This window comes from Mesorhizobium sp. USDA 4413 (assembly GCF_056280365.1).
Map to the genome: position 1 here is coordinate 6296559 of NZ_JBVPRP010000001.1, position 114857 is coordinate 6411415.

The window sequence follows — 114857 nt, forward strand, 5'->3', positions numbered from 1 at the left end:
AGTTCGGGGTGGCCCGAGCATGATCCCGAAAAGTGGAAGCCGGTTTTCGGACAAGATCATGCTCGAAGCCAAGAAAACATGATAAAATTCATCGCCGCCGCGCTGTGGATCTGCGCCGTGACGCTCGGCGCGGTCTTCTATTCGTTCCAGGCGGCCGGCCAGCGCGGGGCGGCCGAACCGCCGAAGCCGATGCTGGGCGGTCTCGACTACGTCAAGACCGACATGATCTCGGTGCCGCTGCTGCGCGACGGCTCGATCGACGGCTACTTCCTCACCAAGCTCGTCTACACGGTGGAGCCGGAACAGATAAAGAAACTGTCGGTCCCGGCGCAGGCGCTGATGACCGATCAGGTCTATTCCTATCTCTATTCCAACCCGCAGATCGATTTCACCAAGAAGGAATCGATCGATCTCGACGCTTTCCGCAAGTCGATCCGCGACACCATCAACACCCGTGTCGGCGTCGAGCTGGTGCACGAGGTGTTGATCGACCAGGTCAACTTCCTTTCCAAGGACGATATCCGCGACAACGCGCTTCGCCGTCGCAAGAATGCCGGCGAAACCGCGGCGGCGATGACCAAGCCTTTCCAGGCAGCACATTGATCGCTTCAGGAGTAGCCGAAGGCTACCCGCTTGCCCGTGATGCGACATGACGCATGGTGACCGCGTTGACGTTTACGTCAACTCGAAGCTATATGCGCCGTGAAAGGCGACCGCTTGGGCGCGGCGCGCCGACCTCGCCAGCGGCTCGACAGGCCGGTGCGCGTCAATGCAACCAACGAGGAGAACCGCCATGGGCGTTCAGGAGATTGCCGACAAGATCAGGTCGCGCGTGGCAAGCGCGGGTTTCGAGCATTCGGTCAAGTTCGACACCGGCAGCGACGGCGTCATCGTCATCGACGGCGCGACGGTCTCTACCACCGACGCGCCGACCGACTGCACCGTCAAGCTCTCGCTCGACGATCTGGATTCGCTGATCGCGGGCGACCTCAACCCGACCATGGCCTTCATGGCCGGCAAGCTCAAGGTCGAGGGCGACATGACGGTCGCAATGGCGCTCAGCCAGCTGCTCGGCTGATCCTTCGCAAAACAAAAACGCCGCCCGATGGGCGGCGTTCTTGCTTTTGTCGAGCCTGGAGCAACTCCAGGAAAGTGCGTAGCGGTTTCCGTCCGGAATTGCACCAAAAGCTTCAGGCGACGAAGCCCGGCGCCTGCCCTTTGATCTTGCGGCCGGCGGCCTTGATCGTGCCTTTGGCGCCGTCCAGCGCGCCTTCCTTCAGCTCCCTCGCCAGAAGCCGATGCTGCTCATAGGGGCCAGGCATGGCAAGCGCCCCGGTGCGGTCGGCCGAGAAGCCGAACCGTCCATAGTAGGGCGCATCGCCGACGAGCAGGATCGCGCCATGGCCGAGCCGCGCGGCTTCGGCAATGGCATGCCGCATCAGCGCAGAGCCGATGCCGCCGCTCTTCAAGCCCGGCTCGACCGCGAGCGGGCCGAGCAGAAGCGCCGCCGGACCGCCCTCGCCCAGCCTGACATCCCAAAGCCGCACCGTGCCGACGACCGCACCCGAGGCATCGCGGGCGACGAAGGCCAGGCCTTCCGAAGGCCGGCGGCCGCGCCGCAGCTTCTCGGACGATTTCTTTTTGCGCTTCAGCCCCATGGCGCGGTCGAGCAGCGCTTCGCGTGCAGCGATGTCGCCCGCGCCTTCGCCGACGATGACGAAGGCCGGCGCCTGGGCGGCCCCCTCGTCCGGCGCGTCGCGCGAGCCAGCCTGTGCCCGGTGGGCAAGGGAGGGCGCCAGCGCATTTTCAGGCGAAGTGGAAACCGGTTCGCCGTAAGAAAATGCACCACGAAGCACCGCCGCAATCGGGCTCTTCTCTCCCGCGGAGAAAAGCTCAGCCCACGGTCCGGACGAGGGGGCAATTTCGGTGGCCGCCAGGGCCGATTTGGTCAGGTATTCCATATCCGCGATCCTTCACGAGCGGAGATCTGTTCCACAAGCGAGCCCGGGCGGGCGACAGGCGCCCGCGCCGGTTGATCCGAGCGGTTCTTGCGAACTGCTCAGATCACGTAGGATCGGAGAGGCTCGAAACCGTTGAAGGCGACCGCCGAGTAGGTGGTCGTGTAGGCTCCGGTGCCTTCGATCAGCACTTCGTCGCCGATGGTCAGCGACAAGGGCAGCGGATAAGGTGTCTTCTCGTACATCACGTCAGCCGAATCACAGGTCGGGCCGGCAAGCACGCAAGGCGCGGTTTCCGAGCCGTCATGGCGGGTGACGATCGGGTAGCGGATCGCCTCGTCCATCGTCTCGGCGAGACCGCCGAACTTGCCGATGTCGAGGAACACCCAGCGCACATTGTCGTTGTCGGCCTTCTTCGAGATCAGCACGACTTCCGACTTGATGACGCCGGCATTGCCGACCATGCCGCGGCCCGGCTCGATGATCGTCTCGGGCAGCGCGTTGCCGAAATGCTTGCGCAGCGCCGAGAAGATCGCCTGGCCATAGGCCTGCGCCGCCGGCACGTCCTTCAGGTAACGGGTCGGGAAGCCGCCGCCCATATTGACCATCTTGAGCACGATGCCTTCCTCGGCGAGCGTCGCGAACACCTTCTTGGCGTCGCCCAGGGCGCGGTCCCAGGCTGAAAGGTCGGTCTGCTGCGAGCCGACATGGAACGACACGCCATAGGCGTCGAGGCCGAGCCCCTTGGCATGGCGCAGCACGTCGACGGCCATCTTGGGCACGCAGCCGAACTTGCGCGACAGCGGCCACTCGGCGCCTTCTCCGTCGGTCAGCACGCGGCAGAACACGCGCGAGCCGGGAGCGACACGGGCGATCTTCTCGACCTCCTCGACGCAGTCCACCGCGTAAAGGCGAATGCCGAACTGGTAGGCGCGTGCGATGTCACGCTCCTTCTTGATGGTGTTGCCGAAGGAAATGCGATCGGCCGGCGCGCCGGCATCCATCGCCATCTCAACCTCGGCAACCGATGCGGTGTCGAAGGACGAGCCCATCGCAGCAAGGAGGCGCAGGATTTCCGGCGCCGGGTTTGCTTTCACCGCATAATAGATCTTGGAATCAGGCAGCGCCTTCTCGAAGGCGCGGAAATTGTCGCGCACGACATCGAGGTCGACGACGAGGCAAGGGCCGTTCGGACGTCGGGTGGCGAGGAAATCAAGGATGCGCTGAGTGGCCATCGAGGTCTCTCCATTGGCGCCTTTCGGCGCGCACAAAGGCTGCGGAACGCGGGCGCTCAGCCTCGCGAACTCGCGGTGGACAAAGGCGGGACGTCAAATCCATGGAACCAGCCGGTGGAGACCCCGGAACCATGAAATGCCGTCTCGCGGCGGTGAACCTTGGCCTTGCCCGGCCTCGGTTCGCTTTGTCTGCCTTGGCTTGGATGGGAGACCCCGTCCGCACTGCCGGCAATGAAGGTGTGCCTCTTTAGTAACCCCGGTCTTTGGACGACCGGAAGAGAACCAGAAAGGCCCGCACCGTCGTTGCTTCAAGGTGTCCTCGGTCTTGTGGTTGGCCACTGACCGACTGGAGGGGTTGGCTCCAGTTACCTTACCGATTGCCCTCACCATTCGAGGATCGGCGGACACCCACAGGCACGTGCGACTTTGGGCAAGCGCGATATAAGAGCGAAGGCTTTCACAATCAATAAAAATCGTAAGCCCCGGTTGTAAAATTTCCGGCATCGAACAATGTTGGTCGCACCGTATCCGGAAATCGAACGATGCCAGGAACTCAAGGACCGCTGAACGCCTTCCTCGATCTGCACCAAATACCTGTCGCAAATGCGGAATTGGGCCCGCTCGCCGGCCTGCATCTGGCCGTCAAGGACATCTATGACGTCGCCGGCTACCGCACCGGCTGCGGCAACCCGCAAAAATACGAGGAGACGCATGCCGCCTCGCGCACGGCGCAAGCGGTGCAGACGATCCTCGATGCCGGCGCGCGATTCGTCGGCAAGACCCAGACCGATGAATTGGCCTTCTCGCTATTCGGCCAGAACGCGCATTTCCCCTTCCCGGTCAATCCCGCCGCGCCCGACCGCGTCACCGGCGGCTCCTCCTCGGGCTCGGCCGCTGCGGTCGCCGGCGGGCTGGCGAACATCGCCACGGGCTCTGATACCGGCGGCTCGATTCGCGCGCCGGCAAGCTTCTGCGGCCTGATCGGGCTGCGCACCACCCATGGCCGCATCTCGCTCGACGGCGCGATGAAGCTGGCATCCAGTTTCGACACTTTCGGCTGGTTCGCCGATGACATCGAGACCTATGAAGCGGTCGGCAAGCTGCTGCTCGGCCGTGACCCGCACCAGCACCCGCTCAATCGTCCGCTGTCGATCCGCTGGCTGGACGCCTTTGTCATGGGTCCGACGGAAGCCGCCGAATATGCGCGCGTGAAGGCGTTGGCGGCCGGCGTCATCGGCCAGCCGGTGGAGACCGAATACGCCTTCGCCTCGTTGCCCGACGAGCTTTACTGGTGCTTTCGCCGCTTGCAGGCTCTGGAGGCCTGGCGCGAGCATGGCCCCTGGATTTCGGCCGGCGGCCGCCTCAGCCCAGGCGTCGAGGGGCGTTTCGGCTTCGGCCGCACAATCGACGCCAAGACCGCGGCCACCGAAGCCGCGCGCCGCCTGGCGTTCCGGGCCGAGCTTGGAGCGCTGCTCGGCAACAACGGCTTTCTGGTGCTGCCGACCGTTCCCGGCGCGGCACCGCTTGCCGCCAGCACGCCGGAACAGTTCCAGGCCTATCGCGAAAGGGCGCTGCATCTCCTGTGCCTTTCCGGCCTTTCGGGCTTTCCGCAGATCACCTTGCCGATCGGCTCGGTCGAGGGCGCGCCCTTCGGTCTTTCGCTGCTCGGCCCTTCCGGCAGCGACGTTGCCCTGATACGGCTCGGCCGCAGGATTCTCGACGCGGCACGAAAGGTCTGACCATGGATACATTGACCCGTATGCGCGCCTTCATCGACGTGGTCGAGGCGGAAGGCTTTTCGGCCGCGGCGCGCAAGATCGGCCGCTCCAAGGCGCTCTTGTCGAAATATGTGCGCGAATTGGAGGACGAGCTCGGCGCGCTGCTCTTGAACCGCACCACGCGCCAGTTCTCGCTGACCGAAGCCGGCCACACCTATTATCAGCGCGCCTCCGAGATCGTGCGCGAGGTCGACAGCCTCGCCGAGGCTGTGCGCCAGTCTTCCGGCGACGTCCGCGGCAGGATCAAGCTGTCGGCCGCCCGCACCTTCGCCGATGCGCCGATCGGCCAATCGCTGGTCGACTTCACCAGGCAGCATCCCGACATCGTGCTCGACATCCATCTCGACGACCGCTTCGTCGACCTGGTCGAGGAAGGCTTCGACCTTGCCGTACGCATCTCGCGGCTGGAGAACTCCTCGCTGATCGCCAGGCGGCTGGCGCCGTTTTCGGTCAGGCTTTGCGCTTCGCCGGAGCTGATCGCCAAGCATGGCGCGCCGACGCGGCCGCAGGACCTCGCCAATATGCCCTGCATCGTCGACACCAACGGCCGCTCGCTGTCCAACTGGCGCTTCAAGGGTGAGGGCGAGGACTCCATCAGCGTCGCCGTTTCGGGTCCGATCGAGGTCAACAGCCCGATCGTGGCTAGAGCGGCCGCGCTTTCCGGCCTAGGCTTTGCCATGCTGCCGGATTTCATCGCCGCCCCCGATGTCGCATCCGGCAGGCTGGTCACCGCGCTCGACGACCGCATCCTGTCGGGCACCGGCATCTTCGCCGTCTATCCGCACCGGCGTTATCTGCCGGCCAAGGTTCGCGTCTTCGTCGACTTCCTGGTGCACTGGTTCAGGACACGCGACACCGCCTGATGTGCCATCCGTCCCCATGCAGCGGCGCGCATCAAGATGAAGCTGAGGCGGGCGTCCCAATTTCGCCCGCTTTATATCAACCCTCGGGCTCGCTCCCGAGAGCAATTCCAGGAAAAGTGCGTAGCGGTTTTCCGTCCGGAATTGCGCAAAACAAATAGTTGGAGCGGGTCAGCGTGGAACGCAGAACCGCTCTAAGTCAATGGAATCGCGGCACGGAATGCATCTGAAACGGCAAGCAACCATGCTGGCTTCGGCCCTTGCGGCCACGTTGGCCTCGGTCGAGCAGGCTGAAGTCCATCCACATGTCTTCGCCGAAGCCCGGCTCGACGTCATCCTCAGCCAGGATCACCAAAGTGTGACGGCGCTGCGCCACCTTTGGCGCTTCGACGACCTGTTTTCGAGTACAGTGATGATGGAGTTCGACAAGAACTCCGATCTGAAACTTGACGACAAAGAGCTCAAGGAAGTGGCCGACACCGTCCATTCCTCGCTGGCCGAGTTCAACTATTTCCAGCTCGTCACCCAGGACGGCAAGGACGTGCCCATGGTGCCGCCGCCGCATCTGATGGCGAATTTCGACAACGACCAGCTGATCATCCTGTTCGAGTCGCAGCCGAAGACGCCGATCAAGCTCACTGGCAAGATCGACATCGGGGTCTACGATCCGACCTTCTACACCGCGATCGACTTCACCGACGACGCCAACCTCACCGTCGAAGGCTTGCCCTCGACCTGCACCAAGAAGGTCATCCGGCCCGATCCGGACGAGGCGATCAAGGAAAACCAGAAGACCCTGACGGACGCATTCTTCAACGATCCGACAGGCACCGACATGAGCAAGATCTTCGCCACCAAGCTCGAGCTGAACTGCCCGCCGGAAGGATAATTTGGTGATGAAACCGTCGCTGCGCGCAAGCAGGTTCCGCAAAAGTATCCCGCGGCTTTGCGATCCGAACCCGCGACAGACAAGGGAATCCAAGCGGATATTTGTGGGGCACCCCACGAATATCCGCTTCGCCCTCGGCCTGCTGGCAGCCACTCTGGTGATCACCCATTGGCCTGTCGTGGCGCATGCACAAAGCTCGCTCGGCATCGGCACCAATGACGGCATGGCGCCGACCACCACGGGTCCGTTCGCCCATATCCTGATGTGGATCAATCTCCGGCAGCAGGAATTCTATCATTCGCTGGCCGCCGCCATGAAGGCGATGCGCCAGGACGGCAGCAAGCTCTGGCTTTTGATTGCGCTGTCCTTCGCCTACGGCATCTTCCACGCCGCCGGCCCCGGCCACGGCAAGGCGGTGATCTCGTCCTACATGGTCGCCAACGAAGTGGCGCTGAGGCGCGGCATCATGCTTTCCTTCGTCTCGGCGCTGCTGCAGGGCCTGACGGCGGTTGTCGTCATGATGCTTGCCTATTTCGCGCTGCGCGGCACCGCCATCTCGATGACCGACGCGGCCTGGTTCCTCGAAATCTCGAGCTATGTGCTGGTGACGCTGTTCGGCGCCTGGCTTTTGTGGCGCAAGCTCGGCCCGTCGGTGCTGCGCCTGTTCAGCAGGACGCCTGCTTACAGCCTGTCGGCTGCCCATGCTGGCCATGCGCATGGCCAGCATTGCCATGCAGGCCGCGCGCATTCCCACGCCCTGCACGTGCATGACGATCATGATCATCATGACCATTCGCATGCCCATGCGCACGATCATGACGCGCATGAGCACTACCATCACGCCGCGCACGGTCATGGCCACCACGACCATGGCCCGGGCGAAGTCTGCGAGACCTGTGGCCACTCGCATGCGCCGGATCCGGCGATGCTGTCGGGTGACCGCTTCGACTGGAGGACCGCCTGGTCGGCAGTGGCCGCCGTCGGCATTCGCCCCTGCTCCGGCGCGCTGATCGTGCTGAGCTTCGCGCTGCTCAATGGACTATGGGTGGGCGGGCTGCTGTCGGTGCTGGCGATGTCGATCGGTACCGCGATCACCGTCTCGGCGCTGGCGACGATCGCCGTGACGGCCAAGAACTGGGCCGTCTATTTCGCCGGCGACGGACGCATCGGCAACCGCATCCATTCCATCGTCGAGATCGGCGGCGCCGCCTTCATCTTCCTGGTCGGACTGCTGCTTCTGTCGGCCAGCCTGTCGGGCGGCGCCTGAACCCTGTCAGGCGATCTTCCCACCAAGCTCATCCTCGATATGCGCGCGGATGATCTCGTCAAAGCTCTTCTCAGCGGCGAAGCCGAGGTCCCTCGCCCGCCTCGCCTCGAAACGCGTCGGCCAGCCCTTGACGATCGCCCAGATCGTCTCGTCGGGCTGCTCGCGGATCCGCTTCGCGACCTCGGCGCCGGCTATGCGCTCCAGCGCCTCGATCTGCTCACCGACGGTGACGGCGACGCCCGGCATTGTGAGGTTGCGGCGCGGACCGACCTTGTCGCCGTCGATTTCGGCCGCATGGATGAGGAAATTCACCGCCGAGCGTGGGCTGGCATGTGTGTGCAGCACCGAGCGCGGCACCGGCAGGATCGCCTCCTGCCCGGCAAGCGGCTCGCGGATGATGCCGGAGAAGAAGCTCGACGCCGCCTTGTTCGGCTTGCCGGGGCGCACGCAGATCGTCGGCAGCCGGATGCCGATGCCGTCGAAGAAGCCGCGCCTCGTATAGTCGGCAAGCAGCGCTTCGCTCATCTGCTTCTGCGTGCCATATGACGTGAGCGGCGTCGGATGGAATTCGTCCGGAATGACGTCCGGGAACGGCGCGCCGAACACGGCGATCGACGAGGTGAAGACGAGGCGCGGCGCAAAGGCCCCCAGGCGCACCGCGTCGAACAGCGCGCGCGTACCGTCGAGATTGACCCTGTAGCCCAGATCGAAATTGGCTTCCGCCTCGCCCGAGACGATGCCCGCCAGATGGAAGATCACATCCGGCCGCGGAGCCACGAGGGTTGCCATGGCGCCGGGCGCGGATAGATCGCCGGTGTGGGTCGAGACATCGACACCCGCGAGCGCCGGCGCCTGTGGCGCCACGATGTCATGCAGGTCCAGCGCCGTAATTTTGCGGCCGCGCAAGGCGCCGTCCCTGGCGAGCCGCGCTATGAGCTTGCGGCCGACCATGCCGGCCGCGCCCGTGATCAGTATTCTCATGTTCAGAGACCTTTCTTGCGTTGGCTGCGTCCGCGCAGCCACAGGACGACGAACAGCCCGACCATGAAGACCGCGGCGATAACGGCCGCCAGCACCGTCGACACCTTGCCCGCGGCCAGCATGATGGCCGGCAGGAAATAGGCGGCGAGGCCGAACAGCAGCAATATCACCGCCGCGGAGATCGCCGCGTTCTTTGTCTCGCGGTCCATCAGCGGGCGGTCCTCGTTTCGAGGCTGTTCGGTTTCATCGTCACGGCAGGATCAGTGATAATGCCGGCGGTCGGCGGGCGCGCCATGCGCATGGTCGAGATCGTGGGGATGGTCATGCTCATCATGGCTGTCGGCGCATTGTCCGAACTCGGGCTCGACCGTGGCATGATCGATGCCGTGTTTGACCGCAAGCCGTTTTTTGATGGCGCTCACCGCGACATGCGGATCGACGCCGTCATTCAGGCAGGCATGCAGCGTCGCCATGTTCGAGGTCCCGTCGAGCGACCATACATGTATATGATGCACCTCGCGCACGCCCTTAACCGCGCCTTCGATGTCCTTGGCGATCAGGTCGCGGTCGAGGCTTGCCGGCACGCCTTCGAGCAGGACATGGGCCGCCTCGCGCATCAGCGACCATGCCGTCGACAGGATCAACAGCGACACCAGGACGGAGAGGATCGGATCGATCGGCGTCCACCCCGTCGCCACGATGATGATGGCGGCGGCGATCGCCGCCGCGGAACCCAGCAGGTCGCCCAGCACATGCAGGATGGCGCCGCGCATGTTCAGGCTCTCGCGGTCTCCGCCATGCAGCACGAAGAAGGAGGCGACGTTGACCAGCAGGCCTGCGACCGCCACCACCAGCATCGGCCCGCCGAGCACCGGCGCCGGGTTCATCAGCCGCCCCCAGGCTTCGTAGACGATCCAGAGCGCGATGGCGAAGATGGCGATGCCGTTGGTGTAGGCGACCAGCGTCTTCACGCGGGCGAAGCCATAGGTGAGCCGGCCGGTGGCCGGACGCCCTGTCAGGTGGAAGGCATACCAGGCAAGGCCGAGCGCGATCGAATCGGCGAGCATATGCCCAGCATCCGCAAGCAGCGCCAGCGAGCCGGTGAGCAGACCGCCGAGCGCCTCGGCAACCATGAAGCCGCCAGTCAGGCAGGCCGCGATCAGGACCCGCTTCTTGTCGGTCGACCCATGCACATGGCCAGGGCCATGGCTGTGACCGGCCGGGCCATGATCGTGCGAAGCGTGGTCATGCGCCATTGCCGAACTCCTGTCTTGCCGGCAAGCGGTTTCCCGCTTCCGGAAATCGTGGTCTATGCGCCGAAATCGGCGCGAAAATCCTCAAGCCGCCGCTTCTGGCCGCCTTCACTGTCGAAATTCGCCGGATCGAGCCAGCCTTCATAGGCTTTGCGCAAGGCCGGCCATTCCTTGTCGATGATCGAATACCACGCCGTATCGCGGTTTTCACCCTTGACCACAAGGTGCTGGCGAAAGATGCCTTCGAACTTGAAGCCGAAACGCTCGGCGGCGCGCTTCGAGGGTTCGTTGCGGTTGTTGCATTTCCACTCGTAACGGCGGTAGCCGAGATCGTCGAAAAGATATTTCGCGAACAGGAACTGCGCCTCGGTCGCAGCCGGCTTGCGCGAGACCAGCGGACCCCAATAGATGTTGCCGATTTCGCCGACGCCATTGTTGGCGTCGATGCGCATCAGCGTCTGCCGTCCGGCGATCTTGCCGCTTGCCTTGTCGATAACCGTGAAGAACAGCGGATCCTCGCTCGCTTCCGCCTTGTCGAGCCAAGGCTGGAAGGCGGCGCGGGTTTCCGGCGGGTAGTCGGGCAGCCAGGCGAAACGTCCGTCGGCATCGGAAACCGAGGAGGCCTCGTAGAGTCCGTCGCCATGCTTTGCCGCGCTCAGCGGCTCGAGCCTGACGGTGCGTCCCTCGATCGCCTTGCGTTCCGGCCGCGGGCGCGGCTGCCAATTCTTCAGATCTTCCGACACCGGCCACTCCAATCCGTTGACTTTTTCCAGCGGACGGTCACAAAAACGCTCGCTCACAGAAAGAACCACAGGGACGGGAAAAATGCTCCACACCATCGCGGCCTTCGACCGTCTCGGCGAGGAAAACGCCTTCGCGGTGCTGGCCAGGGCCACCGCGCTTGCCCATCAGGGCCGCGACATCATCAACCTCGGCATCGGCCAGCCCGACTTCAAGACGCCGCAGCACATCGTCGAGGCGGCGATCAAGGCGCTGCGCGACGGCCATCATGGCTATACGCCGGCAAACGGCCTCTTGGCCACCCGCGAGGCCGTGGTGCGCCGCACGCTGACTACCACCGGCGTCGAGGTGTCGCCCGAGAATGTGATGATCCTGCCCGGCGGCAAGCCGACCATGTTCGCCGCGATCCTGATGTTCGGCGAGGCCGGCACGGAGATCCTCTACCCCGATCCCGGCTTTCCGATCTATCGCTCGATGATCGAGTTCACCGGCGCGACGCCGGTGCCGGTGCCGATCCGTGAGGAGAACGGCTTTGCCTTCTCGGCCGACGAGACGCTGGCGCTGATCACGCCCAGGACGAGGCTGCTCATCCTCAACTCGCCCGCCAATCCGACCGGTGGCGTGACACCTCGCGCCGAGATCGAGAAGCTGGTCAAGGGCCTGGAGAAGCACCCTGAGGTCGCCGTCATGTCGGACGAGATCTACGACGTCATGACCTATGACGGCGAGACCCACTGCTCGCTGCTCAACTTCCCCGAAATCCGCGACAGGCTGATCGTGCTCAACGGCTGGTCGAAGACCTGGGCGATGACCGGCTGGCGCATGGGCTGGTCGATCTGGCCAAACGGCGACAAGGGCGCGCATCTCTATGACAAGGTGCGCAAGTTGGCCGTCAATTGCTGGTCCTGCGTCAACGCGCCGAGCCAGTTCGCCGGCATCGCGGCGATTGACGGCCCGCAGGACGATGTCGAGAAAATGATGCGCGCTTTCGACAACCGCAGGAAGATCGTGGTCGAAGGGCTGAATGCGCTCCCCGGCATTTCCTGCGTCACGCCGAAGGGCGCCTTCTACGCCTTCCCCAACGTCTCGAAGACCGGCTGGAAGGCGAAGAAGCTTGCCTCGGCGCTGCTCGAGGATGCCGGCGTGGCGCTCATCGGCGGCCCCGACTTCGGCGTGCTCGGCGAAGGTTATATTCGCCTTTCCTATGCCAATTCCGAGGAGAACATCCTGCGCGCGCTGGAGCGGATCGAGACGTTTCTGAAGAAGTGATCCGTCAGGCGCTCACCCGCGCCCGACAAACGGCATCTTCGTCGCCATCACGGTCATGAACAGCACGTTGGCGTCGAGCGGCAGGCTCGCCATATGCAGCACCGCGTCGGCGACGCGCTGCACGTCCATCACCGCCTCGGCGGCGATCGAGCCGTTGGCCTGCGGCACGCCGACCGTCATCGGCTGCGCCATCTCGGTCAGCGCATTGCCGATGTCGATCTGGCCGCAGGCGATGTCGAAGGGCCGGCCATCGAGCGCCAGCGTCTTGGTGAGCCCGGTGATCGCGTGCTTGGTCGCCGTGTAGGGCGCTGAGCCGGGGCGCGGCGCATAGGCCGACACTGAGCCGTTGTTGATGATGCGGCCACCCATCGGCTTCTGCCTTCGCATGGCGCCGAAGGCCGCGCGGGCGCACAGGAACGAGCCGGTGAGGTTGACGCCGACGACATCGTTCCAGACCTCGACCGGGATCTCGTCGATCAGCGTCGACTTGTAACCCATGCCGGCATTGTTGAAGAGCAGGTCGACGCGGCCGAAGGCCTCGAGCACGGTCTCGAACATGTCGTCGACTTCCTCCGCCTTGCTGATGTCGCAGGCGACGGCCAATGCCTTGGCCTGCGTCTTACCCCCATCGGCGATCGCCTCTTCCAGCAGCGTCTTGCGGCGGCCGCAGAACACGGTGTTCCAGCCCGCCTGGAGCAGCGCCGTGGCGACGCTCTTGCCGATGCCGGTGCCGGCGCCGGTAACGATGGCGGTCTTCTCTGGTATGGCTGTCATCGCCGTCCTCCCGGTCGTGCATGGAAAGACGTGGCATCGCAAATGCCGGGGGTCATGGCAAGCCGGTGTTGGCGATAAAATGGAGGCCAACAAAAAGGGCGGCCATTGGCGACCGCCCCGATCTGAACCGCGCTTGGGAGGAGGAAAAGCCGGTCCGACTGTTTAGAATGATGCGCTTGCTGAGTTAACGAAATATTAACCACCGGCAAGGCGGTGCGCAGCGTTGTTTACCAACGCTGATTCACCACGACGAACTAGGCGCGCTGCCGGCCGGCACCTTTGCCGCCGAAACCGTCGCCTCGACATGATCGACCAGCGCGTCCGGCAGGCCGAGGCGGCCGGCGAGCAGGTCGAGATAGCCGCGCTCGGCGCGCGTGTTGGGATCGATGGTCAGCCGCGAGGCAGTGTAGAGCTCGAGCTTCTGCGCATCGGTCTTGGCGCCGGCGACCAGCGTGTCGAGATCGAGCGGGCTTTCCAGCTCGGCGAGCAGGAACTTTTCCGCTTCCGCGCCGATGCCGGCGAGCTTGAGCTTGTCGGCGATCTTCTTGCGTTCTTCGTTGTCGACATGGCCGTCGGCCTTCGCCGCCGAGATCATCGCCCTGACCAGGGTCAGCGTGAACTCGGCCTCGCCCTGCGGCGCCTGCGCGGGGTCGAAGGCGGAATCGGCCGGCGGCGGCAGCAGCTCCGGCTCGCCAGATGCGGGCGCCTGCGCCGGCTCGTTGCCGGCCTTGTAATTCTGATAGGCCTTGTAGGCGAGACCGCCGATGGCGGCCAGACCGCCGAGCTTGATGGCCGCGCCCGTTACCTGCCGGCCTGTGCCCGTGCCGAGCAGCACCGCGGCCAGCGCGCCGGCGGCCAGCGGATTGTCCTTCGCCATCTGCACCGCCTGCCCGGCCTTGTCGCGGACGGTCGAGCCGGTCCCAGGGATTTGCGAGCCGAGAAGGTCGTCGAGCAGCTTCTTGGGGTCGAGCATCAATGCCTCCAGAATTGGCCCGGCCGAATGCGCGCGGGCAAAGTTTCGGACCGGCAAGAGGTAGGCCTCGCGCTTTGACATTACAATGACGGGGGCTTTTCGGTCGCGGGGCTGGCCGCTCTAATTGCCAATATGGCGCTTGCCGCCGCGCGCTTGCGCAAGTTCGACCTGACGATGGCGTTCTGCGTAGCGCTCGCGATCCGCATCGGACCGCGTTGCAAAGCAATGCGGGCATGAAACGCCAATTGTGTATTTCGGCGACAGCCGGTCCTCGACCGTCAGAGGGTACCGGCAAGCGCGGCAGAGCTCCGCCTCGCCCTCGGTCAGTCCATGCGAGACGGATACCCGCTCGTCGAAGACGAAACATTCGCCTTGCCACAGGCTGTCCTCGGCCGGCACCTCTTCAAGATATTTCAGGATGCCGCCCTTGAGATGGAAGACGTTTTGGAGGCCGAGCGACTTCACATAGGCCGTCGCCTTCTCGCAGCGAATGCCGCCGGTGCAGAACATCGCCACCTTGCGGCCTTCGAGCTCCTCACGGTGCCCTTCCACCCAGGCCGGGAACTCGCGGAAGCTGCTCGTCTTGGGATCGACCGCGCCCTTGAAGGTGCCGAGCGAGACCTCGTAAGCGTTGCGCGTATCGATGACGACGGTGTCGGCATCCGAGATCAGCGCGTTCCAGTCGGCCGGCGCGACATAGGTCCCGGCGCTGGTCGCAGGGTCGATATCCTCGACGCCCATGGTGACGATCTCGCGCTTCAACCGCACCTTCATGCGGTGGAACGGCATCTCGGCGGCGCTGCTGTATTTGACTTCCAGCCCGGCTAGACCTTCGAGGGCCTCGAGGTGATCGATCAGCGCGGCAATCGCTTCCTCGCTGCCGGCGACGGTGCCGTTGATGCCTTCATGCGCCAGAAGCAGCGTGCCCTTGATGCCGCGCCCGCAACAGAAAGCGGCGAGCGGCGCGCGCATCGCCTCGTATCCGTCGAGCCGGGCGAATTTATAGAGCGCGGCGACGCGGACGGGCTGGATTTCCTTCGCAATTGTCATGGCCATGCCACTAGACCGTGGTGAAAGCCGTTTCAAGGCAGACACTGCCGTCGCATGACGACGTGACATCGCGACACGCCGGGCTTCGTGGACTTGAGCAGGCCCTTCTGCTAATCGGTTTAAAATGATCGAAATGGAGACCAGCACATGACCAGCAAGACCGAAAAGCTCCTGTCGCTCCTCAACGGTCAGCCGGTTATCCCGGTGCTCAAGATCGCCAATGTCGCCGATGCCGTGCCGCTCGCCCGCGCTTTGTCGCGCGGCGGCTTGCGGGCCATCGAGATCACGCTGCGCACGGCCGACGCGCTGGAAGCGATCCGGCGCGTCGCGGCAGAAGTCGAGGAAGCAGTCGTCGGCGCCGGCACCATTCTCGATGCCAGGCAATTCGACGAGGCAGCTCACGCCGGCTCGAAATTCATCGTCAGCCCCGGCATAACCAGCCAGCTTCTTGACGCGGCCAAGGACAGCCCGGTGCCACTGCTGCCCGGCGCCATCACGCCCGGCGAGATCATGGCCGCGCGTGAGGCCGGACTGCGCTTCCTGAAATTCTTCCCGGCCGAGCAGTCCGGCGGCATCGCTTCGCTGAAAGCCTTCGCCTCGCCGCTGGCGGACGTGAAATTCTGCCCGACCGGCGGTATCACCGGCAAAAACGCCGCCGACTATCTGACCCTGCCCAACGTCATCTGCGTCGGCGGCTCCTGGGTGGCGCCGGACGATCTCATCAAGGCCGGCAAATGGGACGAGATCGAAGCGCTGGCGCGTGAGGCGAGCAAGCTCAAGAAGTAATCAGCGCTTTCACCAGGGCAGCGCGCCGTTCTCATCGAAATAGCCGCCTGTCGGTCCGCCTGGCTCCAGCGTCGCCAGCCGCACGATGATCTCTGCCGCCTGCTGCACCGTACGGCCGCCTCGAGGTCCGTCGCGGTGTAGCCGGGAGCCGCCGCATTGACCATGATGCCGCGCGGCGCGAGTTCCCTGGCGAAGGCCAGTGTCACGGCGTTGAGCGCCGTCTTCGAACTGCCATAGCCCATGACATTGGGCGACTGGCTGTTGCCGGCCGCGCGCGCCAGCGATCCGAGATAGCTGCTCACCATGACAATGCGGGAAGCGGGCGATGCCAGGAGCAGCGGCAGAAATGCCTGGGTGACCCGCACCGGACCGAAGACGTTGACGTCATAGGTGGCTTTCATATCCACGACACCCTCGCGGCTCGGCGGCCGTTGATAGCGGCCGTTCGGGCCAAGCCCCTCGACATAGCCGGGAGCGATGCCGGCATTGTTGACCAGCACGTCCAGGCGGGGCGTCCGCGCTGCGACGGCTTTGGCCGCGGCCGCCACGCTGTGGTCGCTGACGACATCGAGCTCGAGCCACTCGACGTCAAGCGCTTCGCCGCGCAACGCCTGCGCGGCGGTCTCGCCACGCTCTGCGTCGCGCGCGCCCAGCCAAACCTTGTAACCCAATGCCGCCAGCCGCCGGACGGTCTCGTGGCCTATGCCCTTGTTGGCGCCGGTCACCAGCGCATTCCGTTGTGTCGTCATGTCCACGTCTCCTCTTCGATGACCTAGAGATGGCGTGAGTTGGTCCGCTTCGCGCGCCGGAAGCTCTCATGCTCTTGCCTAATCCTCTCAGGTGCGTCTTCGCGTCACCCAGGTGCGCGTCCTCGCGTCACCCAGGTGCGCATCTTCGCGTGACCCAGGTGCACGTAACCGCCTCGCTTGGTTGCTTGGCGGCAATGGATCGGCAATGCTGAAATGATGAATGAAGCGCTTCAGGAATTGATTGCGATTGCCGGCCGGCATGCGCGCGGGCGGCGCACGAACACGGCTATCCCGCGCGTTACGATCGGCCGCAGCGAAGTTCCGACGCCGCCGTTGCCCGAGCTTTGCCAGCCGACCACGCTGTTCGTTCTGCAGGGAACCAAAACGGTGCTGATCGGCGACCGCACGCTTGCCTACAGCGCCGGCAGCTATTTCGTCTACGCGGTTGAAACGCCCGCCACCAGCCAGCTGATCGAGGCGAGCGCCGCGCAGCCTTACATGGCCATCGCCTTCTCGATCGATACCGAGTTGATCGCTGGCCTGCTCATCGACCACAAGCCGGCGATCGACAGCGATCGCTTCGTGACCGATCAAGTCGATGACTTGCTGCTCGATGCGTGGTGCCGGATGCTGCGGCTCCTCGACAGGCCGGCAGAGATTCCTGTTCTCGCGCCGATGCTCGAACGGGAGATCGCGTTCAGACTGTTGCAAGGCCCGCAGGGCGAGAAGCTGCGTCAGCTCGCGCGCGCCGACGGGCGCCTTTCACGGATCCGCCGTGCCACGGCCTGGATCCGCGCGCATTACAACGAGCCGATCGATGTGACGCAACTGGCGGAGCTGTCACATATGAGCAATGCCGCCTTTCATCGTCATTTCAAGGCGGCGACGGCGATGAGCCCGATCCAGTATCAGAAGCAGCTCCGCCTGCTGGAAGCGCGCCATCTGCTGATCGCGCAGCCCGGCAGCGCCGCGCAGGTTGCCTTCACCGTCGGCTACGAAAGCGCTTCCCAGTTCAGCCGCGAATATGCGCGCCAGTTCGGATTGCCTCCGGCGCGTGACGCCGCGCGGCTTCTGGCCAAAGGCGAAGCGGCCACGCTGGACGTTGACTGAGCACTAAAGCGCGTCGCGATCTTTCGGATTCGCTCCCTGCGCTTTAGGTTTTTCATTCTACGCATGTCTTTGTCCCGAAACCGGTTCCCACTTTCGGGAGACATGCTTTAAAAAACCGGCCGGCTTGCGCCGGCCGGGGTAGTCTTGAACGCAACTATCTGCAGACCCTGACCTTCTCGACCACCTTGTGATGGTGGCGCCAATGCGTCACCAGCTTGGTCGCGCAATGATGCTTTCCGGTCTTGACGATGACGGTTTCGGCTTGCGAGGGAGCGACGACAGCCGATGCCGCAGCCAGCGCCAGAACTGACGCCAATACAATCTTCTTCATGAACATCCTCAGTTTGGAACGAACCCGTTTCAACCAATCATTGGACGCGGCGTTCCAACCTCACGGTAAGTTCAGCCAGGCGTGAAGATGCACGCACGGAACGCCGACTGAGGCATTGCCATGTCTGGTCCCGCTCATGGATTCGAACCGCGATCTCACGCCTTCAAACGGCACTGTCCTACCATTGGACGAAGCGGGAAAAGTGCGGACGAGCCAAAACACCGATGCGCCACAGAACAAAAGCCGCGCTGGCGGGCCAGCGCGGCTTTGCGGCGGCCGGGCAGGCTCGCCTATTTCGTTTGGAAGCGCGCGACCGAGAGGAACTTCACCGCGTTGCCGGTGAAACGGCTTGCGTCCGGCACCTGGCCATCCGTCTGGAAGCCGGCCGTGTACACTTCGCTCGGCGGCGTGTGCACGATGTTATAGGCATAGCGCGGCGCCGTCGTCGGGTCAGAAACCGAGGCGATGTTGACACCGCTGCCCAGCGCCCAGCGTGCGGCTTGCGGCGGTGCCGCCACCACCATGGCCTTGGGTCCTGGCTTCAGATCGTGGGCGGACGCCCTGTCTTCCTTGGCCGTCGTCTTGACACCGCCGCCGATCGCCTGCGCGGGATCGGTCCCGGCCGGCAGGGCTGCGATGGCTTTGCGCGGCGAGGCCGCATCGACGCCTGACGGATCGTTGAAGGCAGAGCGCGGCTCCGGCTCGGTCAGCGACGCGAGCTGGTATTCGGCACCGCCGCCATCGGTCTCGACGGTCGCATTGGCCTGTTCGAGAACAGCTTTGACCTCATCCTGCTTGGCGGGCTGCGGCCGTGCGGTCGGCAGCACGGAGAACGCGTCGGTCGCGCTCTTGTCCTGCGAAGCCGTTTCGGCCAGCGCCAGGAGCACGTTCTTGTCCTTCGGCGCCAGTTCGGCCGGTGTCGAGCGGTCGGGGCGCCTGGTCGGCAGCGGGATATTGTTGACCGCCACCTGCGCGGGATCGGTGCTCGCGGCCTCGGCGGCGCTGGCTGCGCCGAACGGAACCTTGTCGGGCACCGGCGCCTGTGCCGTCGAAACCGCCTGCCCGGTCGTCGCCGAGGCATCCGCCATGGCGAACGGCACGTTCTGCGGCGCCTGCTGGCCCACATCGACCTTCGGACGCGGCGCGAAGTCGGGCAGCGGGATTTCTTTGGGCGGCAGCGCGGCAATGATCGTTTCGGGCGTATTCTGCTGCGGCTGCGAATCGTCGGCGCCGTCATCCGCGATCTGCGGGATATTGGCGCGCTTGGCGTCCTTCGGCGCGACGATCGCGATACCCGAAAGACTGCTGGTGCGGGCCGTGGCGGCGCTCGCGACCTGGACCTGCTTTACAGCTTTCTGCTGAGGCGCCGGGGCGCTGTCATCGGCCTCGTCATCGGCCTCGTCGGCACCGCCGCCGCGGAACCAGGCGAACAGGCCGCCGGACCGCTTGGTCGAGCCACCGGCGCTGGCCAGCTCGATATTGGGCGTGCCGGCGCCCTTACGAGCCTGATAAGCCGCCAGCGCCTGCTGATAGCCAGGCAGCGGCTTGCCGTCGCTCGGTACATGCAGCGTCTTGCCGTTGGGGAACAGGCTGACCAGTTCCTGACGGCTGATGCCCGGCCAGTGGCGCACATTGCCGACATCCATATGCACGAAAGGCGAGCCGGAGGTCGGATAATAGCCGACGCCGCCGCCCTGCATCTTGAGCCCGATATTGCGCAGCTTCTTCAGCGGCACGCCGGGAATGTAGAAGTCCATCGCCTTACCCAGCATGTGCTGGCTCTTCTCGGCGACGCCGCGGCTGCGCGAGCGCAGCATCGCGTTGGTCGACGGCGAACGATAGCCGCAGACGACCTGGATATAATCGGTCGCGCCGCTTTCGCGATAGGCTTCCCAGACAAGGTCGAGCAGCCGCGGATCCATCTTGGTCGGCTCGTTGCGGCGCCAGTCGCGCAGGATGATGTTGATCTTGCGCAGGCCTTCCGGATCGTAGCGCCCGTTGCGCTTGTAGACGATCTCGGCCTTCTCATGAGTGTGCAGGTGATAAAGCTTGAGCGACCGGATTTCCGCCCTGGCGCCCGACATTGCCGCGGACAGGAACCCGACGGCGAGAATCAGGAACGTCAGCCACCTTGGCCAGACGCTCATGTCAAAATGCCGCCCGTTTTTGTGTCGTTCGATTTTGTTCAAATCAAATGGCTTTCAGGCTGCCGTTTGTCCCCGGATTTGACCAAACGGATGCGTGGTTTTCACATCCGAATATCGATCCTAATGGTTAATCATCGTTTATTGAAGCCGAAATGCGGTAACACCGTGGCGATATCCCGTCAAAAATGATGCACAGCACTTCGTGGTAAACCGCTGGTTTAGATCAAGAATCCGGCCTCGGCCAGAACACGATCTGTTACCGTTAGCGTTAATGCGTGATCGTCGGCAACGCCAACTGCTGAAAACCCGGGATTTTCACGTCCAAAGCGACAATTTGACTCGGAGTTTAAGCGCGCAAGCTAGCTCGAGGCTTGTCTGTCACGAGGCAAGCCGGTCGACGCGACCAGCTTCGGGATCAATGCCATATTCCTTCAACTTGCGATAGAGCGTCGAGCGGCCGATGCCCAACCGGCGCGCAACTTCGCTCATCTGGCCGTTGTAGTGGTCGATCGCCAGCTTAATCATCTCGAGCTCGACATCGGCCAGCGCCCGCACATTGCCGCGCTCGTCGAGCGCACGAAGCGTTCCGAAGCGCGGCTGCGGCCTGGCCGGCGCTTCCCCGTCGAACAAGGCAGCCTCCATCGTGTCGGCAACATCGTCTTGGCGGATCTCCTCCGCAACGGTTTCGGCGACGGCGGATGCCGGCTCGGCTCGGAGATTGACCGTGCCTTCCACCTGCGCCCGGATCTGCGGGAACTCCTCCTCGGTCAGCACATCGCCCTCGGCAAGCACCGACGCGCGGAAGACCGCATTCTCCAGCTGGCGGATGTTGCCCGGCCAGTCATAGGCCTGCAGCATCGCAAGCGCCGACGCCGATATGCCGGCAAGGCGGCGGCGCGGATCGGCCGGGGCGACCTTTTCCATGAAATGGCGGACAAGATAGGGAATGTCGTCGCGGCGGTCGCGCAGCGGCGGCACGAAGATCGGGTAGACGTTCAGCCTGTAGAACAGGTCCTCGCGGAACTTGCCGTCCTTGACCTGCTGCAGAAGGTTGCGGTGCGTGGCCGAGATCAGCCTTATATCGACCTTGACGGTCGAGCGGCCGCCGACCGGATCGACCTCGCCCTCCTGCACGGCGCGCAACAGCTTGACCTGGACGTCGAGCGGCAGGTCGCCGATCTCGTCGAGGAACAGCGTGCCGGAATTCGCTTCGACGAATTTGCCGGTGTGTTTCTCCGTTGCGCCCGTGAAAGAGCCCTTCTCGTGGCCGAACAGGATCGATTCGACGAGATTGTCCGGGATGGCGCCGCAATTGACGGTGACGAACGGCTTCGAGCGGCGGTCGCCGCTGCCCTGGATGGCGCGCGCCACCAGTTCCTTGCCGACGCCCGACTCGCCCTCGATCAGGATCGGGATGGTGGAGGCCGCCGCTTTCTGCCCGAGTCGGATCACCCGGTCCATCGCCGGGCTGCGCGTGATCATGTCCTTGAAGGTGAGATGGCCGCCGCCGCGTCGCCGCGACGCGCGCTTCATCTCGTCCTCGACGGCTTCCACCTTGAGCGCGTTGGAGATCGCGGTCTGCAGCCTGTCGGGCGACGCCGGCTTGACGACGAAGTCGAAGGCGCCGTGCCGCATCGCCGAGACGACCGTCTCAATGCCGCCCTGGGCCGTCTGCACGATGACGGGAATGTTGATGGCGCGCTCGCGCATCGCCTTCAGCATGCCGATGCCGTCGAGGCCGGGCATGACGAGGTCGAGAATGACGACGGAGACGTCGCGCGCGTTCGGCCCGTCGAGCACGTCGAGGCCGGCCTCGCCGCCATCCGTGACGATCGCGGTGTGGCCGAACTTGGTCAACGCGGCTTCGACCAGCCTGCGCTGCACCGGATCGTCGTCGACTATGAGTATGGAACCTGTCATGACTGTTTGAGTTGTCCGCCCGAGAAAATCCCCATGGATCATCTTGGCACAGGGTTCTAAATAAGGTTTCAAAAAACCCGGTGAACGAATTCCTTAGGATTTGACCGGCTTCTCCTTTCCCTTTGATTCTGGAAGGTATTGTTGATGCGCATGGTATTTGGTCGGCGGCTTGCGGCGCCAACGTCCGGCCAGGGCGCTGCGGGGCTTGGCGACCTGCCGGAATGGAATCTCGCCGATCTCTATTCCGGCATGGAAGCGCCCGAACTGAAGCGCGACATCGCCAAGGCGGCCAGCGAGGCCGTCGCCTTCGAGACCCGCTGGAAAGGCACGCTGGCCGCGGAAGCCGGACGGGGCGGCACTGGCCGGCTGGGCGAGGCGCTGAAAGCCTATGAGGCGCTCGAGGAGCTGATCGGCCGCATCGTCTCCTATGCGGGGCTCGTCTATGCCGGCAACACCGCCGATCCGCAGCGCGCCAAGCTCTATGGCGACGTCCAGGAAAAGATGACGGAAGCGAGCGCGCATCTCCTGTTCTTCGCGCTCGAGCTCAACCTGATCGACGACGCGGTGATCGAAAACGCTTTGGCCGCCGACAAGTCCTTCGGCCACTACCGGCCCTGGGTGCTCGACCTCAGGAAGGACAAGCCCTACCAGCTCGAGGATCGCGTCGAGCAATTGTTCCACGAAAAATCGGTCACCGGTCGCGGCGCCTGGAACCGCCTGTTCGACGAGACGATGACCGACCTGCGCTTCGATGTCGACGGCGAGGAGCTGACGCTGGAGCCGGCGCTCAACCGGTTGCAGGATGCGAATGGCGAGGTCCGCCGCCGCGCCTCCGAGGCGCTCGCCGCGACCTTTCGCAAGAACCTGCGCATCTTCACCCTCATCACCAACACTTTAGCCAAGGACAAGGAAATCTCGGACCGCTGGCGTGGCTTCCAGGACATTGCCGAGTCGCGCCACCTCGCCAACCGCGTCGAGCGCGACGTGGTCGATGCGCTGGCCGCGGCCGTGCGCGAGGCCTATCCGCGGCTGTCGCATCGCTATTACTCCATGAAGGCGCGCTGGCTCGGCATGGAGGTGATGAACCACTGGGACCGCAACGCGCCGCTGCCGGAGACGCCGCAGGCGGTGATCAGCTGGGACGACGCCAGGGACACCGTGCTCTCCGCCTACCAGCGTTTCTCGCCGGACATGGCCGAAATCGCACGCGGCTTTTTCGATCGCAGATGGATCGACGCGCCGGTCAGGCCGGGCAAATCGCCCGGCGCCTTCGCTCATCCGACGGTGCCGTCGGTGCATCCTTACGTGCTGCTCAACTACATGGGCAAGCCGCGCGACGTGATGACGTTGGCGCATGAGCTCGGCCATGGCGTGCACCAGGTGCTGGCCGCCGGCCAAGGCGCGCTGATGGCCTCCACGCCGCTGACGCTGGCCGAGACCGCCTCCGTCTTCGGCGAGATGCTGACCTTCCGTTCGCTGCTCGAGCAGACCGGCGACAAACGCGAGCGCAAGGCGATGCTTGCCCAGAAGGTCGAGGACATGATCAACACCGTCGTGCGCCAGATCGCCTTCTACGAGTTCGAGCGCAAGGTGCATGCCGAGCGCAAGAACGGCGAACTGACTTCGGACAGGCTCGGCGAATTCTGGCTGGAGGTGCAGGCCGAAAGCCTGGGACCGGCAATCAAGCTGCGCGAGGGCTATGAGGTCTTCTGGACCTACATCCCGCATTTCATCCACTCGCCTTTCTACGTCTATGCCTATGCTTTCGGCGATTGCCTGGTGAATTCGCTCTACGCGGTTTACCAGAACGCCGAGCGCGGCTTTCAGGAGAAGTATTTCGAGATGCTGCGCGCCGGCGGCACGAAACATCACTCCGAGCTTCTGGCGCCCTTCGGCCTCGACGCCACCGATCCCGCTTTCTGGCAGATCGGCCTTGGCGTGATCGGTTCGCTGATCGACGAGTTGGAGGCGCTCGACAATTGACGACAGCAACGGCGCGAACATCGGTCGCAGTATTAGGCTAGACGCATGTTAGCGGGAATCTATTCTTGCTCTAAATAGCTGTTCTTGAATAATTCTCCCGCGCATTTTTCAACTGGCTTTCGACAAGCCATATGATAGCGTCCGGCCTCAAGCTCAGCCGGACGCATTACGCAGGCCAGAGATGGCCGGTCGCGGCGCTACGGCGAATGCGATGATGGCCGTCGGCTAGGGTAAGGCCGAACGCCGATGGCTCGATTGAAGCCGGCGGTTCCGCCAACCACGGAACCTTTGACGATCCTTGGCGTGCGCTCGCCTTCCGGGCCTCGGCCGACAGATCGGACTGGAGAGGGAAATGAGCACTTTCTTCTACATGCTCCTGGCGTTCGTTGTGGGTGTCCTGGTCGGCTGGTTCATCTGGGGCCGCCTGCGCGGCGAGCTCGACAGTCTGCGTGGCGATCTCGACCGCACGCGAAGCGAGCGCGACAGGCTGCGCGCCGACAGCGATCGGTTGAAGGGTGAGCTTGACGCCTGCGGCCGCGCACGCGCCGATCTCGAAAGCCGGCTGCGCGACGCGCCTTCCGCGAAGAGCGGCGCCGACAAGGCCGCCACGCCGGCGCCGGCGGCGATGATGTCGACGCCGGCGACTGCGACATCGGCCAAGGCCGCGTCCGCGAAGCCGGCCTCTGCCAAGAAGCCTGCCGCGACGAAGACCGCGGCGGCACCGAAGCCGGCTGCCAAAACCGCTGCACCCAAGAAAGCGGCGGCCCCCGCGGCAAAGAAAGCTGCCGCGCCGACGACAGGCAAGGCCGACAATCTGCGCCGCCTCATCGGCGTCGGGCCGATCAATGAGAGGCTGCTCAAGGGCCTGGGCGTCACCACCTATGCCCAGATCGCGGCATGGACCGAGGCCGACGTCAAACGCGTCGAGGAAGTGCTCAATTTCGACGGCCGCATCGCGCGCGAAAAATGGATCGAGCAGGCGAAGCTGCTGGCCGCCGGCGACGAAGCCGAATTCGCCCGCCAGTTTCCCTCGGCCGGAACCGCGAGCAACAGCTGAATACCAGCTTATTAGCAGGCAGACGGCGTCCCAACGGGCGCCGTCTTTTGTTTTGGGCCACAACCAGCTTTGCGCCGCCCGACGCCGTTCCCTCGATTGCGTCACGCCGAACCCCCATATAGAGCGGTCGACTGAATTGTCCGCACCCAAGGCTCATGTCCCTGCCCGCAGCCATTTTCCGCAACGACGCGACCGCTCGTCAGCTGGTCTTCGACAGGCCGCGCGAGATCATCGTCGCGCATGACGCGGAAGAGTTCACGCCCGCGCTTGAAAAGGCGCAGGCCGCCTTCGACTCCGGCAAATGGCTGGCGGGCTATTTCTCGTATGAAGCCGGCTACCTGCTCGAGCCGAAACTGGTGCCGCTGCTGCCCGACGGCCGCCGCGCGCCGTTGGTCTGTCTCGGCGTCTTCGATGCGCCCGTCGAGCAGCCCGTGCCGAAAAATGCGGTGCGCGCCAGCAACGGCCCGATCTTCGATGCCAGGGCAACCTGGTCCGCCGAGGACTATGCCGGCCGCTTCGCGCGCCTCCACAACCACATCCGCAAGGGCGACTGCTACCAGGGTAACCTCACCTTCCCGGTCCGTGCGCAATGGTCCGGCGATCCGCTCGCTGCCTTCGACGCTCTGACGGAACGCCAACCGGTCAAATATGGCGCGCTGGTCTCGCTCGGCGATCCGATCGTCCTGTCGCGCTCGCCCGAATTGTTCTTCGAAATCGATGCCGACGGCATGATCGAGACGCACCCGATGAAGGGCACCGCGCCGCGCGGCGCGACCAAGGCGGAGGATGCGCGGCTGAAGGCCTTCCTGCGCAACGATGAGAAGAACCAGGCCGAGAACCGGATGATCGTCGACCTTCTGCGCAACGACATCTCGCTGATCAGCGAAGTCGGCACGCTGGACGTGCCGGAGCTGTTCCGCATCGAGAGTTATCCGACGGTGCACCAGATGGTGAGCCGGGTGCGGGCACGGCTTTTGCCCGGCATCGGCATCCGCCAGATCTTCGCCGCGCTCTTTCCCTGCGGCTCGATCACCGGTGCGCCGAAGATCCGTGCCATGGAAATCCTGCACGAGCTGGAAGACACGCCGAGAGACGTCTATTGCGGCGCCATCGGCTGGATCGCGCCCGGAGGCAGGATGCGTTTTTCGGTAGCGATCCGCACCATCTCGCTCTTTGCCGACGGCGAGGCCGTCTACAATGTCGGCGGCGGCGTCGTCTTCGATTCCACCGCCGAGGAGGAGTACCGGGAGTGTCTGTTGAAAGCGCGCTTCGCGACGGGAACAGTGCCGGCTTCGAGCTGATCGAGACCATGCGCTGGGAGCCGGGCTCGGGCTTCCTGCGCTTCGAGCGCCACCTTGCGAGGCTTTATGCGTCCGCCGCTGAACTCGGCTTCGCCTGCGACCCTGAACGCACCGGCGATGTGCTTTCGAACACCGTCGGCGGACACAAAGTTGCCTTGCGCGTGCGCCTTGCCTTGCAGCGCAATGGCGAAGCGACGGCCGCCGCTCAACCCTATGAACCGCTGCCCGCCGACAAGGTCTGGCGGCTGCAGTTGGCGCGGATCCGCGTCGATTCCGCCAACACGCTGCTGCGCCACAAGACAAGCGTGCGCCAAATCTATACGCAGGCGCGCAGCGAATATCTCTCGACCCGTGCCGACGAAGTGCTTTTGGCCAACGAGCGCGGCGAGCTCTGCGAGGGCACGATCACCAATCTCTTCGCCGATTTCGGCGACCGCACGCTCGCCACGCCCCGCCTCGACTGTGGCCTTTTGCCTGGAATACTGCGCGGCGAGCTTCTGGACGAAGGCCGCGCCGTGGAAGCGGTCTACAGCTTTGACGACCTGAAGGCGGCGAAGGCGATCTTCGTCGGCAACTCGCTGCGCGGGCTGATCCGTGCGACGCTCGGCTGACTGGAGCGGACGACGATTTTCTGTTTGAAGAACGCATGACTATTCGCCAGCCGACCCACACGCCCTATGATGGGTCCTCGAAACTCTTCACCATCGGACTCAAGCCCCTCGAATTCGAGCGCTGGATCGAGGTCGACGAATTCCTGCTGCCGCATCTGGCCGAAAAGCAGCGGCTCTACGCGGAAGTCCCGGAAAAGGTCTTTGTCGAGGAAGACGGCACATACGACGCTCAGCGCGAAGTGCTGGACCTGCTCGTCGCGCATCTCGAAGCCGCGCATCCCGGCACGCACCGCCGCGACGGGGGCGAGCCGGTCGGTTTCGAGGGGACGATCGACAGGCTGCCCCTCGCTCTGCGCGAGGCGCCGCTGGCAAGGGCGTCGCTGCTTGTCCAGGAAGATATGATCCTGATGCGTCGCGACGAGCGCGGCTGGCGGCTTGCCGCCGGTTCGCTCTGCTTCCCTTCGTCCTGGTCGTTGCGGGAAAAATTCGGCAAGCCGCTGCAGGAGATCCACGAACCGGTGCCTGGATTCGGACCCGGCACGCGGCCGGCCGAGCTCATCAACCGCATGTTCGACGGCCTGCAGGGCCAGGCGGTCGAGCGCTTCAACTGGTCGATCCAGGCGGGCGATGCGCTCTATCATCCGCTCTCTAATGTCGAGCGCATCGACCGCGCTACGAGCCGCCCGAGCCGCTTCCCCGACGGCGACGTCAAAGCCCATGCCTTCATCCGCGTCGAACGCCAGACGCTGCGCAAACTTCCCATGTCACGCAACATCCTCTTCACCATCCGCATCCATCTCGATCCGCTGGCGGTGCTCGCCCGCCACCCCGACAGGGCGATGCTTGCCGCGTCATTCGCGGAGCAGCTCAACGCGCTCGATCAGGCCCAGCTCGACTACAAGGGCCTGAGCGCCGACCGTGACCGGCTGGTCGCCTGTCTCAGCGGCATGTCCAAAGTGGCTTAACCACGCCGCCACGCGAGTTAGCCGGCAATTAGTGATTTTCGCTGGTTTGTGACAATGATCTGTGATTGTAGCGCTTGACCGCGGTGCGAAGAGTGCCCGGTTTTGCGCGTGTTTGAAGGAGTGTGCGAAAAAATGGCGAATGAAAACTGGCCCGTTTACGGTGAAATCACCGGTCCTGTCGTGATGATCGGCTTCGGCTCGATCGGGCGGGGAACGCTGCCGCTGATCGAGCGCCATTTCAAGTTCGACAAGTCGCGCATGGTGGTCATCGACCCGCGCGACACCGACCGCAAGCTGCTCGACGAGCGCGGCATCACCTTCATGCAGGACGCGGTGACCGAGAAGAACTACAAGAAGCTGCTCACGCCGCTCCTGACCAATGGCGGCGGCCAGGGCTTTTGCGTCAACCTGTCGGTCGACACCGGCTCGGTGGATCTGATGCGGCTGTGCCGCAAGCTCGGCGTGCTCTACATCGACACCGTCGTCGAGCCGTGGCTCGGCTTCTATTTCAACGCCGAGGCCGACAATGCCAGCCGCACCAACTACGCGCTGCGCGAGGCGATGATCAAGGAAAAGCAGGACAAGCCGGGCGGCCCGACGGCGGTCTCCACCTGCGGCGCCAATCCCGGCATGGTCTCGTGGTTCGTCAAGAAGGCGCTGGTCAACCTCGCCACCGATCTCGGCCTGGAGTTTTCGGAGCCCGCGCAGGAAGATCGCGAAGCCTGGGCCAGGCTGATGAAAAAGGCCGGCGTCAAGGGTATCCATATCGCCGAGCGCGACACCCAGCGCACCAAGAAGCCGAAGCCGATGGACGTGTTCTGGAACACCTGGTCGGTCGAAGGCTTCATCTCGGAAGGGCTGCAGCCGGCCGAGCTCGGCTGGGGCACGCATGAAAACTGGATGCCGAAGAACGGCAGGAAGCACAAGCACGGCTCAAAGGCGGCGATCTATCTGGAACAGCCCGGCGCCAACACGCGCGTGCGCAGCTGGTGCCCGACGCCGGGCGCGCAATACGGTCTCCTGGTGACGCATAACGAGTCGATCTCGATCGCCGACTTCTTCACCGTGCGCTCGAAGAAGGGCAAGGTTCAATACCGCCCGACCTGCCACTACGCCTATCATCCCTGCAACGACGCCATGCTGTCGCTCGACGAGATGTTCGGCGCCGCCGGCAAGCCGCAGCCGGTCCACCATGTGCTCGACGAGAACGAACTGGTCGACGGCGTCGACGAGCTCGGCGTGCTGCTCTACGGCCACGACAAGAATGCCTACTGGTACGGCTCGCAGCTGTCACTGGCCGAGGCGCGCAAGCTCGCTCCCTACCAGAACGCCACCGGCCTGCAGGTGACCTCGGCGGTGCTCGCCGGCATGGTCTGGGCGCTGGAGAACCCGACCGCCGGCATCGTTGAGGCCGACGAGATGGATTATCGGCGCTGCCTCGAAGTGCAGTCGCCTTATCTCGGACCGGTCAGGGGCTATTACACCGACTGGACGCCGCTGGATAACCGGCCGGGCCTCTTCCCCGAGGACCTGGACAAGGATGATCCGTGGCAGTTCCGCAACATCCTGGTCCGATAGCAACGGGGCCTACCGCCCTCACTGCCTTGCAATCGCCCGGAAATCGGGCGATTGAAAGGTGCGGACTGAGGAGAGGATTTTCATCATGACCATCGCGCGCAAACTGCTTGCGGCGGGCGCCGCGGCAAGCCTTCTGGCTGCGGCCGCCTGCACCACCACCGGACCGTCGGAACCGCTGCCCGCCGCCGCACCCAAGGGCGTCGAGGGGAACTGGATCGATGCCAAGGGTACCGGCCTGTCGACCTTCACGGCCGGCAAGTTCACCACCGTCGCCACCGACACCGGGCAGAAATTGTCGGAAGGCAGCTACACCATGACCGGAGCGACCTCGGTCGAGATCCACGGCACCTCGCTGATCCGCCAGACGCCGGTCAGCTTCAACTGCCTGATGGTCTCCACCAGCCAGCTCAACTGCACCAGCGCCAGCGGCCAGAACTTCGTGTTGACGCGCCGGGCCTGAGGCTGGCGAATGTCTCGCTGAAAGGGACGGCGGCGCGAGCCGCCGTCCTTTTTTGTGCCGGCAAACATCTCCCTGATTTGTGCTTGCATCGCCCAGAACCCGATGTGAACATGGCCCAAGGCTGACTGTTATTTTCCAGTCAAGCGAGGGCATTAAGCATGTTCGAAGTCAGCTTATCCGGAGACGAAGATGAAGAAGATTGCCGCGATCCTAGCCCTGTCGGCCTCGGCGCTCGGCCTGTCGGCAGGCGTGTCTTTTGCCGACTACACGCTGAACATCCTGCATTTCAACGATTGGCACAGCCGAATCGAAGGCAACAACAAATACGAGTCGACTTGTTCGGCCGACGAAGAGACCAAGGGCGAATGCATCGGCGGCGCCGGCCGGCTGATCACGGCGATCGCTGAGGAGCGCAAGAAGCTCGAAGGCCAGAACGTGCTGCTGCTCAATGCCGGCGACAGCTTCCAGGGGTCGCTCTTCTACACAACCTACAAGGGCGCGGCGGAAGAGGAATTCCTCAATCAGATCAAGCCCGACGCGGTGACGCTCGGCAACCACGAATTCGACGATGACGAGACCGCCCTGGTGCCTTACCTCGACAAGGCGAAGTTCCCGATCGTCAGCGCCAATGTCGTGCCCAACGAGAAGTCCGGCGCCAAGGACAAGATCAAGCCTTCGATCGTCGTCGAGGTCGGCGGCCAGAAGATCGGCATTGTCGGCGCCGTCACCAACGACACGCCGGAACTCGCCTCGCCCGGTCCGAACATCGCCATCACGGATGACGTCAAGGCGATCACCGCCGAAGTCGAGAAGCTCAAGGCGCAAGGCGTCAACAAGATTATCGCGGTCACTCATATCGGCTACCGGCGCGAGCGCGACGTGATCGCCAAAATCCCGGGTATCGACGTGGTGGTCGGCGGCCACAGCCACACCCTCCTGTCGAACATCGACCCGAAGGCCGAGGGACCGTACCCGACGATGGTCGACAGCCCCGGCGGCTACAAGGTGCCGGTGGTGCAGGCGGCCTCCTATTCGAAATATCTCGGTGAGTTCAAGGTCGTCTTCGACGACAACGGCGTCGTGAAGGAAGCCAGCGGCGCCCCGATCTATCTCGACAAGTCGATCACGCCCGATCCCGCCGTGCTTGCCCGCATCAAGGAACTCGGCGCGCCGATCGAGGCACTGAAGAACAAGGAGGTGGCCGAGACCACCAAGGCGATCGACGGCAGCCGCGAGAACTGCCGCGCGCGCGAATGCGAGATGGGCAATCTCGTCTCCGACGCCATCCTCGACCGCACCAAGGGCCAGGGCGTCGAGATCGCCATCTCGAACGGCGGCGGCCTGCGCGCCTCCATCGACCAGGGCACGGTGACCATGGGCGAGGTTCTGACCGTGCTGCCCTTCCAGAACACACTTGCCACCTTCAAGATCTCGGGCAAGGACCTGGTTGCGGGGCTCGAAAGCGGCCTCAGCCAGGTCGAGGACGGCGCCGGCCGTTTCCCGCAGGTCGCCGGGCTGAAATATTCCTTCGACAAGTCGGTCGCGCCCAATGCCGGCCGCGTCAAATCGGTCGAAGTGATGGAGAACGGCGCCTGGACGCCGATCAATCCGGACAAGCAATACCTCGTCGCCACCAACAATTACGTCCGCCAGGGCGGCGACGGCTACAAGGTCTTCGCCGACAAGGCGACGGACGCCTATGACTACGGCCCCGGCCTGGAGCAGGTGGTGGCCGACTATCTCGGCGCGCATCGGCCCTACACGCCCAAGCTCGACGGCCGCATCACCGAGATTGCTGCGACGACCGCGGCGGCCGAGCCGGCCAAGCCTGCGGAACCGGCGAAGCCCGCCGAAACCGCTCCCGCCGCCACTCAGGCGCCCGCGGCCGAGGCAGCAAAACCGGCCGAGGCTGCGCCAGCAAACAGCGAACCGGCAATGCCGGCTCTGCCTTCCGGTTCCAGCGACATTGCCGGCACGCCGCCGGCCGTTTCGGCTGAGACCGCCCCGGCCGCGCCCGCCGAGACCGCCAAGCCGGCTGAGACAGCGCCCGCGGCGCCGGCCACTGAACCGGCAAAGCCTGCCGAGGCTGCACCGGCAACCCCTGCTCCCGCCGCCGAGCCGGCCAAGCCCGCTGAAACCAAGCCGGCGGAAACCAGCCACACCGTCGCCGCCGGCGATACCTATTGGGACCTGGCCAAGAAAGCCTATGGCGACGCTACCAAATGGAAGCTCATCTCCGAGGCCAACAAGGACTACAAGCCGCGCCGCCTGCCGCTCGGCGCGACGCTGACCATTCCGCCGGCCGCGAAGTAATCGGTCGTCCGGATTCATGGCACCTGCCCGGACAACCGGGCGGGTGTTCCTTTTTCAGATCGTAACGCGGTAAGGTGCGGCCAGACGCGGCATTGAAACCCGGCAGGGCATCGCTAGTTTCGCGGCGCTACCGGAGACTGTTCATGACGCTTGCCAGCCCAACCGACGCCAAAGCCGCCAAGGCCGTCGGTCCGCTGTCCGCCAACGCCGCGCCTGTCAGGCCGGGCAGGATCGGCATCATGCTGGTCAATCTCGGCACGCCCGACGGCACCGACTTTAAGCCGATGTGGCGATATCTTAGGGAATTCCTTTCCGACCCGCGCGTCATCGAGCTCAACAAGGCGATCTGGTACCCGATCCTCTACGGACTGGTGCTGACCACCCGGCCGAAGAAGTCCGGCGCCAACTATGCCAGGATCTGGAACCGGGAGATGAACGAGTCGCCGCTGCGCACGTTCACCCGTGCTCAGGGCGAGAAGCTGGCCGCCGCGCTCGCCGACCTGCCCGACGTGACGGTCGATTGGGCGATGCGCTACGGCAATCCCTCGACGGCAAGCGTCGCCCAAAGACTGGTCGACCAGGGTTGCGAGCGCATCCTCACCTTCCCGCTCTACCCGCAATATTCGGCGACGACGACGGCGACGGCCAACGACCAGCTGTTCCGTGCGCTGATGAAGATCAGGCACGCGCCGGCGATCCGCAGTGTGCCGCCCTATTACGACGAGCCGGTCTATATCGAGGCGCTTGCCCGTTCGATCGAGAAGCACATCGCGACGCTCGATTTCGTGCCGGAAGTGGTTATCACCTCCTACCACGGCATCCCCAAGCCCTATTCCGACAAGGGCGATCCGTACCAGTCACACTGCCTGGAGACTACGCGGCTGCTGCGGGCGAGGCTCGGCTGGGACGAAAACAAGCTCATCACCACCTTCCAGTCGCGTTTCGGCGCACAGGAATGGCTGCAGCCCTATACCGACGTCACGGTCGAGAAATTGGCCAAGGACGGCGTCAAATCCATCGCCATCGTCAATCCCGGCTTTTCCGTCGACTGCATCGAAACGCTGGACGAGATCGGCCGCGAAGCAGCCGAAACCTTCCATCACGCCGGCGGCAAGAACTTCGCCCATATCCCCTGTCTCAACGACAACCCCGGGGGCATGGCGGTCATCGAGGCATTGGTCCGGCGTGAGCTCTCCGGCTGGGTGTGACCGGCTTCACCGGCTGATGCATGTCGCCCAGAAGTGTGCAGCGGTTCTGGGGTAACGACATGCATCAAGACAAGACCCAAAGCGCGTCGACTGAATCCGTTTCAGCGCGACGCGCTTTGGCCCGAAACCGGTACGCAAAGCCTTCGCTAACCAATATTCCCGATCACCCGATTGTAACATTGCGGAAACACACTTAAGTGATTCCGTGAGGTCGCCGCCTTTTGAGGGAGAAACGAAATGGGCTTCAGCGGTTTCGATATTGCCATCATTGTTCTTGTCTTTTTGGTCATCATCCTGCTTTTCAAGGGCATTAGGACGGTGCCGCAAGGTTACAATCATACGGTTGAGCGCTTCGGCCGTTACACCAAGACGCTGACCCCCGGCCTCAACATCATCAATCCCATCTTCGAGCGCGTCGGCGCCAAGATGAACATGATGGAGCAGGTGCTCGACGTCCCGACGCAGGAGATCATCACCCGCGACAATGCCATTGTCGGGGTCGACGGCGTCGCCTTCTACCAGGTGCTGAACGCCGCGCAGGCCGCTTACCAGGTGGCCGGGCTGCAGAACGCCATCCTCAACCTCACCATGACCAATATCCGTACCGTCATGGGCTCGATGGATCTCGACGAATTGCTCTCCAACCGAGACGCGATCAATGAGCGGCTGCTGCGCGTCGTCGACGAGGCGGCGCATCCGTGGGGCATCAAGATCACCCGCGTCGAGATCAAGGACATCAACCCGCCGGCCAATCTGGTGGAATCGATGGGTCGCCAGATGATGGCCGAGCGCGACAAACGCGCCCAGATCCTTGCCGCCGAAGGCCTCAAGCAATCGCAGATCCTCGAAGCCGAGGGCCGCAGGGAAGCAGCCTTCCGCGACGCCGAGGCGCGCGAGCGCTCGGCCGAGGCAGAAGCCAAGGCGACGCAGGTCGTGTCGGAAGCCATCGCAAAGGGCGACGTCCAGGCGATCAATTACTTCGTCGCCCAGAAATACACCGAGGCCCTGGCCAGGATCGGCTCGTCGAGCAACAACAAGATCGTGCTGATGCCGTTCGAAGCCTCCTCGCTGATCGGCTCGCTCGGCGGCATCGGCGAGATCGCCCGCGAGGTCTTCAAGGGCGACGGGCCTTCCGGCCCGCTGCGGCAGGGTTCGCGCCCGCCGGTTGTGCGGCAGACCGACAGCTGAGGTGACAGCCGCAATTCCAGGAAAAGTGTGACACGGTTTCCGTCCGGAATTGCGGCAAACAGAGAAATAGGACGGTTCCTCGTTTCCGTGAAACGGGAACTGCTCCGGGTGGGAGAACATCGATGATCGACCGCATCGTTTCGGAACTCGGCCCCTGGAACTGGATGGTTCTCGGCATCGTGCTCCTGGTGATGGAAGTCGTGGCTCCAGGCGTGTTCATGCTGTGGATCGGCATCGCCGCGCTGATCGTCGGCGCGGTATCGCTGGCGATCTGGGACGCGGCCTTCTGGACCTGGCAGGCCCAGGTCCTTGCCTTCCTCATGCTGGCCGTCGTCTCGGCCTATGTCGGCCGGCAGATCGCCGTCGGCCGGCAAGGCAGCGTCGACCAGCCGCTGCTCAACCGCCGCGGCGCACAGATGGTCGGCCGCACGGCGACACTGGCCGAGCCGATCAAGAACGGCCGCGGCCGCATCCGGCTCGGCGACACGCTGTGGCGCGTCTCCGGTCCCGACCTGCCGGTCGGCGCACAGGTGCGCGTGACCGGGGCGGCGGATACCGATTTGGAGCTGATCGTCGAGGCGATTTGACTGCAAACGCTGTGTAACGAGCGGATATTAAGGTCAGGCCGAGTCGAAAACGGTGGGTTCCGAGAACCGGAGCGGAGCGTACTTTCGTACGTGAGCACCGGAAGCGCAGGAAGCCGCCGTTTGCAAGCCGGCCTCACCTTAATATCTAGGCAGCGCCGATGCGCAGCAGGTCGTGCAAATGCACCAGTCCGACCGGGCGTCTGCCCTCCACGACCATCAGGCTCGTGATGGCGGAGGCGTTGATCGTCTGCAGCGCCGTCGCCACCAGCGTGTCGGGGCTTGCAGTCTTCGGCTTCTTCGTCATCACCTGATCGACGCTCATCGAAAGCAGGTCGCTGGCGATGTGCCGGCGGATATCGCCGTCGGTGATGATGCCGGCCAGCGCGCCGTCGGCGGCGGTGATCGCCACGCAGCCGAAGCCCTTGCGCGACAATTCCAGGATCGCCTCGCGCATTCCGGTGCCCAAAGGCACCAGCGGCAGCCTTTCGCCCACATGCATGATCTCGCGCAGTTGGGTCAGGTTGGCGCCGAGCTGTCCGCCCGGATGGAAGGTGCGGAAATGATCCGGTGTGAAGCCGCGCGCCTCGAGCAGCGCGATCGCCAGCGCATCGCCCATGACGAGCTGCAGCAGGGCGGAGGTTGTGGGCGCCAGCCCATGCGGACAGGCCTCCGGCGCGGCGGGCAGGAGCAGGACGACGTCGGCGGCTCGCGCCAGCGCCGAGCTCTCGCCCGAGGTGATGGCGATCAACGGGATGGAAAAGCGCCGGGAATAGGCGACGATGCCCATCAATTCCTTGCTCTCGCCCGACCAGGACATGGCGATAATGGCGTCATCGCGGGCGATCATGCCGAGATCGCCGTGATTGGCCTCGGCCGGATGGACGAAAAAGGCCGGCGTGCCGGTGGAGGCAAGCGTGGCGGCGATCTTGGAACCGATATGGCCGCTCTTGCCGACACCCGTGACGATGACGCGGCCATCGATGCGCGAGATCAGATCGATCGCGGCGGCGAAGGGCTCGGCCAGCCCGTTTCGGAGCGCGGCGGCAAGGGCCGCCACACCGGCCTGCTCCGTCGCCACCGTTCTCAGCGCCGACTCGATCGCAGCCTGCCTATCCGGCTGCTTTCTTTCTGGGGACCCCGCATGCATGGCGAAGCGATTAGCGCTTTGCCGCGCCCCTGTCCAACAGAATTGCCTTAAGCCTCCGATAGGAGAGGCTCCGGCGCCGCTCTCTCAACCCTCCGTTAACCATCGGCATTTACGGTTCGGTAAGTATGGCGCAACCGCGCCGCGCAAGCAGTGGTGACAATGTCCGGGGGCCTGCCTGAAACGAAAATCGGTCGGAAGGGCATTGCCGTTGCAGCACTGCTGCTGACGGCAAGCGCGCTTGCCCTGCTGCGTCCGGCACCTGCATTTTCGCAGGAAGCCGAGCTGCGTGGCGAGGTCTCCGAATCGGCCATACTTGCCGACCAGCAGCGCAAGGCCAGGCAGTTGCGGGCGCAAGGGTCGTTGGATCAGACCCCGCCGGCCGCGGCCGCCCAGGACACGGCACCGACGGCCTACCAGCCGGCAAGCCCCGGCGCCGTTCCCGATGACGATCAGGCGGCGGGCGCGACGGACAGCATCTTCGACCAGCCGCAGGCGGCGGACGATACACTGCCCGATACCGCGGTGCCGGCGAAGCCGCGCCGGCCCTCGACGGCGAATCGGCGCGCTCAGGACACCAAGGCCGACACCAAGTCGAATACCAAGGCCGCCGACAAGAAGAAGGCCAAGAAAAAGGCCGGCGAGGCCACCGACAGCATGGCCACTGCCGCGACCGCCTCCACAGGCGACAAGGCTGATGCGGCAGCGGCCGACGATGATGGCAGCAACCGCCGCGCCGTCACCATCGACAGTGTCGACAAGCAGAAGCTCGACCCAGGCCAGGAGCGCACCGGATCGATCGATGGGCAGAAGGTCAAGCCGGAGGAAGATCCCTTCGCCGCGCCTGGCGTCAGGATCGGCACCTTTGTCTTCCGGCCGACGCTGGAACAAGGCTTCACCGCGACGTCCAACGCCGATTCCAGCAGCACGGGCAAATCGGCGGTTCTGTCCGAGACAGCACTGCGTTTCACAGCGACCTCCGACTGGCGCGAGAACTCGGCTCTGATCACCGGCTACGGCCAGTTCCGCAACACCGTGTCGGGCGAAAAGATCAACGATGCGCAGGGCCGCATCGAGGGCCAGCTCAAGGTCGATCTCGATAACGAGCTGCGTGCCATCGCCAAGCTCGGCTATGAGGCAGCACCGGAATCGGCTTCCTCGCCGGACGCGATCGCCGGCGTCGACCAACAGCCGCTGCGCCAGACCCTGGACGGCAGCCTCGGTCTCGAAAAGAGCGTCGGCAAGATGCGGTACGCGCTGACCGGCGCGGTCTCCCATGACTTCTATGGCGACGCGGAACTCACCGACGGCACCACCATATCGCAGAAAGATCGCAACAATACGCTCTACACCGCGACTTTGCGCACCGGCTATGAAATCTCGCCGGCGCTCACGCCCTTCACGGAAGTCGAAGTCGGCCGCAGGGTCTATGATCAGCGTCTCGATACCGACGGCTTTGAGCGCTCTTCGAAGCGGCTCGGCGCGCGCGCCGGCGTCGAGCTCGACATGGGCGAGAAGCTTTCGGGCGAATTCTCCGTTGGCTGGTTGCGCGAGGCGCTCGACGACAGCCGCCTTCCGGCAATCGCGGGGCCGTCCATCAATGCCGATCTGAAATGGTCGCCCGAACGCGGCACCACGATCGGGCTCACCGGACAGACCAACGTCGAGACGACCACCACGGCCGGCGAGAGCGGCGATATCCTCTACTCCGGCCGTCTGACCGGCGAGCGCCAGATCCGCGCCAACCTGACGGCGAACTCGGCGCTTGGCCTCGATTGGCGCGACTACACCGGCTCCGACGGCCACGATCTGATCCTGAGCGCCGAGGCCGGGCTGACCTGGTGGCTGAACCGCTATGCCGGCCTCACCACGCGGGTGCGGACCGAGAAGCTGACCAGCAATCTGCCTGGACGCGACTATACGGCCAACAGCGTCTATCTCGGCCTGAAAGTCCAGCGTTAGCAGGCCCGCTGACCTTCCAAGGTTAGAACGCCGCGCCGCGGCGTTCCACCGGCCGCACCTCGTCGAGCAGCGTGCGGATGACGCCGGCCATGCTTCCGTTCATGTCGCTGCGCCACAGCGCGAAGGCGACATTGGCCTCGACGAAACCTTCAGGAGAGCCGCAATCGAAGGTGCGACCCTTATAGTGGTAGCCGTAGAAGGGCTGCTGTTTCTCCAGCTTCAGCATCGCGTCGGTCAGCTGGATCTCGTTGCCGGCGCCGCGCTCCTGTCTTTCCAGGATGCCGAAGATTTCCGGCTGCAGGATGTAGCGGCCGTTGATGTAAAGATTGGAGGGCGCGGTGCCCTGTTTCGGCTTCTCCACCATGCCGGTGATACGGAAGCCGTGATGGGCGTCTTCGCCACGGCCGACAATGCCATATTTATGTGCCTCTGCGGGGTCGCATTCCTGCACGGCGATGATGTTGTTGCCGGTCTCGGCATAGAGCTCGACCATATCCTTCATGCAGCTCTTTTCCGACTGCATGATCATGTCCGGCAAAAGCAGCGCGAACGGTTCGTCGCCCACCAGCTCGCGGGCGCACCAGACAGCGTGGCCGAGGCCCATCGGCACCTGCTGGCGCGTGAAGCTCGTCTGTCCCGGCGCCGGCTGCAGCCGCTGCAGGCGGGCGAGCTGATCGTCCTTGCCGCGCTGGGCAAGCGTGTCGTAGAGCTCGAACTGGACGTCGAAATGGTCCTCGATGACCGCCTTGTTGCGCCCGGTCACGAAGATGAAATGCTCGATGCCGGCCTCGCGCGCCTCGTCGACCACATATTGGATGACCGGCCGGTCGACGACGGTCAGCATTTCCTTCGGGATCGCCTTGGTGGCCGGAAGAAACCGTGTGCCGAGGCCGGCCACCGGGAAAACTGCCTTGCGAACGCGCTTCATGTTGACACCCCTGCGTTTGAGCCAATTATCCGCGCGGCGGCACGCTCTGCAATCCCCCCAAACATTTTCACGTCGGAATCATTTTCACGCCGGAATGTTGGATTACCGGCGAGCAGTGAATGTGAGAGCAAAAGCTGCGATACCTCTTTTCGTTCCCGGCGGCACCTATGGTAAACTAAATACTAACCCAGTTCGGCGTTGAATGATCCTTCCTGATTTGACGAAGGAGGAAATGATGTCCGTTCGCAACACTGCGAGGCGCCTGACGGCATTGGTGACGGCCGCCGGCCTCACGCTGGCCTTGCTGATGCCCGCCGGTCCCGCTTTCGCCGATGCCGGGTTCCGCCAGTGGGTCGCGGGCTTCCGCGCCACCGCGGTGGCAGGCGGCGTTTCGGGCGCTGTCTACGATCGATCCATGAGGGGCATCGAGCCCGACCCGGTTGTGTTGGAAAAGGCCCGCACCCAGCCGGAATTCACCGCGCCCGCCTGGGACTATTTCGACAACCGCGTGCACGACCAGGCGGTCGCCAATGGCCGGGCGATGGCACGCAAATGGAAGCCGTGGCTCGACCGCATCGAGGCGCGGTTCGGCGTCGACCGCAATATCCTTCTGGCCATCTGGTCGATGGAATCGAATTATGGCGAGACGCTCAAGCGCGACGACATCATGCGCAATGTCATCCGTTCGCTGGCTACCCTTGCCTATGGCGATCCCAAGCGCTCGAAATATGCCCGCACCCAGTTGATCGCGGCGCTGAAGATCCTGCAGACCGGCGACATCGACGAGAGCCATCTGATGGGCTCCTGGGCCGGCGCCATGGGTCAGACCCAGTTCATTCCGACCAGCTATCAGCGCTATGCGGTCGACATGGACGGCAACGGCAGGCGTGACATCTGGAATTCGATCCCCGATGCGCTGGCGACCTCCGCCAATCTGCTCAAGAAGAACGGCTGGCAGGCCGGCAAGACCTGGGGCTATGAGGTCACCATCCCGGCCGGCAAACTGCCCGGCGGCGCAAAGACCATCGCCCAATGGCAGGCGCTCGGTGTCGTCAGGGCCAATGGCAAGCCGTTCAGGAACCTGACCGACAAGGCAACGCTGAAAGTGCCGGACGGCCGGGGTGGCCCCGCCTTCCTGATGATCAGGAATTTCTCGGTCATCAAGGCCTACAACAATGCCGACAAATACGCTTTGGCCGTCGGCCTGCTCGCCGATGAGATCGCCGGCGGCACCGGCCTGGTGCAGGACTGGCAGCGGCCCTTCACCAAGCTCACCTTCGAGGAGCGGCAGGAGCTGCAGAAGCGGCTTTCCGAGCACGGCTATTATGACGGCAAGTTCGATGGCAAGATCGGCGACGGCTCGAAGGCCGCCATCATGGCCTACCAGGCCAAGGTCGGCCTGACCCAGGATGGCTATCCGAGCATGGAAGTGCTCAAATGGCTCCGCAAGCAGTAGCTGAGCCGCGCTAAGGCGCCGGGCATCCTTTCAAAGACGGCAAGGATGCTGTAGCGCTTCGGCTTGCGCGTGACCTTGCCATGTCTGCCTGGTCATGCGCCAAGGGATGGAGAGGTGTTTGGTTTCGGTTGCGCGTATCAGGCAAAGCATTCGCCGGGTGCCCGTCGTGATTCTCGCCCTTGCCGTGCTTGTCGTCACCGCCGCCGGCGCTTTCCACGCCCCTGCATTCGCGCAGGAGGAAAGCCGTGGCTGGTCGCTGCGCGACCTTCTGTTCCCGCGCCGCAGCGAACGCGTCGAGCCGCCGGTCGAAGTCCAGAAACCGCGGCCGAAACCCAAGAAGAAGCCTAAGCCGCGCCCGCCGGCGGAGCCGGAAACGCCGTTCGTCGAGAAGACGAGCGACGCCCGGGTCGTGCTGGTGGTCGGCGATTTTCTGGCGGGTGGGCTGGCGGAGGGCCTGGACACGGCCTTTGCCGACAATCCCGCCGTCAGGATCGTCTCCCGCGCCAACGGTTCGTCCGGCTTCGTCCGTGACGATGTCTACAATTGGCCAGCCCAGATAAAATCGTTGATCGAAACCGAGAAACCTGCGGTCGTGATCGTCATGCTGGGTTCCAACGATCGCCAGCAGATGAAGGTCGGCGACGTGCGCGAGCAGCCGCGCTCGGAGAACTGGACCAAGGAATATGAGCGACGCACCGATGCGCTCGGCAAGGCCATACAGGACACCAAGGTGCCATTCCTGTGGGTCGGCATGCCGGCTTTCGGTGTGTCGAAGATGAATTCCGACATGCTCGCCTTCAACGACATCTATCATTCGGCCGCCCAAAGCCATGGCGGAGAGTTCGTCGATGTCTGGGACGGCTTTGTCGACGAGAACGGCGCTTTCGTCACCTCCGGCCCGGACATCAACGGCCAGCCGGTCCGCCTGCGTTCCGACGACGGCATCAACGTCACCAAGGCCGGCAAGCGCAAGCTTGCTTTCTACACGGAAAAGCCATTGGCAAAGATACTCGGCCTGGCGGCGCCGGGAAGCGTCACGACCATGTCGGCGCCGGCCGGCGCCCCGGTCCAGGCGCCGAAGCCGGCCGCCGCGCCCGTCATCGTCGACCGCACCGCGCCGATGCTGCTCGGCGACCCGGCGCTCGACGGCGGCACCGAACTGCTCGGTGCCGCACAACCGGCCAGGGCGGATCCGAACCTGCCCGGCGAGAAACTGATCCTTGAAGGCAAGGCGCCCGCCGCTTCGCCCGGCCGCGCGGACGATTTCTCCTGGCCGCCGAAGCCGCCGGCGACCGCCGCCGCTCAACCTGATACGGCGGGCGTCAATCAGTAGCTCATCGACTCGGAGACCGTTTCAGAAATTCGCTCCCGCGACTCGGATGGTGGTGTTTCGAGCACCGGCCTACGCCGGCCATAGCCTTAATTGCCACACCGTTTCTCATTGATGCTTCGGCCGGCGGAAGCGCAGAAAAGGCCATCAGTTGGCCGTAGGAGTAGAATTTCCAAACCGTCTCAGCGCGGCAGCACCGTCGATCCCATCAGCGCCTCGTCGATCGAGCGCGCCGCCTGACGGCCCTCGCGGATCGCCCAGACCACCAGCGACTGGCCGCGGCGCACGTCGCCCGCCGCATAGAGCTTGTCGACGCTGGTCTTGTAGTCGCGGTCGTTGGCCTCGACATTTTTCGAGCGCCGGCTGTCGGTGACGACCTTGATCTTGCCGTCGAGCTCTTTCATCAGGCTGTCGCTCGCCGGTCCGGCGAAGCCGATGGCGATGAAGGCGAGATCGGCGCGGATGACGAACTCGGTGCCGGGGATCGGCTTGCGCTTCTCGTCGACCTCGCAGCAACGCACACCGGTCAGTTGGCCGTCCTCGCCGATGAATTCGAGCGTCGCCACCTGGAATTCGCGCTCGGCGCCCTCGGCTTGCGAGGAGGATGTGCGCATCTTGGTCGCCCAATAGGGCCAGACCGCGAGCTTGTCTTCCTTCTCCGGCGGCTGCGGGCGGATGTCGAGTTGCGTCACGCGCACCGCGCCCTGGCGGAAGGCGGTGCCGATGCAGTCGGACGCGGTGTCGCCGCCGCCGACCACGACGACATGCTGGCCGCCGGCGATAATCGGGTGCGAGGGCCAGGCCACCGACTGGATCGGCTCGCCGCCGACGCGGCGGTTCTGCTGCACGAGGTAGGGCATCGCGTCATAGACGCCGCTGAGGTCGCTGCCCGGAATGCCGGCCGGGCGCGGCGTTTCGGAGCCGCCGCAATAGAGCACGGCGTCGAATTCCTCGAGGAGATCGGCCACCTTCATGTCGACGCCGACATTGATGCCGCAATGGAAGGTCACGCCCTCGCCCCGCATCTGCTCGATGCGCCGGTCGATATAGTGCTTCTCGATCTTGAAGTCGGGGATGCCGTAGCGCATCAGCCCGCCCGGGCGGCTCTCGCGCTCATAGACATGCACGTCGTGGCCGACGCGGCCGAGCTGCTGCGCCGCTGCCATGCCGGCCGGGCCCGAGCCAATGATGGCGACACGCTTGCCGGTCTTCTTCTCCGGCGGATAGGGCCGGATATGGCCGGTCTCGTAAGCCTTGTCGGCGATCGCCTGCTCGATCGTCTTGATGGCAACCGGAATGTCCTCGAGGTTCAGCGTGCAGGCTTCCTCGCACGGCGCCGGGCAGATGCGGCCGGTGAATTCCGGAAAATTGTTGGTCGAATGCAGGTTGCGGATCGCGCTATCCCAATCGCCATTGTAGACGAGGTCGTTCCAGTCCGGGATCTGGTTGTGGATCGGACAGCCGGTCGGCCCATGGCAGAACGGAATGCCGCAATCCATGCAGCGCGCGGCCTGTTTCTCGACCTCCTTGTCGGACATCGGCAGCGTGAATTCGCGGAAATGCCTGATGCGGTCGGAGGCCGGCTGGTACTTATGCACCTGCCGGTCGATCTCGAGAAACCCTGTTACCTTGCCCATAGTCCAGTCCCTGCTGTCCGAAGGCACGCTTTTGCAGCGCACCCGTTAACCCCATAAGGCTGCCGTGGCAACCTTCGTTCCGAGGTCGGGATTGTTGGTGAGGATGCCGGCCGGGGCATTGTCTCCCCGGCCACGCCACTGCTTATTCCGCCGCCACGCTCATGCGCATGCGTTCCATCTCGATCAAGGCGCGGCGATACTCGACCGGCATGATTTTCCGGAATTTCGGCCGGAAGCTCTGCCAATTCTCGAGGATCTCGCGGCCGCGCACCGAACCGGTGAAATGCACGTGGTTCGAGATCAGCTGGTAGAGCCGTTCCTCGTCATGGCTGGTCATGTCGCCCGACACGTCGACGCGGCCCTTGTGGTCGAGGTCGCCGCCATGATGGAGCAGCTTCTCCATGAGGTCGTCCTCCTCCGGAACCGGCTCGAGTTCGACCATCGCCATGTTGCAGCGTTCGGCGAAATCGCCCTCCTCGTCCAGCACATATGCGACGCCGCCCGACATGCCGGCCGCGAAGTTGCGCCCCGTCTTGCCGATGACGACGACGATGCCGCCGGTCATGTATTCGCAGCCATGGTCGCCGACGCCCTCGACGACGGCGACAACGCCGGAGTTGCGCACGGCGAAACGCTCGCCGGCGACGCCGGCGAAATAGGCCTCGCCTTCGGTGGCGCCGTAAAGCACCGTGTTGCCGACGATGATCGAGTCCGCCGCAACGATCTTGGCTTCTTCCGGCGGGCGGATGACGATGCGGCCGCCCGACAGGCCCTTGCCGACATAGTCATTGCCGGCGCCGACCAGCTCGAACGAGACGCCGCGCGCCAGGAATGCGCCGAAGGACTGGCCGGCGGTGCCGGTGAGCTTCACCTGGATCGTATCTTCCCGAAGGCCTTTGTGCTTGAAGCGCTTGGCGACTTCACCCGACAGCATCGCGCCGGTAGAGCGGTCGACATTGCGGATCGGCAGCTCGATGGTCACGGGCTGCCTGGCCTCCAGCGCCGGCTTCGCCAGCTCGATCAGCTTGCGGTCGAGCACGTCGTCGATCGGATGCTTCTGCCGCTCCGTCCAATGCAGCGCCTCATGCGGCGCGTCGGGCTTGTAGAACATCTTCGAGAAATCGAGCCCCCGCGCTTTCCAGTGCTGGATCACGTCGCGCTTTTCCAGGAGATCGGTGTCGCCGATGATCTGGTCGAGATGGGTGAATCCCATTTCGGCAAGCAGCGCGCGTACCTCTTCCGCCACGTAGAAGAAGAAGTTGATGACGTGCTCGGGCGTGCCCTTGAAGCGCTTGCGCAGCACCGGGTCCTGCGTCGCCACGCCGACGGGGCAGGTGTTGAGGTGGCACTTGCGCATCATGATGCAGCCGGCCGCGATCAGCGGCGCGGTCGAGAAGCCGAACTCGTCGGCGCCGAGCAGCGCGCCGATGATGACGTCGCGCCCGGTGCGCAAGCCGCCATCGACCTGCAGCGCGACGCGCGAACGCAAACCGTTGAGCACCAGCGTCTGATGCGTTTCGGCCAAGCCCATTTCCCACGGGCTGCCGGCATGCTTGAGCGAGGTCAGCGGCGAAGCGCCGGTGCCGCCGTCATAGCCGGAGATGGTGATGTGGTCGGCGCGCGCCTTGGCGACGCCCGCCGCGACCGTGCCGACGCCGACCTCCGACACCAGCTTGACGGAGACGTCGGCCGCCGGATTGACGTTCTTCAGGTCGTAGATCAGCTGCGCCAGATCCTCGATCGAATAGATGTCGTGATGCGGCGGCGGCGAGATCAGACCGACGCCGGGCGTAGAATGCCTAACCTTGGCGATGGTGGCATCGACCTTATGGCCGGGCAACTGGCCGCCCTCGCCGGGCTTGGCGCCTTGGGCCACCTTGATCTGCATGACATCGGAATTGACCAGATATTCCGCCGTGACGCCGAACCGCCCCGAGGCGACCTGCTTGATCGCCGAGCGTTCCGGGTTCTTGCCGCCGCCGGGCAGCGGCAAATAGCGGTCGGCCTCTTCGCCGCCCTCCCCGGTGTTCGACTTGCCGCCGATGGCGTTCATCGCGCGCGCCAGCGTGGTGTGCGCCTCCCGCGAGATCGAGCCGAAAGACATCGCCCCGGTCGAGAAGCGCTTGACGATCTCGGCCGCCGGCATGACGTCCTCGAGCGCGACCTTCTTGCGGCCGGTCTCTTCGGCGAGCTTGATCTTGAACAGGCCGCGGATGGTCTGCGCTCTGGCCGTCGCGCTGTCGATCTGCGACGAATACTCCTTGAACGTATCCCAGGAGCCCTGCCGCACGGCGTGCTGCAGGCTGGCGACCGCATCGGGCGACCACATATGCGCCTCGCCGCGCATGCGGAACATGTACTCGCCGCCGACCTCGAGGTTGTTGCGCAGCACCGGATCGCTGCCGAAGGCGTCCGAGTGGCGGCTAAGCGTCTCGGTGGCGATCTCGTCCAGGCCGACGCCTTCGATCAGCGTCGCCGTGCCGGTGAAATACTTCTCCACGAAATCGGACTTCAGGCCGATGGCGTCGAAGATCTGCGCGCCGCAATAGGACTGGTAAGTCGAGATGCCCATCTTGGACATCACCTTGAGGATGCCCTTGCCGATCGACTTTATGTAGCGCGACACCACCTCGTATTCGTCGACCTCTTCCGGCAGCTCGCCGCGCTTATGCATGTCGAGCAGCGTGTCGAAGGCGAGATAAGGGTTGATCGCCTCGGCGCCGTAGCCTGCCAGGCAGCAGAAGTGATGCACCTCGCGCGGCTCGCCGGATTCCACCACGAGGCCGACCGCGGTGCGCAGGCCCTTGCGGATCAGGTGATGATGCACCGCCGCCGTCGCCAGCAGCGATGGGATGGCGATGCGATCCGGCCCGACCTGGCGGTCGGACAGGATGATGATGTTGTAGCCGCCGGCGACCGCCGCCTCCGCGCGCTCGCAGAGCCGGTCGATGGCGCCCTGCATGCCCGCGGCGCCTTCGTTCGAGCCGTAGGTGATGTCGATCGTCTTGGTGTCGAAACGGTCCTCGGTGTGGCCGATCGAGCGGATCTTCTCCAGATCGCCATTGGTCAGGATCGGCTGGCGCACCTCAAGCCGCTTGCGGCGCGACGTGCCGACTAGGTCGAAGATGTTCGGCCGCGGCCCGATGAACGACACCAGGCTCATCACCAGCTCCTCGCGGATCGGGTCGATCGGCGGGTTGGTGACCTGGGCGAAGTTCTGCTTGAAATAAGTGTAGAGCAGCTTCGACTTGTCCGACATCGCCGAGATCGGCGTGTCGGTGCCCATCGAACCGACCGCTTCCTGGCCGGTGGTGGCCATCGGCGCCATCAGAAGCTTGGTGTCTTCCTGCGTGTAGCCGAAGGCCTGCTGGCGATCGAGCAGGCTGACATCCTTGCGCAGCGCGCGCGGCTCGACCGGCTTCAGGTCTTCGAGGATGAGCTGCGTGTTGGCAAGCCAGGTCTTGTAGGGATGCCTGGTCGCGATCTCCGACTTGATCTCCTCGTCGGAGACGATGCGGCCCTTGGCGAGGTCGATCAGCAGCATGCGGCCGGGCTGCAGCCGCCACTTCTGCACGATCTTCTCTTCCGGCACCGGCAGCGCGCCGGCTTCCGATGCCATGATGACGCGGTCGTCGTCGGTGACTATGTAGCGCGCCGGCCGCAGGCCATTGCGGTCGAGCGTGGCGCCGATCTGACGGCCGTCGGTGAACACGACCGCCGCAGGCCCATCCCACGGCTCCATAAGCGCCGCATGATACTCGTAGAAAGCCTTGCGATCGGCGTCCATGAGCTTGTTGCCGGCCCAGGCTTCGGGGATCAGCATCATCATGGCGTGGGTGAGCGAGTAGCCGCCCTGGAACAGGAACTCGAGCGCATTGTCGAAGCACGCCGTGTCCGACTGGCCCTCATAGGAAATCGGCCAGAGCTTCGAGATGTTGTTGCCGAACAGCTCGGAATCGACCGAGGCCTGGCGCGCCGCCATCCAGTTGTTGTTGCCGCGAACGGTGTTGATCTCGCCGTTATGCGCGACCATGCGGTAGGGATGCGCCAGCTTCCACGACGGGAAGGTGTTGGTCGAGAAGCGCTGGTGAACGAGGATCAGCGCCGTCTCAAAGCGCGGATCCTTGAGGTCCTTGTAATAGGCGCCGACCTGGTAAGCCAGGAACATGCCCTTGTAGACGATGGTGCGCGCCGACAGCGACACGCAATAGGCGCCGACATCCTTATTGTCGTTCTCGGCATAGATGCGGCCCGAGATCACCTTGCGCAGCAGATAAAGCCGCGCCTCATACTCCTCGTCGTCCGGGATGTCGGCCGTGCGGCCGATGAACACTTGGCGGTGGAACGGCTCGGAGGCCACGATATCCGGCGCCTTCGACAGCGATGAATTGTCGACCGGCACGTCGCGGAAGCCGATGAGCGGCAGCCCTTCCGACTGCGCCGATTCGGCGATGATTTCCTCGATATGGGCGCGAAGCGCCGCATCCTGCGGCATGAACCAGTGGCCGACGCCGTATTGGCCCGCCGGCGGCAGTTCGACGCCCTTGGCCGCCATTTCCTCGCGGAAGAAAGCGTCCGGGATCTGCACCAGCACGCCGGCGCCGTCGCCGACCAGCGGGTCGGCGCCGACGGCGCCGCGATGGGTGAGGTTTTCCAGCATCGCCAGACCGTCCTCGACGATCTCGTGCGACTTCACGCCCTTCATGTTGGCGATGAAGCCGACGCCGCAGGCGTCATGCTCGTTGCGCGGATCGTAGAGGCCTTGGGCGGCCGGGCCGTTAGTGGTTCGGCCGGCTTTGGTCGGGACGGTATTTTTAACGGCTGCCGCTTTCGTCTGCGCGGCCTGGCCGTTGATCGCAGATGGCGTCAGTTCCGTCATCGTCCTATCCTCCGTTCTCCACCTTGGCCCCGACTGTCTCAGGGCGCTGGTTTGCCTTGGGAAGCGCTAATGCTTCCCCTTCATCCTGCTGCACGTCTCGCGAAATCCATCGAACCATACGGCTATACGCCCGGTTCGCATCCGGTATCGTACAGGCCAGAGCCGGGCCGTCTACCCGCCGCTCGCGACAATGGCCGGATTGGCAGTGATGACACGCCAGTCCAGCCTGTTTCGTGCGACAAAATAAGACAGCACTACTGTCCTAAATTTTTTATGGCAGAAATCAGGAGGCCACACAAGACTGATTCACAAAAAACTTGGTCGTGCCGCGACACAAAATTTCGTGACGAGCACCGGAAACGCAAGCTTCGGTCCGTGGCCTTTCGAGGGGACGCGCTGGCTTCACCGCTTTGCCAGCGATTGGCCCTTGCGCTTCAACCGCCAAAGCGGTCAAGTCCCGCCGCCTTTGCCAATCACGATATGGACCTCTCGATGTTCTTTGCCTCCGACAACTGGGTGGGCGTCCACCCCGACATTTCCGCCAATCTGTCGCGCCATGCCGCCGGCATCGCTGTCGCTTATGGCGATGGCGATCTGGATCGCGCCGTCTATCGCCGCTTCAGCGAGATCTTCGAGCGCGAGGTGCAGGTCTTCTTCGTCGCGACCGGCACGGCGGCCAATGCGCTTTCGATGGCTGCAGTGAACCGCATCGGCGGCATCGCGCTCTGCCACTCCGAAGCGCATATGAATGTCGACGAGTTCGGCGCGATGGGTTTTTACACCGGCGGCGCGCGCATGGCGCCGGTGCCGGGGCCGCTGGGGCGCATGAACCCCGAAGCTCTCGACCGCGCCATCAAGCGCTATTCGCAGGATCTGGCCCCCGCCGGCCAGCCGATGGCGGTCACCCTCACCCAGGCGACAGAGGTCGGCACGGTCTATAGCGTCGACGACGTCAAGACGGTCGCCGAGGTCAGCCACCGCCACAAGCTGCCGCTGCACATGGATGGCGCGCGCTTCGCCAATGCGATTGCGGCGACCGGCGTCAGCCCAGCCGAAATGACCTGGAAGAGCGGCGTCGACCTCATCTCCTTCGGCGGCACCAAGAATGGCTGCTGGATGGCCGACGCGGTGGTGATCCTCAATCCCGATGTCGGCAAGGACCTGCGCCTGCTGCGTCAGCGCGCCGGACAGACCTTCTCCAAGGCCCGCTTCATCTCGGCCCAGTTCGAGGCCTATTTCACCGACGATTTGTGGCTGAAGATGGCGGCACACGCCAATCAGATGGCCGCGCATCTGGCGGAAACGATCGAGGACGCGCCGACCGGCAAGCTCGCCTGGCTGCCGCAGGCCAACGAGGTCTTCGCCATCCTCGCCCGCGAGACAGCCGAGAAGCTGCAGGCGGCCGGCGCCAAATTCTACGAATGGGGCCTTCCGCAGGGTTTCGATGGCCATCTCGGAGAGGAGGAAGCGATCTACCGTTTCGTCGCCAGCTTCGCGACCACGACGGAAGAGATCGACCGTCTCGGTCAGCTGCTCGCCTGAGTTTCCAGCCATGGCCAGGCCGTCTCTCGCCTCGACAATGCGCCTGGTCCGCCCAGCGCCGAATGTGCTGGGCTTTTATGACGGCCGCGTCGATGGCGTCCGCATCTGGTCGGACGAGCCGAACTGGCTGGACGACGGCGCTTATACGCTCGGCATCTGCACCTATGCGATCGTCGACGGATCGCAGGCGCTTGTCTACGACACGCATATCTCCCTGCCGCATGCCCGCTTCATCCGGCAGACGCTCGAAGACATGGGCGTGACCTCGACACGCGTCGTGCTCAGCCACTGGCATGACGACCATATCGCCGGCAACGAGGTGTTCAAGGATTGCGAGATCATCGCCAACCGCCTCACCGCCGCGGCGCTCGAACGCGGCCGCGCCGAGATCGAGGGTGGCAATCCGCCGATCAAGCCCCTCGTCCTGCCCAACAGAATGTTCGAGGGCAGCCTCAGTCTGATGGTAGGAGCGATCCCCATCGAACTCCGCCACGTGGAAGTCCACAGCTGTGACGGCACGGTGCTGCTGATGCCCGACGCCGGCCTGCTTTTGGCGGGCGACACGCTGGAAGACTCCGTCACCTATGTTTCGGAACCGGAACGCCTGGGCGAGCATCTGGTCGACCTCGAGCGCATGGCCGGCTGGCGGTTCGATCGAATCCTGCCCAACCACGGTTCCTTGCGGGCAATCGAAGCGGGTGGCTATGACAGAAGCCTCATCGGCGCCACACAGGCCTATATTCGCAAGCTGCTTGCCTGCCGGCATGATCCGGACCTGGCAAGGCAGGATCTAAGGACCTTCGGCGCCGACATGTTTGCCACGACGGCAACCGAATATTTTGCGCCATACGAAGCCGTTCATCGGCAGAATGTCGAAGCCGTCGTCGCGGCAAAAAGCCGATAGCCAGAAAGGCTCGGCACAATAAAAAGCGGCGCCTCTCGGCGCCGCTTTCGTCTCGGGAGGGAGACGTTGTCTGGGATGGAGACCGCGGGTTACGCGGCGGCCTTGGCCTCGATCTGCTTGGCCTTGTCCGAGGACGAGGTGATCGCGATCTTGCGCGGCTTCAGCTCCTCGGGAATGTTGCGCTTGAGATCGACGAAGAGCAGACCGTTCTTCAGCGTGGCGCCTTCCACTTCGACGTGGTCGGCAAGCTGGAAGCGACGCTCGAAGGACCTCGAGGCAATGCCGCGATACAGCAGCTCCGAACCCTCGCTGTTGTTCTCTTCCTTGCGCTCGCCCTTGACGGTCAGCACGTTGCGGTGGGCTTCGATCGAGATTTCGTCTTCCGAGAAGCCGGCAACGGCCATCGAGATGCGATAGGCGTTCTCGCCGGTGCGCTCGATGTTATAGGGCGGGTAAGTCTGCGCGGTCTCGGGCTGGCCGAGCGAGTCGAGCATGGTGAACAGCCGGTCGAAGCCGACGGTCGAACGATAAAGCGGGGAAAAATCAACGTGACGCATAAGTGTTCTCCTGTTGAGCAACATGGTTTGCGTGTGACCCGGTGCGAAACCCTCGCAAGGCGTTCCGGATAGGCCAGCGGCCCCGACATCGGCGGCCGCAACCTCATTTGGGAAGCTCAAAAAGCCATTTCAAGGTTTTCTTCGCATCGCAATGTGGCCACGTTGATGAATGGCGGATGAACCGCCGCTTCGGCATCCGTTCAGTCATTCAGCGCTAAGCTTTGACCAACATGACGGACAAGCGGCGCATCGATCCCAGCGCCGCGACGAGGCCGAACCGGGTGCAACGTCCCTTCCTCCCGGATCGACAGAGGCCGGAAGTGCGCCGCAGGCACTTCCGGCCTCCCCTTCACTATAGCGTCGCGCGTCCTCCGGACGCGCTAGGACGATGTAGCACTTTTGATTTCGCGCATGGCCCTTTCCGAAAAACGATTCCGATTTCGGGTTATGCGCGGGGGTGCCGCTTAAAAGCTCGCAGCGCTTTGCTTTTGCCGGCTGGCCGTCTATCACCATGCCGACGCCTCGCCCGTCCGGGCAAAGAACAAGCAACGACACCGAATGACGGATCTTTTCCATCTGACCGAGGACAATCCCCTGCCGCAGAACGCTGCGGGCGGCTTCTTCACCACGCGTGACGGCAAGAAGATCCGCTACGGCGTTTTCGCCGCTGTCACCCGGCCGCTCCAGGGCACGGTGGTTCTGCTGACCGGGCGCAACGAATGCATCGAGAAATATTTCGAGACCATCCGCGATCTCGCCGATCGCGGCTTCGGCGTCGCCATCCTCGACTGGCGCGGCCAGGGCGATTCCAGCCGCCTGCTGCGTGACCGCCAGCGCGGCTATGTGCGCAGCTTCCGCGACTACACGCGCGACCTCGAGCAATTTTTCGAGGAGGTCGTGCTGCCCGACTGCCGCGGCCCCTATTACATCCTCGCCCACTCGACCGGAGCCGTGATCGCGCTGCTTGCCTCGCCGTCCATGGTCAACCGGGTGCGGCGCATGGTGCTGCTGGCGCCTTTTCTGGAGGTGCCGGACCTGCCGGTCTCGATCGCCACGGTGCGACGCGTCTGCGCGATCTTCTGCGCGCTAGGTCTCGGGTGGCTCTATGCCGCGCTCGGTCCGCGGCCGAAGGTGCCGCCGCCTTTCGAGGTGAACAAGGTGACCTCGGACCCTGAGCGCTACCGGCGCAATGCCGGCATCTACGAGGCCTGGCCGCAGCTGGCGCTCGGCGGCCCGACCATCCGCTGGCTGAAGGCGGCGGCCGCGGCTGCGCATGCCGTCAGCGATCCGGATTTCATGGCAAGGATCAGGGTGCCGATGCTGATCGTCGCCGCCGGCGCCGACCGGGTGGTCTCGACCAAAGCGGTGGAAGCCTATGCCAGGAAATTGCGCGTCGGCTCGCTGCTGATGATCGACGGCGCCCAGCACGAGATCCTGCAGGAGAAGGACATCTACCGCGAACAGTTCCTGGCCGCCTTCGACGCCTTCATTCCCGGCACCGGCGACGCTCCCTGAGCGTGCGCCCGCTCAGCCGCGCAGCGCCGCCATCGCCGCCGCGTGCAGTTCCGGCGTCGCGGCCGCCAAAATGTCGCCGCCCTTCTCGGCCGGTCCGCCTTCGAAAGTGGTGATGACGCCGCCGGCCTTCTCGATGAGCGGGATCAGCGCGACGATGTCGTAGGGCTTCAGGCCCGGGTCGGCGACGATATCAATGCTGCCGGCCGCCAGCATGGCGAAGGCATAGCAATCGGTGCCGTAGCGGGCGAGTTGGACCTTTGTCTCGAACTGGTCGTAGCGCTTGCGCGCATCGCCCTTGAACAGGGCCGGCGTGGTCGTGAACAGCGTCGCCTGTTCGAGCTCGGTCGTCTTGCGGGTCGCCAGCCTGCGCGGACCGCCCGGTCCTTCATAATGCGACCCGGAAGCGTTGGCGTAGAACAATTCGCCGGTGAAGGGTTGCGACATCATGCCGGCGACCGCATCGCCATCGACAGTCAGCCCGACCAGCGTTCCCCAGACCGGAATGCCGGAAATGAAGGCGCGGGTGCCGTCGATCGGGTCGATCACCCAGACATGCCGGCTGGTGAGGTTCTGGCTGCCATGCTCTTCGCCCAGGATGCCGTGGTCGGGATATTCGGAGGAGATCAGCGCGCGGATCGCGCGCTCGGCCTCACGATCGGCTTCGGTGACCGGGTCGAAGCTCCCCGCAAGCTTGTTGGTGACCGTTCCCTGACTGCGGAAGCGCGGCAAGGTTTCCGCGGCGGCGGCATGCGCGATGCGCCGCATGAAATCGGTGCTGATATCCAAGTCGCTCTCCCCATCGCGGCCCTTGCCAGCCGCTCTTTCTCGCAGAACGGGCGCTCTCAAGACCGGTCAGGCGCCCGCTTTCTGTTGCCCGAATGCCACATCTGAACCGCTGAAGCGGAATTTCCACATCATATTGAATTAAAAACCATGATGTCGATTGACATTTGTGCGACGCACAATAATTCTGTCATCGGGCAGGTTTTTCCTGTCCATGCCCTCCTTGGGCGTTTCCTCCCTAGACTTCGACCGTGTCGTGAAAACGACGCGGTCTTTTTTTCGAGCAATTCCAGGAAGGTGTGAAGCGGTTTCCGACCGGAATTGCGCTTGTAAAGAACTCGGTGCACCGATCGCACCGTCATTCGGCCGCGAGCGGCAAATCGACGAAATGATGATCGGGCATCGACATCAGGTCGGCCGAGAAGCGGGTCAGGTCGGCGGCCAAGGCGTCGAAGCCGGCCGATTTCTGGAACGTCCGCTCATCCATGTAGAGCCCGCGATTGACCTCGATTTGCAGCGCATGCAGGTGCCGCGCCGGCCTGCCATAATGCTCGGTGATGAAACCTCCCGCATAGGGCTTGTTATGCGCGACCGTGTAGCCCATGCCGACAAGCAGGCTGATCGCCATTTCGGTGAGCGCCGGCGAGGCCGAGATGCCGAACCGGTCGCCGATGATGAAGTCGGGCCGCACGCCGTTGTCGCCGACGCGGATCGAGGCCGGCATCGAATGGCAGTCGATCAGCACGGCATAGCCGAACCTGGCATGCGTCCTGGCCAGGAGCCGCTTCAGCGTCTCGTGATAAGGCTTGTACACCGCTTCGATGCGTCCCACCGCCTCGGCCAAAGGCAAGCGTCCGGAATAGATGTCGAGCCCCTCGCCGACCAGTTTCGGCACCGTACCCAGCCCGCCGGCGACACGCGCCGAGCGGATGTTGCAGAAGGAGGGCACCGGCTCCGCGAACATGCGCGGATCGAGTTCCCAGGGCTCGCGGTTGACGTCGAGATAGGCGCGCGGAAAATTGGCTGAAAGCAGCGGCGCTCCGAGCGGCACAGCGCCGCCGAAAAGCTCCTCGACATAGCAGTCCTCCGACCGGCGGATGGCGTTGCGGTCGAGCCGCGCCATGGCCAGGAAACGCTCCGGATAATGGCGGCCGCTATGCGGTGAGTTGAACAGGAAGGGAACGCGCTGTTCGGCGCCCGATCGGATTTCGAAGGGTGGAACGACCGAAAAATCCTCGGCTGCCGTCTTCAATTTGTATGAACCAGGATGAAGCACTGCATCATGACGCAAAACTTGCCACCTTGCGTCCGGCATGTCCAGCATTTCAGGCTGTGAAACCGCGCTTCGAACCGGATGTCGGATGCCCTTCATTCACTTGATGTTTACCGGCACATCCTCATATACAGCATGGTTAACGGCCTTGCCCGGCGGCAGGCTTGGGCGGATGATTCGGACGGGACATGATGGCACGCATTCTGCTGGCGGAAGACGACGACGATATGCGCCGCTTCCTCGTCAAGGCGCTGGAACGCGCCGGCTACCAGGTAAGCGATTTCGACAATGGCGCCAGCGCCTATGAGCGACTGCGCGAAGAACCTTTCTCGCTGCTCCTGACCGACATCGTCATGCCGGAAATGGACGGCATCGAGCTGGCCCGCCGCGCCACCGAGATCGATCCGGACCTCAAGGTGATGTTCATCACCGGCTTTGCCGCGGTCGCGCTCAATCCCGATTCGAAGGCGCCCAAGGACGCCAAGGTGCTGTCGAAGCCCTTCCACCTGCGCGATCTCGTCAACGAGGTCGAGAAGATGCTGCAGGCCGCCTGAGGCCTGCATCGAGGCTCGCATCGGCAGGGTCCTCGCCGATGCGACGAATGGAAGCCGTCTTTCCACATTCCCGCTATTGACGCGCCGGATCAAAAGTGGTGTATGCGCGGCGTCGGATGGGCGTGTAGCTCAGCGGGAGAGCACTGCATTGACATTGCAGGGGTCACAAGTTCAATCCTTGTCACGCCCACCATCCTTCCCAATTAAGCAGACGATCGGCTCGCGCATAGCGTTGGCCATCGTGAATCGAGCTTGAGTTTAGCGGCTCTCAACGACGCTACGCCCGCCGACTACCCGAGATCCCCTTCGAACATCACCAGCGTACGATTCGACGCCTTGAGCGCGAAACGCATGGCTTCCCCATAGGCCGGATCCGCATAGCAGGCCTTGGCGATCTCCAGCGACGGAAACTCCACCAAGACCACGCGCTTGGCATCGCGCGCCTCGACGAGCAGAGGCGCCTGTTTTGTCGTATTGGTTCGTGCCTGGTATTTTTCGCCGACGGGCTTCCAGAGGCGGCTATATTCGGCCTGCGCCTCCTGGTCCGAAATCTCGGTTCCGACGATGAGCCAGTATCCCTTCACGCCGACCGCGCTCCCTGATGATTGCAAGCCTACACCATGAACTCGCCGCCGTTTATGTGCAACAAATGTCCGGTGACGAACTTGCCCATGTCGGACGCGAGATAGAGGCAGGCATTGGCGACGTCTTCGGCGGTTCCAAGCGTCCTTAGCGGCACCGTCGCCTTCACATGCTCGTAGGTTTGCTCGAGATCGGGGTACCAGGCCGCATTCCTGTTCGTGTCCAGCCATCCCGGGGCAATGCTGTTGGCGGTCACCCCGTCCGGCCCGCATTCCAGCGCCACAGCCTTCGCCAGGCCGTGCATGCCATGTTTCGCGGCGACGACATGCGCTCGGTTCGCCAGCGGGAAGAGCGCGTCTGTGCCGGCCATGTAGAGCAAGCGCCCGAATTTTCTTCTGCGCATGTGGGGCAGCACCGCCCGGGTCAGGATGAAGGCCGATCCAAGGTTGGTGTCGATCACCTTCTGCCAGTCCTGGAGGGTGATCTCCTCGAGCGGCTGGTGCGGTCGTATCCCCACGCAGGACACCGCGATGTCGACGCCGCCCAGTTCCGCCACCGCCCTTTCGATCAAGGCATTCATGGCGGCCTCGTCGGCGCCGTCGCAGATGGATGCTATCGCCTCGACGCCGAAAGACCGAGCTTGGTCGGCGACGGCCTCGATCTTGGCCGCGTCGCTGCCCCCGGTGATGACGATGTGCGCCCCCGCTCGGGCGAACGCCAGCGCGACGGCCTTGCCGATGTTCTGGCCGGCTGCGGTAATGACCGCTACCCGCCCTTTCAGACCTGGAACTTCCATGTGCTCAGCTATGGGTCAGGAGGGCATGGAGCGCGTCCTGTGCCAGCCTTGTAGGTTGAGAAATCAAACAGGGGCTTTTGCCAGGAAGCAAGCCGCCATAGGTCTAGACTAGACGCCCGCCGTCGCCAGCAGAGTCTTCATCCGGGCCATGGCAAGATCGGGGTCGGCCAACAGGCCAGCTTGATCGGAGAGCCGGAAGACGTCCGCATAGTGGCATATGCCGCGCGCCGACTGCATGCCGCCGACCATGGTGAAATGGTCCTGATGCCCGTTCAGCCAGGCCATGAACACGATGCCGGCCTTGTAGTATTCGGTCGGCGCTTCGAAGATCTTGCGCGACAGCGTCACGGTCGGCGCCATCAGCGCGTCGTAACCGAGTCTGTCGCCCTCCGCCAGCTTCGCCAGCGCAGCGTTGGCGACCGGGGCGATGGCGTCGAAAATGCCGAGCAGCGCGTGCGAATGCCGCCTGCCGTCGCCTGCGATCAGCTCCGGATAGTTGAAATCGTCGCCGGTGAACATCACGACGCCCTCGGGCAGCCGGTCGCGCAGCAGCACCTCCTTCTCGGCATCGAGCAGCGATATCTTGATGCCTTCCACCTTGTCCGCATGCCGCTCGATGATGGCGACGACCGTGCCGAGCGCCGCATCGAAATCGTTGCTGCCCCAATAACCCTTGAGCGCCGGATCGAACATGTCGCCTAGCCAATGCAGGATGACCTTGCCTGATGCCTGGGAAAGCACCCGGTCATAGACGCGGGCATAATCGTCCGGCCCCTTTGCCACCCCCGCCAGCGCACGGCTCGCCATCATGATCGCCTTGCCGCCCTCGCCTTCGATGAAGGCGAATTGTTCTTCATAGGCGCCGATGACGTCGTCGAGCGTCTTGGCCGCCGCCGGCCCCAGATGGTCGGTTCCCGCCCCCGAAGCGAGGTCGGCGCTCGGCACCGTCTTGGCCTCCGCGATCGAGCGCCGGATCAGCTCCTTGGCGCTCGCCCAGTCGAAACCCATGCCGCGCTGGGACGTGTCCATGGCCTCGGCGATGCGGAAGCCGAGCCGCCACAGATGATGGCGAAACGCCATGGTCTTGTCCCAGTCGACCGCCGGTTGTGACCAGGGGTTGGTCATGGCGATGGGGTCGGCAACGACATGGGCGGCGGCATAGGCGATGCGCGAAAAAGGCGCGTCCTGGCTCGGCTCGACCGGTTGACCGACGAGCCGGTAGCTGACCCGGTCGCCATTTGCGGCAGGCAAGGTGATGTCCATGGAGCTCTCCCTTCCGGGCCGCTATAAATGGAACGTTCCAATAAATCAAGAAGCTTGATGATTCCAAGGCTGGGAGCTGACCTGCTACAGACCCTCGGTGCAGAACTCCTTGCGCCGGCACGATTTTGAACCGCTTCAATCAATTTTTCGAATCTCGCAGGAATCACGATTGACTCCGAATTGCGTCAGCGATTAGAACGTTCCAATAAATTTGCTCGAAAACGTGGAGGACGGAACGAGGATGGCCAGCCGGCCCAAGGCGACGATCCTGGACATCGCCCGCGAGGCCGGTGTGTCCAAATCGACGGTGTCGCTCGTGCTGCAGGGCAGCGGGCTGATCCGGCCTGAAACCGCGACAAGGGTGCGCAAAGCGATCGAGGATGTCGGCTATGTCTACAACCGCGGCGCCGCCAATCTGCGCAAGGCCCACTCCAACGTCATCGGCATGGTGATCAACGATCTCACCAATCCCTTCTTCGCTGAGCTTGCCGTCGGCATGGAGCGTGTCTTCCAGGCGGCGGGCGTCGTCCCCTTCATCGCCAACACGGCGGAAAACCCCGTACGCCAGGAAGAGGTGTTGAAGTCGCTGATGGAGCAGGGTGTGGCCGGCCTCATCGTCTCACCGGCGCGCGGCACCACGCCGGGCGCCTTCCGCCGCATCGAGACGGCGGGCGTGCCGATCGTCTTCACCATGCGCCGGCTGCCTGAAAGCCGCATTCCGGTGATCGCGCCGGACAACCATCGCGGCGCCTTCATCGCCACCGAGCATCTGATCCGCAAGGGTCATCGCCGCCTGGCCTTCTTCGGCGGCTCGTCCGAACTCGTCGTTTATCAACAGAGGCTTGGCGGCTTTGTGGAAGCTTGCGAAACGCTGGGCGTCCCCGCCACCGACAGAACGATCGTCGAGGGCGAGACCAGCCGCAAGGGCGGCATGGCTTGCCTGGAGACGGCGCTTGCCGCAGCGCAGCCGCCGACGGCGGCACTCTGCTTCAACGATGCGGTCGCCTTCGGCGCCATGCTGGCATTGCGCAAACGCGGCCTTGAGGCGGGCGCCGATTTTGCCGTCGTCGGCTTCGACGATGTCGCCGAGGCCGAGCACTACAGCCCGGCGCTGACCAGCGTTGCCGTCGACACCGCGGGCCTCGGTGAACGGGCCGCTCATGTCATGCTGAAGATGATCCAGTCGCGCACCACGCGCGCCGAGGACCATATCGGCGCCGTCAGTCTGGTCGTGCGGGAAAGCAGCGGTCCGGACCGCAACAGCCAAGTGGGAGACGCGGCATGAGCGTGCGATGGGGACTGATCGGCGCCAGCACGATCGCCAGACAATTCATGATCAACGCCATCCGCGCGCAGGCCGATGGCGAGGTCGCCGCCGTGATGAGCTCGAGTGCCGAGCGCGCAAAGGCCTATGCCAGCGAGAACGGTATTCCTGCTGCCGTCTCGACCCTCGACGCGCTGCTCAGCTCGGACATCGACGTCGTCTACATCTCGACCACCAACGAATTGCACCTCGAACAGGGTCTCGCCGCCATCAAGGCGGGCAAGCATGTGCTGTGCGAGAAGCCGCTGGCGCTGACCAGCGCCGACGCCCGCAAGCTGGTTGCCGCCGCGAAAGCCGCCGGCATCGTCTTCGGCACTAATCATCATCTGCGCAATGCCGGCGCCCACCGCGCCATGCGCGAGGCGATCGCCGCCGGCCGCATCGGCAAGCCGATCGCTGCGCGCGTCTTCCATTCCGTCTACCTGCCGGAGAACCTGCAGGGCTGGCGCATCACCAGGCCCGAGGCCGGCGGCGGCGTGGTGCTCGACATCACGGTGCACGATGCCGACACGCTGCGCTTCGTGCTGGGCGACGATCCGGTCGAGATTTCGGCTTTCACGCAATCCGCCGGCATGGCTGGGCGCGGTCTGGAGGACGGCGCCATGTGCATCTGGCGCTTCAAGTCCGGCGTCATCGCGCAATCGCATGAGGGCTTCACGACGAAATTCGCCGGCACCGGCTTCGAGGTGCATGGCTCGGAAGGCTCGCTCATCGCCAGCAATGTGATGACGCAGAAGCCGGTCGGCTCGGTGCTGCTGCGCACCGCGAGCGGCGAGGAAGAATTGAGCTTCGACCGCGAGGACCTCTACACCCGCTCGCTGCGCCAGTTCCATGCCGCGATCCGCGGCAAAGGGCAGCCTTCCGCCACCGGCGAGGACGGCATCTGGTCGCTGGCCGCAGCTGAAGCCGCACTTCAATCGTCGAAGACCGGCAAGGCCGTCGCTATCGATCCGCAACTCGGGAGCCTCGATTGAGCAAGCTCGTCTCGGCGGCTTATGCCGCCAGCCTGATCAAGGACGGCATGGTCGTCTCGGTGTCGTCGTCGAGCGGCCTCGGCTGCCCCGATGCGGTGCTTGCCGCGATCGGCGAACGCTTCGAGGCGGAAGGCCATCCGAAGGCGATCACCACGCTGCATCCGATCGCCGCCGGCGACATGTACGGCATCAAGGGCATCGACCATCTCGCCAAGCCCGGCCTGCTGAAGCGCACGCTTTGCGGCTCTTATCCGTCCGGTCCCTCCTCCGCCGAGCCGCCGCAGATCTGGAAGATGATCGGCGACAATTCGGTCGCCGCGTACAACGTGCCGTCGGGCATCCTATTCGACATGCATCGCGAGGCCGCCGCCAAGCGGCCGGGCGTGCTGACCAAGGTCGGCCTCGACACTTTCGCCGATCCGCGCCACCAGGGCTGCGCCATGAACGCTGCGGCCAGCGAGCCGATCGTTTCGGTTGAGCAGTTCGACGGCGAGGAATGGCTCTATTTTCGCGCCATCGTGCCCAACATCTCGATCATCCGCGCCACCACGGCCGACGAGCGCGGCAACCTCACCTACGAGCATGAAGGCGCCTATCTCGGCGGGCTTGAACAGGCGCTGGCGGCCCGCAACAATGGCGGCATCGTCATTGCGCAGGTGAAGCGCGTCGTCGAAAATGGCACGTTGAAGCCGCATGACGTGCGGGTGCCGGGCGTTCTGGTCGATCATATCGTGGTGGCGCCCGACCAGTTGCAGACGACGCAGACGCCTTACGATCCAGCGATCTCGGGTGAGATCTTCCGGCCGCTCTCGACCTTCCGCACGCCGGAGATGAACATCCAGAAGGTGATCGCGCGTCGGGTCGCCATGGAGTTGCGCGACGGCATGGCCGTCAATATCGGCTTCGGCATCTCCGCCAACGTGCCGCGCATTCTTCTCGAGGAAGGCCAGCACGGCAAGGTCACCTGGGTGATCGAGCAGGGCGCGGTCGGCGGCGTGCCGCTGCTCGACTTCAAATTCGGCTGCGCCTCGAATGCCGAGGCGATCATGCCATCGCCGCACCAGTTCATCTATTTCCAGGCCGGCGGCTTCGACGCCTCGCTGCTCTCCTTCCTGCAGATCGACCGCCACGGCTCGGTCAATGTGTCGAAGCTCTCGGCAAGGCCGCATGTGACGGCCGGCGCCGGCGGCTTCGTCGACATCACCGCGCGGGCAAGGAAGATCGTCTTTTCCGGTTTCTTCAATGCCGGCGCCAAGCTTTCGCTGGCGAATGGCGCCATCCGCATCGACCAGGAAGGCAAGGTCAAGAAGATCGTCGAGGAGGTCGAGCACATCTCCTTCTCGGGAAAACGCGCCGTCGCTCAAGGGCAGGACATCACTTATGTCACCGAGCGCTGCGTGATGAAGCTTACGCCGGACGGGCTGATGGTGACGGAACTCGCGCCCGGCATCGATCTCGAGCGCGATGTGCTGGCGCAGGCGGAGATCCCGCTCGCTGTGGCAAACGACCTCAAGGTAACGCCCGCCGCCCTCTATCAGGACAGGCCGATCGGCCTGTCGCTGAACGGCGGCGCTTCGCTCGGAGCCGCGCATGGCTGAGCTTGTCACATTCGAGCGGGACGGCGCCTTAGGCATCGTCACCTTGCGCCGTCCGGAAAAGTTCAACGCGCTCGACATTCCGATGCTGCGCGCGCTGGAAGCCGCGCTTGACGAGGCGGAGCTCGCCGAGGGCGTTCGCGTCGTGCTCATCCGCGGCGAAGGCAAGGGCTTTTGCGCCGGCGGCGACGTCGAGGCCTGGGGACGATTAAGCGCCGCTGATTTCCAGGTGCAGTGGGTGCGCTACGGACACCGCGTCTTCGACCGGCTGGCGCGGCTCAGGCAGCCGACGATCGCCGTGCTCTCCGGTCATGCGCTGGGCGGCGGACTTGAACTCGCCGCCGCCTGCGATTTTCGCGTCGCCGAAACGCAGGTGAAGATCGGCTTTCCGGAAACTTCGATCGGCGTTGTGCCCGGCTGGTCGGGCACTCAGCGCGCCGTGCGCCGCTTCGGTGCACAGATCGTGCGCCGGATGGCGATTGGCGGCGAGATTTTCCTGGCGTCCGACGCGCTCGCGCACGGTATCGTCGACCGGCTGGTCGAAACCGGCAAGGCTTTCGACGAAGCGAAAGCCTGGGCGGAAAAAATCGCCGAGCGCGGCCCGCTGGCGACAGAGGCCGCCAAGCTAATGATCGGCGTTGCCGAGGGCGAAGAAGACGCCGCCGCGACCGAGGCGCTGGCCAGCGGCTTCATTGCACTGACAGGCGACCTCAAAGTCGGCGTCGGCGCCTTCAAGGCCAAGCAGAAGCCGGCCTTTTCGAGATCCTAGAGAAGACATGATGAACGCACCGCTCACCATTGCCATGCCGGCCGAGGCGTCTGAGGCGCCGAAAGCCTACAAGCTCTTGATCGACGGCAGGCACGTCGATGCCCGTGATGGCCGCAGCATCGAGCGCGCCAGCCCCGGCCACGGTTTTGTCGTCTCGCGCTATGCCCAGGCAGGTCCTGAAGAAGTGGAAGCCGCAGTGCAGGCCGCGCACAAGGCGTTCGAGACCGGCCCATGGCCACGCATGAAGGCCTCGGAACGCGCCGCGGTGCTACTGAAGACTGCCGACCTGATCGAGGCCCGGCTGGAAGAGATCGCCCGGCTCGACGCGCTGGAATCCGGCAAGCCGATTGCCCAGGCGCGCGGCGAGATCGGCGGCGCCATCGACATCTGGCGCTATGCCGCCTCGCTTGCCCGCACGCTGCATGGCGAGAGCTACGCCAATCTCGGCGACGATATGCTGGGCGTCGTGCTGCGCGAGCCGATCGGCGTCGTCTCGATCATCACGCCGTGGAACTTCCCCTTCCTGATCGTCAGCCAGAAACTGCCCTTCGCGCTCGCCGCCGGCTGCACGGCGGTGGTGAAGCCGAGCGAGATGACCTCGGCCTCGACCTTCGTGCTCGGCGACATCCTGCTCGAAGCCGGCCTGCCGGCCGGTGTCGTCAATATCCTCGCCGGCTACGGCGCCGATGTCGGCGCGCCGATGGTCGGCCATCCGCTGGTCGAGATGGTCTCCTTCACCGGCTCGACCCGTGTCGGCAAGACGACGATGGCGGCGGCTTCCAATTCGCTGAAGAAGGTTTCGATGGAGCTCGGCGGCAAGAACGGCCAGATCGTCTTCCCCGACGCCGACCTGGAAGCGGCGGCGGACGCCGCCGTGTTCGGCGGCTTCTTCAACGCCGGCGAATGCTGCAATGCCGGCAGCCGCCTGATCGTGCATGAGGCGATTGCCGACGACTTTCTGAACGCGGTCAAGTCGCTGTCCCAAAAGGTCCGCGTCGGCGATCCGCTCGACGACCGCACCAAGGTCGGCGCGATGATCTCGACCGATCATATGGAAAAGGTAGCCGGCTATGTGACGGCGGCGGAAACCGAAGGCGGCAACGTTTTCGCCGGCGGCGCCAGGCTGCAATCCAATGCCGGGCAATATCTCGATCCGACCATCATCCGCAACGTTACAGAAGAAATGGCGATCGCGCGCGAGGAAGTGTTTGGGCCGGTGCTGTCCGTGCTCACTTTTGAAACGATTGAAAAGGCATTGCACATTGCCAACAACACGCCCTATGGTCTGTCTGCAGGGGTATGGAGCGCCAGCATCGACACGTGCATGTCGGTGGCGCGCGGTGTGCGTTCGGGGACGGTTTGGGTGAATACGTTCATGGAAGGTTATCCCGAACTGCCCTTCGGCGGCTATAAGCAGTCCGGTCTGGGCCGCGAACTCGGCAAACGCGCTGTCGAGGACTATACCGAGGAAAAGACTATCCAGTTTCATCGCGGCCAGCGCACCGGTTGGTGGGTCGGCTGAGTTGGGAGACCCCGGCGGACACCCGCCGGTCATGTGTATGCAACAAGGGAGGTAGTACATGTTGCGCAAACTGCTTATCGGAACGGCTCTTGCGACGAGCTTTGCGTTCTCGGCGCATGCCGCGGACGTCAAAGAAGTGCAGATGCTGCATTGGTGGACGTCGGGCGGCGAAGCGGCTGCTCTGAACGTGCTGAAGCAGGATCTGGCCAAGGAAGGCTACGCCTGGAAGGACGTGCCGGTGGCCGGTGGCGGCGGCGATGCCGCCATGACCGCGCTGAAGGCGATGGTCGCGGCCGGCAACTATCCGACCGCCTCGCAGATGCTCGGCTACACCGTGCTCGACTATGCCGCCGCCGGCGTCATGGGCGACCTGACCGAGACCGCCAAGAAGGAAGGCTGGGACAAGTCGGTTCCGGCCGCCCTGCAGAAGTTCTCCGTCTATGACGGCAAGTGGGTCGCCGCTCCCGTCAACGTCCACTCCGTCAACTGGCTGTGGATCAACAAGGCGGTGATGGACAAGATCGGCGGCACCGAGCCGAAGACCTTCGACGACTTCATTGCCCTCCTCGACAAGGCCAAGGCCGCGGGCGTCATCCCGCTCGCGCTCGGCGGCCAGAACTGGCAGGAAGCCACCATGTTCGACTCCGTCGTGCTGTCGACCGGCGGGCCGGAGTTCTACAAGAAGGCGATGAACGACCTCGATGAGGAATCGCTCAAGTCCGACACGATGAAGAAGTCGTTCGACAACCTCGCCAAGCTCGTCAAATATGTCGACCCTAACTTCTCGGGCCGCGACTGGAACCTCGCCACCGCCATGGTCATCAAGGGCGATGCGCTGGTCCAGGTCATGGGCGACTGGGCCAAGGGCGAGTTCCACGCCGCCAAGAAGACCCCTGGTACTGACTTCCTCTGCTACCGCTTCCCGGGCACTGACGGCACGGTGATCTACAACTCCGACATGTTCGGCATGTTCAACGTTCCGGAGGACCGCAAGGCCGCCCAGGTGGCACTCGCCACCGCCACTTTGTCGAAGAGCTTCCAGTCGGCCTTCAACGTGGTGAAGGGTTCGGTCCCGGCCCGCACCGACGTGCCTGACACCGACTTCGACGCTTGCGGCAAGAAGGGCATCGCCGACCTGAAGAAGGCCAATGAAGGCGGCACGCTGTTCGGCTCGCTGGCCCAGGGCTACGGCGCCCCGCCGGCCGTCGCCAACGCCTATAAGGACGTCGTGTCGAAGTTCGTCCATGGTCAGATCAAGACCTCCGACGAGGCCGTGACCGAACTGGTCAAGGCAATCGAAGACGCCAAGTGAGGTTCACTTGAACCAACCCTCCCCCGCTTCGGCGGGGGGGTCTCCTGTCGACAAAAGGCGCGGAAGACCTGGTGCGTTTTGGCGCCGGGCCGTCTCCGACCAACCGGTACTGGATGAGCCGATGAGCACAGTTGCCGAAACCCAGATCAAGCTGACACCGGAGCACGACGCCCGTCCCGGCGCGACGGTCCGTTCGCGGCTGCAGGATCTGTTGCCGAAGATCGTTTTGGCACCAAGCTTCGCGGCGACGATCGTCTTCGTCTATGGCTTCATTCTCTGGACGATCTATCTGTCCTTCACCAACTCCAAGACCTTCCCGTCCTACGACATAACCGGGGCCCGGGCCTATCAGCGGCTGTGGCGCTGGACCTTCGAGAGCGACCCGCCTTCGAGCTGGTACACCTCGATCACCAATATGGGCATTTTCGGTTCCCTTTATATCCTGATCTGCCTGGCGCTCGGCCTGTTCCTGGCCATCCTGCTCGACCAGAAAATCCGCGGCGAAGGCGTGCTGCGGCCGATCTACCTTTATCCGATGGCGCTCTCCTTCATCGTCACCGGCGTCGCCTGGAAGTGGTTCCTCGATCCTGGCCTCGGGCTGGAGCAGACGCTGCATCAATGGGGCTGGACGAGCTTCCATTTCGACTGGATCAAGAACAAGGATTTCGTCATCTACACGGTGGTGATCGCAGGCGTCTGGCAGGCCTCAGGCTTCATCATGGCGATGTTCCTGGCCGGCCTGCGCGGCATCGATGGCGAGATCATGAAGGCGGCGCAGATCGACGGCGCATCCACCTTCCAGCTCTACCGCCGCATCGTCATTCCGATGCTACGACCTGTGTTTCTGTCGGCCTTCATCGTGCTCGCGCATCTGGCCATCAAGTCCTATGACCTGGTCGTGGCGCTGACCAGCGGCGGCCCGGGCGGCTCGGCCTGGCTGCCCTCCAACTTCATGTATGAGTTCACCTTCAAGCGCAACGAAATGGCGGTCGGCTCGGCCAGTGCGGTGATCATGCTGATGACGCTGACCGCGATCATCGTGCCTTACCTCTATTCCGAGCTCAGGGAGAAGCAGCGATGAGCGCCGTCACCTCGCCTGCCCGTCCGGCTTCGAGCGGCATGAGCGCCAGGACGATCAACCGCATCGTCATCTACGGCCTGCTTGCGCTGTTTGCGATCTTCTATCTGATGCCGCTTTTCGTCATGCTGGTCACCTCGTTCAAGACCATGGACGAGATCCAGAACGGCAACATGCTGGCGCTGCCGCAATCGCCGACCATCGAGCCATGGTTCAAGGCCTGGGGCGAGACCTGCGTCGGCCTCACCTGCGCCGGCATCAAGGGCTATTTCTGGAACTCCATCAAGATGGTGGTTCCGGCGGTGCTGATCTCGACGCTGCTCGGCGCGTTGAACGGCTATGTGCTGACCAAATGGCGCTTCCGCGGCCACACGCTGGTCTTCGCCATGATGCTGTTTGCCTGCTTCATCCCGTTCCAGTCGGTGCTGTTGCCGATGGCGACGATCCTTGGCAGTCTCGGCCGCTTCGGCGCCACGCTGCAAAATGCGACGGGGTTCAATTTCGGCCTCGGCAATTCGACGGTGAACCTGGTCTTCGTCCACGTGGTCTACGGCCTCGGCTTCACCACCTTGTTCTTCCGCAACTACTACGAGGCCTTCCCGACCGAGTTGGTGAAGGCGGCGCAGGTCGACGGTGCGTCCTTCTTCCAGATCTTCCGCCGCATCATGCTGCCGAACTCGATGCCGATCTTCGTCGTCACCGTCATCTACCAGTTCACCAACATCTGGAACGACTTCCTGTTCGCTTCCGCCTATGCCGGCACCGGCGACGTGATGCCGATGACGGTGGCGCTGAACAATGTCGTGAACACGTCGACCGGCGTCGTCGAATACAATGTCAACATGGCGGCGGCGATGATCGCCGCGCTCCCCACCCTGATCGTCTATGTCGTCGCCGGCCGCTATTTCGTGCGCGGGCTGATGGCCGGCGCGGTCAAGGGCTGACCCCTTTCGGAAGGAACGACCATGGCTTTTCTGGAAATTGATGGGCTGAAGAAGCGCTTCGGGAATGTCGAGATCCTGAAGGGCATCGATGTCGAGCTCGAAAAGGGCGGTTTCCTCGTGCTGGTCGGCCCGTCCGGCTGCGGCAAGTCCACGCTGCTCAACACGATTGCCGGCCTGGAGCAGATCACCGAGGGCGAGATCCGCGTCGACGGCCGCGCGATCAACGATCTGCATCCTTCGAAGCGCGATATCGCCATGGTGTTCCAGAGCTACGCGCTCTATCCAAACATGACGGTTGCCGGCAACATCGCCTTCGGCATGGAGATGCGCGGCGTGCCTGCCGCCGAGCGCCAGGCGGCGATCGACAAGGTGGCGAAGATCCTGCAGATCGGCCATCTGCTCAACCGCAAGCCCAGCCAACTGTCCGGCGGCCAACGCCAGCGCGTCGCCATGGGCCGGGCGCTGGTGCGCGACCCGAAGCTTTTCCTGTTCGACGAGCCGCTGTCCAATCTTGACGCCAAGCTGCGCGTCGACATGCGCATCGAGATCAAGCGCCTGCATGCCACGACCGGCACGACGATCGTCTACGTCACGCATGACCAGATCGAGGCCATGACGCTGGCGACCAAGATCGCCGTGATGCGCGACGGCGAGGTCCAGCAGTTCGGCACGCCTGCGGAGATCTACAACAACCCGACCAACATCTTCGTCGCCGACTTCATGGGCTCGCCGGCGATGAACCTGATCCCTGCCAAGATCGACGGCAATGGCAGCGGGCTGTCGGTGGTGCTCGATCGCGAGGCGCGGCAGCCGATCGTGCTGTCCATGCCCGGCGCGCCGGTCGGTCTTGCGGCCTTCAAGGACAAGCCGGTGATCTTCGGCGTCCGCCCCGAAGCGCTGACCGACCCGGAAGGCGCGGAACGCAACGGTTCGAACATCGCCACTGCCGACTGCCATATCGAAGTGGTCGAACCGGCCGGCTCCGACACTTTCGCCGTAACCAATCTCGGCGGCAAGGGAGTGGTGGCGCGGCTCAGAGCGGATGCCCGGATCCAGCCCGGCACCAGCACGCCGCTGGCCTTCAATCTGAGCAAGGCGGTGTTCTTCGACCCGGCGACTGAGAAGCGCATCCTCTGATGCATGTCGCCCAAAAGTGGCTCCGGTTTTGGAGCAACGACATGCATCAAAACAAAGACCCTTAGACTATGACAAACCCGGATATCGTCATCATCGGCTCCGGCATCGGCGGCGCCACGATCGCCTCCGGCTTGGCCGGCAGCGGCGCCTCGATCCTGATCCTCGAGCGCGGCGAACCGCTGCCCGCGACGCCGCATGCACGCTCGACGCGATCGATCTTCATCGAGGAGCATTACCGGCCGAAGGAGATGTGGCGCGAGGCCGGCGGCGCTGCCTTCAACCCCGGCAACTACTACTATGTCGGCGGCAATTCGAAGTTCTTCGGCGCGGTCCTGATCCGCTACCGCAAGGAGGATTTTTCGGAGCTCGAGCATTTCGGCGGCGTCTCGCCGGCCTGGCCGTTTTCCTATGACGAATTCGAGCCATGGTATTCGAAGGCCGAGCAATTGTTTCGCGTGCGCGGCACCATCGGCGAAGACCCGACCGAGCCGTTCCATTCGATTCCCTATGCCTTCAAGCCGGTGCCGGACGAGCCGCCGATCGCGCGCGCCCGCGCTGAGCTGAAAAGTCTCGGCTTGCATCCGGCCTCGCTGCCGCTCGGCGTCGACATCGAGACCTGGCTGAAGGAAGGCAAGACCGGCTGGGATGCCTTCCCCAACACCGGCCAGGGTAAGATCGACGCTCAGACCGGCCCGTTGACGGCGGCGCTGGCTGACAAGAACATCCGGCTTGAAACCGGCGCGCATGTCGACTGGCTGGAAACGTCGCCGGACGGCAGGTCGATCGCCACCATCCACTACACCCAGGACGGCGCGCAAAAGACGCTGTCGCCGAAGCTCGTCATCTTGTCGGCCGGCGCGATCAACTCGGCCGCCATTCTGCTGCGCTCGCCGTCGGCTAACGGAAAGGGCCTCGCCAACAGCTCCGACCAGGTCGGACGCAATTTCATGAACCACAATTCGAGCGCGATGCTGGCGATCGACCCCCGCCGCCGCAATGACGCCATCTACCAGAAGACGCTGATGCTCAACGACTACTATCTGTCGGACGGCAAAGGCGGCAAGCCGCTCGGCAATGTGCAGTTGCTCGGCAAGATCGACGGCAACATGCTCAAGGCCAATGTGAAGACGATGCCGAAATTCGTGCTCGACTTCATGGCCGGACACGCCGTCGACTGGTATCTGATGTGCGAGGACCTGCCCGATCCCGAAAGCCGCATCATGGTCGACGGCAAGGAGATCGTCATGCAGTGGCGCCGCTCCAACATGCAGTCGCTGGAAGGCCTGACCAAGGTGATGCGCGAGAACCTTCGCGCCTGCGGTTATCCGATCGTGCTGTCGCGCCCCTTCGACAAGCGCACGCCTTCGCATCAGTGCGGCACGGTGAAGATGGGCAACGACCCGGCCACTTCACCCCTCGATACGTTCTGCCGCGCTTACGACCATCAAAATCTGTTCGTCGTCGACGCCGGCTTCCTGCCGACCTCCGCCGCGGTCAACCCGGCGCTGTCGATCGCGGCGCAGGCGCTGCGCGTGGCTGACTACATCCGCAAGACGGAGCTTGCCGCATGACCCGCCCGGCGGCCATCGTCACCGGCGGCGCACGCGGCATCGGGCTCGCCTGCGCCGAGGCGCTGGCCGACGCCGGCTTCGACATTCTTGTCGCCGACCTTGCCGAGCGCGCAGCCGAAGGACTGGCCGAGAAAATCGCCGAGCGCGGCGCGAAGTTCGCCTACGCCCAATGCGATATTGCCAATCTTGCCGGCCATGCGAAATTGGTCGAAGCGGCTACGGATGCCTTCGGCCGCATCGATTGCCTCGTCAACAATGCCGGCGTCGGCGCCGTGGTGCGCGGTGATCTTCTGGAGCTGAAGCCAGAGAATTTCGACCGAGCCTTGAACGTCAACCTGCGCGGCACGGTGTTCCTCAGCCAGGCCTTCGCCAAGGCCATGACGGCGACGCCTGCCGTTTCAGCCCGGTCGATCATCACCATCACTTCGGTGAGCGCCGCCATGGCTTCGCCGGAACGCGCCGATTACTGCATCTCCAAGGCCGGGCTTTCGATGTGGGTGAAAAACCTTGCGCTGCGGCTCGCCGCCGAAAATATCGGCGTGTTCGAGGTGCGGCCGGGCATCATTCGAACCGATATGACGGCGGGCGTTTCCGCCAAATATGACGCGCTGATCGACGGTGGCCTGGTGCCGGCCAAACGCTGGGGCGAGGCCGGCGACATCGGCGCCATCGTGGCCGCGCTCGCCTCCGGAAAATTCGGCTTTTCGACAGGATCGGTCATCGATGTCGACGGCGCCCTCTCCGTACCACGCTTGTGAGGAACAATGGCTGACTACATCATTGTCGGCGCCGGCCCGGCCGGCTGCGTTCTCGCCAACCGGCTGAGCGAGGATCCGGGCAATTCCGTTCTGCTCCTGGAAGCCGGCGGCAAGGACTGGCATCCGCTGATCCATATGCCCGCAGGCTTCGCCAAGATGACCAAGGGCATCGCCTCCTGGGGCTGGTCGACCGTGCCGCAGAAAAACATGAAGGACCGCATCTTCTGGTACACCCAGGCCAAGGTAGTCGGCGGCGGCTCGTCGATCAACGCGCAGATCTACACGCGCGGCAACGCCCGCGACTACGACGCCTGGGAGAAAGAGGAAGGGCTGACCGGCTGGGGCTATCGCGACGTGCTGCCCTATTTCAAGCGCGCCGAGAACAACCAGCGCTTCGCCAACGATTTCCACGGCGACCAGGGCCCGCTCGGCGTCTCCAACCCGATCTCGCCGCTGCCGATCTGCGAGGCCTATTTCCGCGCCGGCCAGGAAATGGGCATCCCTTTCAACCCGGACTTCAACGGCGCGAGCCAGGAAGGCGTCGGCTACTATCAGCTGACCCAAAAGAACGCGCGCCGCTCATCGGCCTCCGTCGCCTATCTGAAGCCGATCGGCGCCCGCAAGAACCTGACGGTCAGGACGGATGTCCTGGTCACGCGCGTCGTCGTCGAGAAAGGCCGCGCCATCGGTGTCGAGGTAATCGACCGGCCGGGCGGCGAGAAAACGATCCTGCGCGCCGAACGCGAGGTGATCGTCTCCTCCGGCGCGATCGGTTCGCCGAAACTCCTCATGCAGTCGGGCATCGGTCCGGCCGACCATCTGAAATCGGTCGGGGTCACGCCGGTGCATGATCTGCCCGGCGTCGGGTCCAACATGCAGGACCACCTCGACCTGTTCGTGATCGCCGAATGCACCGGCGACCACACCTACGACAATTACGCCAAGCTGCACCGCACCCTATGGGCAGGGCTGCAGTACCTTTTGCTCAAGAAGGGTCCTGTCGCGTCCAGCCTGTTCGAGACCGGCGGCTTCTGGTACGCCGACCCGACCGCCGCCTCGCCCGACATCCAGTTCCATCTCGGCCTCGGCTCCGGCATCGAGGCCGGCGTCGAGAAGCTGAAGAATCCGGGCGTGACGCTGAACTCCGCCTTCCTGCGCCCGCGCTCGCGCGGCACGGTGCGGCTGAAGAGCGCCGACCCGGCTGACCATCCGCTGATCGATCCGAATTACTGGTCAGACCCCTATGATCGCGACATGTCGATCAAGGGCCTCAGGCTGGCGCGCGAGATCATGCGGCAGAAGGCGCTGCAGCCCTATGTGCTGCGCGAGGTGCTGCCCGGCCCGGACCTGCAGAGCGACGCCGACCTTTTCGACTATGCCTGCCGCACCTCCAAGACCGATCATCATCCGGTCGGCACCTGCCGCATGGGCCATGACGCCATGGCCGTGGTGTCGCCGGACCTCAGGCTGCGCGGCATCGACGCCTTACGCGTCTGTGACGCTTCGGTGATGCCGCGCGTCCCCTCCTCCAACACCAATGCGCCGACCATCATGGTCGGTGAAAAAGGCGCCGATCTGATCCTCGGCCGCGAGCCGCTGCCGCCGGCCGTGTTCAAGGGCAACCAGGCGGCGTGAGGCATCAACGATGATCCGGCATTGCGTCTTTGTCCGCTTTCACGACGACGTTCCTGAGACCGAGCGCGGCACCGAGGGGCTGATGGTCATCGATCTGGAGGTGACGCAAATGTGACCGCTCGCCGGCTTAAAACCGGCGGCTGTCCGGTTCTCTTTTGCAATCTATGGAACATATCGTCCCTTGGGGGATGCAAAAGGAGGACCGTCTTTGAACCTCACCACTGAGCAGAAGAAAACCGTTGTCGCATCATTCCTTGGCTGGACGCTCGACGCTTTTGATTTCTTCCTTCTGACTTTCCTGCTCACCGATATTGCCGCTGAGTTCCAGACCGACGTGCCGACGGTCTCCAAAGCACTGTTCCTGACACTGGCGACGCGTTTCATCGGCGCGTTCTTCTTCGGCATGCTTGCCGACAGATACGGCCGCAAGCCGATCCTGATGCTCAACATCGTCAGCTATTCGGTGATCGGCGCCTTGGCCGCCTTCTCGCCCAATCTCGGTATATTCCTGGCGCTGCGCGCTTTGTTCGGCATCGCCATGGGCGGCGAATGGGGCCTGGGCAGTTCGCTTGCCATGGAATCCATTCCGCCGAGCGCGCGCGGCACGGTCTCGGGCATTCTGCAATGCGGCTATCCGGCCGGTTATCTGCTGGCCGCGGTGGTCTACGGCCTGCTCTATGGGCAGAAGATCGGCGACTTCACCTTCGGCTGGCGCGCCATGTTCCTCTTGAGTTTCGTACCGGCGCTGGTCGTGCTCTTCATCCGCTCGCATGTGCCGGAATCGCCGGCCTTCGTCGAAGGCCGTGCCCAGGCGCGGCCCGGCCTCCTGGAGACGTTACAGAAGCACTGGGGCATCGCGCTCTATGCCGTGGTGCTGATGATGTTCTTCAACTTCTTCAGCCATGGCACGCAGGACCTCTATCCGACCTTCCTGAAGAAGCAGCACGGCTTCGACACGCACACGGTGAGTTGGATCACCATCGTCGCCAATATCGGCGCCATCGTCGGCGGCCTGGCCTTCGGCGCGCTGTCGGAAAGGATCGGCCGCATCAACGCCATCACGCTGGCCTGCGTGATCGCGCTGCCGGCAATTCCGCTCTGGGCCTACACGACCACGCCCTTCATGCTGGCGATTGGCGCTTTCATCATGCAGGTCGCGGTGCAGGGTGCCTGGGGCGTCATCCCGGTGCATCTCAACGAATTGTCGCCGGGCTCGGTGCGGGCGACCTTGCCCGGCTTCATCTATCAGGCCGGCAATCTGGCAGCATCCTATGGAGGGCCCTACCAGGCCGGCATCGCCGAAGCGCCGGGAGGCAGCTATGGCTATGCGTTGGCCCTGTTCGCCGGCGTGGTCGCCGTCTGCATCATCATCGTCATCCGCTTCAGTCCGGAAAAGCGTGGTCAGGTGATGACCGTGCTCGGCTGACGATCCGCTTTCAACCCATCCTGAGCGCCGCGACGCCGGCAACGATGCCGAGCGCCGCGGCCGCGCGCCAGACGGTCATCTTTTCGCCGAGCGCCAGCACCGAGATCAGCATGGCGAACAGGATCGAGGTTTCGCGCAGCGACGCGACCGAGGCGATCGGCGCCTTGGTCATCGCCCACATCACGATCCAGTAGGCGGCACCGCTGAGCGCACCGGTGAAGAGCCCTGCCTTCCAGTCGCGCGCGAGCACCGCCAGCGACCGCGGTCCGCGGAAGGCGACACACAACGCCAGCGCCGATAGCGCGTCGCAGACGAACACCCAGGCCGCATAGCTTTGCGCGGTGGCTGCTAGCCGCGCGCCGGTGCCGTCGGAGAGCGTGTAGCTGGCGATGAAGATCGACGTGCCGAGCGCGAAGCCGACGGCGCGCAGATTGAGCTTTTCCAGATGCGCACCGCCGCGAAACGACATCACCAGCGTGCCGATCGACAACATCACAATGCCGGCGATGGCAAGCGGCGCAGGAACCTCTCCAAGCAGGAAGATGCCGCCGAGCGCGGAAAGCAGGGGCGCCGCGCCGCGTGCCAGAGGATAGGTCTGGGCGAAGTCGCCCGCCTGGTAAGCGCCGACCAGGAAGGTCCGGTAACCCATATGGAAGATCACCGAGGCGATGATGTAGGGCCAAACTTCCGGTTTCGGCACCTCGACGAAAGCCAGCGCCGGCAGCGCCGCCAGTCCCGTGCCGAGCGTCATCAGCGTGATCGACAGGAAGCGGTCGAGATGCACCTTGACCAGTGCGTTCCAGATCGCGTGCATGGCCGCCGCCGAAAGGACCGCCAGGAAGACGAACAGCGTCATGCCCGCCTCACCTGCCCGCCGGACCTGAGGCGATGTCCGGCGTTTCCAGATCGATATCGACCCTGAGCGGAAAATGGTCGGAAGCCACCTCGCCGATATCGGCGCTGACCGAACGCACGCGCCCGGCCAACATGCCGCCGATGAAGCAATGGTCGAGCCGGCGTTTTGCCAGCCTGCCGTCGATGATCTTTTCGTGCGTATGAAAGTCCGGCCCGGACTCGCTGGCGACGGAAGCGGCATCGACTAACCCGTCGATGTAGGCGGCTCCCCGATGATAAGGCGTATTGCCGACGATGCGCCGGTATTCGGCGCTGCCCGGCTCCATGTTGAAATCGCCAAGCCAGATCGCCGCCAACGGGTTTTCCGGTTCCGTCTGGCCGTTCGACCAGTTGCGCTGCGGCTCGTCGTCGACGCCGCTCCAGGGCCCGCCCTCGGCCGGGGCGCGGCGGTGCTCGGCAAGCAGATAATCGATCTGGTCCAGCCGCTCTTCGGCCGCGATATGCGCCAGATGCAGGGAAAGCACCCGTACCGGTCCCGCAGGCGTGCGGATCATGCATTCCAGCGCCGCGTTGCGGGTGTTCAGAGGTCTCAGCGTGCGCCGCAGCGGCAACGTGTGGAGCCGCGACCAGACGATCGGCAGCTTCGACAGCACCATCGTGCCGAACTGCCGCCTGCGGTTGATGATGCGGTCGTCGCGCTTTTCGCTGGCATCCATGTCGAAGGCGGGGCCATAGGCCCAGTAATAGTCGGCCAGCAGCCTGGACAGGATCGCGGGCTGGTCGTCCTCGTTGGTGCGCTGCCAGTGCCGTTCGACCTCCTGCAGCGCGATAATGTCGGCGCCGTCCACCAGCCTGGCGCAGCGGCTGAGATCGTAGCGTCCGTCGCTGCCGTAGCCGTACTGGATGTTATAGCTGATCAGCTTCATTGATTAACCGGCTCAGTTCCGACGATCGCAGTAGCGCAATTCCAGGAAAAATGTGAGCGTTTAAGTTCGGCGTCTTCGCCGTAACCTTCCGTCCGGAATTGCGTCAGAAACAAAGAGATAGAGCGGTTCGCCGCTTCGATGAACTGCTCTATCGCGCCGCCTTTGGCGTTTCAATGTGGCGCGCCAGGCAGGCGAAATGGTCCAGCCGACAGCCGGCGAACCGGCCTAGTAGGTCGTCAGCGGCTGGAACCTTCCGGCAGGCGACGCCGCCAGTTCCGACCAGTCGATCTCCTCTTCCAGCCTGTGATAGGCCTCGTCGCCGATCGTGCCGTTGCTGCGCAGTTCCTCCAGCGTATCGCGCTGCCGCTTGATGGCGTAAAGACGCAACCGGTCGTATTCCGTCGCGGCTTGCGCGTCGTCGGGATTTTCGGCGATCCGGCGTTGCGCCTCGTATTGTTCGCGCACGACGGCGGCAGCGGACGAGGTCTTGCGGCTCAGCACATCGAGCGCGGCCTGCATGATCGCCACGCGCGCCTCGGCCACCTCGCGGTCAATCGAGGTATCCCGCTCGAAGTTGAGCCGGCGCAGCAGCGGTTTCAGGCTCATGCCCTGCAGCACGAGCGTTCCAAGGACGACGGCGAAGGCCGCCAGCACGATCGGGTCGCGACCGGGAAAGTCGGCGGGCAACGCGATCGCCACCACCAGCGTCACCAGCCCGCGCATGCCGCACCAGCCGACGAGCACGGCGCCCCGAAATGTCGGCGCATCCCGCTTCTGCCTTTCGTCGTCGAAACGCGTAAACTGCCTTATCACCGCAACGTATCCCATCACCCAGACGAGACGCGCCACGATGACGACGGCCAGCACCGTTGCGGCAAAGAGGAAAGCCTCGCCTTGGCCGTCGCCGGAGAGCCGGCCGACGATCGACCGCGCCTGCAGACCCATCAGGACGAAAGCCAGCACGTTGAGCACGAACACCGCCGATTCCCAGACCGAATAGGTGCTGACGCGGCGCCTCGCCGACATGTGGCGCGGCGCGGTGCGCGCGATGGTGATCGCATAGACGACGATGGTGATGATGGCGGAAAGGCCGAGCCTGTCGGCAATGATCCAGACTGCGAAGGTTCCGGCGAACTGCACCACGGTGCTGCTTGCCGCATCCTCGATGCGCGTCAGCGTGAGCAGCGACACCCGGCCGAACAGGTAACCGGCGACGACGCTGCCGACCGTCGCAAGCAGGATGACGGGCACTGCGTCCTTCAACATGAGCGAGCCGATGGCCGCCGAAACCGCGATCCGGTAGATCAGCAGCGCCGTGGCGTCGTTGAGCAGGCTCTCCCCCTGCAGGATCGCGGTGAGGCGGTGCGGCACCCTGAATTGGCTGAGCACGGCGCTTGCAGCCACCGCGTCCGGCGGCGCGACGATGGCGCCCAGCGCGATGGCCGCCGCGATGGGCAGCCCAGCCATTTTCCAGCCGACGAAAGCAACAACCAAAGTGGTGAAGACGACGGCGCCGAGCGCCAAAAGCACCAGCGACAGCCGATAGCGCTTCAGGTCGCGCAGCGAGGTGTCATAGGCGGCATCGAGAAGCACCGGCGCGATGAACAGCGCAAGCGCCAGTTCCGGATCGATCTCGATCACCGGCGCGCCCGGCACGAAGGCGATCCCGACCCCCGCAAGCGCCAACAACGACGGATAGGGAATTTCCAGCCGCCGCGACAGCGCCGTCAGCGCGACGGCGATCAGAAGCAGGATGAGGGTGAGCTCGAAGAGGGCCATGGCTCATCGTAACGATGGAACCAGGCGTTTGGCACTGGAAAAAGTAATGGTGAATGGTGAATGGTGAATGGTGAATGGTGAATGGTGAATGGTCGCATCAGAAGAATCTGGGCACGTAAAGTGCTCTTCGTCGATGCCATTCACCATTCACTATTCGCTATTCATCATATCCCTAATGCAAGACCAGCATATCGCCCGACGAGAACGAGATATCCGCCTTGTCGCCGACGACTGGCGGCGGCGTCGTCGAATTATTGAAAGTATCAAGCGACACAGTGTTGCCGCCGATGCCGACGCGCACGCGGATGACCGAGCCCAAGAAATGCACTTCGGCGATCTCCCCCGACAGGCTGGTGTCGTGGCCGGGCTGACGCGCCAGCGAGATCGCCTCCGGACGCAGCGCCAGCGACAGCGTATCGCCGGACTTCGAGCCGTTGAGCTTGCCCTTGAGCGAGACTTCCTGCGCGTTGACCTGAACCTTGCCGGTGGAGGCGTCGGTGACCTTGCCTTCCAGCACGTTGAGCGTGCCGACAAAATTGGCGACGAATTTGGTGGCCGGGCGGTTGTAGATTTCGAACGGCGTGCCGACCTGCTCGGCCTTGCCGCCATACATCACCGCGATGCGGTCGGAGATCGACAGCGCTTCTTCCTGGTCGTGCGTGACGAAGATGGTGGTGATGCCGAGCTTCTTCTGGATCGAACGGATTTCCTCGCGCAGCGACACGCGCACCTTGGCGTCGAGCGCCGACAGCGGCTCATCAAGCAGAAGCAGCTTCGGTTTCGGCGCGATGGCGCGCGCGAGCGCGATGCGCTGCTGCTGGCCGCCGGAAAGCTGGTAGGGATAGCGGTCGGCCATCTGCGGCAGCTTGATCATGTCGAGCATCTCGGCGACGCGCCTGTCCGTGTCCGGCTTCGGCATGCCGGCCACCTTGAGACCGAAGGCGATGTTCTGGGCCACCGTCAGGTTCGGGAACAGCGCATAGGCCTGGAACACCATGCCGACATTGCGCTGGTTGGGCTTCAGCCGGGTGATGTCCTTGCCGCCGACCACGATCTTGCCGGCCGAAGGCTCCTCGAAACCGGCGACCATGCGCAGCACCGTCGTCTTGCCGCAGCCGGACGGGCCGAGGAAGGAGACGAACTCGCCAGGCTCAACGTCGAGGCTGAAATCCTGCACCACGGTGTTGGCGCCGTAGGACTTTCGCACATGCTGGATGGAGAGGAATGGCTCGGCCATGGCTTTTTCTTTCGATCGATATTTTTCGCTCAATTCGGGCGGCTCGCCGATTTCGGCGCGAAGCGGGACAGGACCTGGATCAGCGACATGCAGCCCCAGGTAATGGCGAAGGCGATGATGGCAAGTGCCGCGGGCTCGTAAGCGCGGTTGGCGCCCATATTCTGCAGATACGGACCGAAGGCCGGCCGGTTGAGCAGGCTGGCTACGGTGAACTCGCCGATGACGATGGCGAAGGTCAGGAAGGCGCCGGACAGCACGGCGATCAGCACGTTGGGCAGGATCACGCGTCCGATGATCGTCGTCCAGCCTGCGCCGAGGATCTGCGCCGCTTCGGTAAGCGTCCTGACATCGATGGTACGAAGCCCGGTATCGACGGCGCGGTACATGTAAGGCAGCGCCAGCGTCGCATAGCCGATGACGAGCAACGCATTGGTGCCGAATCCGCTGGCGAGGAACGGCAGCGGCGAGCTCGAGCCGTACATGCGGATATAGCCGAACACGATGACAATCGCGGGGATGACCAGCGGCAAGAGCGTGACGAACTCGACGACCGGCCTGAGCTGGGGCAGGCGAAGCCGTATCCAGTAGGCGGTAGGCACCACCAGAAGCACGCCCAGGATGATGGTGAAGATCGCGGCCACCACCGAGAAGGTGAAGGATTCCTGGAAGCGCGCATCGCCAAGCACGACCCGGTACGCCTCGAAGGAATATTCGCCGCGCTTCATGCGCATCGAGAATTCCAGCGTCGCGATCAGCGGAATGAAGAAATAGGCAGCGCCCAAGATGAACGTGACCCAGGCCCAGAACTTACCCGACTTCATTTGAGCCACCTCTCCGAACGGGTCCGGAACCAGATGTAGAAGACATTGGCGAGGCCGGTGATGAAGATCATGCCGAAGGCGATCGCATAGCCGAGATTTGCGTTGTGCAGCACGTCGCCGCGGATCTGCGCATAGAGCACGATCGGCACGATGTTGAGCGACGAGCCGGTCAGCGCATAGGCGGTGGCGATGGCGCCGAAGGCATTGGCGAAAAGCAGGATGAAGGTGCCGAGGAAACTCGGCCACAGGACAGGGATGACGACCATGCGCCAGTACTGCCACTGGGTGGCGCCGAGCGTGGCGGCGGCCTCGCCCCACTCCTTTTTCAGACCGTCGATCGCCGGCACGATGATGACGACCATCAACGGAATCTGGAAATAGAGATAGGTCAGCGTCAGGCCCCAGAAGGACAGCACGTTGAAGCCGTGCTGATAGAGGTCGAAGCCGATCGAGCGCAAAAGCACGGTGAGCAGCCCGAGGCGGCCGAGCGTCGCCAGGAAGGCGAAGGCCAGCGGCACGCCGGCAAATTGCGATGCCACGCCCGAGAAGGTGAGCGCTGCCGAACGCGTCCAGTTGGGCAGGCCGCCGCGCACGATGGCGACCGCGATGGCGAGGCCGATGAAGGCGCCAAACAGGGACGAGGCGACCGAAACCTTGATGGAAATCCAGTAGGCGGCGACGATGGTCGGCTGCGCGAGATCGGCGATGTTCTGCAGCGTGAAGGCGCCATCGGCGTTCTGGAACGCGCCGATGATGAGATAGAGTGTCGGCAGGATCAGGAACATCAGCGCGAAGATGATGAAAGGCGCGGCGCCCAGCCATTGCGTGGGCAGACGCATCGCGCGCGCCCCGGGCGGAATGGTCTTATCGGCGGCAAACGGTCCTGAAAGGCTGATATCGGTCATGCCTGACTGCCTTCAATGACGGAATCCGGGCGGCGCAAGGCCGCCCGGAAGAGCGTCGACTTACTTGACGTTGGCGCCGACGACGGAATCCCAGCCCTTGGTGATCTCTTCCTTGGCAGCGCCCTGCTCGTCGAGCGACGGGAACACGGCCTTGGCATAGGCGTCGGCCGGCGGCAGCTTGTCGAGCAGCTCCTGCGGGATCTTGCCGTTCTTGGCGAGATCGTTGAAGCGGATCGGATGGCAGTAACCCTTCAGCCAGCCGAGCTGGCCTTCGTCGGAATAGAGGTATTCCATCCACAGCTTGGCGGCGTTCGGATGCGGCGCGTAGGCGCTGATCGCCTGCACGTAGACGCCCGCCACGACGCCGGTCTTCGGGATGACGATGTCGGTCGGCGGGTTTCCGTTCAGCGTATCGCGGCCCGACAGGTTGTTGTAGTCCCAGTTGATCAGGATCGGGGTCTGGCCCTGCGCCAGCGTCGCCGGCTTGCCGATGACCGGAACGAAGTTGCCGGCGGCGTTGAGCTTCTTGAAGAACTCGAGGCCGGCTTCGCCGGCAGCCTTGCCGGCAGCCGCGCCGGTCGACAGACCGGAAGCATGGACGGCTTGGATCGCTTGGTTCGACGCACGCGGATCACCGGCGAGCGCAACCGAGTTGGCGTATTCCGGCTTCAGGAGGTCGGCCCAGTCGGCCGGGGCGTTCTTGACCAGATCCTTGTTCACCATGAACGACAGAACGCCGTAGTAGTCGCCGTACCAGGCACCGTCGGCGTCCTTGGCGCTGTCCGGGATCGAATCCCAAGTCGAGACCTTGTAAGGCATCAACAGGCCGTCTTTCTTGGCCGAGGGGCCGAAAGCCAGGCCGACGTCGATGACGTCGGGCGCCTGCGGTCCCTTGTTGTCCTTGTTGGCCTTGATCGCCTCGACCTCGTCGCCCGAACCGGCGTCGGGATTGAGTTCGTTGATGGTGATTCCTGGATACTTAGCCTTGAAAGCGTCAATCACCGCCCCGTAGCCGCACCAGTCATGCGGAAGCGCAATGACAGTGAGCTGGCCTTCCGCCTTCGCGGCCTTGACGAGATCGTCCAGCGAATCCGCGGACGAAATCATCGTCGACGCAAAGAGCGCCGCGGCCGAGAGGGAAAGCACTTTCCCCGTGAACTTGAACATGTGTTCTCTCCGTTGAACTGGCGCTTGAGCGCCTGCGATGCGGGTATCGTTTTCGTGTGACAGCCAGATGAAGGCTTTTTGAAACCGGAGCCCCGCGGCACAAAAAGTTAACTCTTTTTAACGGACTGTAGCAATTAGCCCGCACTTAATTTTCCGGCTAATGGTTAGCTGCCTTGATTTTTGCCCCGCTCCTCCTCCAGCTGGTCGCCCCTTCTTCAACTCTTCGGCATTGAAAGCCGGCTCTCAGACGGAGCCGGCGATCGCGTTTTCGAGCAGCGTCAGAGCCCCTTTTTTGGTGAGCTTGACCGGATTGCCGCCGGCGGTCGGGTCGACCACCGCCATGTCGGCGATCAGCGCCTTGCGCTTCTTGTCCATGTCGAGCCCTTTGATCAGCCCGGGCAGCGCGTGCGGCACCTTTAGCTCCTTGCGCAGCTTGATGACTGCCTTGGCGAAGCCATCGAAGCCGCCCTTGATGCCGCAATAGGCGGCGAGCCGCGCAATGCGGTCCTCGATCGCCTCGCGATTGAAGGTGAGCACATAGGGCATGAACACTGCATTGGTCATGCCGTGATGGGTGTCGTAGAGCGCACCGATCGGATGCGACAGCGAGTGGATGGCGCCCAGCCCCTTCTGGAAGGCGGCGGCGCCCATCGCGGCCGCGCTCATCATATTCGCGCGGGCGACCAGATCCTTGCCGTTGGCGAAGGCCTTGGGCAGGTTCTCGAACACCAGCCGGATGCCTTCCACGGCAATGCCGTCGGCCATCGGGTGATAGCCAGGCGCGCAATAGGCTTCGAGGCAATGGGCAAGCGCGTCCATGCCGGTACCGGCGGTGATGAAGGGCGGCATGCCGACCGACAGCTCTGGATCGGCGATGACGATCGCCGGCAGCAGCTTCGGATGGAAGATTACCTTCTTGGTGTGGGTCTCCTCATTGGTGATGACGCCGGCGCGGCCGACCTCGGAGCCGGTTCCCGCCGTCGTCGGCACCGCGATGATCGGCGCGATCGCCTCGGAATTGGCCCTAGTCCACCAATCGCCGATGTCTTCGAAATCCCATACCGGGCGCGTCTGGCCGGCCTGGAAGGCGATCAGCTTGCCGAGGTCGAGCGCCGAACCGCCGCCGAAGGCGATGACGCCGTCATGCTTGCCTTTCTTGAAAACGGCGATGCCGGCCGTGAGGTTGGACTCGACCGGGTTCGGCTTCACCTCCGAAAACACGCCATAGGGAACCTTGGCGTCGTCGAGGATCTTCAGCGTCGAAGCGACGACCGGCAGTTTCGCCAGGCCTGGATCGGTGACGAAAAGCGGTCGCTTGATCCCGGCCGCCGCCAGCGCATCCGGTAATTCCTTGATACGGCCGGCGCCGAAACGGACGGTGGTGGGGTAGTTCCATTTGGAGATGAGCTTGGACATTTTTGTCTTTCGAAAGGTCAGATCGTTTCGCGCAGATGATAGGATTTCGGACGGGTCAGATTGTCGTAGCCGATGGCCGAGAGCGCCGCGCCCTTGCCGGTGTCCTTGACGCCGGTCCAGACCAGCGCCGGATCGAGATAATCGCAGCGGTTCATGAACACGGTGCCGGTTTCGACGCGATCGCCGATGGCGATTGCGCGCTCGGTGTCGCGCGTCCAGATCGAGGCCGTCAGCCCATAGGGGCTGTCATTCATCAGCGCGATCGCCTCCTCGTCGTTGCGCACCTTCATGATGCCGACGATCGGCCCGAAGCTTTCCTCGCGCATGACGCTCATCTGGTGGTCGACCTCGGTCAGCACCTCCGGCGCCAGATAGGGAGAGCCCGGCTTGTCGTTCTCGACCTTCATGTTGATATGCGCCTTGGCGCCCTTGCGCAGCGCCTCGGCCTTCTGCTCGCGGATCAGGTCGGCGAAGCGCGCTTGCGCCATCGGTCCCAAGGTCGTCGCCTGCTCCAGCGGATTGCCGACGACATAGTTCTTCGTCTCCGCGATGAAGCCCTCGACGAATTCGTCATAGACCTTCTCATGCACATAGACACGCTCGATGCCGCAGCAGCACTGGCCCGAATTGTAGAATGCGCCATCGACGAGGTTGGCGACGGCATGGTCAAGCTTGGCGTCGGGCAGCACATAGGCAGGATCCTTGCCGCCGAGCTCGAGGCCGAGCGTCATGAAGGTGCCGGCCGCGGCCTTCTCGATGGCGCGGCCGCCGCCGACCGAGCCTGTGAAATTGACATGGTCGATCTTGCCCGAGCCAAGCAGCTTCTCCGTCTGGGCGTGGTTCATGACCAGGTTCTGGAACAGGCCTTTGGGCAGGCCGGCCTTGTCGAAGGCTTGCTGGAAGCGTTCGCCGACCAGCAGCGTCTGCGCGGCATGCTTGAGGATGACGGCGCTGCCCGCCATCAACGCCGGCACGATGGTGTTGACCGCCGTGAGATAGGGATAATTCCACGGCGCGATCACAAGCACGACGCCGAGCGGCACCTTCTTCACATAGCGGCGGAAACCGTCCTTCGGGTTGGAGGCAAGCACCGGCTTCAGCGCGGCTTCGGCGATCTCGACCATGTAGTTGGTGCGTTCCTTGACGCCGCCGAACTCGCCGCCATAGCGCACCGGTCGCCCCATTTGCCAGGCGATCTCGGGCACGATCTCGTCGCTCATGGCGACCAGCGCCTCGAGCATCGCCAGCATGTATTTGCCGCGCTCGCCGACCGGCGTCTCGGCCCATTTCTCCTGCGCCGCCCTGGCGCGCTCGACCGCCGAATTGATCGCCTGGTCGCTCGCGACCCGGCCGCTCGGCATAGATCGAGCCGTCGATGGGGGATTTGAGTTTGACCGTCTCGGTCATTTCTTCCTCGCAGTTCTACAACAATCGAAAATCATCTGGAGCTTCACCCTCGTCCGGCTGCACCTTCTCCCAACTGATGGCAGGAAGAAGCAACAAAGTGCGGTCCCGGCCCCGTTCCAGAAGAGGAAAAGGCAAGCGCGGACACCCTTGGCTGGCGAGCTAGTACCGTTCAAACCCCCGGTGCAGTTCCCAATCCGTGATGCGGCGGTCGTATTCGAACTGCTCCCAGCGGGCGGTGTGGACGTAGTGCTCGATCACCTCCTCGCCAAAGGCCTGCTTTAGCATCGTGGAGCCTTCGAGCGTCTCGGTGGCATCGCGCAGCGTCTTCGGGATTTCCGGCAGCTGCGACGCCTGATAGGCGTCGCCGACAAACGGCTTCTCCAGCTCCAGCTTCTCGTCGATGCCGGCGAGACCGGCCGCGATCAGCGCGGCGAAGGCGAGATAGGGGTTGAGATCGGCGCCGCCGATGCGGCATTCCATGCGGATGCCCTTGGTCCCCTCGCCGCACAGCCGGAATCCCGCCGTGCGGTTGTCCTCGCTCCACATGATCTTGGTCGGCGCGAAGGTGCCGGCCTGGAAGCGCTTGTAGGAATTGATGTAGGGCGCCAGGAACCAGGTGAATTCCTTGGCGTATTTGAGCTGGCCGGCCGCCCATTGCTGGCCGAGGCTCGACAGGGTCCATTCGGCGTTTTTGTCGAAGAACAGCGGCGTTCCGCCATCGGCGCTCCACAGCGAATTGTGGATGTGGCTGGAATTGCCGGCGAGCCCATAATTATATTTGGCCATGAAGGAGATGGCCTTGCCTTCGGAATCGGCGATCTCCTTGGCGCCGTTCTTCAGGATGACGTGGCGGTCGGCCATGTCGAGCGCCTCGGCATAGCGTACATTGATCTCTTCCTGGCCGGGGCCCCACTCGCCCTTGGAGTTCTCGATCGGGATGCCGGCAGCCTCCATCTCGTTGCGAAGCCGGCGCATGACGCCTTCTTCCTTGCTGGTGATGCCGATCTGATAGTCGCCGATATAGGGCGATGCGCTGTCGAGCCCCTGCCAGTGCTTCTTGCGGGCGGACTCGTAGGTTTCGCTGAACAGATAGAATTCGAGCTCGGAAGCGAAATAGCCGATATAGCCGCGCTCCTGCAGACGCTTGACCTGCTTCTTGAGGATCGCGCGGGGTGAGTGCCCAAGATCCTCATGCGTGTGATGGTCGAGCACGTCGCAGATGACCAGCGCCGTCTTCCCCAGCCACGGAATGCGCCGCAGCGTCGACAGGTCCGGCTTCATGACGAAATCGCCATAGCCCTTCGACCAGCTTGCCGCCTTGTAGCCCGGCACCGGCTCCATATCGATGTCGCAGGCCAGGAGATAATTGCATCCATGCGTCTCGCCATGCGCGGAATCGACGAAATACTGGGCCAGGAAGCGCTTTCCCGCGAGCCGGCCCTGCATGTCGACGATGCAGGCCAGCACCGTATCGATCTCCCCGTTCGAGACCGCTTGCTTCAACTGATCGAAGGAGAAATTCCCGGCCATTCCTTTGGCGCTCCAGCTTGTCGATTGAAAGGAAACGAAACCATGGCCGGCACGACGCCGGCCATGGCCATGATAGTCGATGTCACTGGCCGGTTTCGCCCACCGCCTGCTCTGCCGCCTTGATCGCCGCCTGGCGCGCCGCGATGATGTCGCCGAGCGGCGGCCCCTGGAAGCGGTTGCGCTCGAAGGCGAACCAGACGATCGCCGTCAGGATGAAGAAGCCGACGGTGATGTAGAGCGCCCAGTCGTTCGGTGGCTGGATGCCGATGACGAAGATCAGGATCATCGACACGATCGACAGGAAGGCGAACAGCATGAAGACAGCACGTCCCATGTTCCACGGACCCATCTTGTCCCACTTCGGCGTTCCCCAGGCCACCATGCCGAGCACGATCGGCACGGTGAAGGAGAGGAACAGGAAGATGACGGTGCAGGACACCACGATCGTATAGGCCGATGTGCCGGCGACCGAGACCACCGATGAACCCCACACGAACAGCACCGACAGGATCGAGGCCGTCCAGATCGCCGCCACTGGCGTGCGGTAGGTCGGGCTCACCTTGGCGAGCGCCGCCGAGCCCGGCAGACCGCCATCACGCGAGAAGGCGAAGATCATGCGCGAGGCCGAGGTGACGGTGGCAAGACCGCACAAGAGCTGCGCGACGAAGACAACGAGATAGACGAACTCCTTGAGACCCGACGGAACACGCTGATCGAAGGCCCAGAAGAACACATTCCAGCCCTGCTTGGCCGCATCGTCCATGTTCGGGATCATCAGCACGAAGGCGGCCAGGAACAGGTAGCCGAACAGCGCCGACCAGATGACCGACATCACCATCGCGCGCGGCACGGAAGACGCCGCCTTGATGGTCTCCTCGGAGGTGTGCGCCGAGGCATCATAGCCGGTGATCGTGTAGATCGGCAGCAGCAGGCCGAGCGCGAAGACCCACGCATTCGACACTTGCGGCCACACGCCGCCGCCGGCGTCGCCGGAGTAGTTGTGGAAGGTGAAGAGGCGGCTGAAATCCCAGGTTTGCGCAAACAGTAGGCAAACCACCGCGATCAGGATCGAGCCGAAGAAGATGAGATAGCCCGAAAAGTCGGTGAGTTTCGCCGTCAGCTTGATGCCGAGATGGTTGATCAGTGCCTGGGCGCCGGTGATGATGACCAGGAAGATCATCTGGTTGGTCAGCGTGCCCTCGATGCCGAGCGCCGGACCGAAGGCGCCGATGAAGAAGGTCCAGGTGCCGACATTGATGGCGCCGAGCACGGTGATCAGGCCGAGCAGGTTGAGCCAGGCCGTCACCCAGCCGGTGCCGCGGTTGCCGAGGATCGAGCCCCAGTGGTAGAGGCCGCCGGCTGTCGGATAGGCCGAGCTGATCTGCGACATGGCGACGGCGAAGGTGAGCGACACGAAGCAGCCGATGAGCCAGCCGATGCCGATGCCGATACCGCCGGCGCCCGACGTCGCCTGCGCCAGCGAATTGATGCCGCCGGACAAGATGCAGATGATGGAGAACGAAACCGCGAAATTCGAAAAGCGGCTGAGGCGCCGCTCCAGTTCTTGGGCATAGCCCATGCTGTGGAGGTGTTTTACGTCCTCCGCCTTGTCGGCGTCTGTATAACCCGGTGCTGCCATGTGAAGTCCCCTTAATTTCTTAGCTGGCCGATTGTACTGACTTTCCCATTGCGCTTTGTCGGGAGCCCCTGGCCTCCTCGGGCTCCAGATTCGAAAATATGCCTGTGAGCAGATCCGCCCATTTCCGCTGCCCGGCCTCGCCGGCGATTTCGTCGTTGCGGATTTCGATCATCGCGCAGGCAAGGCCGCGCGAGCGCGCGTGCCGTTCCAGCGTGAAATAGACGCGGTCGGCCGGCGAATAGGGTTCATTGATGCCGACGGTGACGCCGGCAAGCCGCTGCAGCGCCGATATCAGCGGCGCCGCCAGGCGGCGGTCGTCATCATGGATGATGCCGATATGCCATGGCCGGCTCCTACCCTTGTAGACCGGCGTGAAGGAATGCACCGACACCAGACGCGTCTCCTGGCCACGCGCCAGCCGCCGCTCGACGATCTGAGCGATCGTGTCGTGAAAGGGGCGCCAGGCAAGGTCGATGCGGGCGGCGCGCTGCTTATCGGACAGGCCCGAATTTCCGGGAATGGCTGTCGTCTCGCTGATCGGCGGAACGAGGTCCGGAGCGTCGAGCGGCCGGTTGCAATCGATGACGAGCCGCGACACGCGGGTCTCGATCAAGGTCGCGTCGAGCGCCTCGGCCATGCGGCCGGCAACGGGAAGCGCACCCGGGTCCCAGGCGATATGGCGCGAAAGCGCGTCGGCCGGCAGGCCAAGCGTTCCGAATTCGGCGGGGAGGAAATTGGAAGCGTGATCGCAGGTGAAAACGAACGGGCTGGATCCGTCGGGGTTGGTCACCCTTACGGTCTCAGACGGTGCAAGGCTAGCAGGCCGAGCTTTCTCCATATCGTCCCCTGCGGAACGCTGTATCTTATGTTACGTATTTTGTCTCATTGCGTCCCTGTGAATGATTTCATACAGTTTGGCCGGCTTTGTCAAACGCGAATTCCGGAAAACGGCGGCGGCGGGTCAACGGGCGGGGGAAAACATGATTTCCAGTATTGCCGAACTGATCTCGGACCGCATCGGCGCAATGCCGGCCGGCGAGCGCCGTGCTGCCCAGACCCTGATTGCGAACTATCCCTTGACTGGACTGAAGACGGTCGCCGAATTCTCGGCCGCGGCTGGCGTGTCCTCGCCCACGATCCTGCGCTTCGTCGCCAGGCTCGGCTTCCAGAACTACCCCGAATTTCAGTCGGCGCTGCAGGATGAGTTGGCGGCGCAGTTGCAGTCGCCGGCTTCGCGCACGCTCAATCCAGGCTCGGCCGGCGGCGCCGTCTCGCCGATGCTCGAGGCGACGCTCGACAATATGCGCGAGACGTTCCGCCACCTCACCGACAAGCAGCTCGCCGACATCGCCACGCGGCTTGCCGAAAGGCGCGGCAAGACCTTCCTCATCGGCGGCCGTTTCACCGATCCGCTGGCGCGCTATATGGCCGCCCATCTCGCCATCATCCAGCCGGATGTCTATCATCTCGCCGGCCAGGAGAGCATCTGGCGCGACCGCCTGATCGACATGGGCAAGCGCGACGTGCTGGTGATCTTCGACATCCGCCGCTACCAGGAGAGCCTGGTGCGCTTTGCCGAGAAGGCGCACCAGCGCGGCGTGCAGATCGTGCTGTTCACCGACCAGTGGCTTTCGCCGATCGCCCGTTTCGCCCGCCATGTGATCGCTGGGCGCACCGCCGTGCCTTCGGCCTGGGATTCGTCCGCCGCTCTGTTCGTGGTCGCCGAAACGCTGATCGGCGCCGTGACCAGGCAGTTGGAAGCAGCCGGCGCCAAACGCATCCGCGACCTGGAGAGCTTGCGCTAGGCGCTTCGCAAAATGCGGCAGAACGCAAGCGTCCCAAACGCGTCCGGACTTCACGTTACCGAGATTTAATGTGCACGTTTGCGTGATAATTGCCATAAACCGCTGATATCAGGTGTAGGGTGGCCGGTTTTCGCCCCCAGCCCGTGTCGTCGATGTGCCTGCTTCCGTTGGAATCCGGCAGACGAGTCCTGCCGCTGGAGTGTTGATGTCGAGCTGGAAACAGATTGTTGCAGCGCTCGTGATTCTGGTTGCCGCCGTGGCGGCCTGGGCACGCTTTTATCCCGGCGCGCCGCAGATACTGGCGCGTTGGGGACTGGACTGGGCCATCGCCGCGACGCCTCCCGCTGCGGAGAGCGCCGCCGCCGGCCAGCCTGGACGCAGCCGCGCCGGCCAGATCGTCACCATCGTCGCTTCGCCGGCCGGCACCGCCACCATCAATGACAGGCTGCAGGCGATCGGCACCGGCCGCGCCAACGCAACTGTCACGGTCACCCCATATTCGTCCGGCCGCCTTACCGAGCTGCTGGTCCAGTCCGGCACGCATGTCGAGAAGGGCAACGTGATCGCCAAGCTCGATTCCGACGTGGAAGCGATCGCGCGCGACCGCGCGCAGGTGGCGGTCGAGGATGCGCAGTCCAAGCTCGACCGGGTGAAGTCGCTCAGGGCTTCCAATGCGGCCACGCCGGTGGCCGTCGCCGATGCCCAGGTGACGCTCGCCAACGCCAGGCTGGCATTGCGCGACGCCGAGCTCGCGCTCGAGCGCCGCTCGATCGTGGCGCCGATCGGAGGCACGGTCGGCATCCTGCCGATCGCCGCCGGCAATTACGTCACCAGCCAGTCGGCGATCGCCACGCTCGATGATCGCTCCAGCATTCTGGTCGATTTCTGGGTGCCGGAACGCTTCGCGGCCGCAGTCAAGGTCGGCGCCCAACTGTCGGCCACGCCTTTGGCCAATCCCAACCAGGTCTATACCGGCACCGTCTCGGCCATCGACAACCACATCGACGAGAACAGCCGCACGCTGCTGGTCAAGGCAACGATCGCCAACCCCGCCGATTCGCTGCGCGCCGGCATGTCCTTCCAGATCGGCATGCGCTTCCCCGGCGACACCTATCCTGCGGTCAGCCCCTTGGCCATCCAGTGGGGCACTAACGGCGCCTATATCTGGGCCGTCGAACACGGCAAGGCCAAGCGCGTTCCGGTGCGCATCATCCAGCGCAACACCGAGACGGTGCTGATCGATGCTCCCGTGTTAAGCGGCGACATGGTGGTGACCGAAGGCACGCAGAGCGTCAGCGAAGGCGGCGACGTCCGCATCGCCGGCGAGGATCTCGCCAGCGAGGCCGAAGGCTCATGAGCGCCGCCGGTGACCCGGCCGCGGGATCGGGCCTGACCGCGCTCTTCATCCGCCGGCCGGTCATGGCCTTCGTGCTGAACACTCTGATCGCGGTTGCGGGCCTTGCCGCTTTCTGGGGCGTCGAGGTCCGCGAGTTGCCGGATGTCGACCGTCCCGTCATCACCGTCAACACCACCTTCGAGGGCGCGGCCGCCGAAACCGTCGACCGCGAGCTGACCGACACGATCGAGGGCGCCGTCGCGCGCGTCTCGGGCGTCAAGTCGATGTCGTCGACCTCGTCCTTCGGCCAGAGCCGCGTCACAATCGAGTTCAACGACGGCGTCGACCTCAATGTCGCGGCCTCCGACGTGCGCGACGCCGTCAGCCGGATCACCAACCAGTTGCCCGACACCGCCGACGCGCCGCGCATCGTCAAGGCCGATGCCAATTCCGACGCGGTGATGCGGCTGGCGGTCACCTCCGACACCATGTCGGTGCAGGACATGACGGTGCTGGTGCAGGACCGCATCGAGGACGAGCTCGCCGCTGTGCCCGGCGTCGCCGACGTCCAAGTCTATGGCGACCGCGACAAGATATTCCGCATCGACGTCGACCAGAACAAGCTCGCGAGCCACGGCTTCACCGTGGCGGATCTGCGCAAGGCGCTCGCCTCGGTCGCCTTCGATTCGCCGGCCGGCTCGATCACCACGACCAACCAGGACCTGATCGTGCGCACGACCGCCGACGTGACCACGCCGGAGGAGTTCGAGAACATCGTCATCGGCGGCGCGACGCGCATCCGCGATGTCGCCACCGTGACGCTCGGTCCCGATATCGGCCAGACCTCGCTGCGCTCCGACGGCAAGACCGGCATTGGCCTCGGCATCATCCGCCAGGCGGAATCGAACACGCTGGATATCTCGACCGGCGTCAGGGCCGCGGTCGAGAAGCTCCAGCAGAACCTCCCGCAAGGCATGGCGATCAAGGTCACCAGCGACGACGCCGTCTTCGTCAACGGCGCCGTGCACGAGGTCGAGATCGCGCTGGCGCTGTCGGTCTCCATCGTGCTGATCGTCATCTATGCCTTCCTGCTCGACTGGCGGGCGACGCTGATCCCGGGCCTGTCGATGCCCGTCGCCATGATCGGCACCATCGCGGCGATCTATCTCGCCGGCTTTTCCGTCAATATCCTGACGCTCCTGGCGCTGGTGCTCGCGACCGGCCTCGTCGTCGATGACGCCATCGTCGTGCTGGAAAACATCGTGCGTCGCCGCAACGAAGGCATGGGCCCTCGCGCCGCCGCGGTGCTGGGCACCCAGGAAGTTTTCTTCGCCGTCGTCGCCACCACGCTGACGCTTGTCGCCGTCTTCGTGCCGATCTCCTTCCTGCCCGGACAGACCGGCGGCCTGTTCCGCGAATTCGGTTTTGTGCTGGCGATGTCGGTGCTGCTCTCCTGCGTGGTCGCGCTGACGCTCTGTCCGATGCTCGCCTCGCGCATGCTGACCAGCGCATCGCTTCACCATGAAGGCGGGAGCGGCATAGGCGCGCGCATCGGCGGGGGATTGCATCGGCTCTACACGCATTGTCTGCATCTTTGCCTCGACGCGCCCTGGATCGTGGTGCTGGTGGCGCTGATCTTCGCCGGCACCGCCTTCACGCTGTTCGGCAGCATCCGCCAGGAACTGACGCCGACGGAGGACCGCGCCATGGTGCTGTTGCGCATCAACGCGCCGCAAGGCGTCAGCCTCGACTACACAACCGAGCAGATGCGCAAGATCGAGCGGCTGATCCAGCCGCTGCGCGATTCCGGCGAGATCCGCTCGACCTTCGAGAACGCCGGCAACAACGGTTCCTACAATTCGGGCTTCATGGTAATGACGCTGGCGCCCTGGGACGAGCGCAGCCGCAGCCAGCAGGAGATCATGGCCGACATCAGCCGCCTGACCAGGCAGGTGCCCAGCGTGCGTGTCTTCCCGGTGCAGCCGAACAGCCTTGGCATCCGCGGCGCCGGCAACGGCCTGCAATTCGCGCTGGTCGGTAACGACCGCAAGGCGTTGAGCGAAGCGGCGGTGAAGATCGTCGACGAGATGCGCCAGGATCCGCGCTTCCAGACGCCGCGGCTTTCCGTCGACCCCACCCAGCCGCAGCTTGCCGTGGCCATCGACCGCGAACGCGCCTCCGATCTCGGCATCGACATCACCGGGCTCGCCGACACGCTGCAGGCCATGCTCGACGGCAACGATGTCGTCGATGTCTACATCGCCGACCGCAGCCACGGCGTGAAGCTGGTCTCGACCACCAATCCGATCAACGATCCGACCGATCTGGAAAACATCTTCCTGAAGACTTCCGATGGTCGCTTCGTGCCGATGTCGACCATCGCCACATTGACCGAGCGCGCCGTGCCGCCGTCGCTGACGCGCGAGCAGCAGCAGGCCTCGGTCGCGATCACCGCCAATCTCGGCAGCGGCTTTGCGCTCGGCGAAGCGCTGACCCGCGCCGAGGAAATCGCGACGCCTCTGCTGCCGCCCGGCGCGCGCATCCTGCCGCTCGCCGAGGCCGCCACGCTCGGCGAGAGCAACAACGCCATGGTCGCCGTCTTCAGCTTCGCGCTGGTCATCATCCTGCTGGTGCTGGCGGCGCAGTTCGAAAGCTTCGTCAGCGCCGTCATCATCATGGCGACGGTGCCGCTCGGGCTCGCCTGCGCCATCTTCGCGCTGCTCTTGTCGGGCACCAGCCTCAATGCCTACAGCCAGATCGGCCTGGTGCTGCTGGTCGGCGTCATGGCCAAGAACGGCATCCTCATCGTTGAGTTCGCCAATCAGTTGCGCGACCGTGGAGCAAGCGTGCGGGAGGCGATCGAAGAGGCGGCCACCATTCGCCTGCGCCCGGTGATGATGACCATGATCTGTACCGTGCTCGGCGGCGTGCCGCTGGTGCTGGCCGCCGGCGCCGGCGCGGAAGCCCGCGTGGCGCTGGGCTGGGTCATCGTCGGCGGCCTTGGATTGGCCACCGTCTCGACCCTGTTCCTGACCCCGGTCGCTTATCTCTTGCTTGGCCGCTTCGTCACGCCGAAGGCGCATGAGGAAGCCCGGTTGAAACGCGAACTCGAGGAAGCGGCCTATGTCGACCTGGAGCCCGCCGAGTAGGCTATTTCACGAGCCGGCCCTCGATCGACCAGCGCGCCGCCAGGAAGTTCAGCACGGCCGCCACCACGACGCCGATGATCTTTGCCGGCCAGACCCCGACGGCCCCTGCCAGGGCCGCGATCGAGAGGCTCGAAACGCCAAGCGAAATCAGCGCGCCCAGCGAGACGAAGCGCAGGAAGGAATGGTGCACCAGGATGTCGGGGTCCCGCTCGAATGACCAGAAGCGGTTCGCCAAGAAGGAGAAGAGCACGGCTACGAACCAGGCGCCGACATTGGCGGCCAAAGCCGACGCCGCGAGCTTGAGCAGCAGGAAGAATGCGCTGAGGTCGATGCCGGTGTTGACCAGCCCGACCAGGGCGAAACGGAAGATCTTGTTGCCGGTCGAACGCTGCGGCTGGCCGGCGCTCATGCCTTGCCGTCCATGACGCGCACTCCGGCCCGTTCGAGGCTGGCGCCGAAATCCTCAGACCTCAGAACCGTGAACTCGACCTCACGCGTGCCCTGCATCGGGTCCCGTGCCCGCAAAATGTCATCGACACGGCCCGGATGACACATGAACAAACCTTGTTCGGACAAGGTGTCGACCGCAGCGCGCAGCGTCGAGGCGAACTTCTCCGGCTGCCGCCAGTCATAGATGCCGGAAAGTGGCGTCATGACGCTGAAGCCAGCCCGTTGCATCGCTCTGTTGAAGCCGGTGGCCAGGGCGGCGATCGCCGCGATCTTGGCCGCCGCCGCGTCCAGGCCGGGAAGCCCAGGCGCGCCGCGCAGCGCCGGCTTTTGCGCATTTGCCCCAAACCGCGCGAGCAGCCAATTTCGTACCGCGGGAAGAAAATGCACATGCTGGTGTCCGTCGATGTGGTCGGGCGGGCTAGCCAGCGCTTCGGTGAAACGGTCGTACTGGGCGTCGAGCTCTGCATGAATGTCCCGCTCGTCGATACGCCCGCGCCGCACCGGAAGCGCAAGGGAGGCGAGCCCGGGCAACTTGCCTTCCGGCGCCAGGCTGGACGAACCGGTCACGGCGATCTGGTCGGTAAGGGTCAGGTGTAGCCCAACGGCCGCCCGCTGACGGAACGGCCTGATGCGCGCCGCCGCTTCTTCCCATTCGGGAAAGCCGGTCATGCAACTGGTGCCAGTCAGGCGGCCGCGCTCGATGAGGTCGAGAATCGCGCTCGAGACCCCCGGCGCCAGTCCATAATCGTCGGCGATCAGGCGGATCGACCTGGTCATCTGTCGGCAGCAACCTGCTCGGCGGCACTGCCATGCAAGACGTCGCGCACGATGTAGACGGGCCGGTCCTTGCTTTCGCTGAGCGTCACCCAGACATACTCGCCGATCAGGCCGAGCAGCGCCAGGTTGAGGCCGCCCAAAAGCACGATGGCGACCATGATGCTGGGGTAGCCAGGCACGGCGATACCGTAGAACAGCACCTCGAAGAGCACCTTCACGCCATAGGCGAGGCCGGCGAATGCCGCCAGCAATCCGATGAGGCTGATGACGCGCAGCGGGATCACGGAAAACGAGGTGAACCCTTCAAGCGAGAACGCGATCAGGTTGAACCTGGTCCATTTCGACGTGCCGCCGGCACGGTTTTCCGGCGAGTAAAGCACCGCCTTCTGGCGGAACCCGGCCCAGGCGAACAGGCCCTTGTTGAAACGCCGCTTGTCGCGCACGCTGGTCAAGGCGCGCGCCACGGCGCCGCGCATGACGCGGAAGTCTCCGGCATTCTCGGGGATATCGAAACGCTGGCTGCTGTTGATCAGCTTGTAGAACAGCCGCGCCAGCTGGCTGCGCCGCCAGCTCCCCTCGCGGCGGTCGTTCTGCGCGTAGACGACGTCGATCTGCGGATCCTCGACCAGCTCCCCGATCATCTTCAGGCTGATGTCCATGGAGTGCTGGAGATCGGAATCCATGATCAGGACCATGTCGCCGCGGGAATGATCGAGGCCGGCGAGCACAGCCGCTTCCTTGCCGAAATTGCGGCTCAGCCGCACGATTTCCCAGGAGCCGGAGAGCGCGGCCGCGAACGTCTCGGCGCTGCCGTCGCGACTGCCGTCGTCGACGAGTATCTTGCGTACCGTCATGCCGAAGCGCTCCGCCACGGCCGCTTCCAGCCTGTCGAGCAGCCCGACAAACGCAATGGCGGATTCGGCCTCGTTGAAGAACGGCGCGATGATGTCGAGCGTCTCAGCCATGCACGACGGCTCCGGCGGCATGTACCTTCCGCCCGTCTTGCGTCCAGAACCAGCCGATGAGCACGCAGGCGATTATGCTGATGGTGATCGGCCGGAACCACAGATGGAAAAAATCATGCAGTCGCAGATCGACACTGGTTAGTCCGGTCACGAAGAGGAGCGTTGCCAAGGACCAGCACACGGCCCCGCCCCCCTTCTCCCGCCAAAGCAAGGCGATGGCGAGACCGGCGGGCACCGCCACCATGGCATAAGTGTTCTGCTCGACCCGCGGATTGAAGACGCACATGTAGAATGCCGCGACGAGGAAGATGGCGAGCCCGCCAATGTTGGCGTCCAGCCTGCGATCGAACTGGAGCACCAGCCAAAGTGTAAGCAAACCCGCGACGACGCGCACGATCGTCGCGTCAAACTCCGAAATCGGGACGCCAAATCGCGTGAAAGGCGCTGTGAAGTCGGCCGGGACGAAGGGGCCGGTTGGGTCGACCGTCATCGAGGTCAGCAGCCGGAAGAAATCGAGGTCCTGGGCGTTGATATAGCTCGTGGACGCAAAGCCGTAGGGAATGGCGAGCACGACAAGGACCGCCAGCGCCAGCACGGGTATCAGCCTGGGACGCAGCGCTCCCGCCAGCAGCAGCATGATGATCGCAGTCGGCTTGGCGATGACCGCAAGCGTGGCCCAGAAGAAGCTTTCGGCCCGGCGCCCCTCGAGTGTCGATAGCGTGAGGAACCAGCATGCTCCGGTGAGCAGGATCGTCGCCTGGCCGTTGCGAAGCGCCGCCAGCGACACCGGCAAGGCGAGGAAGAGACCGAACGACAGCAGCCATATCTGCTCCTCGCCGCCAAGCTTGCGCGCCTGGCGTATCGCGGCAAAGGTCAGGACGCTGAAGCCCAGCATGTGCCACAAGATATCCCCCAGATGCGGCCCGAGCTTCAGCAGGGGAACATAGAGAACGGCGAAGGCGGGAGCGTATAGATAACCCATGGCGACTTTGACCTGATACAGCGGTTCTCCGCCGAGAAAGGCTTCACTGCCATGTCTATAGATATGGACCACCGAACGCGCATCGGGTGACCACAGCGCCAGGCCAAGCACGATCAGAAACGACCCGACCCAAAGCCAAAACCCCAAACGGTCGAAAACCGGCTTGGTTACCGTCATAGCGCTCCCCGCGTTCTGACCAGGACGGCCTTCCCATCGCCGCCTGGCCTCAAGCGCCGGCCAGATATCACATCGAAATGAAATAGAACATCCGAGCGGGACTGTTACCGACGGGGGCAACGGAAGGCGAAACAGCGGCGTTTTTCCGCCGCTCTCTGCTCGATCACGGCTTTGTGTTCAAATCGGCCCCCGGCTGCTTACGGCCTGATGAATACCTTTCCGTTGCGCTTGGCGAGCTCGGCCGGCAGCCGCACCATCGCCTCGTCCATCGGCACAACCGCCGTGACGTCGGTCGACCAGCGTCCGTCGGAAAAGCGCTTCTGCACTTCCAGCACCGCCGGGCCTAGCCTGTCGCGGAACTGCCGCATCCATTCAGTCAGCCAGAAGCCCTCGACGCGCTTGTGCTGGAAGATCAAGTGGCCGGGCTCGCGGATCACCGTCGGATCGGCGTCGAGCCGGCCATAGACGATCCAGCGCGCGCGTTTCGGCATGGCGTTGAAGATGGCGGAAGCCAGCGGGCCGGTGACCGCATCGAGGAAGATGCGCGGCTGCTCGGTTTTCATTGCCTCGCGCAACGCCGCCTCGAAATCCGCCGCCTTCTCGTTGAGCACATGGGCGGCGCCGAGCTCCTTTCAAAAGCGTGATCTGCTCGTCGCGGCGCACCGTGACGATCGGCCGGAAACCTTCCTCCTTCGCCAGCCCGATGATCAGCTTGCAGAGCTGGCTGGCGCCGGCCGTCAGGATGAAGGCCTTTTCGCCCTCCTCCCTGACGATGTCGAACATGGCCAGGGCCGTCAGCGGATTGACGATCATCGCCGCGCCGTCCTCGTCGCGCACCGTATCGATGAGCGGGATGCAGGACGCTGCCTCGGCGACGGCATAATCCGCCCAGGCGCCCCAGTTCGACACGCCGGTGGCGAAGGCGACGCGCTTGCCCGCAAGGCTTTTTGCGTACGGGTCGTCGCCCGTGGCCACGACGATGCCGACGCCCTCGAAACCGGCCGGCCGGCCCTTGACCCGCGGCTGGCCGTACTGGCCCTTGATGAAGGCGATGTCGGCCGGGTTGATCGAGGCGAGGCTGACCTTGATCAGCGCCTGTGTCGGCCCCGGCGCCGGCACGGCTATGATGCCGGGCTGGAGGTAAGGCTCCATCGCTTCGAGCGCGGCCGCCGAAGGCGTCCTGGTGTAACCGTCGCCGACAAGCAGCAGGCCCCGCATTTGCGATGGAAGCGTCATGCGTCAGACCTTTTCCTGCGTGTACTTCTTCAGTTCCATGCGCGCCACCTGGCGCCGGTGCACGGCATCCGGCCCGTCGGCCAGCCGCAATGTCCTCAAGTGTGTCCAGGAACGGGCGAGCGGCGTGTCCTGGCTGATGCCTTGCGCACCGAACATCTGCACCGCCTCGTCGGTGACCTTGAGCGCGACGCGAGGCGCTACCACCTTGATCTGGCTGATCCAGGGCGCGGCCGCTCGTGGGTCTCCCTGATCGATCATCCACGCAGCCTTGAGGCAGAGCAGCCGCGCCATCTCGATCTCCATGCGGCATTCGGCGATGATGTCGAAATTGGCGCCGAGCTTTGCCAGCGACTGGCCGAAGGCCTCGCGCCGTACCGAGCGCTGGCACAGCATCTCCAGCGCCATCTCGGCCTGGCCGATGGCGCGCATGCAGTGATGAATGCGGCCAGGCCCGAGCCGCCCTTGCGCGATCTCGAATCCCCTGCCCTCGCCGAGGATCAAATTCGCCACCGGCACCCGGACATTGTCGAATCTCAGATGCATATGCCCGTGCGGCGCGTCGTCGTCGCCATAGACCTGCATGGGCCGCAATTTGGTGATGCCCTTGCTGTCGGAGGGCACCAGGATCATCGAATGCCGGCGATGCTGCGGCTCCTCGTTCGATCCGGTCCTGACCATGACGATATAGATGGCGCAGCGTGGATCGCCCGCTCCGGAGGCCCACCATTTCTCGCCGTTCAGCACGTAGTCGTCGCCCCGCCGCTCGCAGCGCATCGAAATGTTGGTGGCGTCAGAAGACGCCACGTCCGGCTCTGTCATCAGATAGGCCGAACGGATTTTCCCCTCGAGCAGCGGCTCCAGCCAGTCGCGCTTGTGCGCTTCCGATCCATAACGCTCCAGCACTTCCATGTTGCCGGTGTCTGGCGCCGAGCAGTTGAAAGTCTCGGCGCCGAGATGCGCCTTGCCCATCTCCTCCGCCAGATAGGCGTATTCGACGGTGGAAAGGCCGTAGCCGCGCTCGGAACCGGTGAGCCAGAAGTTCCACAACCCGCGCTCGCGCGCCGTCTTCTTCAGGCCCTCCAGGATTTCCGTCTGCCTGGCCGTATAGGCCCAGCGGTCGCCCTCCTTGCCGACTTCGGCGAGGAACTCTTCGCCGAGCGGCGCGATCTCGTCGCGCACCATCGCCGCCACGCGCTGGTGGATCGGCTTCAGCCGATCGGTCATGCCGAGATTCATGTCCGCCATCGCTTCCGCCTTTCCGAAGATAAATCTTTACCCGTGGCAAGGATGACCGTACTTCGGCTAGCCTTGTCAACGCGAGTCCTTGGGCGAGTCCTTGGGCAAATCCCCGGCCGGCAGGATGCGGAGAAACATGATGAGCTATCTGGACAAGCTGTTCTCGGTCGCCGGCAAGACAGCGCTGGTGACTGGCGCGGCGACCGGCATCGGCCGCATGGTAGCAACCGGACTGGTGCGCGCCGGCGCCCATGTGATGATCGCCTCGCGCAAGGGCGAGGATTGCGCGAAAGTCGCCAACGAATTGAACGCGCTTGGCGGCTCCGGCCATGCCGAGGGGTTTGCCGGCGACGTGTCCAGTGAAGCGGGCATCGCCGCACTCGTCGCCGAGGTCAGGGCGCGCACGGAGCGCCTGCATATCCTGGTCAACAATGCCGGCATTTCCTGGGGCGCGCCGCTGCAGGATTTCCCTTATCACGCCTGGGCCAAGGTGTTCGGCGTCAACGTTACCGCCGTCTTCCACCTGACGCGGGAGCTTTTGCCCCTGCTCGACGCCGCGGCGAGCGACGAGGACCCGGCCCGCGTGATCAATCTCGGCTCGGTGATGGGCACCCAGCCGCTGGCCGACGATGCCTATTCCTACGCGGCGTCGAAAGCGGCGGTGCATCATTTGACGCGCACGCTGGCGATCGAGTTCGCCGCCCGCCGCATCACCGTCAACGCCTTTGCGCCCGGTCCTTTCCAGAGCCGCATGACGGCCTTTGCCACCGCGACGGAGGAGCAGGCGAAACATGTTGGTAACCATGTTCCGCTCGGCCGCATCGGCGTGGCGGATGACATTGCCGGCGCAACGCTTTATTTGTGCAGCCGTGCCGGAAGCTATGTCACCGGCGCCATCCTGCCGATCGACGGCGGCCAGTCGGTGCAGCATGGAATGACATTGTTCAAGGAGTAAGTCGCCCGATTCAGGGAATCGGGCGGGGTTCAAGGAATAAGGCGCCCGGTTCGAGGAAACGTTATCCGGGCGGGGGTGCGGAGGACATGAGCGTGGAACCGATCAGTCTCGATACGCTTCTGGCAAGCGTCGGCAAGGAGGTCGGCGTCTCGCCCTGGCGAACGGTCACGCAGCGCATGATCGACCAGTTCGCCGACGCGACCGACGACCACCAGTTCATCCACTGCGATCCGGAGCGCGCCAAGCGCGAGACGCCGTTCGGCGGCACCATCGCGCATGGCTTCCTGTCGCTGTCGCTTTTGTCGGCAATGACCTTCGAGACCATGCCGCCGCTGGAAAACACCAAGATGGGCGTCAACCACGGCTTCGACACACTGCGTTTCCTGGCGCCGGTGAAGACGGGTTCGCGCATCCGCACCCGCTTCGTGCTCGCGGACGTCAAGGTGCGGCCCTCCGGCTGGGTGCAGACGGCGCATGACGTGACCATCGAGATCGAAGGTTCGAAGAAGCCGGCGCTGACGGCGCGCTGGCTGACCTTGACACTGATCGAGCGCCAGCCCGAGAACGCATGAGCGGCGAGGCCGGCGCCATAGACCAGGCGGCGCTTGCGCCCTATCTCAAGGCGCATATTCCGGGCTTCGCCGGCCTTTCCGCGATTGAAAAATTCAAGTCCGGCCAGTCCAATCCGACGTATCTTTTGACCGCCGCCAACGGCCGCTATGTGCTGCGCGCCAAACCGCCGGGGCAATTGCTGAAATCCGCGCACCAGGTCGATCGGGAATTCCGGGTGATGCAGGCTCTCGCCGGCACGGCGGTGCCGGTGCCGCGCATGCTGCATCTGTCGGGCGAAGACTCCCCGATCGGCCGCATGTTCTATGTCATGGAATATCTCGACGGCCGCATCTTCTGGGATCCGTCGCTGCCGGACGTTTCCGGCAATGAAGAGCGCGCCGCGATCTACGACGCGATGAACGCGACGCTTGCGGCCATGCACGACATCGATATCGACGCCGTCGGCCTTGGCGATTTCGGCAAGCCCGGCAGCTATTTCGAACGCCAGCTCGCGCGCTGGACCGGCCAGTACCGCGCCTCCGAAACCGAAACCATCACCGATATCGACAGGCTGATTGCTTGGCTCGAAACGCATATGCCGGCAGATGACGGCCGCGTCTCGCTTGTCCATGGCGATTACCGGCTGGACAACGTGATGTTCGCGCCGGACGTTCCGAAGGTCATCGCGGTGCTCGACTGGGAACTGTCGACGCTCGGCCACCCCTTCGCCGATCTCGCCTACCAGTGCATGCAGTGGCGTCTGCCGCATGCCTCGGGTTTTCGCGGCCTTGGCGGTGTCGATCGCGTGGCTGCCGGCCTGCCTTCCGAGGAAGCCTATGTCGCCGCTTACTGCCGCAGGCGCGGGATCGAGGGGATCGACAACTGGACCTTCTTCCTGGCCTTTGCCTTCTTCCGGCTGGCGGCGATCTGCCAGGGCGTCTACCGCCGCGCGCTGGACGGCAATGCGTCCAATCCGGAAAAGGCAAAGACCTATGGCGAGGCAGTGAAGCTGCTTGCCGCGCTTGCGGTCGAACTGATCGACGAGAACAGCTGAAAACGGGAGAGTTAAGCGATGGGCCGGTTCGATGGGATGACGGTGCTGATCACTGGCGCGACCGGCGGTCTCGGCAGCGGGGCGGCAAAGGCCTTCGCCGCCGAAGGGGCGCGGCTGGTGCTCTCCGATCTCGATGAGGCTGCGCTCGGCAGTTTCGCCGCGACGCTCGATGCCGAGACGGTTCACCTTGCCGGCAACATCGCCGACGAAAACCTCTCCGGGGATCTGGTGAAGCTTGCCGTGCAGAAGTTCGGCCGGCTCGACATCGCCGTCAACAATGCCGGCATCGTCCACTCCTTCGTGCGCCTGCCGCAGGTGACCTCGGAGGAGGCGCGCCGCGTGGTTGAGGTCGATCTCCTCGGCGTCTTCTACGCCATGAAGCACCAGATCCCTCAGTTGGAACGCCAGTTCAAGCAGAGCGGCAAGGGTGGCGTTATCGTCAACATCGCCTCGGTCGCCGGCCTCTCCGGCGCGCCGAAGCTGTCGGTCTATGCCGCCGCCAAGCACGGCGTCGTCGGCCTGACACGCTCGGCCGCCGTGGAATATGCCAGCAAGGGGATCCGCATTAACGCGGTCTGCCCTGCCCACACCCGCACGGCGATGGTCGAGGGTTTCGTGCGTTTTACAGGCGCGCCGGAAGCCGAAGCCCTTGCCGAACTCGCGCGCGGCGTGCCGATGAAGCGTGTCGGCGAGGTCGACGAGATCATCACCGGCATCCTGTTCCTTGCCGACCCCGGCAACTCCTTCATGACCGGCCATACGCTGGCGCTCGATGGCGGCATTGGCGCGATCTGAGCCGGATTGTGTTAAAACAAAGAGTTAGAGTGCACGCAAGGGAACCGGAAGGCTCCCTTGTCCGTTTCCGTACAGCGTATATACTTTTCACCAGGCAACCAACACCAAAGGCAGCGGACATTGACGCTGAGCGTTCAGAAACGCCGCGAAAAACAGAAGGCGGAGCTTCGCTCCGAACTCGTCGCGGCGGCTCACAAGCTGGTGCAGGAAGAGGGCTATGAGGGCCTGACTATCCGCAAGCTCGCCAAGCGCGTCGGCTATGCGCCCATGTCGGTCTATTCCTACTTCGCCGACAAGCAGGACATTCTGTTCGCGCTGGCCGAAGACGCCTTCGAAACGCTGGCGCGACGCATCGAGGAGCACCCCGCGGACGATCCGATCGAGGCGCTGCGGGCGGTAATGACCGAATACGCCGCCTTCGGGCTCGGTAATCCCAATGAGTACCGCACCGTCTTCATGACCGAGAAGACCCGGCTGCCAGAGGGCCGCAGCTACGAGGACATGGAAGAGGGCAATCCGGCGATGAAGGCGCTGATAAGCCGGGTCGAGGCCTGTGTGGCCGCCGGCAAGCTCAAGGGCGATCCCCGCGCCATCGCCACCATGCTGTGGACCGTCGGCCACGGCACGATCTCGCTGCTGATCACCTTCCCCTTCTATCCTTTCGGTGACCCCCAGGCCTATGTGAAGCGGATGTGCGACTTCATGCTGGCCTCATTGTCGGCGCAGGATATCCCCCCGCTCACCGAAACACCCGTCAACTGCTAACCGGGCTTGCGCCGGCTTTTCCGCGATGCCGATCGCTTGGATTCGCGCTGACGAATTCCTACGTTCGAGAAAAGTTGTCGTACGCGTACAAATTCCCTCTTGAATTCATCTTCCGTTAACCGTATGTGTACGTTGCATCGTACATGTACGAACTGGAGATGGAAGATGAAAAAGACGACCCTCGCCCTCGCCGCCGTGCTGGCTTTTTCCGGGGCGGCTTTTGCGGGTACGCACCAGCCGGCCAAGCATGCTCCGGCAGCCTGCGCCCAGACCAACACCAATGTGGTTCTTGATTGCACCGCGACCGGCTCGGTCGAAAAGGCGGACGCCAGCAAGACCCAGGCCAAGAGCCCGCGCCTCGGCATCGACGTCAGCCCGTGGTTCGTGCCGGGCCTGTAAGCACCATCGGCAGAATTAACGAAAACGGGCGGCACTTGGCCGCCCTTTTTCGTTTGCCTGAAGTCCGATTGCCTGCTGCGACGGCGCTACTTCTTGCGCGACTTCATTCCAGGCACGGCCTTGGCCTTGCCAGGCTTTGCCGGTCCTCCGGGGATGGACGTGCTGGTAATCGATACCGGATCGCTGGCCGGAAACGTGTCCTCGAGGCCTTCCTCAAGTTCCTCTTCCTCGACCTCGCGATGCCTTTCGTTCTCCAGCGAACGGACTGCCGCTGTCTTCTTGGGTGACTTCGGCGCGGGTTTGGACGGCATCGGCAATCTCCCTCACGAGCTGCGGAAACGGCCAGAGGTCGGCGATGGTTCCTGCCGCGCTGCTTTCCGACAGCGCAGTGTGGAGATCAGTTCGCCGCGTCGCCTGCCGCTTCCGACAGCAGAGTAAAGACATAGTCCGAAAAGGAACGCCAGCATTCCACGCGGAACGCGTCGGCCGCGATGCGCAACAGCACGATCTCGGATTTGCCGAGAATGGTGCGCGAGGCAGCACCCACCGGGAACGCCTCGAGCGACAGGTCCTGCGGACAGCCCGAATTGACCGTCACCGCGGCTGCGGGCCCGACAACGGAAATCCCGACATTGCGATGCGAGATGCCGACCGCCGAATGCAGCGCCGTCACCTTGGCGCAGTCGGCGAGCGGATCGTTGCCGGCCTCGTCGATGATCATCCATTCGTCCGGCCCGAGCCACAGCGCCGTGCGCCCGTCCTTCGTCGCCGAGGTCTTAGGTTTTGTCAGCAGCGTGAGGCCGAGCGCCTTGGAGAGCGCGGCGAGCGAAGCCTCCGGCGCGCGCAGCGAGATGCGCTCGGCCGGCGGCAGCATCTCCACCTTCACGCCCGGCGCCGACAGCGCGCGGCCGGCAAGCGCAGGGCGCCGCTCGACGGAGGCAGAAGCAGCAGCGGCTTTTGTCTTGGCGGCGGCCTTAGCCATTGAGGCGTTCTCCCTTCTCGTCGACGAACACCATGCCGGTGACTTCCACCTCGATCGTGCCGTTCGGCATCGGCACATAGAGCGTCTCACCCATGCGGTCGCGGCCGCCGGCGACCAGCGCCAGCGCGATCGAACGGCCGCAATTCTCCGACCAGTAGCTGGAGGTGACATGGCCGATCATCTTCATCGGGATCGGTTGCTTCGGATCGGCGACGATCTGCGCGCCTTCTTCCAGCACCACCTTCGGATCCTTGGTCTTCAGGCCGACGAGCTGCTTGCGGCCCTTGGCCACAAGGTCCGGCCGGGTCAGGCCGCGAATGCCGACGAAGTCGGTCTTCTTCTTGCCGACCGCCCAGTCGAGCCCGGCATCGTTCGGCGTCACCGTGCCGTCCGTATCCTGGCCGACGATGATATAGCCCTTTTCGGCGCGCAGCACGTGCATCGTCTCGGTGCCGTAGGCGGTCGCGCCATGCTTCTGGCCTTCAGCCCACAGTGCTTCCCAGACCGCCTCGCCATAATCGGCCGGCACATTGACCTCGAAGCCGCGCTCGCCGGTGAAGGACATGCGGAACAGCCTTGTCGGCACGCCGCAGATCTTGCCCTCGCGCACCGACATATGCGGCATCGCCTCGTCCGACATGTCGATGCCTTCGACCAGCGGCGCGATGATGTCCCGCGACTTCGGCCCCTGCACCGCGATCACCGCCCATTGCTCGGTGATCGATGTCAGCCAGACATTGAGATGCGGGAACTCGGTCTGGAGGTAATCCTCCATGTGGTTCATGACGCGCGGCGCGCCGCCGGTCGTCGTCGTCACGTGGAAGCGGTCCGGCGCCAGCCGGCCGACGACGCCGTCGTCATAGATGAAGCCATCCTCGCGCAGCATGATACCGTAGCGGCAGCGGCCGGTTTCAAGCTTCTCCCACGGATTGGTGTAGAGCAGCTCCATGAACTTCGCCGCGTCCGGTCCGACCACTTCGATCTTGCCGAGCGTCGAGGCGTCGAACAGGCCGCCGACCTTGCGCACCGTCACGCATTCGCGGTTGACGGCGGCATGCATGTCTTCGCCGGCCTTGGGGAAATACCAGGCGCGCTTCCAGTTGCCGACGTCCTCGAACACCGCGCCCTGGCGTGCCGCCCACGGATGGATGGCCGTCCGCCGCGTAGGGTCGAAAAGTGCGCCGCGCGCGTGGCCGACGATCGAGCCGAAGGTCACGGGCGTATAGGGCGCGCGGAAGGTCGTGAGGCCGACCTGCGGGATCGGCTTGCCGAGTTCCTCGGCGGCGATCGCCAGGCCATGCATGTTCGACGTCTTGCCCTGATCGGTCGCCATGCCGTTGGTGGTGAAGCGCTTGACATGCTCGATCGAGTGCATGCCTTCATGCACCGCCTGGCGGATGTCCTTGGCGGTAACATCGTTCTGGAAATCGACGAAGGCCTTGACCGTCGTGCCCGGCCCGGCGCCGGGCGCGGCGCCCAGCATGCCGCGCGACCAGATCTCGCCGGCATCGACCTTCGGCTTGCTGCCCTTGCCAATCTTGCCGCCGGCCTCCTTCGCCGCCTTGGCGCCGGCGGCATAGGCCTCGTCGATCGTCGCATCCAGCCCGTCCGTGCCGTTGCAGGCGCCGACCGAGACGCAGTCCTGCGCATAGGTGCCCGGCACGAAGCGCTTGGTCTCCTCGTTGAAGGCGACCTTGCCGCGCGACTGCGAGAAGAGATGCACCGACGGCGTCCAGCCGGCCGACATCAGGATCGCGTCGACGGGGATGGTGCGCTGGCCGCCACCGTTCTTTGGCTGCACGGTCATCGACGACACGCGCAATTTGCCGCCGGCGCTGACAACGGCGCGGCCGAAATTGATCTCGATGCCGAGGCCCCTCGCCTCGTCGATTACCGCTCCCGACGGGTTGTCGCGCAGGTCGACAATGGCCGCAATGTTGACGCCGGCCTTCTTGAGATCGATCGCCGCCGCGTAAGCCGAGTCGTTGGCCGTGTAGACGCCGACATTCCTGCCGACCGCCACGCCATAATGGTTGAGATAGGTGCGCGCCGCCGAGGCGAGCATCACGCCCGGACGATCGTTGTTGGCAAACACCATGTGCCGCTCGATGGCGCCGGTGGCGATCACGACGCGATTGGCGCGAACCTGCCACAGGCGCTCGCGCGCGAGCTCATGGCCCGGGTTCTTGAGATGGTCGCTGACCCGTTCGACCAGGCCGACGAAGTTCTGCGCGTAGTAGCCGAAGGCCGTGGTACGGGAGAGCACGCGCACATTGTCCATCCCCTTGAGCTTGGCGATCGCCGCTTGCGCCCAGGCATAGCCGTCCTGTCCGTCGATCCTGGCGCCGCTCTCGAAGCGCAGGCTGCCGCCGAATTCGGCCTGCTCGTCCGCGAGGATCACCCGCACGCCGGTTTCGGCCGCGGCAAGGGCAGCGGCAATGCCGGCGGCGCCGCCGCCCAGCACCAGCACCTCGCAATGCGCGTAGCGCGAAGCATAATGGTCCGGGTCCGGCTTTTCGGGGGAAACGCCGAGGCCTGCGGTAGCGCGGATCTTCGGCTCATAGAGATCCTTCCAGGCCCATTTCGGCCACATGAAGGTCTTGTAGTAGAAACCGGCAGAGAACATCGGCGAGGCAAGGTCGTTGACGGCGCCGACGTCGAAGGCAAGCGAGGGCCAGCGGTTCTGCGAATTGGCCGTCAGCCCGTCATAGAGCTCCTGCACGGTGGCGCGCACATTCGGCGTCTTGCGCGCGTCGTCGCGCACGATCTGCACCAGCGCGTTCGGCTCTTCCGCACCGGCCGAAAGGAAGCCGCGCGGCCGGTGATATTTGAACGAGCGGCCGACCAGATGCACGCCGTTCGCGAGCAGCGCCGAGGCCAGCGTGTCGCCCTCGATGCCGACATATGGCTTGTCGTCGAAGCTGAAGGAGGCGGTCTTCGCCTGGCTGAGGCGACCGGCGCCGGAAATGCGGAACGCGGCGTTCATTTCGAGGCTCCAGGCAGCTTCGCGGGCTTCGGCTCGCCGGCCTTGTAGGTCATGACGAACTTGTCGGTGACGGTGTCGCGCACGGCGTTGAAGAAGCGCGCGCAGCCATGGATGTGCCGCCAGCGCTCATAGATGACGCCTTTGGGGTTCGCACGGATGAAGAAGAATTTCTCGAAATCGTCGTCGCTCTCGGCCGCAATATTGGTCGGGCGCGCGATATGCGCCTCGCCGGCATTGCGGAACTCGAGTTCCGGGCGCTCTTCCTCGCAATAGGGGCAGCGGATGAGAAGCATCTGGGTAATCCTAAAACTTGCCGTGACCGGCGCACGCGCCGGCCGGGTGGAAGCAAAGCGGCTGAGCCATCATCAATGCGCCACCGCCGCCGCCGCCGCTTCGTCGATGAGCCGTCCGGTGCGGAAGCGCTCCAGCGTGAAGGGCGCGTTGATCGGGTGCGGCTCGTCCTTCGCGATCGTGTGCGCGAAGACATTGCCCGAGCCGGGCGTCGCCTTGAAGCCGCCCGTGCCCCAGCCGCAATTGACGTAGAGGCCCTTGACCGGCGTCTTAGCCAGGATCGGCGAGCGGTCGGGCGTCACGTCGACGATGCCGCCCCAGGAGCGCAGCATCTTCATGCGGGTGAAGATCGGGAACATCTCGCAGATGGCGTCAAGCGTGTGCTGCAATATGTGCAGGCCGCCGGTCTGCGAATAGGAGACATACTGGTCGGTGCCGGCGCCGATGACCAGCTCGCCCTTGTCCGACTGCGAGATATAGGCATGCACGGTGTTCGACATCACCACGCAGGGCACGACCGGCTTGATCGGCTCCGACACCAGCGCCTGCAGCGGATAGCTTTCGAGCGGCATGCGCACGCCGGCCATGTTCATGATGACGGAGGAATGGCCAGCCGCGACCACGCCGACCTTCCTGGCGCCGATGAAGCCGCGCGTCGTCTCGACTCCGGCGACGGCACCATTGGCCGCGCGCTTGATGCCGGTGACCTCGCAGTTCTGGATGATGTGGACGCCGCGCGCCGACGCGCCGCGCGCATAGCCCCAGGCGACCGCGTCGTGGCGCGCCGTGCCGCCGCGCCGCTGCAGGGCGGCGCCCATCACCGGGTAGCGCGCCTCCCTGGAGATGTTGAGTGGCGGGCAGAATGCCTTCGCCTCTTCCGGCGTCAGCCATTCATTGTCGATGCCGTTTAGGCGGTTGGCATGGATGTGGCGTTTGAACACCTGAACGTCATGCACATTGTGCGCGAGCATCATAACGCCGCGCGCCGAATACATGACGTTGTAGTTGAGCTCCTGGGAAAGTCCGTCCCACAGCTTCAGCGCATGGTCGTAGATGCCGGCGCTCTCGTCATAGAGATAGTTGGAGCGGATGATGGTGGTGTTGCGGCCGGTATTGCCGCCACCGAGCCAGCCCTTTTCCAGAACCGCGATGTTGGTGATGCCGTGCTCGCTCGCCAGATAGTAGGCGGTCGCCAGGCCGTGTCCGCCGGCCCCGATGATGATGACGTCATATTCCTTCTTCGGCTCGGGCGAGGTCCACTGCTCCTCCCAGCCCTTGTGGCCGCGCATCGCCTCGCGGGCAATGGCGAATACCGAGTATTTCTTCACGTTAAGCCTCGCGCCAAAAATCGCGGATGTCGTTCGGGCCTCTCCCGTCACGCGAGGTGTATCACTAGCGAAACCGCGATGTCATCCTTACGCTGTTTGCGACGGCGCTTGCCGTTTTGCGCCAGTGCCGCGCAATGCCTGCGCGACGATAGCAAGGCAGCTTTCGGGTGGCTGCATCCATGCCGATTTGCGACCCAGACATCCATCCGCCGCAAGCCGGCACCAAGGAAGGATGCTGAGACATGTTCACTCTTACAAACAAGGTCGCGATCGTCACCGGAGCAAGTTCCGGCATCGGCCGCGCCACCGCCAAGCTGTTCGCCGAGCAAGGCGCATGCCTGGTCGTCGCGGCCCGGCGTCAGGCCGAGCTCGACGCGCTCGTCTGCGAGATCGAGAATGCCGGCGGTATGGCGGCCGCGCTTGCCGGCGATGTCAGGGACGAAGTCTATGCCCAGGCGCTTGTGAAGCTCGCTGTAACCCGCTTTGGTGGCCTCGACATCGCCTTCAACAATGCCGGCGCGGTCGGCGCGATGGGGCCGGTGCCCGACATGGCGCCGGCGACCTGGCATGAGACGATGGACACCAACCTGACCAGCGCCTTTCTCGCCGCCAAGCACCAGATACCGGCGATGCTGGGCCGCGGCGGCGGCTCGCTGATCTTCACCTCGAGCTTCGTCGGCTACACCGCCGGCATGCCTGGCATGGCGGCCTATGCCGCCGCCAAGGCCGGGCTGATCGGCCTGACGCAGGTGCTCGCCGCCGAATACGGTCCGCAAGGTCTGCGCGTCAACGCGCTGCTGCCCGGCGGCACCGACACGCCCGGCGCGACCACGACCACGCCCGAGGCGCGCGCTTTCGTCGAAGGCATCCATGCTCTGAAGCGCATGGCAGAGCCGCTGGAGATCGCGCGCTCGGCGCTTTACCTGGCATCCGACGCATCGAGCTTCACCACCGGCACGGCCTTGTTTGCCGATGGCGGCGTCTCGATCAGCCGGACGTGATCCGGCCGGCAGGCTGGAAACACGCCCATCCGCTGAAATGTAGCGGCGCGGTCTTGCATTTCGGCGCGAATTGACGATTTCGTTTCCCGTCGAAAATGGACGGGGAACGATGCTGCTGATCAGAACCTATGTTGCCCAGAGCGCTATCGAAGGCGTCGGCGTGTTCGCCGCCGAGCCGATCCGCAAGGGCGCTTCGATCTGGCGGCTCGACCCGGATTTCGACCGGTTGATCCCGATGGAAAAATATGAGGCCGCGCCGCCGCATCTGCGCGAGCTGCTCGACCGCTATGCCTATCCGAGCCCAGACAAGCCCGGCTTCATGGTCTATGAGGTCGACAATGGCCGCTTCATGAACCACTCCGAGCGGCCGAACACGGATTTCTCACAATATGGCGGCGCCACCGCCATTCGCGACATCGCCGCCGGCGAGGAAATCACCTGCGATTATGGCGAGTTTTTCGAGGACTTTGCGCGCCTCCATCTGACAACCGCGTAGGCCGATCAAACGTCCGGCAGCGGCGCTCGGGTTTTTGATCGCTGTTTCCCGCAATCAGCGGTGGACATCCCAGCCTGATTCTGCTATCAGCCGCCACAATTCGCGGTGCAGCTCGCCGCGGAGGCATCTCAGCTATGGCTGTTTGCCTAACGATTTCAAACCCGAAGACAGGATTGCCCGTGCAGGTACTCGTCCGCGACAACAACGTTGATCAGGCGCTTCGCGCGCTGAAGAAGAAGATGCAGCGCGAAGGTATTTTCCGCGAAATGAAGATGCGCGGTCATTACGAGAAGCCGTCTGAGAAGCGTGCCCGCGAGAAGGCCGAAGCCGTGCGCCGCGCCCGCAAGCTGGCCCGCAAGCGCGCCCAGCGCGAAGGCCTGCTGCCGATGACCCCGCGCCCGGCTCCGGCTGGTGCTGCCGGCGCATCGCGCTCGCCGCGCTCATAACGCCAATTTTTCGTCCTTTTCGAAGGATACCGAGGGTGGCGCGATGCGAAATCGCCGCCACCTTTTTGTTTATAGATTCGAGCCGGTTCGGAGAGGGAACGGACTAACGGCGCCGCGGCAGTGAGGACAAAGATGAACGCTATTACCGTAGAGCGCGGAACCGCTTTTCGCGGCTTCGCCCTGACGGCGGCCCTGCTTTCGGGTCTGGTGCTTGCAGCATGCCAGACAACCCCGACAGGTGAGTTCAACTCGATCGACAAGGCGCAAGGGTCGAGCGAGAACATCTCCTCGCTTTCGGCGGTCATCCAGCGCAATCCGCAGGATCCCGAGGGCTACAATGTGCGCGGTTCGGCCTATGGCCGCGGCGGCCAGTACCAGGCAGCGCTCAAGGACTTCAACCAGGCCATCCAGCTCAATCCGAACTTCTACCAGGCCTATTCGAATCGCGCGCTGATCCAGCGCTTCCTCGGCAATCAGCAAGCGGCTTTGGCCGACTACAACCGCGCGATCCAGATCAACGCCAACTACGACGCCGCCTATATCGGCCGCGGCAATCTCTACCGCAAGGCGGGCCGCATCCAGGACGCCTTCAACGACTTCCAGAAGGCGATCCAGCTCGACACCACCGACGCGCGCGCCTACCACAATCGCGGCCTGATCTATCAGAGCCAGGGCCAGCACAAATTCGCCATCGAGGATTTCTCGACCGCAATCTCGCTGGCGCCGGACGCCGCCGAACCCTATAACGGCCGCGGCCTCTCCTACCTGGCGACGGGCGACGAGGATAACGCCTTCTCCGACTTCAACATGGCCATCAAGCTCGATGGCAAGAACGCTGAAGCCTGGGCGAACCAGGCGCTGATCTATGAAAAGCGTGGCGACAAGGTCAAGGCTTCCAAGTCCTATCGCGAAGCCATCCGCCTCGACCCCACCTACCAGCCGGCCAAGGACGGCCTGTCGCGCGTCGGTGGCAACGCCAGCTGATCGGAAGCCGACGCCGTAAGGATATCCTGCACGACGGGCTTAGGCGTCGTCCCCGATCGTCCGAGTCCGCCCGCAAGCGCAGTGTTGCCCTGCAGCGAGGTCGATAGCGATCCGTTAACCGCCCAAGGCGAGGCGTTAACCTTTGCCATGTTCGCGCCAAGTTTTCAGCGGAACGCTCGACGCACCTCGATCGTTTAAGGCGGGGCCAAATTTTCGCGAAAGGACCTTTCCAATGATCAAAACACTTGCCTGTGCCGCTGCCGCGCTTGCCGCCACGGTCCTCGCTTTTCCGGTAAGCGCCGGCACGCTCCGGCTCGGCACGCTCGATTGCACCATCGACGGCGGCGTCGGCTACGTCATCACGTCGAACAAAGGCGTATCGTGTGTCTTCCGCCCCTCCCATCACGGTCCGGCCGAGATTTATACCGGGATGATCTCCAAGCTCGGCGTCGATGTCGGCAAGACGCATCAGGGCCAGCTCGTCTGGGCGGTGCTTGCCGCCACCCGCAACCATGATGCGGGCGATCTCGCCGGCAGCTATTACGGCGTCAATGCCGAGGCTTCCGTGGTGACCGGCGGCGGCGCCAACGTCCTGGTCGGCGGCCTGGACAGCGCCTTCATGCTGGAGCCGCTGAGCGTCCAGGCGCAGACCGGTGTTAACCTGGCCGTTACCGTCGCCTCGCTGGATCTCGTCCACTCCTACAAATAGGCCTTCGTCCTCCAAATTCGCTGCGCCGCATACGGCCCGGAACATCTGTTCCGGGCCGTATGCTTTGGGAAGCCGCATTGCGTAGGCGAATCGTGGCTCGCGTTGAATCTGCGAAAAGCCTCTTGAGCTCAACCGCGCTTGAGGTTCTACAAGCGCTGCCGAACTGGACCTGGCGCTTCCTTCGAAAGCGAACGAGGCTGCCGTTGGCAAGCAGGAGATCGATGTGACGGCAGCAGGCGGCGACAGGGTGGTCGGCAAAAAGGTGGCCGATGGCAAAGTGGATTGGCGGGCGCTGTGGGCGAGCGGCGATCTGGCCCGCTTCTGCTTCGTCAGTCTCGGCATCCTGCTGCATGCCACCAACGAGACAATGGTCGCGACGGTGATGCCGGCCATGGTCGGCGATCTCGCGGGCGTGCAACTGGTCGGCTGGTCGTTGGCGATCTACGAGCTCGGCGCGATCGTCGCCGGTGCCGCGGCCGGACGGCTGGTCAGCTATGTCGCCCTGCGCTCCAATATGATGGTCGCCGCGCTGCTCTACGCGATCGGCGCGCTGATCTGCGCCACGGCGCCTTCCATGCCGTTGTTCCTCGTTGGGCGTCTGGTCGAAGGGCTTGGCGGCGGCGCGCTTGTGTCGCTCGCCTTCGTCTCCGTCGAGCGCCTGTTTCCACGCAATATCTGGCCGCAGCTCTTCGGCATCATGTCCGCGATCTGGGGCGTCGCAGCCTTCAGCGGCCCGATGCTCGGCGCGCTCATGACCGAGTTCCTGTCGTGGCGCTGGGCTTTCGGCATCTTCACCTTCGGCGGCGCGGCGATGGCGCTGGCAAGCTTCATCGTGCTCGACACGCCC

The 114857-nt window shown here is 64.1% G+C and carries 99 protein-coding genes, 2 tRNA genes and 3 pseudogenes (2 of these 104 cut by a window edge); 57 read left to right on the plus strand and 47 right to left on the minus strand.

The annotated features are described in order from the left end of the window. The 3 genes from ACVMIM_RS30630 to ACVMIM_RS30640 all read left to right on the plus strand — a co-directional run. A protein-coding gene (locus tag ACVMIM_RS30630; protein ID WP_476116560.1) for a hypothetical protein crosses the window boundary here: on the plus strand, positions 1–23 show its end. 397 nt of this gene lie to the left of the window's left edge; 23 of the gene's 420 nt are visible here — the last part of the coding sequence; the start codon falls outside the window, past its left edge; the stop codon is at positions 21–23. A 55-nt stretch (positions 24–78) separates the two neighbouring features. Further along, the gene (locus ACVMIM_RS30635) at positions 79–603 is read left to right on the plus strand and encodes a hypothetical protein (RefSeq protein WP_040997162.1); all 525 of its coding nucleotides are present in this window, start codon (positions 79–81) and stop codon (positions 601–603) included. 190 nt (positions 604–793) lie between these two features. Beyond that, entirely contained in the window at positions 794–1078 is a 285-nt protein-coding gene (locus ACVMIM_RS30640; protein WP_040997164.1) for an SCP2 sterol-binding domain-containing protein, read from the plus strand. Between the two features lie 112 nt (positions 1079–1190). On the opposite strand, the gene ACVMIM_RS30645 is transcribed toward ACVMIM_RS30640, so the two are convergent. Both ACVMIM_RS30645 and odc2 read right to left on the minus strand, forming a co-directional pair. Next, complete coding sequence (locus ACVMIM_RS30645; RefSeq protein WP_476117431.1) at positions 1191–1715, minus strand: GNAT family N-acetyltransferase; 525 nt, start codon at positions 1713–1715, stop codon at positions 1191–1193. A 344-nt stretch (positions 1716–2059) separates the two neighbouring features. Continuing rightward, on the minus strand, positions 2060–3193 hold the full coding sequence (gene odc2, locus ACVMIM_RS30650) for an ornithine/lysine decarboxylase (RefSeq protein WP_476116562.1): 1134 nt from the start codon (positions 3191–3193) through the stop codon (positions 2060–2062). A 542-nt stretch (positions 3194–3735) separates the two neighbouring features. Between odc2 and ACVMIM_RS30655 the strand changes: the two genes are divergently transcribed. The 4 genes from ACVMIM_RS30655 (at position 3736) to ACVMIM_RS30670 (ending at position 7987) form a co-directional block, all read left to right on the plus strand. Next, positions 3736–4932 carry an amidase gene (locus tag ACVMIM_RS30655; RefSeq protein ID WP_476116564.1) on the plus strand — a complete coding sequence of 399 codons (1197 nt, stop codon included), beginning with the start codon at positions 3736–3738 and terminating at the stop codon, positions 4930–4932. A 2-nt stretch (positions 4933–4934) separates the two neighbouring features. After that, entirely contained in the window at positions 4935–5834 is a 900-nt protein-coding gene (locus tag ACVMIM_RS30660) for a LysR family transcriptional regulator (protein WP_040997168.1), read from the plus strand. A 217-nt stretch (positions 5835–6051) separates the two neighbouring features. Further along, positions 6052–6720, plus strand: a complete 669-nt coding sequence (locus tag ACVMIM_RS30665) for a DUF1007 family protein (RefSeq protein WP_278049168.1) — start codon at positions 6052–6054, stop codon at positions 6718–6720. Positions 6721–6823: 103 nt separating this feature from the next. Further along, positions 6824–7987: a nickel/cobalt transporter gene (locus ACVMIM_RS30670; RefSeq protein WP_476116567.1), complete on the plus strand. Its 1164-nt coding sequence runs from the start codon at positions 6824–6826 to the stop codon at positions 7985–7987. Between the two features lie 6 nt (positions 7988–7993). Here the strand turns inward: ACVMIM_RS30670 and denD are convergent, their stop codons facing one another. From denD to ACVMIM_RS30690, 4 genes are read right to left on the minus strand one after another with little or no spacing between them, the layout of a single operon-like run. Further along, positions 7994–8968 (minus strand): D-erythronate dehydrogenase, encoded by a 975-nt coding sequence (gene denD, locus ACVMIM_RS30675; protein WP_476116569.1) that lies wholly within the window; start codon positions 8966–8968, stop codon positions 7994–7996. A gap of 2 nt (positions 8969–8970) precedes the next feature. After that, a complete protein-coding gene (locus ACVMIM_RS30680) occupies positions 8971–9177 on the minus strand; it encodes a hypothetical protein (protein ID WP_476116571.1) in 207 nt (68 codons plus the stop codon). A 51-nt stretch (positions 9178–9228) separates the two neighbouring features. After that, complete coding sequence (locus ACVMIM_RS30685; protein WP_476116573.1) at positions 9229–10224, minus strand: cation diffusion facilitator family transporter; 996 nt, start codon at positions 10222–10224, stop codon at positions 9229–9231. A gap of 53 nt (positions 10225–10277) precedes the next feature. Beyond that, positions 10278–10964: a GNAT family N-acetyltransferase gene (locus tag ACVMIM_RS30690; protein ID WP_040997707.1), complete on the minus strand. Its 687-nt coding sequence runs from the start codon at positions 10962–10964 to the stop codon at positions 10278–10280. A gap of 82 nt (positions 10965–11046) precedes the next feature. Between ACVMIM_RS30690 and ACVMIM_RS30695 the strand changes: the two genes are divergently transcribed. Continuing rightward, a complete protein-coding gene (locus ACVMIM_RS30695) occupies positions 11047–12231 on the plus strand; it encodes a pyridoxal phosphate-dependent aminotransferase (protein WP_476116575.1) in 1185 nt (394 codons plus the stop codon). Positions 12232–12243: 12 nt separating this feature from the next. Here ACVMIM_RS30695 and ACVMIM_RS30700 read toward each other — a convergent pair whose 3' ends face one another. The 3 genes from ACVMIM_RS30700 to trhO all read right to left on the minus strand — a co-directional run bounded on the left by ACVMIM_RS30700 (position 12244) and on the right by trhO (position 15028). Beyond that, complete coding sequence (locus tag ACVMIM_RS30700) at positions 12244–13005, minus strand: SDR family oxidoreductase (protein ID WP_476116577.1); 762 nt, start codon at positions 13003–13005, stop codon at positions 12244–12246. Positions 13006–13246: 241 nt separating this feature from the next. After that, positions 13247–13978 carry a tellurite resistance TerB family protein gene (locus ACVMIM_RS30705; protein ID WP_476116579.1) on the minus strand — a complete coding sequence of 244 codons (732 nt, stop codon included), beginning with the start codon at positions 13976–13978 and terminating at the stop codon, positions 13247–13249. 120 nt (positions 13979–14098) lie between these two features. Next, a complete protein-coding gene (trhO, locus tag ACVMIM_RS30710; protein ID WP_476116581.1) occupies positions 14099–15028 on the minus strand; it encodes an oxygen-dependent tRNA uridine(34) hydroxylase TrhO in 930 nt (309 codons plus the stop codon). 147 nt (positions 15029–15175) lie between these two features. Between trhO and ACVMIM_RS30715 the strand changes: the two genes are divergently transcribed. Continuing rightward, positions 15176–15814: a 2-dehydro-3-deoxy-phosphogluconate aldolase gene (locus tag ACVMIM_RS30715; RefSeq protein ID WP_476116583.1), complete on the plus strand. Its 639-nt coding sequence runs from the start codon at positions 15176–15178 to the stop codon at positions 15812–15814. 9 nt (positions 15815–15823) lie between these two features. Here ACVMIM_RS30715 and ACVMIM_RS30720 read toward each other — a convergent pair. Continuing rightward, positions 15824–16563: pseudogene (locus ACVMIM_RS30720) on the minus strand (SDR family NAD(P)-dependent oxidoreductase). A gap of 216 nt (positions 16564–16779) precedes the next feature. On the opposite strand from ACVMIM_RS30720, the gene ACVMIM_RS30725 reads away from it, so the two are divergent. After that, on the plus strand, positions 16780–17673 hold the full coding sequence (locus ACVMIM_RS30725) for an AraC family transcriptional regulator (RefSeq protein ID WP_040997715.1): 894 nt from the start codon (positions 16780–16782) through the stop codon (positions 17671–17673). 154 nt (positions 17674–17827) lie between these two features. Here the strand turns inward: ACVMIM_RS30725 and ACVMIM_RS30730 are convergent, their stop codons facing one another. The 4 genes from ACVMIM_RS30730 to ACVMIM_RS30745 form a co-directional block, all read right to left on the minus strand. Continuing rightward, positions 17828–18004: a hypothetical protein gene (locus ACVMIM_RS30730; RefSeq protein ID WP_198540251.1), complete on the minus strand. Its 177-nt coding sequence runs from the start codon at positions 18002–18004 to the stop codon at positions 17828–17830. Between the two features lie 127 nt (positions 18005–18131). Beyond that, positions 18132–18203: transfer RNA gene (locus ACVMIM_RS30735), tRNA-Gln, on the minus strand. A 91-nt stretch (positions 18204–18294) separates the two neighbouring features. Beyond that, the gene (locus ACVMIM_RS30740; protein WP_476116585.1) at positions 18295–20151 is read right to left on the minus strand and encodes a peptidoglycan L,D-endopeptidase MepK; all 1857 of its coding nucleotides are present in this window, start codon (positions 20149–20151) and stop codon (positions 18295–18297) included. Positions 20152–20529: 378 nt separating this feature from the next. Continuing rightward, the gene (locus tag ACVMIM_RS30745; RefSeq protein ID WP_476116587.1) at positions 20530–22071 is read right to left on the minus strand and encodes a sigma-54-dependent transcriptional regulator; all 1542 of its coding nucleotides are present in this window, start codon (positions 22069–22071) and stop codon (positions 20530–20532) included. 144 nt (positions 22072–22215) lie between these two features. Here ACVMIM_RS30745 and ACVMIM_RS30750 point away from each other — a divergent pair, with 144 nt between their 5' ends. The 11 genes from ACVMIM_RS30750 to ACVMIM_RS30800 all read left to right on the plus strand — a co-directional run bounded on the left by ACVMIM_RS30750 (position 22216) and on the right by ACVMIM_RS30800 (position 35322). Continuing rightward, positions 22216–24054: a M3 family oligoendopeptidase gene (locus tag ACVMIM_RS30750; protein WP_476116589.1), complete on the plus strand. Its 1839-nt coding sequence runs from the start codon at positions 22216–22218 to the stop codon at positions 24052–24054. 352 nt (positions 24055–24406) lie between these two features. Further along, entirely contained in the window at positions 24407–25111 is a 705-nt protein-coding gene (locus tag ACVMIM_RS30755; RefSeq protein WP_476116591.1) for a proton-conducting membrane transporter, read from the plus strand. Between the two features lie 155 nt (positions 25112–25266). Then, positions 25267–26412: an aminodeoxychorismate synthase component I gene (locus tag ACVMIM_RS30760; protein ID WP_476116593.1), complete on the plus strand. Its 1146-nt coding sequence runs from the start codon at positions 25267–25269 to the stop codon at positions 26410–26412. Then, positions 26361–27023, plus strand: a complete 663-nt coding sequence (locus tag ACVMIM_RS30765) for an aminotransferase class IV family protein (RefSeq protein WP_476116594.1) — start codon at positions 26361–26363, stop codon at positions 27021–27023. Before ACVMIM_RS30760 ends, ACVMIM_RS30765 begins: the two co-directional genes overlap by 52 nt. 35 nt (positions 27024–27058) lie before the next feature. Continuing rightward, positions 27059–27988: a heme-dependent oxidative N-demethylase family protein gene (locus tag ACVMIM_RS30770; protein ID WP_476116596.1), complete on the plus strand. Its 930-nt coding sequence runs from the start codon at positions 27059–27061 to the stop codon at positions 27986–27988. A gap of 132 nt (positions 27989–28120) precedes the next feature. Beyond that, a complete protein-coding gene (locus ACVMIM_RS30775; protein ID WP_476116598.1) occupies positions 28121–29566 on the plus strand; it encodes a homospermidine synthase in 1446 nt (481 codons plus the stop codon). 85 nt (positions 29567–29651) lie between these two features. Beyond that, the gene (gene omp10 / locus ACVMIM_RS30780; RefSeq protein ID WP_040997196.1) at positions 29652–30026 is read left to right on the plus strand and encodes an outer membrane lipoprotein Omp10; all 375 of its coding nucleotides are present in this window, start codon (positions 29652–29654) and stop codon (positions 30024–30026) included. A gap of 189 nt (positions 30027–30215) precedes the next feature. After that, the gene (locus ACVMIM_RS30785; protein WP_476116600.1) at positions 30216–32339 is read left to right on the plus strand and encodes a 5'-nucleotidase C-terminal domain-containing protein; all 2124 of its coding nucleotides are present in this window, start codon (positions 30216–30218) and stop codon (positions 32337–32339) included. Positions 32340–32482: 143 nt separating this feature from the next. Next, the gene (gene hemH / locus ACVMIM_RS30790) at positions 32483–33547 is read left to right on the plus strand and encodes a ferrochelatase (RefSeq protein WP_476116602.1); all 1065 of its coding nucleotides are present in this window, start codon (positions 32483–32485) and stop codon (positions 33545–33547) included. 237 nt (positions 33548–33784) lie between these two features. After that, positions 33785–34735 carry an SPFH domain-containing protein gene (locus tag ACVMIM_RS30795; protein ID WP_476116604.1) on the plus strand — a complete coding sequence of 317 codons (951 nt, stop codon included), beginning with the start codon at positions 33785–33787 and terminating at the stop codon, positions 34733–34735. A gap of 122 nt (positions 34736–34857) precedes the next feature. After that, positions 34858–35322 carry an NfeD family protein gene (locus tag ACVMIM_RS30800; protein WP_476116605.1) on the plus strand — a complete coding sequence of 155 codons (465 nt, stop codon included), beginning with the start codon at positions 34858–34860 and terminating at the stop codon, positions 35320–35322. 145 nt (positions 35323–35467) lie between these two features. Here ACVMIM_RS30800 and ACVMIM_RS30805 read toward each other — a convergent pair whose 3' ends face one another. Further along, positions 35468–36469: a KpsF/GutQ family sugar-phosphate isomerase gene (locus tag ACVMIM_RS30805; RefSeq protein ID WP_476116607.1), complete on the minus strand. Its 1002-nt coding sequence runs from the start codon at positions 36467–36469 to the stop codon at positions 35468–35470. A 159-nt stretch (positions 36470–36628) separates the two neighbouring features. Here ACVMIM_RS30805 and ACVMIM_RS30810 point away from each other — a divergent pair, with 159 nt between their 5' ends. Continuing rightward, positions 36629–38428, plus strand: a complete 1800-nt coding sequence (locus ACVMIM_RS30810) for an outer membrane beta-barrel protein (protein WP_476116608.1) — start codon at positions 36629–36631, stop codon at positions 38426–38428. Positions 38429–38450: 22 nt separating this feature from the next. Here ACVMIM_RS30810 and galU read toward each other — a convergent pair whose 3' ends face one another. After that, positions 38451–39356 carry a UTP--glucose-1-phosphate uridylyltransferase GalU gene (gene galU / locus ACVMIM_RS30815; protein WP_476116610.1) on the minus strand — a complete coding sequence of 302 codons (906 nt, stop codon included), beginning with the start codon at positions 39354–39356 and terminating at the stop codon, positions 38451–38453. A gap of 235 nt (positions 39357–39591) precedes the next feature. Here galU and ACVMIM_RS30820 point away from each other — a divergent pair, with 235 nt between their 5' ends. Both ACVMIM_RS30820 and ACVMIM_RS30825 read left to right on the plus strand, forming a co-directional pair. Then, positions 39592–40812 carry a lytic murein transglycosylase gene (locus tag ACVMIM_RS30820; RefSeq protein ID WP_040997720.1) on the plus strand — a complete coding sequence of 407 codons (1221 nt, stop codon included), beginning with the start codon at positions 39592–39594 and terminating at the stop codon, positions 40810–40812. A gap of 118 nt (positions 40813–40930) precedes the next feature. Then, positions 40931–42145: an SGNH/GDSL hydrolase family protein gene (locus ACVMIM_RS30825; protein WP_476116611.1), complete on the plus strand. Its 1215-nt coding sequence runs from the start codon at positions 40931–40933 to the stop codon at positions 42143–42145. A gap of 179 nt (positions 42146–42324) precedes the next feature. On the opposite strand, the gene ACVMIM_RS30830 is transcribed toward ACVMIM_RS30825, so the two are convergent. Together ACVMIM_RS30830 and gltB are read right to left on the minus strand one after the other, a co-directional pair. After that, positions 42325–43779 carry a glutamate synthase subunit beta gene (locus tag ACVMIM_RS30830; RefSeq protein WP_040997214.1) on the minus strand — a complete coding sequence of 485 codons (1455 nt, stop codon included), beginning with the start codon at positions 43777–43779 and terminating at the stop codon, positions 42325–42327. Positions 43780–43921: 142 nt separating this feature from the next. Then, a complete protein-coding gene (gene gltB / locus ACVMIM_RS30835; RefSeq protein ID WP_476116614.1) occupies positions 43922–48658 on the minus strand; it encodes a glutamate synthase large subunit in 4737 nt (1578 codons plus the stop codon). A gap of 492 nt (positions 48659–49150) precedes the next feature. On the opposite strand from gltB, the gene ACVMIM_RS30840 reads away from it, so the two are divergent. Further along, positions 49151–50200 (plus strand): threonine aldolase family protein, encoded by a 1050-nt coding sequence (locus ACVMIM_RS30840; protein ID WP_476116616.1) that lies wholly within the window; start codon positions 49151–49153, stop codon positions 50198–50200. Between the two features lie 10 nt (positions 50201–50210). Continuing rightward, the gene (locus tag ACVMIM_RS30845; protein WP_476116618.1) at positions 50211–51104 is read left to right on the plus strand and encodes an MBL fold metallo-hydrolase; all 894 of its coding nucleotides are present in this window, start codon (positions 50211–50213) and stop codon (positions 51102–51104) included. Positions 51105–51193: 89 nt separating this feature from the next. Here the strand turns inward: ACVMIM_RS30845 and ACVMIM_RS30850 are convergent, their stop codons facing one another. After that, positions 51194–51661, minus strand: coding sequence for an Hsp20 family protein (locus ACVMIM_RS30850; protein ID WP_040997220.1), 468 nt, complete (start codon positions 51659–51661; stop codon positions 51194–51196). Between the two features lie 558 nt (positions 51662–52219). Here ACVMIM_RS30850 and ACVMIM_RS30855 point away from each other — a divergent pair. Further along, entirely contained in the window at positions 52220–53176 is a 957-nt protein-coding gene (locus tag ACVMIM_RS30855) for an alpha/beta fold hydrolase (protein ID WP_476116620.1), read from the plus strand. A 12-nt stretch (positions 53177–53188) separates the two neighbouring features. On the opposite strand, the gene hisN is transcribed toward ACVMIM_RS30855, so the two are convergent. Together hisN and ACVMIM_RS30865 are read right to left on the minus strand one after the other, a co-directional pair. Continuing rightward, positions 53189–53962, minus strand: coding sequence for a histidinol-phosphatase (gene hisN, locus ACVMIM_RS30860; RefSeq protein WP_476116622.1), 774 nt, complete (start codon positions 53960–53962; stop codon positions 53189–53191). 355 nt (positions 53963–54317) lie between these two features. Continuing rightward, positions 54318–55274 (minus strand): N-formylglutamate amidohydrolase, encoded by a 957-nt coding sequence (locus ACVMIM_RS30865; RefSeq protein ID WP_476116624.1) that lies wholly within the window; start codon positions 55272–55274, stop codon positions 54318–54320. A gap of 149 nt (positions 55275–55423) precedes the next feature. Between ACVMIM_RS30865 and cpdR the strand changes: the two genes are divergently transcribed. Together cpdR and ACVMIM_RS30875 are read left to right on the plus strand one after the other, a co-directional pair. Next, positions 55424–55786 carry a cell cycle two-component system response regulator CpdR gene (gene cpdR / locus ACVMIM_RS30870; RefSeq protein WP_006199474.1) on the plus strand — a complete coding sequence of 121 codons (363 nt, stop codon included), beginning with the start codon at positions 55424–55426 and terminating at the stop codon, positions 55784–55786. A 118-nt stretch (positions 55787–55904) separates the two neighbouring features. Beyond that, positions 55905–55979 (plus strand) — tRNA-Val (locus ACVMIM_RS30875). A 97-nt stretch (positions 55980–56076) separates the two neighbouring features. On the opposite strand, the gene ACVMIM_RS30880 is transcribed toward ACVMIM_RS30875, so the two are convergent. From ACVMIM_RS30880 to ACVMIM_RS30890, 3 genes are all read right to left on the minus strand, one after another. Then, a complete protein-coding gene (locus ACVMIM_RS30880) occupies positions 56077–56370 on the minus strand; it encodes a DUF1330 domain-containing protein (RefSeq protein ID WP_476116626.1) in 294 nt (97 codons plus the stop codon). Between the two features lie 29 nt (positions 56371–56399). Further along, positions 56400–57164: an SDR family NAD(P)-dependent oxidoreductase gene (locus ACVMIM_RS30885; protein WP_040997228.1), complete on the minus strand. Its 765-nt coding sequence runs from the start codon at positions 57162–57164 to the stop codon at positions 56400–56402. A gap of 108 nt (positions 57165–57272) precedes the next feature. After that, a complete protein-coding gene (locus tag ACVMIM_RS30890) occupies positions 57273–58427 on the minus strand; it encodes a dihydrodipicolinate synthase family protein (RefSeq protein WP_476116628.1) in 1155 nt (384 codons plus the stop codon). 241 nt (positions 58428–58668) lie between these two features. On the opposite strand from ACVMIM_RS30890, the gene ACVMIM_RS30895 reads away from it, so the two are divergent. The 13 genes from ACVMIM_RS30895 (at position 58669) to ACVMIM_RS30955 (ending at position 74472) form a co-directional block, all read left to right on the plus strand. Then, positions 58669–59712, plus strand: coding sequence for a LacI family DNA-binding transcriptional regulator (locus ACVMIM_RS30895; RefSeq protein WP_476116630.1), 1044 nt, complete (start codon positions 58669–58671; stop codon positions 59710–59712). Next, positions 59709–60725, plus strand: coding sequence for a Gfo/Idh/MocA family protein (locus ACVMIM_RS30900; protein WP_476116632.1), 1017 nt, complete (start codon positions 59709–59711; stop codon positions 60723–60725). The genes ACVMIM_RS30895 and ACVMIM_RS30900 overlap by 4 nt, the downstream gene beginning before the upstream one ends. After that, entirely contained in the window at positions 60722–62323 is a 1602-nt protein-coding gene (locus tag ACVMIM_RS30905; protein WP_476116634.1) for an acyl CoA:acetate/3-ketoacid CoA transferase, read from the plus strand. The genes ACVMIM_RS30900 and ACVMIM_RS30905 overlap by 4 nt, the downstream gene beginning before the upstream one ends. Further along, a complete protein-coding gene (locus tag ACVMIM_RS30910) occupies positions 62316–63089 on the plus strand; it encodes an enoyl-CoA hydratase/isomerase family protein (protein ID WP_476116636.1) in 774 nt (257 codons plus the stop codon). The genes ACVMIM_RS30905 and ACVMIM_RS30910 overlap by 8 nt, the downstream gene beginning before the upstream one ends. A gap of 10 nt (positions 63090–63099) precedes the next feature. Further along, complete coding sequence (locus ACVMIM_RS30915) at positions 63100–64611, plus strand: aldehyde dehydrogenase family protein (RefSeq protein ID WP_476117433.1); 1512 nt, start codon at positions 63100–63102, stop codon at positions 64609–64611. 58 nt (positions 64612–64669) lie between these two features. Continuing rightward, complete coding sequence (locus ACVMIM_RS30920; protein WP_040997238.1) at positions 64670–65923, plus strand: ABC transporter substrate-binding protein; 1254 nt, start codon at positions 64670–64672, stop codon at positions 65921–65923. A gap of 121 nt (positions 65924–66044) precedes the next feature. Next, the gene (locus ACVMIM_RS30925; RefSeq protein WP_278049126.1) at positions 66045–67004 is read left to right on the plus strand and encodes a carbohydrate ABC transporter permease; all 960 of its coding nucleotides are present in this window, start codon (positions 66045–66047) and stop codon (positions 67002–67004) included. Then, a complete protein-coding gene (locus tag ACVMIM_RS30930) occupies positions 67001–67945 on the plus strand; it encodes a carbohydrate ABC transporter permease (protein WP_040997241.1) in 945 nt (314 codons plus the stop codon). The genes ACVMIM_RS30925 and ACVMIM_RS30930 overlap by 4 nt, the downstream gene beginning before the upstream one ends. A gap of 21 nt (positions 67946–67966) precedes the next feature. Next, positions 67967–69082, plus strand: coding sequence for an ABC transporter ATP-binding protein (locus ACVMIM_RS30935; RefSeq protein ID WP_476116639.1), 1116 nt, complete (start codon positions 67967–67969; stop codon positions 69080–69082). Positions 69083–69150: 68 nt separating this feature from the next. Next, entirely contained in the window at positions 69151–70653 is a 1503-nt protein-coding gene (locus tag ACVMIM_RS30940) for a GMC oxidoreductase (RefSeq protein ID WP_476116640.1), read from the plus strand. Beyond that, positions 70650–71411: a 3-ketoacyl-ACP reductase gene (locus ACVMIM_RS30945; RefSeq protein ID WP_476116642.1), complete on the plus strand. Its 762-nt coding sequence runs from the start codon at positions 70650–70652 to the stop codon at positions 71409–71411. Before ACVMIM_RS30940 ends, ACVMIM_RS30945 begins: the two co-directional genes overlap by 4 nt. Before the next feature lie 6 nt (positions 71412–71417). Then, positions 71418–73046, plus strand: coding sequence for a GMC family oxidoreductase (locus ACVMIM_RS30950; protein WP_476116644.1), 1629 nt, complete (start codon positions 71418–71420; stop codon positions 73044–73046). A gap of 208 nt (positions 73047–73254) precedes the next feature. Further along, on the plus strand, positions 73255–74472 hold the full coding sequence (locus ACVMIM_RS30955; RefSeq protein ID WP_476116646.1) for an MFS transporter: 1218 nt from the start codon (positions 73255–73257) through the stop codon (positions 74470–74472). A gap of 10 nt (positions 74473–74482) precedes the next feature. Here the strand turns inward: ACVMIM_RS30955 and ACVMIM_RS30960 are convergent, their stop codons facing one another. From ACVMIM_RS30960 to ACVMIM_RS31015, 12 genes and pseudogenes are all read right to left on the minus strand, one after another. After that, complete coding sequence (locus ACVMIM_RS30960; RefSeq protein ID WP_476116648.1) at positions 74483–75328, minus strand: EamA family transporter; 846 nt, start codon at positions 75326–75328, stop codon at positions 74483–74485. Between the two features lie 7 nt (positions 75329–75335). Further along, positions 75336–76253: an endonuclease/exonuclease/phosphatase family protein gene (locus ACVMIM_RS30965; protein WP_476116650.1), complete on the minus strand. Its 918-nt coding sequence runs from the start codon at positions 76251–76253 to the stop codon at positions 75336–75338. Positions 76254–76478: 225 nt separating this feature from the next. Beyond that, the gene (locus ACVMIM_RS30970; protein ID WP_040997258.1) at positions 76479–78032 is read right to left on the minus strand and encodes a cation:proton antiporter; all 1554 of its coding nucleotides are present in this window, start codon (positions 78030–78032) and stop codon (positions 76479–76481) included. 172 nt (positions 78033–78204) lie between these two features. After that, complete coding sequence (locus ACVMIM_RS30975) at positions 78205–79269, minus strand: ABC transporter ATP-binding protein (protein ID WP_040997729.1); 1065 nt, start codon at positions 79267–79269, stop codon at positions 78205–78207. 29 nt (positions 79270–79298) lie between these two features. Beyond that, positions 79299–80090 (minus strand): ABC transporter permease, encoded by a 792-nt coding sequence (locus ACVMIM_RS30980; RefSeq protein WP_040997259.1) that lies wholly within the window; start codon positions 80088–80090, stop codon positions 79299–79301. Further along, positions 80087–80995, minus strand: a complete 909-nt coding sequence (locus tag ACVMIM_RS30985) for an ABC transporter permease (RefSeq protein ID WP_476116653.1) — start codon at positions 80993–80995, stop codon at positions 80087–80089. Before ACVMIM_RS30985 ends, ACVMIM_RS30980 begins: the two co-directional genes overlap by 4 nt. 60 nt (positions 80996–81055) lie before the next feature. After that, a complete protein-coding gene (locus tag ACVMIM_RS30990) occupies positions 81056–82162 on the minus strand; it encodes an ABC transporter substrate-binding protein (protein WP_040997263.1) in 1107 nt (368 codons plus the stop codon). A 243-nt stretch (positions 82163–82405) separates the two neighbouring features. Further along, the gene (locus ACVMIM_RS30995) at positions 82406–83578 is read right to left on the minus strand and encodes an iron-containing alcohol dehydrogenase (protein WP_476116655.1); all 1173 of its coding nucleotides are present in this window, start codon (positions 83576–83578) and stop codon (positions 82406–82408) included. Positions 83579–83595: 17 nt separating this feature from the next. Beyond that, positions 83596–84985 (minus strand): annotated as a pseudogene (locus tag ACVMIM_RS31000) (aldehyde dehydrogenase family protein). Positions 84986–85144: 159 nt separating this feature from the next. Then, the gene (locus tag ACVMIM_RS31005; protein WP_476116657.1) at positions 85145–86515 is read right to left on the minus strand and encodes a glutamine synthetase family protein; all 1371 of its coding nucleotides are present in this window, start codon (positions 86513–86515) and stop codon (positions 85145–85147) included. 82 nt (positions 86516–86597) lie between these two features. Beyond that, positions 86598–88154, minus strand: coding sequence for an amino acid permease (locus ACVMIM_RS31010; protein WP_476116659.1), 1557 nt, complete (start codon positions 88152–88154; stop codon positions 86598–86600). Between the two features lie 19 nt (positions 88155–88173). Continuing rightward, complete coding sequence (locus tag ACVMIM_RS31015) at positions 88174–88992, minus strand: N-formylglutamate amidohydrolase (RefSeq protein ID WP_476116661.1); 819 nt, start codon at positions 88990–88992, stop codon at positions 88174–88176. Positions 88993–89134: 142 nt separating this feature from the next. Between ACVMIM_RS31015 and ACVMIM_RS31020 the strand changes: the two genes are divergently transcribed. The 3 genes from ACVMIM_RS31020 to ACVMIM_RS31030 all read left to right on the plus strand — a co-directional run bounded on the left by ACVMIM_RS31020 (position 89135) and on the right by ACVMIM_RS31030 (position 94444). Beyond that, positions 89135–89959 carry a MurR/RpiR family transcriptional regulator gene (locus ACVMIM_RS31020; RefSeq protein ID WP_476116663.1) on the plus strand — a complete coding sequence of 275 codons (825 nt, stop codon included), beginning with the start codon at positions 89135–89137 and terminating at the stop codon, positions 89957–89959. A 205-nt stretch (positions 89960–90164) separates the two neighbouring features. After that, positions 90165–91316, plus strand: coding sequence for an efflux RND transporter periplasmic adaptor subunit (locus ACVMIM_RS31025; RefSeq protein WP_476116665.1), 1152 nt, complete (start codon positions 90165–90167; stop codon positions 91314–91316). Continuing rightward, a complete protein-coding gene (locus ACVMIM_RS31030) occupies positions 91313–94444 on the plus strand; it encodes an efflux RND transporter permease subunit (protein WP_476116667.1) in 3132 nt (1043 codons plus the stop codon). The genes ACVMIM_RS31025 and ACVMIM_RS31030 overlap by 4 nt, the downstream gene beginning before the upstream one ends. A gap of 1 nt (position 94445) precedes the next feature. On the opposite strand, the gene ACVMIM_RS31035 is transcribed toward ACVMIM_RS31030, so the two are convergent. The 6 genes and pseudogenes from ACVMIM_RS31035 to ACVMIM_RS31060 form a co-directional block, all read right to left on the minus strand. Continuing rightward, on the minus strand, positions 94446–94853 hold the full coding sequence (locus tag ACVMIM_RS31035) for a GtrA family protein (RefSeq protein WP_476116669.1): 408 nt from the start codon (positions 94851–94853) through the stop codon (positions 94446–94448). Continuing rightward, the gene (locus tag ACVMIM_RS31040) at positions 94850–95671 is read right to left on the minus strand and encodes a ChbG/HpnK family deacetylase (protein WP_476116671.1); all 822 of its coding nucleotides are present in this window, start codon (positions 95669–95671) and stop codon (positions 94850–94852) included. Before ACVMIM_RS31040 ends, ACVMIM_RS31035 begins: the two co-directional genes overlap by 4 nt. Next, positions 95668–96636: a glycosyltransferase family 2 protein gene (locus ACVMIM_RS31045; protein WP_476116672.1), complete on the minus strand. Its 969-nt coding sequence runs from the start codon at positions 96634–96636 to the stop codon at positions 95668–95670. Before ACVMIM_RS31045 ends, ACVMIM_RS31040 begins: the two co-directional genes overlap by 4 nt. Beyond that, positions 96629–97795: a glycosyltransferase 87 family protein gene (locus ACVMIM_RS31050; RefSeq protein ID WP_476116674.1), complete on the minus strand. Its 1167-nt coding sequence runs from the start codon at positions 97793–97795 to the stop codon at positions 96629–96631. The genes ACVMIM_RS31045 and ACVMIM_RS31050 overlap by 8 nt, the downstream gene beginning before the upstream one ends. A gap of 197 nt (positions 97796–97992) precedes the next feature. Next, positions 97993–99031: pseudogene (locus tag ACVMIM_RS31055) on the minus strand (zinc-binding dehydrogenase). A gap of 3 nt (positions 99032–99034) precedes the next feature. Further along, entirely contained in the window at positions 99035–100276 is a 1242-nt protein-coding gene (locus ACVMIM_RS31060) for an acyl-CoA dehydrogenase family protein (protein ID WP_476116676.1), read from the minus strand. A 130-nt stretch (positions 100277–100406) separates the two neighbouring features. Here ACVMIM_RS31060 and ACVMIM_RS31065 point away from each other — a divergent pair, with 130 nt between their 5' ends. The 6 genes from ACVMIM_RS31065 (at position 100407) to ACVMIM_RS31090 (ending at position 104787) form a co-directional block, all read left to right on the plus strand. Further along, positions 100407–101222 carry an SDR family oxidoreductase gene (locus ACVMIM_RS31065; protein ID WP_476116678.1) on the plus strand — a complete coding sequence of 272 codons (816 nt, stop codon included), beginning with the start codon at positions 100407–100409 and terminating at the stop codon, positions 101220–101222. A gap of 86 nt (positions 101223–101308) precedes the next feature. Then, on the plus strand, positions 101309–101794 hold the full coding sequence (locus ACVMIM_RS31070) for a MaoC family dehydratase (protein ID WP_476116680.1): 486 nt from the start codon (positions 101309–101311) through the stop codon (positions 101792–101794). Then, positions 101791–102828, plus strand: a complete 1038-nt coding sequence (locus ACVMIM_RS31075; RefSeq protein WP_476116681.1) for a phosphotransferase family protein — start codon at positions 101791–101793, stop codon at positions 102826–102828. The genes ACVMIM_RS31070 and ACVMIM_RS31075 overlap by 4 nt, the downstream gene beginning before the upstream one ends. A gap of 18 nt (positions 102829–102846) precedes the next feature. Further along, positions 102847–103623: an SDR family NAD(P)-dependent oxidoreductase gene (locus tag ACVMIM_RS31080; protein ID WP_476116683.1), complete on the plus strand. Its 777-nt coding sequence runs from the start codon at positions 102847–102849 to the stop codon at positions 103621–103623. Between the two features lie 120 nt (positions 103624–103743). Further along, positions 103744–104388, plus strand: a complete 645-nt coding sequence (locus tag ACVMIM_RS31085; protein ID WP_040997296.1) for a TetR/AcrR family transcriptional regulator — start codon at positions 103744–103746, stop codon at positions 104386–104388. A gap of 165 nt (positions 104389–104553) precedes the next feature. Beyond that, positions 104554–104787 carry a DUF680 domain-containing protein gene (locus ACVMIM_RS31090; RefSeq protein WP_476116685.1) on the plus strand — a complete coding sequence of 78 codons (234 nt, stop codon included), beginning with the start codon at positions 104554–104556 and terminating at the stop codon, positions 104785–104787. An 86-nt stretch (positions 104788–104873) separates the two neighbouring features. On the opposite strand, the gene ACVMIM_RS31095 is transcribed toward ACVMIM_RS31090, so the two are convergent. From ACVMIM_RS31095 to ACVMIM_RS31115, 5 genes are all read right to left on the minus strand, one after another. Further along, entirely contained in the window at positions 104874–105098 is a 225-nt protein-coding gene (locus ACVMIM_RS31095; protein ID WP_040997300.1) for a hypothetical protein, read from the minus strand. Positions 105099–105184: 86 nt separating this feature from the next. Then, entirely contained in the window at positions 105185–105769 is a 585-nt protein-coding gene (locus ACVMIM_RS31100) for a sarcosine oxidase subunit gamma (RefSeq protein WP_476116687.1), read from the minus strand. Next, positions 105762–108755, minus strand: coding sequence for a sarcosine oxidase subunit alpha (locus ACVMIM_RS31105; protein ID WP_476116689.1), 2994 nt, complete (start codon positions 108753–108755; stop codon positions 105762–105764). Before ACVMIM_RS31105 ends, ACVMIM_RS31100 begins: the two co-directional genes overlap by 8 nt. Next, complete coding sequence (locus ACVMIM_RS31110; RefSeq protein WP_040997306.1) at positions 108752–109048, minus strand: sarcosine oxidase subunit delta; 297 nt, start codon at positions 109046–109048, stop codon at positions 108752–108754. Before ACVMIM_RS31110 ends, ACVMIM_RS31105 begins: the two co-directional genes overlap by 4 nt. Positions 109049–109120: 72 nt before the next feature. Beyond that, positions 109121–110374, minus strand: coding sequence for a sarcosine oxidase subunit beta (locus tag ACVMIM_RS31115; RefSeq protein ID WP_476116691.1), 1254 nt, complete (start codon positions 110372–110374; stop codon positions 109121–109123). Between the two features lie 242 nt (positions 110375–110616). On the opposite strand from ACVMIM_RS31115, the gene ACVMIM_RS31120 reads away from it, so the two are divergent. The 6 genes from ACVMIM_RS31120 to ACVMIM_RS31145 form a co-directional block, all read left to right on the plus strand. After that, complete coding sequence (locus ACVMIM_RS31120) at positions 110617–111375, plus strand: SDR family oxidoreductase (RefSeq protein ID WP_476116693.1); 759 nt, start codon at positions 110617–110619, stop codon at positions 111373–111375. Between the two features lie 109 nt (positions 111376–111484). Further along, a complete protein-coding gene (locus ACVMIM_RS31125) occupies positions 111485–111871 on the plus strand; it encodes an SET domain-containing protein (protein ID WP_476116694.1) in 387 nt (128 codons plus the stop codon). 179 nt (positions 111872–112050) lie between these two features. Further along, positions 112051–112317 (plus strand): 30S ribosomal protein S21, encoded by a 267-nt coding sequence (gene rpsU / locus ACVMIM_RS31130; protein ID WP_027165252.1) that lies wholly within the window; start codon positions 112051–112053, stop codon positions 112315–112317. Between the two features lie 132 nt (positions 112318–112449). Next, positions 112450–113301 carry a tetratricopeptide repeat protein gene (locus ACVMIM_RS31135; RefSeq protein ID WP_476116697.1) on the plus strand — a complete coding sequence of 284 codons (852 nt, stop codon included), beginning with the start codon at positions 112450–112452 and terminating at the stop codon, positions 113299–113301. Between the two features lie 232 nt (positions 113302–113533). Further along, entirely contained in the window at positions 113534–114010 is a 477-nt protein-coding gene (locus ACVMIM_RS31140) for a DUF992 domain-containing protein (protein WP_040997316.1), read from the plus strand. Positions 114011–114233: 223 nt separating this feature from the next. Then, a protein-coding gene (locus tag ACVMIM_RS31145) for an MFS transporter (protein WP_476116698.1) crosses the window boundary here: on the plus strand, positions 114234–114857 show its 5' portion. It continues 843 nt past the right edge of the window; the window shows 624 of its 1467 coding nt (coding positions 1–624); the start codon lies at positions 114234–114236; its stop codon lies beyond the right edge, outside the window.

Excerpts from the sequence above, each read along its gene's own strand:
- ACVMIM_RS30635 (WP_040997162.1), top strand. The coding sequence starts at position 79 with ATGATAAAATTCATCGCCGCCGCGCTGTGGATCTGCGCCGTGACGCTC.
- ACVMIM_RS30640 (WP_040997164.1), top strand. The coding sequence starts at position 794 with ATGGGCGTTCAGGAGATTGCCGACAAGATCAGGTCGCGCGTGGCAAGC.
- odc2 (WP_476116562.1), bottom strand. The coding sequence starts at position 3,193 with ATGGCCACTCAGCGCATCCTTGATTTCCTCGCCACCCGACGTCCGAAC.
- ACVMIM_RS30655 (WP_476116564.1), top strand. The coding sequence starts at position 3,736 with ATGCCAGGAACTCAAGGACCGCTGAACGCCTTCCTCGATCTGCACCAA.
- ACVMIM_RS30660 (WP_040997168.1), top strand. The coding sequence starts at position 4,935 with ATGGATACATTGACCCGTATGCGCGCCTTCATCGACGTGGTCGAGGCG.
- ACVMIM_RS30665 (WP_278049168.1), top strand. The coding sequence starts at position 6,052 with ATGCATCTGAAACGGCAAGCAACCATGCTGGCTTCGGCCCTTGCGGCC.
- denD (WP_476116569.1), bottom strand. The coding sequence starts at position 8,968 with ATGAGAATACTGATCACGGGCGCGGCCGGCATGGTCGGCCGCAAGCTC.
- ACVMIM_RS30680 (WP_476116571.1), bottom strand. The coding sequence starts at position 9,177 with ATGGACCGCGAGACAAAGAACGCGGCGATCTCCGCGGCGGTGATATTG.
- ACVMIM_RS30685 (WP_476116573.1), bottom strand. The coding sequence starts at position 10,224 with ATGGCGCATGACCACGCTTCGCACGATCATGGCCCGGCCGGTCACAGC.
- ACVMIM_RS30695 (WP_476116575.1), top strand. The coding sequence starts at position 11,047 with ATGCTCCACACCATCGCGGCCTTCGACCGTCTCGGCGAGGAAAACGCC.
- ACVMIM_RS30700 (WP_476116577.1), bottom strand. The coding sequence starts at position 13,005 with ATGACAGCCATACCAGAGAAGACCGCCATCGTTACCGGCGCCGGCACC.
- ACVMIM_RS30705 (WP_476116579.1), bottom strand. The coding sequence starts at position 13,978 with ATGCTCGACCCCAAGAAGCTGCTCGACGACCTTCTCGGCTCGCAAATC.
- trhO (WP_476116581.1), bottom strand. The coding sequence starts at position 15,028 with ATGACAATTGCGAAGGAAATCCAGCCCGTCCGCGTCGCCGCGCTCTAT.
- ACVMIM_RS30715 (WP_476116583.1), top strand. The coding sequence starts at position 15,176 with ATGACCAGCAAGACCGAAAAGCTCCTGTCGCTCCTCAACGGTCAGCCG.
- ACVMIM_RS30725 (WP_040997715.1), top strand. The coding sequence starts at position 16,780 with ATGAATGAAGCGCTTCAGGAATTGATTGCGATTGCCGGCCGGCATGCG.
- ACVMIM_RS30730 (WP_198540251.1), bottom strand. The coding sequence starts at position 18,004 with ATGAAGAAGATTGTATTGGCGTCAGTTCTGGCGCTGGCTGCGGCATCG.
- ACVMIM_RS30740 (WP_476116585.1), bottom strand. The coding sequence starts at position 20,151 with ATGAGCGTCTGGCCAAGGTGGCTGACGTTCCTGATTCTCGCCGTCGGG.
- ACVMIM_RS30745 (WP_476116587.1), bottom strand. The coding sequence starts at position 22,071 with ATGACAGGTTCCATACTCATAGTCGACGACGATCCGGTGCAGCGCAGG.
- ACVMIM_RS30750 (WP_476116589.1), top strand. The coding sequence starts at position 22,216 with ATGCGCATGGTATTTGGTCGGCGGCTTGCGGCGCCAACGTCCGGCCAG.
- ACVMIM_RS30755 (WP_476116591.1), top strand. The coding sequence starts at position 24,407 with ATGAGCACTTTCTTCTACATGCTCCTGGCGTTCGTTGTGGGTGTCCTG.
- ACVMIM_RS30760 (WP_476116593.1), top strand. The coding sequence starts at position 25,267 with ATGTCCCTGCCCGCAGCCATTTTCCGCAACGACGCGACCGCTCGTCAG.
- ACVMIM_RS30770 (WP_476116596.1), top strand. The coding sequence starts at position 27,059 with ATGACTATTCGCCAGCCGACCCACACGCCCTATGATGGGTCCTCGAAA.
- ACVMIM_RS30775 (WP_476116598.1), top strand. The coding sequence starts at position 28,121 with ATGGCGAATGAAAACTGGCCCGTTTACGGTGAAATCACCGGTCCTGTC.
- omp10 (WP_040997196.1), top strand. The coding sequence starts at position 29,652 with ATGACCATCGCGCGCAAACTGCTTGCGGCGGGCGCCGCGGCAAGCCTT.
- ACVMIM_RS30785 (WP_476116600.1), top strand. The coding sequence starts at position 30,216 with ATGAAGAAGATTGCCGCGATCCTAGCCCTGTCGGCCTCGGCGCTCGGC.
- hemH (WP_476116602.1), top strand. The coding sequence starts at position 32,483 with ATGACGCTTGCCAGCCCAACCGACGCCAAAGCCGCCAAGGCCGTCGGT.
- ACVMIM_RS30795 (WP_476116604.1), top strand. The coding sequence starts at position 33,785 with ATGGGCTTCAGCGGTTTCGATATTGCCATCATTGTTCTTGTCTTTTTG.
- ACVMIM_RS30800 (WP_476116605.1), top strand. The coding sequence starts at position 34,858 with ATGATCGACCGCATCGTTTCGGAACTCGGCCCCTGGAACTGGATGGTT.
- ACVMIM_RS30805 (WP_476116607.1), bottom strand. The coding sequence starts at position 36,469 with ATGCATGCGGGGTCCCCAGAAAGAAAGCAGCCGGATAGGCAGGCTGCG.
- ACVMIM_RS30810 (WP_476116608.1), top strand. The coding sequence starts at position 36,629 with ATGTCCGGGGGCCTGCCTGAAACGAAAATCGGTCGGAAGGGCATTGCC.
- galU (WP_476116610.1), bottom strand. The coding sequence starts at position 39,356 with ATGAAGCGCGTTCGCAAGGCAGTTTTCCCGGTGGCCGGCCTCGGCACA.
- ACVMIM_RS30820 (WP_040997720.1), top strand. The coding sequence starts at position 39,592 with ATGTCCGTTCGCAACACTGCGAGGCGCCTGACGGCATTGGTGACGGCC.
- ACVMIM_RS30830 (WP_040997214.1), bottom strand. The coding sequence starts at position 43,779 with ATGGGCAAGGTAACAGGGTTTCTCGAGATCGACCGGCAGGTGCATAAG.
- gltB (WP_476116614.1), bottom strand. The coding sequence starts at position 48,658 with ATGACGGAACTGACGCCATCTGCGATCAACGGCCAGGCCGCGCAGACG.
- ACVMIM_RS30840 (WP_476116616.1), top strand. The coding sequence starts at position 49,151 with ATGTTCTTTGCCTCCGACAACTGGGTGGGCGTCCACCCCGACATTTCC.
- ACVMIM_RS30845 (WP_476116618.1), top strand. The coding sequence starts at position 50,211 with ATGGCCAGGCCGTCTCTCGCCTCGACAATGCGCCTGGTCCGCCCAGCG.
- ACVMIM_RS30850 (WP_040997220.1), bottom strand. The coding sequence starts at position 51,661 with ATGCGTCACGTTGATTTTTCCCCGCTTTATCGTTCGACCGTCGGCTTC.
- ACVMIM_RS30855 (WP_476116620.1), top strand. The coding sequence starts at position 52,220 with ATGACGGATCTTTTCCATCTGACCGAGGACAATCCCCTGCCGCAGAAC.
- ACVMIM_RS30865 (WP_476116624.1), bottom strand. The coding sequence starts at position 55,274 with ATGCCGGACGCAAGGTGGCAAGTTTTGCGTCATGATGCAGTGCTTCAT.
- cpdR (WP_006199474.1), top strand. The coding sequence starts at position 55,424 with ATGGCACGCATTCTGCTGGCGGAAGACGACGACGATATGCGCCGCTTC.
- ACVMIM_RS30885 (WP_040997228.1), bottom strand. The coding sequence starts at position 57,164 with ATGGAAGTTCCAGGTCTGAAAGGGCGGGTAGCGGTCATTACCGCAGCC.
- ACVMIM_RS30890 (WP_476116628.1), bottom strand. The coding sequence starts at position 58,427 with ATGGACATCACCTTGCCTGCCGCAAATGGCGACCGGGTCAGCTACCGG.
- ACVMIM_RS30895 (WP_476116630.1), top strand. The coding sequence starts at position 58,669 with ATGGCCAGCCGGCCCAAGGCGACGATCCTGGACATCGCCCGCGAGGCC.
- ACVMIM_RS30900 (WP_476116632.1), top strand. The coding sequence starts at position 59,709 with ATGAGCGTGCGATGGGGACTGATCGGCGCCAGCACGATCGCCAGACAA.
- ACVMIM_RS30910 (WP_476116636.1), top strand. The coding sequence starts at position 62,316 with ATGGCTGAGCTTGTCACATTCGAGCGGGACGGCGCCTTAGGCATCGTC.
- ACVMIM_RS30915 (WP_476117433.1), top strand. The coding sequence starts at position 63,100 with ATGAACGCACCGCTCACCATTGCCATGCCGGCCGAGGCGTCTGAGGCG.
- ACVMIM_RS30920 (WP_040997238.1), top strand. The coding sequence starts at position 64,670 with ATGTTGCGCAAACTGCTTATCGGAACGGCTCTTGCGACGAGCTTTGCG.
- ACVMIM_RS30925 (WP_278049126.1), top strand. The coding sequence starts at position 66,045 with ATGAGCACAGTTGCCGAAACCCAGATCAAGCTGACACCGGAGCACGAC.
- ACVMIM_RS30930 (WP_040997241.1), top strand. The coding sequence starts at position 67,001 with ATGAGCGCCGTCACCTCGCCTGCCCGTCCGGCTTCGAGCGGCATGAGC.
- ACVMIM_RS30935 (WP_476116639.1), top strand. The coding sequence starts at position 67,967 with ATGGCTTTTCTGGAAATTGATGGGCTGAAGAAGCGCTTCGGGAATGTC.
- ACVMIM_RS30940 (WP_476116640.1), top strand. The coding sequence starts at position 69,151 with ATGACAAACCCGGATATCGTCATCATCGGCTCCGGCATCGGCGGCGCC.
- ACVMIM_RS30945 (WP_476116642.1), top strand. The coding sequence starts at position 70,650 with ATGACCCGCCCGGCGGCCATCGTCACCGGCGGCGCACGCGGCATCGGG.
- ACVMIM_RS30950 (WP_476116644.1), top strand. The coding sequence starts at position 71,418 with ATGGCTGACTACATCATTGTCGGCGCCGGCCCGGCCGGCTGCGTTCTC.
- ACVMIM_RS30960 (WP_476116648.1), bottom strand. The coding sequence starts at position 75,328 with ATGACGCTGTTCGTCTTCCTGGCGGTCCTTTCGGCGGCGGCCATGCAC.
- ACVMIM_RS30965 (WP_476116650.1), bottom strand. The coding sequence starts at position 76,253 with ATGAAGCTGATCAGCTATAACATCCAGTACGGCTACGGCAGCGACGGA.
- ACVMIM_RS30970 (WP_040997258.1), bottom strand. The coding sequence starts at position 78,032 with ATGGCCCTCTTCGAGCTCACCCTCATCCTGCTTCTGATCGCCGTCGCG.
- ACVMIM_RS30975 (WP_040997729.1), bottom strand. The coding sequence starts at position 79,269 with ATGGCCGAGCCATTCCTCTCCATCCAGCATGTGCGAAAGTCCTACGGC.
- ACVMIM_RS30980 (WP_040997259.1), bottom strand. The coding sequence starts at position 80,090 with ATGAAGTCGGGTAAGTTCTGGGCCTGGGTCACGTTCATCTTGGGCGCT.
- ACVMIM_RS30985 (WP_476116653.1), bottom strand. The coding sequence starts at position 80,995 with ATGACCGATATCAGCCTTTCAGGACCGTTTGCCGCCGATAAGACCATT.
- ACVMIM_RS30990 (WP_040997263.1), bottom strand. The coding sequence starts at position 82,162 with ATGTTCAAGTTCACGGGGAAAGTGCTTTCCCTCTCGGCCGCGGCGCTC.
- ACVMIM_RS30995 (WP_476116655.1), bottom strand. The coding sequence starts at position 83,578 with ATGTCCAAGCTCATCTCCAAATGGAACTACCCCACCACCGTCCGTTTC.
- ACVMIM_RS31005 (WP_476116657.1), bottom strand. The coding sequence starts at position 86,515 with ATGGCCGGGAATTTCTCCTTCGATCAGTTGAAGCAAGCGGTCTCGAAC.
- ACVMIM_RS31010 (WP_476116659.1), bottom strand. The coding sequence starts at position 88,154 with ATGGCAGCACCGGGTTATACAGACGCCGACAAGGCGGAGGACGTAAAA.
- ACVMIM_RS31015 (WP_476116661.1), bottom strand. The coding sequence starts at position 88,992 with ATGGAGAAAGCTCGGCCTGCTAGCCTTGCACCGTCTGAGACCGTAAGG.
- ACVMIM_RS31020 (WP_476116663.1), top strand. The coding sequence starts at position 89,135 with ATGATTTCCAGTATTGCCGAACTGATCTCGGACCGCATCGGCGCAATG.
- ACVMIM_RS31025 (WP_476116665.1), top strand. The coding sequence starts at position 90,165 with ATGTCGAGCTGGAAACAGATTGTTGCAGCGCTCGTGATTCTGGTTGCC.
- ACVMIM_RS31030 (WP_476116667.1), top strand. The coding sequence starts at position 91,313 with ATGAGCGCCGCCGGTGACCCGGCCGCGGGATCGGGCCTGACCGCGCTC.
- ACVMIM_RS31035 (WP_476116669.1), bottom strand. The coding sequence starts at position 94,853 with ATGAGCGCCGGCCAGCCGCAGCGTTCGACCGGCAACAAGATCTTCCGT.
- ACVMIM_RS31040 (WP_476116671.1), bottom strand. The coding sequence starts at position 95,671 with ATGACCAGGTCGATCCGCCTGATCGCCGACGATTATGGACTGGCGCCG.
- ACVMIM_RS31045 (WP_476116672.1), bottom strand. The coding sequence starts at position 96,636 with ATGGCTGAGACGCTCGACATCATCGCGCCGTTCTTCAACGAGGCCGAA.
- ACVMIM_RS31050 (WP_476116674.1), bottom strand. The coding sequence starts at position 97,795 with ATGACGGTAACCAAGCCGGTTTTCGACCGTTTGGGGTTTTGGCTTTGG.
- ACVMIM_RS31060 (WP_476116676.1), bottom strand. The coding sequence starts at position 100,276 with ATGGCGGACATGAATCTCGGCATGACCGATCGGCTGAAGCCGATCCAC.
- ACVMIM_RS31065 (WP_476116678.1), top strand. The coding sequence starts at position 100,407 with ATGAGCTATCTGGACAAGCTGTTCTCGGTCGCCGGCAAGACAGCGCTG.
- ACVMIM_RS31070 (WP_476116680.1), top strand. The coding sequence starts at position 101,309 with ATGAGCGTGGAACCGATCAGTCTCGATACGCTTCTGGCAAGCGTCGGC.
- ACVMIM_RS31075 (WP_476116681.1), top strand. The coding sequence starts at position 101,791 with ATGAGCGGCGAGGCCGGCGCCATAGACCAGGCGGCGCTTGCGCCCTAT.
- ACVMIM_RS31080 (WP_476116683.1), top strand. The coding sequence starts at position 102,847 with ATGGGCCGGTTCGATGGGATGACGGTGCTGATCACTGGCGCGACCGGC.
- ACVMIM_RS31090 (WP_476116685.1), top strand. The coding sequence starts at position 104,554 with ATGAAAAAGACGACCCTCGCCCTCGCCGCCGTGCTGGCTTTTTCCGGG.
- ACVMIM_RS31095 (WP_040997300.1), bottom strand. The coding sequence starts at position 105,098 with ATGCCGTCCAAACCCGCGCCGAAGTCACCCAAGAAGACAGCGGCAGTC.
- ACVMIM_RS31100 (WP_476116687.1), bottom strand. The coding sequence starts at position 105,769 with ATGGCTAAGGCCGCCGCCAAGACAAAAGCCGCTGCTGCTTCTGCCTCC.
- ACVMIM_RS31105 (WP_476116689.1), bottom strand. The coding sequence starts at position 108,755 with ATGAACGCCGCGTTCCGCATTTCCGGCGCCGGTCGCCTCAGCCAGGCG.
- ACVMIM_RS31110 (WP_040997306.1), bottom strand. The coding sequence starts at position 109,048 with ATGCTTCTCATCCGCTGCCCCTATTGCGAGGAAGAGCGCCCGGAACTC.
- ACVMIM_RS31120 (WP_476116693.1), top strand. The coding sequence starts at position 110,617 with ATGTTCACTCTTACAAACAAGGTCGCGATCGTCACCGGAGCAAGTTCC.
- ACVMIM_RS31125 (WP_476116694.1), top strand. The coding sequence starts at position 111,485 with ATGCTGCTGATCAGAACCTATGTTGCCCAGAGCGCTATCGAAGGCGTC.
- ACVMIM_RS31135 (WP_476116697.1), top strand. The coding sequence starts at position 112,450 with ATGAACGCTATTACCGTAGAGCGCGGAACCGCTTTTCGCGGCTTCGCC.
- ACVMIM_RS31140 (WP_040997316.1), top strand. The coding sequence starts at position 113,534 with ATGATCAAAACACTTGCCTGTGCCGCTGCCGCGCTTGCCGCCACGGTC.